The following is a 115343-nucleotide window of genomic DNA, read 5'->3' on the forward strand; positions in this document are numbered from 1 at the left end:
GGACTTCAACGTGCCGATCACGTCTGTGAACCACAGCCGTACGAACTTCACGCCTCGTTCTTCGATGGTTCTCAGAACGAAGTCACGCTGCTTGTCCATCGCGTCCTCTCCGGTGCCGGAATCGCCGACCGCGGCTGTCATACCGCGGTCGAAGCCAGACTACTGGTCGTCGCGCGGGGCTCCCGACACGGGGTCGGAGCCCCAGGAGTCCTCACGTGCCTCCTCGGCCGCCCACGCGCGCGCTCGCTCGCGGATCACCTCGGGGGCCCTCGCGGCCTCCTCCGGGGTGTCGAACGGGCCTGCGCGGTCCGGAGCGGGCGACTCGAAGCCCTTCTCGACCTCGCCGGTCTTGAGGTTGTACCAGTACTTCTCGCTGTCGTGCGTCATCGTGCCCTCCTCTGATCGCGGGGCTGGTCGCCGTCAGCACGATCCTACTGACGCGGGGCCGCTCCGCGGCGGCCCTGTCCGGCTCGATAGGCTGTCGCCATGGCATCTGACGCGGCACGCGCCGTCGGCGTGGACATCGGCGGCACCGGCATCAAGGCGGGCATCGTGGACCTCGATCGAGGCGCGCTGATCAGCGACCGCGTCAAGGTCGCCACCCCCGAAGGGGCTCACCCGCCCGACGTGCTCGCCGCGGTCACCGAAGTCCTCTCGACCCTCGGCGTCGCCGACGACCAGTCGGTCCCGCTCGGGGTCGCCTTCCCGGCGATCGTCAAGCACGGCCGCACCCTTTCGGCCGCCAATGTCTCCGACCAGTGGATCGACTTCGAGGCGGAGAAGTTCTTCGAGGACGGCCTGGGCCGCGACATCCACTTCGCCAACGACGCCGATGTCGCGGGCGTCGCGGAGGTGCGCTACGGGGCGGCGAAGGACCAGGACGGACTCACCATCCTCACCACCCTGGGCACCGGGATCGGATCCGCGCTGCTCTACAACGGCGTGCTCGTCCCCAACTCGGAGCTCGGGCACGTGCAGCGCGCCCGGCACGGAAAGGATGCGGAGGCGTACGCCGCCTACTCGGCGATGGAACGGCACGAGCTCACCTGGGAGCAGTGGGCGAAGCGGCTGCAGTGGTACTACGGACACATCGAGTTCCTGTTCAGCCCGGACCTCTTCGTCGTCGGCGGCGGCGTCTCCAAGCACGCCGACAAGTTCCTGCACCTGCTCGAGCTCAAGACGCCGATCGTTCCGGCGGTGCACCGCAACAACGCGGGCATCATCGGCGCCGCGGCCCTCGCGGGGCGGCCCGTCGTCTGAGGTCGCGCGCCGGTTGCGCCCCCGCGACGCGGGCGGGCGGAGAGGGCGAATGGGCCGGCCTGTACGCCGGGTTCTGTCCGGGGGCGTGAGCCCCGTGGACGGTCATCTCTCTCGGCGACACGTTGCCGTGCCGCTCCAGCGGCCTACCCGGGGACTCGGCGGGCCGCGTCATCATCCCCTGTCTGGCCTTGCTCCGGGCGAGGTTTGCCGTGCGGGTCGTGTCACCACGACCCCGGTGGTCTCTTACACCACCCTTTCACCCTTACCGGGACCGAGGTCCCGGCGGTCTGCTCTCTGTGGCACTGTCTCGCGGATCGCTCCGGGTGGGTGTTACCCACCGCCCTGCCCTGCGGAGCCCGGACGTTCCTCGGCGCGCGGCGGCGAACCGCCCGCGACGCGACCGTCCAGCCGACCCATTCGCCCCGCGAGTCTACCGTCGCGGGCTGAGTCCCGGCTTCGCGTCAGTCCTTCAATGCGGTCTCGGCGATGCGCACATCGAGCAGGAAGTCGAGCGGGAAGTCCCCGAAGAGCAGGCGCCCGGCGGCGGCAGCGGCATCCGTCACCGCCTGCGCGGCCGACTCGGCGTGCTCTTCGGGAGTGTGCACGATGACTTCGTCGTGGAGGAAGAATGCCAGATGCGGCTGTCGTGCGAAGGCCGGACCCGATCGCGGTGCGCCGCGATCGGCCGGCACGGGCGGGAGCGCGGCGAGGCGTCCCCGCAGGTCGGCGAGCCACGCGAGCGCCCATTCGGCGGCGGTGCCCTGCACGACGAAGTTGCGCGTGAACCGGCCACGATCGCGGGCCCACCGCCTCGCGCGGGTCTCCTCCGCTCCGGATGCCTCGGCCTCGGTGGCACGGGACTGCGCGGCCGACCACTCCGGTGAGGGAGCCGGCGAGCTGCGGCCGAGCCAGGTCGAGACCACGCCGCCGTCCTCGCCGACGCGGGCCGCGTCATCCACCAGGCCCATGGCCCGCGGGTAGATCCGGCGCAGGCGCGGAACGAGGCGGCCGGATTCTCCCGTCGTGGCGCCGTACATGGCGCCGAGGAGGGCGATCTTGGCCTCCTGACGGGTGGCGACCGCGCCGCTGTCGACGATGCCCGCGTAGAGGTCCCGGCCGCGCGCCGCCGCGGCGAGGGCGGTGTCGCTCGCCATTGCGGCCAGTACGCGCGGCTCCAGCTGCGCGACGTCGGCCACGACGAGTCGCCAGCCGGGATCGGCGCGCACGGCCTCGCGCAGCTGACGTGGGAGCTGGAGAGCGCCGCCGCCGGAGGACGCCCAGCGGCCGGTGACGACGCCACCGGGGACGAAGACGGGTCGGAACCTCCCGTCTGCGACCCAGTCCGAGAGCCAGACCCACCCGTTGGCGGAGAGCAGCCGCGAGAGCTTCTTGTACTCGAGCAGCGGCTCGATGACCGGATGCCGCTGCTCGGCGAGCTCCCATCGGCTCGTGGACTCGACCAGCACGCCGACGCGGTGCAGCGCCCGCAGCAGCTTCGGCTGCGAGTCGAGGCTGGCGGTCGGGTCTCCGAGCGCCGCGCGCACGCGCTCCGCGGCATCCGCGAGCTTCGCCGGCTGGCCGCCGCCAGGGCGGCGCTCCCCGAGCGTCTCGACTAGGATCCGGTCGTGCGCGGCCGCGTCCCACGGGAGGCCGGCGGCACGGAGCTCGGTGGCGACGAGGGCGCCCGCGGACTCCGCCGCGGTCAGCAGGCGCAGGCGGCCGGCATCGCTGCTGTCCGCGATGGCCGCCCGCTGGCGCCGGAACTCCGCCAGGGCGGCCCCGACATCGGACGGCGGCCCGGTGGGGCGCTGCCCGTGCTCGAGATCGAACAGCGTCGGCGCCGCGTCCTCCGCGTCGACGTGTGGTGCGGCATCCCATTCCACCGCCCGGCGCACCTCAGCCGACTCGTCGACCAGCGCCGATTCCCGCAGGATGGCGTGGCAGAGCCGCAGGTCGTGACAGCGGGCGACCCGGACGCCGTCGGCGAGCAGGGCTGTGTACCACTGCGGCGTGTCGTGCCAGACCCAGCGAGGCGCCCAGCGCGCCTCGGCGTCTGCGATCCACGACGTCAGCGCGCCCTGATCCACCTCGTCGCGGTCGAGCTCGGCGGCGGCGTCATCGAGCCGGATGACGTCCGCCCCGCGAGCCGTCCGCCCGAGGACGATCCAGACGGGCGCGTCAGCTGCGCCCACGACAGCACGGCCCGGCGGGATTTACAGCCCGGACTCCCTCACAGCCCGGATTCATCGTCGCGCACCAGCAGGCAGCCGCATTCGGGGCACGTGACGACCTCGTCCTCGGCCGACTGACGCAGCACCTGCAGGTCGGTGCCGGCGAGCACCATGTTGCAGCCCTCGCAGGTGCGGCGTCGCAGGAACGCCGCGCCGGCGCTGCGAACCGCGACACGGTCGTAGAGCGCGATCAGTTCGGCGGGGAGGGCGCCGGCGATCGCGGCCCGGTCGCGGGTCGCAGCATCGAAGGCTGCGGTCGCCTCGGCGACGGCGCGCTTGCCCTCGGCGCTGAGCTCGGCCCCCTCGGCGTTGGTGGCCGCGATGAGCGCCTCCTGCTCGGCGACGGCCGCGTCCGCGAGCTCGAGTCGCTCCATGACCGCCAGCTCGGCGTCTTCGAGGTCGCTCTTGCGTCGCGCCAGTGCGGCGAGCTCGCTCTCGAACCCCTGTGCCTCTTTCGAATTTGTGGATGCCGCGAGCCGCTGCGCGTCCCGCGCCGCACGGGCGTCGACCACCGCGACATCGGATTCGATGCGGGACAGCTCCGTGCGGAGGTCGTCACGCGCGCCCAGGCGCGTGGTGAGCTCCTGCGACAGCTGCTGACGGCGGCCGAGCAGCTCCTGGACGCGACCGGCCTGCGGCGGGTTCTTGCGGGCGTTCTCGGCCTGGCGGATCCGGGCGTCGAGCTGGGCGACCTCGACGAGGCGGCGCTGGTCTGCGGGGCTGGCTTTCACGTGTCCAACCTACCGTGGGCATCGACGCCGTGATCGGCGGCCGCTAGCATTCGACGACCGGTCCTTACGCTGACGAAAGGCGCGCATCATGGCCGTTCTCCGTACGAAGTCCGTCGAGCGGTCCATCGCCGACACCGATGAACCGGAGTTCCGGCTCAAGAAGTCGCTGAGCGCACTCGACCTGACCGTCTTCGGCATCGGTGTCGTGATCGGCGCCGGGATCTTCACGCTCACCGGCCGCGCCGCCCACGAGGTCGCCGGCCCGGCGATCGTCCTCAGCTTCGCGGTGGCGGCGATCGCCTGCACCCTCGCCGCGCTCTGCTACGCGGAGTTCGCCTCGACCGTGCCGGTGTCGGGGTCGGCCTACACGTTCTCCTATTCGTCGCTGGGTGAGCTGTTCGCCTGGATCATCGGGTGGGATCTCATCCTCGAGATGTTCCTGGGGGCGAGCGTGGTCGCGCAGGGATGGAGCGCGTATCTCGGCACGCTTCTCGATCAGCTCGGGATGCCGATCCCGCCTGAGATCGGCTACGGCGGCACCGTCGACCTCATGGCCATCCTGCTGGTGCTGGTGCTCGGCGGCCTCATGACCTTCGGCATCAAGGAGTCGCTGAGGGTGAACATGGTGCTCGTCGCCGTGAAGCTCTTCATCGTGCTGTTCGTGATCGTCGCCGGCATCCTGTTCGTGAATCCCGCCAACTGGTCGCCCTTCGTCCCCGCCCCGGCACCGACCGACGCGCCGACCGGACTGAGCCAGCCGCTGCTGCAGTTCTTCTCGGGGATCGAGCCGACCGCGTTCGGCGTCGGCGGCATCTTCGCCGGGGCCGCTCTCGTGTTCTTCGCCTACATCGGCTTCGACGTCGTCGCGACGACCGCGGAGGAGACGCGCAATCCGCAGCGCGACCTGCCGATCGGCATCATCGCGTCGCTGGTGATCTGCACGCTGCTCTACTGCGCCGTCGCGCTCGTCGTCACCGGCATGGTCCCCTACCAGGACCTGGACCCCGCGGCCGCCCTGGCCAACGCGTTCGCGTTCCACGGGCAGACCTGGATGGCCACCCTGATCTCGGCCGGCGCCGTCGCCGGCCTCACCACCGTCGTGCTGACGCTCCTCATCGGTGCCACGCGCATCATCTTCGCGATGTCCCGCGATGCGCTGCTGCCCATCGGCCTCGCGAAGGTGCACCCGCGGTACCGCACGCCCTGGCTCATCTCGATCATCGTCACGATCGTGGTCGCCGTCGTCGCAGGATTCACCCCGGTCGGGCTCCTCGAGGAGATGGTGAACATCGGCACGCTCTCGGCGTTCGTGCTCGTCTCGGTCGGCGTGATCGTCCTGCGCCGCAAGCGCCCCGACCTGCCGCGAGCGTTCCGCGTGCCGTTCAACCCGTGGCTGCCCGCGCTGTCGGCGGCCATCTGCGTGTACCTGATGCTCAACCTCACCGTCGAGACATGGCTGCGATTCCTGGTGTGGCTCGTCATCGGCTTCGCGATCTACTTCGCCTACTCGCACCGGCACTCGAAGATCGGCCAGCCGGGCTACGAGGAGTTCGCGCTGCCGCATGTCGTCTCACACCAGCGCGACGACAGCGACGACGATCCACGGTCGGACCGGGGGTGACGATGACGGTGGGCCCTGCCGGGATCGAACCGACGACATCCACGGTGTAAACGTGGCGCTCTACCAGCTGAGCTAAAGGCCCTCGCGGTCAGTCTACGAGGTGCGTCCGGTTCGTCCCGAACTCGCTAGGCTGGCAGATGGTGCGTTGTGGAGGGCTGACAAAGCCCGCGGCGCTCCGGTAGCGATTCCCTGGCATGATCTGCCAGACGACGAAAGGTCTTCTGTGACTGTCAACGATCAGGATCCGTACTCGCAGGAACCCCTCGACAGCGATCCCGATGAGACCTCCGAGTGGCAGGAGTCCCTCCAGCAGCTCGTGCAGGCGAAGGGCCATGGGCGTGGCCGAGAGATCATGCTGAGCCTGCTGCAGACCTCGCACGAACTGCAGCTGAACGTCCCGCAGGTTCCGACCACGGACTACATCAACACGATCGCCCCCGAGAACGAGCCCGAGTTCCCGGGCGACGAGGAGCTCGAGCGACGCTACCGCCGCTGGATCCGCTGGAACGCCGCGGTCACGGTGCACCGTGCGCAGCGCCCCGGCATCGGCGTCGGCGGCCACATCTCGACGTACGCCTCGTCGGCCTCGCTGTACGAAGTGGGCTTCAACCACTTCTTCCGGGGTCTGGACGACCCGAGCGGCGGCGACCAGATCTTCATCCAGGGCCACGCCTCCCCCGGCATCTACGCCCGCTCGTTCCTCGAGGGGCGCCTGACGTCGGAGCAGCTCGACGGCTTCCGCCAGGAGAAGTCGAAGGCGCCGAACGCGCTGCCGTCCTACCCGCACCCTCGGCTCATGCCGGAGTACTGGCAGTTCCCGACGGTGTCGATGGGTCTCGGTCCGATCAACGCCATCTACCAGGCGATGTCGAACAAGTACCTCACCAACCGTGGGATCAAGGATGTCTCGAACTCCCGCGTGTGGGCGTTCCTCGGCGACGGCGAGATGGACGAGGTCGAGAGCCGCGGTCAGCTCCAGGTCGCGGCGAACGAGGGTCTGGACAACCTGACCTTCGTCGTGAACTGCAACCTGCAGCGCCTCGACGGCCCGGTCCGCGGCAACGGCAAGATCATCCAGGAGCTCGAGAGCTTCTTCCGCGGCGCCGGCTGGAACGTCATCAAGGTCGTGTGGGGCAGCGGCTGGGACGAGCTGCTCGCGAAGGACACCGACGGCGCCCTCGTGCACCTCATGAACACGACGCCCGACGGCGACTTCCAGACCTACCGCGCCGAGGACGGCGCGTTCATCCGCGAGCACTTCTTCGGGCGCGACGAGCGCACCGCGGCCCTCGTGAAGGACTGGTCGGACGACGACATCTGGGGCAAGCTGCGCCGGGGCGGCCTCGACTACCGCAAGGTCTACGGCGCCTACAAGGCGGCCACCGAGCACAAGGGCCAGCCCACCGTCATCCTCGCGAAGACGATCAAGGGCTACGGGCTCGGGCATCACTTCGAGGGTCGCAACGCGACCCACCAGATGAAGAAGATGACGCTCCAGGACCTCAAGTACTTCCGCGACTCCATGCGCATCCCGGTCTCGGACGCGCAGCTGGACGAGAACCCGTACCTGCCCCCGTACTACAACCCCGGCAGCAACGACGAGACGATCCAGTACATGCTGGATCGCCGCCGTGCGCTCGGCGGGTTCCTGCCGGAGCGCCGCACGCACCACGTCGGCCTGCAGCTGCCGGGCGACGACGCGTACGCGCTCCCGAAGAAGGGCTCGGGCACCCAGGAGATCGCCACCACGATGGCGTTCGTCCGACTGCTCAAGGACCTGCTCCGGGCGAAGGACTTCGGCCACCGCATCGTGCCGATCATTCCCGACGAGGCGCGCACGTTCGGTATGGACGCGTACTTCCCCACGGCGAAGATCTATAACCCGCACGGCCAGAACTACACCTCCGTCGACCGCGAGCTGCTGCTGGCGTACAAGGAGAGCCCGCAGGGCCAGATCATCCACGTCGGCATCAACGAGGCCGGCGCCGTGGCGGCGTTCACCGCCGCAGGCACCTCGTACGCCACGCACGGCGAGCCGCTGATCCCGGTGTACGTCTTCTACTCGATGTTCGGGTTCCAGCGCACCGGGGACGCCCAGTGGGCGGCGGGCGACCAGATGGCGCGCGGCTTCATCATCGGCGCGACGGCGGGACGCACCACGCTCACCGGTGAGGGACTGCAGCACGCCGACGGCCACTCGCCGCTGCTGGCCTCCACCAACCCGGCGACGCTGTCGTACGACCCGGCCTACGGCTACGAGATCGCGCACATCGTCCGCTCGGGCATCGAGCGGATGTACGGCGGCAACCACCCCGACCCCAACGTCATGTACTACCTCACGGTGTACAACGAGCCGCTGGTGCAGCCGGCGGAGCCGGAAGGGGTGGACGTCGACGGCATCGTGCGCGGCATCCACCGCATCTCGACCGCTGAGGGTGAGGGCCCGAAGGCCCAGATCCTGGCCTCGGGTGTCGGTGTGCCGTGGGCGCTCGAAGCGCAGCAGCTGCTGCGCGAGGACTGGGGCGTGCAGGCGGATGTCTGGTCGGTGACCTCGTGGAGCGAGCTGCGCCGCGACGGTCTGGCAGCGGATGAGCACAACTTCCTCCACCCGGAGGAAGAGCCCCGCACCGCGTACCTCACCGACAAGCTGAAGGATGCCGCCGGCCCGGTCGTCGCGGTGAGCGACTTCATGCACGCGGTGCAGGATCAGATCCGTCCGTGGGTGCCGAACCGGTTCGCGACCCTCGGCGCCGACGGCTTCGGGTTCTCGGACACGCGAGCCGCCGCTCGTCGCTTCTTCAAGATCGACGGTCCGTCGGTCGTCGTCCGCACGCTGCAGTCGCTGGCCGAAGAGGGCGTGGTCGACCGCGGCCTCGCCGCCCAGGCGATCGAGAAGTACCGTCTGCACGACGTGACGGCCGGAACGAGCGGAAACGCGGGCGGCGAGAGCTGACCCGCCGATGGGCAGGCCCACCGAGGTGATGGACAAGACCGAGACGCTCGCCTGGCTGCGGCGCATCTCGGGCGACCTCGCCACCGTCACGATCAAGCGTCTCGATGACACGCTGCCCTGGTACGCCGAGATGCCACCGGCCCGCCGCTCCGCGGTCGGGCTGGTGGCACAGGCCGGCATCACCTCGTTCATCCAGTGGTACGACGATCCCGAGTCGACGCCCTGGATCGCCGCCGACATCTTCGCCGCTGCTCCGCGCGAGCTGCTGCGGAGCGTGAGTCTGACGCAGACGCTGCAGCTGATCCGTGTGACGGTCGAGGTGACCGAGGAGCGGGTCGCCGGCAAGGGCGAGCATCTGCGCGAAGCGATCCTGCTGTACTCGCGCGAGGTCGCCTTCGCCGCGGCGGACGTCTACGCCCGCGCGGCGGAGGCCCGCGGGCTCTGGGATGCGCGGCTCGAGGCGCTGGTCGTCGACTCCATCCTGACCGGAGAGGCCGACGAGGAGCTGCCCAGCCGCATCGCTGCGCTCGGCTGGCACGGTCACGGCGAGGTCGCCGTGCTGGTGGGCACCACTCCCCCGCAGTTCGACGTCGACCAGCTGCGCCGCACCGCGCGCAAGCTCGGCGTCGACGTGCTGATCGGGGTGCAGGGCTCACGCCTCGTGCTGGTCGTGGGCCGCGCCGATCTATCGGCGATCGCCGACGAAGCCGTGATCGACCTGCCCTTCGCGGAGATCGCGCGGCGGCTCGAACCCGGTTTCGGTGCCGGCTACCTCGTGCTCGGTCCCACGGTGCCCGCACTCGTGGACGCGAGCCAGAGTGCCCGGGCGGCGCTGGCCGGCTTCGCGGTCGCGCGGGCGTGGCGCCACGCCCCGCGCCCGGTCGAGGCCGATGACCTGCTCCCGGAGCGCGCCCTCGCGGGCGACCCCCTCGCGAAGATCACCCTCGTGGATCGCATCTACCGGCCGCTGCAGGCGCACAGCGCCGACCTCGTCACGACGCTGTGGGCCTACCTCGACAACGGGCGCTCGCTCGAGGCGACCGCCCGCGAGCTGTTCGTGCACCCCAACACCGTCCGCTACCGGCTCAAGCGCGTGTCCGAGGTCATCGGCTGGGATGCCACGGGACCCCGCGAGGCGCTGATCCTGCAGACGGCGCTCATCCTCGGCTCCATCGGGACGGATGCCGCCCGCCGACGTCCGCCGGCGCCTCGGCGCGGCGCCGTCTGACGTCGCCGACGGCCCAACGTGTGGACCTTGCACAAAGGCACCCGTCATTCTTGTGACGGTGTCGCCAGAACCACCCTCCGGATCCTTGACAGGATGGAACGGTGAGAATCGCGGTCTTCCCAGGGCAAGGCTCCCAGTCCCCCGGCTTCCTGACACCCTGGCTCGACGCGGACGGCTCAGCCGATCGCCTCGCGCAGTACTCCGAGTGGTCGGGCGTCGACCTCGTGGCTGCCGGCACGGAGTGGGATGCGGACCGTATCCGCGACACGCAGGTGGCGCAGCCCCTCATCGTCGCCGCGAGCCTGCTCTCCTGGAACGCGCTCCCCGAGCGTGAGCGCATCGCCGGCGTCGCAGGTCACTCCGTCGGCGAGTTCGCCGCAGCCGCCGCGGCCGGCGTGCTCAGCGAGCAGACCGCGCTGACGCTCGTCGGCATCCGCGGCCGCGCGATGGCGGAGGCCGCAGCCGCCGCCGAGACGGGTATGAGCGCGGTGATCGGCGGCGACGAGGCGGCCGTGATCGCACGCCTCGACGAACTCGGTCTCGCGCCGGCCAACTACAACGGGGGCGGCCAGCTCGTCGTCGCCGGCGCGCTCGACGGTCTGCAGGCGCTCGCGGCCGAGCCGGTCGCCGGCACGCGGGTCATTCCCCTCCAGGTGGCGGGAGCCTTCCACACCCGGTACATGGCGCCGGCCGTCGAGACGCTCCGCGCCGCCGCAGCCGAGGTCGCGGCATCCGATCCGGGCGTCCTGCTCTGGACCAACCGCAACGGCTCGGCAGTGGAGTCCGGCCGCGACTTCGTCGACCTGCTCGTCGATCAGGTCGCTTCGCCGGTGCGCTGGGATCTCTGCATGTCGTCCTTCGCCGACGCCGGTGTGTCGGGCATCGTGGAGCTGTCCCCCGCCGGAACGCTCGTCGGGCTCGCCAAGCGCGCGCTCCGCGGGGTGCCGACGGTGGCCGTCAAGACGCCCGCTGACCTGGACGCCGCCACCGCCCTGGTGGCCGTCGACGCATGACCGGAGTATCCGAATGACCCCCATCCTCGTCCAGCCCACCGGTGTCGCCCACACGCGCATCTACGCGTACGGCGCCGCCCGTGGCGAGATCGCCGTGCCGAACGACGACCTGATCGGTCCGATCGACTCGAGCGACGAGTGGATCCGCCAGCGCACCGGCATCGTCACGCGCACGCGTGCGGTGGCCGAGACGGATGCCATCGACCTGGCGACGGATGCCGCCCGCGAGGCGATCGAGCGCTCGGGCGTCGACCCGTCGCAGGTGGATGCGGTCATCGTGGCCACCATCAGCAACCCCAAGCAGACGCCCTCGGTGTCGGCGATCGTGGCGGACCGCGTGGGGGCGAATCCCGCCGCCGCGTACGACCTCAACGCCGCATGTGCCGGCTTCGCCTACGGCGTCGCGCAGGCGGACGCACTCATCCGCGCCGGCGCTGCGCACTACGCGGTCGTCATCGGCACCGAGAAGCTCAGCGACGTCGTCGACCCGACCGACCGCAGCATCTCGTTCCTCCTCGGCGACGGCGCGGGCGCAGCGGTGATCGGCCCGAGCGACGCGCCCGGGATCGGCCCGACGGTGTGGGGCTCGGACGGCTCCAAGGCCGATGCGGTGGGCATGAACCACACGCTGACCGAGTTCCGCGACGGCACAGCGCCCTGGCCCACGCTGCGCCAGGAAGGCCCCACGGTCTTCCGCTGGGCCGTCTGGGAGATGGTGAAGGTCGCCCGCCAGGCGCTCGAGGCCGCGGGGGTCGAGGCATCCGACCTCGCCGCCTTCGTGCCCCACCAGGCCAACATGCGCATCATCGACGAGTTCGCCAAGCAGCTGAAGCTGCCGGACACCGTGCTGATCGGTCGCGACATCGAGACCACCGGCAACACCTCCGCGGCGTCGATCCCGCTGGCCACCCACCGCCTGCTCGAGGAGCACCCCGAGCTCAGCGGCGGCCTGGCGCTGCAGATCGGCTTCGGCGCCGGACTCGTGTTCGGCGCGCAGGTGGTGGTGCTCCCCTGACCCGGTGGAGCCCGACCCTAGACTGAGACGGCCCGTTCGGGCCCCCCGCAAACCCCTAGAAAACAGGAGAACCCCATGGCATTCACCAACGACGAGGTCCTCGCCGGACTCGCGGAGCTCATCACCGACGAGACCGGCATCTCGGCCGACGAGGTCGCCCTCGAGAAGTCGTTCACCGACGACCTCGACATCGACTCGATCTCGATGATGACGATCGTCGTCAACGCCGAGGAGAAGTTCGGCGTCACCATCCCCGACGACGAGGTCAAGAACCTCAAGACCGTCGGCGACGCCGTCACCTTCATCACGTCGAACCAGGCGTAAACCCCCCGGTGGGGGCCGCGGCCCCCACCGGCGCATCCACGAGGATTCACAACGACATGAGCAACTCCCGCATCGTCGTGACCGGCATCGGCGCATCGTCGCCGCTGGGCGGCACGGCTCCCGAGAGCTGGTCCGCGCTCCTGGAGGGCGTCTCCGGCGCCCGCACCCTGGAGCACGACTGGGTCGAGAAGTACCAGCTGCCGGTGACGTTCGCCGCCGAGGCCAAGGTGCGACCCGACACCGTGCTCGAGCGTCCCATCGCCAAGCGCCTCGACCCTTCATCGCAGTTCGCGCTCGTCGCGGCAATGGAGGCCTGGGCAGACGCCGGCAGCCCCGAGGTCGACCCCGACCGACTCGGCGTCGACTTCGCCACCGGCATCGGGGGGCTGCACACGCTGCTCGACGGGTGGGACACGCTGCGCGAGAAGGGCCCGCGCCGTGTTCTGCCGATGACGGTCCCCATGCTCATGCCGAACGCGGCAGCCGGAAACCTCTCCCTCCACTTCAACGCCCGCGCTTATGCGCGCACCGTCGCGAGCGCGTGTGCGTCGAGCACCGAGTCGATCGTGAACGCGATCGAGCACATCCGCGCCGGCTACGCCGACGTCGTGATCGCGGGCGGCACCGAGTCGGTCATCCACCCGGTCACGATCGCCGCGTTCTCGTCGATGCAGGCGCTCTCCCGGCGCAACGACGACCCCGCGACCGCATCTCGGCCCTGCAGCGTCGACCGTGACGGCTTCGTCATGGGCGAGGGTGCGGCCGTGCTGATCCTCGAGACCGAAGAGCACGCCCGGGCGCGCGGTGCCAAGATCTACGCCGTCGCGGCAGGCGGCGGCGTCACCGCGGACTCGTACCACATCACCGCGAACGACCCCGAGGGCCTTGGCGCGTCGCGCGCCGTACGCCTCGCGCTGGAGATGGCGGATGCCTCGCCCGACGACGTGACGCACATCAACGCGCACGCCACCTCGACGCCCGTCGGCGACCCGAACGAGTACACCGCGCTGCGCTCGGTGTTCGGCGACCGCATCGACGAGATCCCGGTATCGGCCACCAAGGCGTCGACCGGCCACCTGCTCGGCGGCACGGGCGCGCTCGAGGCGATCTTCACCGTGCTGGCATTGCAGGAGCGCGTGGCTCCCCCGACCATCAACCTGACGACGCAGGACCCCGAGGTCCCGTTCCGCATCTCGGGCACTCCCGCGCCGCTCGGAGACGGACCGCACCTCGCGATCAGCAACTCGTTCGGCTTCGGCGGCCACAACGCGGTCGCGGCATTCGCCTCGATCTGAGACGCGGTCGCAACCGCTCCGACGCAAACGAAGACGCCCCCGGTGAAGCCGACCGGGGGCGTCTGTCGTGCCAGGCGGTGGTTCGCGGTCCCGCTGCCCGGGATTCATGGCCTCCGAGCCTCGGTAGTGGCGCCCCGCGCCGCCTGCGTCTGTGGTGGTCAGCCGACCTTGTGCAGCCAGACGACGGGGGCGTCGTCGCTCGCGTGCCGGAACGCCTCGAGCTCCTCGTCCCAGGCGGCGCCGAGGGCGATGTCGAGTTCCCGACGCAGTTCGAAGGCGTCACCGCCGGCGATCTCCATGGCGTAGCGGATGCGGTCCTCGCCGATGACGACGTTGCCGGCGGTGTCGGTCTGCGCATAGTGGATGCCGAGACCCGGCGTGTGCAGCCAGCGGCCGCCGTCGCTGCGGGGCGTGGGATCCTCGGTGACCTCGAAGCGCAGGTGCTCCCAGCCGCGGATCGCCGTCGCCAGCGCGGAACCGGTGCCGGCCGCGCCCTCCCAGTAGAACTCCGCCCGGCGGCTGCCGGTGAGAACCGGCTGATCCGCCCAGTCGAAGCTGACCGCTCGACCCAGGGCTCGTCCGACCGCCCACTCGAGGTGCGGGCACAACGCTCGTGGCGCGGAGTGGATGAAGATCACCCCACGCGCTTTGTGTGTCGCCATGATCTCTCCGTTCGTCAGGTGCGTCTTCCCCTACGACCTGTGACGGTGCTCATGACATGCTGTTCGGTTGTGCTGCCGCCATTATCGCCGAGAGGGCGGGGAAATCACAAGAGTGTGATTTCCCCGCCCTCCGGGTCGGAGATGCGAAGGCTCAGGCCTCGCTCATCGCCTGGACCTCGACCTTGCCCTTTGCCGCGTAGTAGGCGGCGCGAGCGGCATCGCGACGTGCCTGCTCGGCCTGGCCGGCGTCGAGGACGTCCTGCGGCACGTCGACGTACTCGGTCGTCGGCTTGCCGTGGTACTTCTCGATGTAGGCGTCGAGCTCGGGGCCGGACTCCCACGACGTGATGAGGCAGTAGCGCGGCTCGTCACCGGTGTGGTGCACGGCGTGCCACAGGCGCTGCGTGTCGACGATGAGCTGAGCGCCGGCGGGCAGGGCGACGCGGTACTCGATGCTCGGGTCGGTGCGGTTCTCACGCAGCACGAAGTAGCTGTTCTTGTCGTCGGTGAGGTTGAAGAAGCCACGCACGACCCAGCCGGTGCCGTCCGGGTTGAGGCGGTTGTTGTCGTCCTGGTGCAGGTTGTACAGCGCGTCGGCGTAGGTGTTCGGCTGCAGCTCGATGACGCGGCAGCGCCCGACGTTGGCGCCGGGCTCCTGCGCGCGGCGCGTCATCTCGGGCGCCTTCTCGACCTGGGAGGGGATCCAGACGCCGTCCTTGTCAGTCCGCGGGGGTGTGTGGTTCCAGAAGCCGTTGCACTCGATCTCGCCCTTGGCGGACGCGAGCGGCGCGAACCGGGTGTCACCCGACGACTTCCAGTCGACGTATTCGATGGAGAGCCATTCCTTCGGGTCGAGTTCTCGATCGTAGGAGTCGAGGACCACGAAGCCGGTCTCATCGAGAGCGGCAGACTTGATGTAACCCATGACGAATCATGCCTTTCGGTCAGTGAGCCAGCACGTTTTAACAGGCTCAACTTAGGCAAGCCTACATCGGGCCCTCGAAGCGGCCCGTGGACCGCGCCGTGAATAACCGGCGGACGCCGGCGACGCAGGGTCGGAGGCGTGAGCCGCCTTTAGACTGGACGGGCCATGGTCACTGCCACGAATGTCGACGCCACTGCGGTCAACACCATCGGATGGCTCTCGGCCGCGGACTGGACGATCGTCGTTCCGGTGTACCAGCGGCAGTACCGGTGGGACATCGGCGGATGCGAGCAGCTGCTCTCGGACATCCGCGCGGTGGCCGACCTCGACGATCGCCACATGCACTTCATCGGCTCGATCCTCTCGTCGGCGAGCGGCGCGGGCGAGGAAGCCGAGCTCGTGCTGATCGACGGCCAGCAGCGTACGACGACCCTCATGCTGCTGGTCGCGGCCCTGCATCACACCGTTCGTGAGGCCGATCCCGCCCTCGCCGACCAGCTCCAGCGGGTGCTGGTGCACTCTCACGACGCGAGGCGCACCAAGCTGCGCCCGCATCGGGCCTGGGCGTCCGTCTTCGAGCGAGTGGTGCTCGACCTGCCGCTGCCGCCCGATGAGCAGCGCGACTCGCGGTTCGACGACAACTACGCGTTCTTCCGCAGTCAGATCAGCCTCGATGAGGCACCCCGAATCTGGCGCGGCCTGCAGAAGCTCGAGCACGTGGCTATCACGCTCGGCGCGGGCGCCAATGCGCAGCAGATCTTCGAGAGCCTCAACTCCACCGGCGAGCCGCTGCGCGACCACGAGCTGATCCACAACTACGTGCTGATGGGCCTCAATCATGCCGAGCAGCGCGAGATCGAAGCCGAGTACTGGCAGGCCATCGAGCACAACACCGGCGACGCGATCGCCGAGTTCTGGCGGCAGTACCTCGTCATGACCACCGGCCGCGAGGTGACGGTCGTCGGCGGGCGGGGCGTGTACGAAGCGTTCCGGCACGAGTTCCCCCGGCTGGAGTTCGCCGACCTGGTGCGTCACGCCGGCGAATGGCGCGAGCTGTCCCGCGTGTATCGCGTGCTGCTGCACCCGAGGGAGGCTGGGGATGCAGAAGTCGGGCGCCAGCTGTCGTACCTCAGCACATTCGGCACGGGGATGTATCCGCTCGTCATGCGCGTGTACCGCGACTTCGAACTGGGCGCCGTCGCCCGCGACGAGCTCATCGAGACACTCGAGATGGTGCAGTCGCTGCTCGTGCGTCGCTCGATCGTCGGCACGGGCGTCGAGCGACTGGTCGCGCGGCTGTGCCGCGCGCGCGAACAGGGCAGGGACGCGCTGGTGTCGGCGATCTCCCGCATCACCCCCTCGGACGAACGTGTCGCGGTGGCGCTGAAGTACTCCGAGCTGCCCCACGCGTCGTATGTGCTGGGCCGTCTCGCCGGGGTCGACGGAGCCGGTGGCCTCGATGTCGAGCACATCTTCCCGCTCGCGCCCGGCGATGGGTGGACGGGCGACGGCGTGCGCGCCTGGGCGTCGTACAGCGAGGACGAGCAGAACAGCCATCGCGCCCTCGCGAACACGATCGGCAACCTCACCGTTCTCGAGGAGGACCTCGCGGTGCGCGCCTTCGACCGCTCCTTCCCCGAGAAGCAGGCACTCTACGCCCGCAGCTCGGTCCCGACCACGGCCGCGCTGGCCGAGCTGCCCGCCTGGGGAACGGCGGCGATCTCCCAGCGGTCGACGCAGCTGACCGAACGCTTCGTCGCGGTGTGGAAGCGCCCCGGCGGGCCGGCGATCGACGACGACGGTCTGACCCCCATCCTGGACGCGGTACGCCGGCGCGGCTGGCCGCCGGGATGGCACCGTGAGTGGTCGTACGTGGAGTACTGCGGCGAGCACTGGGAGGTTCCCGACGTCAAGTACCTCTTCAACCGCGTCTTCAAGCGCCTGTGGGCCGATGCCCGTGAAGCCGTCGTCGCATACAGCGCGCGGCGGGGTGGCCCGGTGTACACGGCGCAGTCGTGGAACGGTCAGTGGGATCGGCTCGACGATGAGCACTCCCTCTACATGGGCTGGGACTCCAGCTACATGCTGAGCGCCGTGCAGGGCGTCTTGGAGGAGGCCGGGCTCGCACCCGAGGTGTTCGTCAAGTACTCGTACATCGGCAACGCGATGTAAGGGGGACGGATGCCTCGCTCAGAGGCATCCGTCCCCCTCATCGTCGGTCGCGCGACCGTCAGTCGAAGGCGATCGACGCGTTCTCGTTGTTCAGCACGATCACCGGAGTGATCGACGGATGACCCGCCGCCTGGATCTTCGCCAGGTCGAAGCGGAGCAGCGGCGTGCCGGCCGTGACCTTCTGGCCCTTCTCGACCAGCGTCTGGAAGCCGTCACCCTTCATGCCCACGGTGTCGATGCCGACGTGGATCAGCAGCTCCGTACCGTCGCCCAGCACGAGCGCCACGGCGTGGCTGGTGTCGAACGTCGCCCCGATGGTGCCGTCGGCGGGAGCGACCACCGTGTCGCCGGTCGGCTCGATCGCCACGCCCGGCCCCATGATGCCCTGCGCGAAGGTCGGATCGGGTACCGCTGACAACGGCACCACCTGTCCCTCGAGCGGCTGACGCAGCCGCACGGTCGTGGTGGCCGGGGTGTCGGTGAGCACCGCGGTGGAGCCCGCGGCGGGAGCGATGGATGGTTCCGGCGCCGCGCCGGCCGGCACGGCGACCTCTCCCGCGATGATCTGCTCCATCGCGTCCTTCACGAACTGCACGTTCGTTCCGTAGACGACCTGCACCGATTTGCCGCCGGGCTTCATCGTGCCCGCCGCCCCCGCGCGCTTGAGAGCGGTTTCGTCGACCTTGCTCGGATCGTCGATCTCCATCCGCAATCGCGTGGCGCAGTTCTCGAGTTCGAGGATGTTCGCTTTTCCTCCGAGTGCATCGATGAAGCGGCTGCCGGTGACGAGGTACTTGTCGTCGGCCGCGTGCGTGTCGTACTCGGTGCCCTCACCGAGGATGTCGTCGTCCTCGCGCCCGGGGGTCTTCAGGTTGAACCGCTTGATGAAGAAGTAGAACACCCCGAAGTAGATGAAGAACCAGAACACGCCCATCACCGGGATGAGCCAGGGGTTCTGCGCCATCGGGTTCATCCAGTTGAGCACGAGGTCGACGAACCCCGCCGAGAACCCGAAGCCCATGCGCACCGGCAGTATCTGGCTGATCGCCATCGAGATGCCGGTGAACAGCGCGTGCGTGACGTACAGGACCGGGGCCAGGAACATGAAGGCGAACTCGAGCGGCTCCGTCACACCGACGAAGAACGACGAGATGGCGCCGGCGAGCAGGATGCCGTAGGCAAGCTTCTTGCGCGTGGTCCTGGCCGTCAGGTACATCGCGAGGGCCGCACCGGGCAGGCCGAACATCATGATCGGGAAGAACCCGGTCATGTACTGGCCGGTGACCCCGTAGGTGCCTTCGCCGGAGAGGAAGTTGTTGAGGTCGTTGATGCCGGCGACGTCGAACCAGAACACCGAGTTCAGCGCGTGATGCAAGCCCACAGGTATCAGCAACCGGTTCAGGAAGCCGTAGATGCCGGTGCCGAACGGGCCGAGCGTGACGATCCACTCGCCGAAGGTGACGAGTCCGCCGTAGACCCAGGGCCAGACGAAGTACAGCACGATGGCGACGACGAGCGAGATGCCCGCCGTGACGATCGCGACCGAGCGCTTGCCCGAGAAGAACGACAGCGCGTCCGGCAGCCTGGTGTCTTTGAAGCGGTTGTAGCAGAACGCGCCGATCAGGCCGCAGATGATGCCGATGAAGACGTTCTGCACCCTCAGGAACGAGGCGTCGACCTCGTTGACGTCGGCCACGCCGGTGTAGAGCGCCACCGTTTCCGGCTTGAGGAGCGTCGTCACCACGAGCCAGGACACGAGTCCCGCCAACGCCGAGGTGCCGTCGGATTTCTGGGCCATGCCCAGCGCGATGCCGACGGCGAACAGCAGCGCCATGTTGTCGAGCAGGGATCCACCGGCAGCGCCGAGGAACGCCGACACGATGTTGGGGCTCTGGCCGCCATTGCTGATCCAGAATCCGAGGCCCGAAAGGATCGCGGCCACCGGCAGCACCGCCACCGGGAGCATGATCGATCTACCGAGCCGCTGTAGGAACTTCATTGTTCGCCTCCCAGGCGCAAGGGACAGTTGCTGTCGCTGACGCTACACGCAACGACCGGTGCGCCAACAGATCCCTCCCCCCGAAAGTAAGGGGTGCGAACGAATTGCCCTCGGTGCGCGGCCTTCCACTCGGGGAAGTGCGCCTGTCCGCCCCTCCGGCGGCGTGGGCCCACCTGCAAGGACGTTCTGGAGGACACGGGCTCGAAACAGCGGAAGACCGCCGCAGCCCTTGGGCAGCGGCGGTCTTCCATTCGTAGGGCGGGTGGGACTTGAACCCACGATCGTCGGGTTATGAGCCCGCTGCCTTGACCAGCTTGGCCACCGCCCCAGGCACGGAGTGCGCAGACGAGCCTACCGGTCCGTCAGTCTCGACGCGCGCGCGTCAGTGGTGCTCGGGGTCGTCGAGGCGGTCCTTGACCGGCGGCTCGGGCCACACCTTCGCAACGGCCTCGGTGACCTTGATCGAGCCGGTGCGCGGGTGCGCGGCATCCATCGAGGGACTGCTGCTTCCGCGCTGGATCGGCAGCCCTTGGCTCTCACTGAGCACCTGTGGATGGTGGCGTGCGAGCTGGAACACACCCCACACCGCGATCGCGCCCACCACGGCGAACGAGATGTAGACCCAGAGCGGAGCGCCGGCGACCTCCTGCAGCACCGTCAGACCGATGATGATGGCCACGATGGGGTCGATGACCGTGAGGCCGGCGACGACCAGGTCAGGCGGGCCCGAGGCGTACGCGCTCTGCACGAAGTAGGCCCCGATGATGGCGCCGATGATCAGGGCGGCCAGGCACGCGAACGTCAGCCAGTCGAAGTTGTTGTCTTTGATGCGCTCGATGACCACCTTCGCCAGCGTCGCCACGAAGCCGTAGATGACGCCGGCCGCGGTGATGTAGAAGAGAGCGCCCATCCGCTTGCGCAGCCAGATCCAGAGCCCCGCGAACACCAGCGTGACGACGACCAGCAGCACCAGGATCGTGATCAGCTGTGCGTTCGACACCGGCTTCTCGGTGGCGAACAGCGCCGCGATGGTGACGAAGATGAAGATGCCGCCGACGCATGCGCCGATCGCGATGAGGGAGCGCTTCGTGGGCTTGTGCCCGCTGATCTGCGCGTTGAGGAGGGTCGTGATGACGAGGGCCACCGCACCGAGCGGCTGCACCACGATGAGCGGTGCGAAGAAGAGGGCAGAGAGCTGGCAGACGATCGCCAGGCCCAGCATCAAGGTGCCGATCACCCACGAGGGGCGCGCGAGCAGCTTGAGCATATGACTCGGCCCGAGCCCCTCGCTGGAGTGTCCGCCGCTGAGGCTCTCGACCTTCGTCACGCCACGGTGCTGGTACTGGGCGCCGAACGACATGAACACCGCGCCCAGCAGGGCGAGCGGGATGCCGATCAGGATGCCGGGATTCTGGAACGCGCCGACGAGCTGATCGCCGACATCCTCGAGTTCCACCGCAGTCCAGACCACGTATCGACACTAGCCGCAGGCGCCGGTCGATAGGCTCAAGGCGTGGCTGTTCTCCCGATTCGCATCATGGGCGATCCCGTCCTGCACTCCCCCGCATCCCCCGTCGAAGAGATCACGGACGAGATCCGCACGCTGGCCGCCGACATGTTCGAGACGATGGATGCCGCGCCCGGCGTCGGGCTCGCCGCCCCTCAGGTCGGCGTGCCGCTGCGCATCTACACGTACAACTACGCCGACGACGACGGCGGTCCCTGGCGCGGGGTGGTGATCAACCCCGAGCTGTGGATGCGACCGCTCGAGCCGGGCGCGCCCGATCCGGATGACGAGGCCGAAGGCTGCCTCTCGTTCCCCGGTGAGCGGTTCCCGCTGCGTCGTTCGGACGAAGTGCTCGTGACCGGCACCGATCTCGACGGCGCGCCTGTGGAGATTCGCGTCGACGGATGGCGGGCGCGCATCATGCAGCACGAGTTCGACCACCTGGACGGAATCCTCTACGTCGACCGTCTCGACGACGGCGACTGGAAGACCGTGCAGAAGATCGCGCGCAAGCGCGGGTGGGGCCGGCCCGGCAGCGCCTGGACTCCCGGCGTGGACGACATCGACGCCTGAACTCCAGTCGACCCATACCCCCGCCCGGTATATCCTGGATGCGACGCGAGGACTCATGCCTCGTGCTGCCTGCGGACGCGAGGAGGGACGGATGGCGCTGCTGCGACTTTCGGAATTCTCGCCGCACGCTCCGCTGCTCCCCCGCGTGATCGCTGCCGTCGCCCTCATAGCCGGCCTGCTCGGCATGCACGTGCTCATGGCGCCCTCCTCCCACGCCGCCCACGCACGAGCGGACGTGGCGGAATTCGTCGTGTCGTCGGTGAGCGCGACGTCACAGCCGCATCACGGCGCCGCAGCCGCGCCGAGCGCTTCCTTGCTCTCTGCCGCGAACCCTGCGCTCGACCAGCTGCCTTGCGCGAGCGTGTGCGCAGATCCGGCGAGTCAGGAGTCCTCCCACGATCAGGACGAGAGCATCTGGTCGGTGATCTGCGTCCTGGCGCTGTTCCTCACCGCGCTGCTGCTCATGCCGCCGGGGCGGTCGCGCGTGCTGTCGCGGCGCGGCCCGTGGCCGGCCGTGCGGCAAACCGATGCCGACGGCAGCAGTGCGCCGCAGCATCCACCCTCCCTCCATCTGCTTTCGATCAGCCGGACGTGAGCCGTCGGTGCCCGGTGCTGCCGGGCCACCGCCCGCGCCTCCCCAGAGGCCGGGGTTCTGACGACCGCAGAGATCGAGAAGAGAGACAGATGACCACGTATACGCGCGTCCTCCTGATGCCCGCACCCCTCGCCCTGGCACTCGCCCTGGCCGGCTGCGGCGGCGCGGCTGGAACCGGCGACATGCCCGGCATGCACCATGGCTCAGGCGAGTCGTCCGCGTCAGCCGCCGACGTCGCGATGTCCGACCAGATGTTCGTAACGATGATGATCCCGCATCACGAGCAGGCGATCGAGATGGCCGACATCCTCCTCGCCAAGGAAGGGGTCGATCCTCGGGTCATGGCGATCGCCGAGCGCATCAAGGCCGCGCAGGGCCCGGAGATCGAGCTCATGGAGGGCTGGCTCGAGGACTGGGGCGTCGGGGCGGGCTCCGGCGGCATGGATCACGGCGACGGCATGATGAGCGAGGCCGATATGAGCGCTCTGCGCGAAGCGGACGGCGCGACGGCGGGCCGGCTGTTCCTGGAGCAGATGGTGGTGCACCACCAGGGCGCGGTCGAGATGGCAGAGGCAGCGCTCGACGCCGCCGAGGATCCCGAGGTGAAGGCCCTCGCCGAACAGGTGGTCGAGGATCAGAAGGCGGAGATCGCCGAGATGCAGGAGCTCGCGGCGACGCTCTGAGCGTGACGACCCTGGTGGGTGGGTGCCGCGCTCCTGCCCGCCAGGGTGTCAGTCGTCGCGGCGGTTCTGACGCTCGACCCACCGACGCAACTCGGCGTCGGCCCCGGGCGGGGCCTGTGCGATGACGTTCATCCCCTGCCGCACGAGGGTGGTGCCGGTCTGCAGCGGCCCCCACACCCGCGCGGTGGTCAGCTCGCCGGTGTCGACGTCGCGGACCTGCACCTGCGTGGTGTCGGTGGCCTTGCGTGCCCCGGCCTTGCCCGCGACGTGCTGGACGACCAGCACCGGCAGGCCGTGGGCCGCGGCGGTGGCGATGACCGCGTCGAGGTCGTGGGCGGCCCACTGACGTCGGATGCCGCGCGCCGTCCACAGCGCGACCACGACGACGGCCACCGTCGCGACCCCCGTCGGCACCAGCCAGCAGCTGACGACCGCGAGGGCCAGCGACCACGCCAGAACTCCGCGCACCGCGAGCAGGATCGCTGCGATCGAGGGCACCAATGCGAGGAAGAGCCAGGGAGCGGGGACGGAGAACGGGAACATCCACGGGTCTCCGCCGAGGAGCACCACGAGGCCGACCCACACGACCGCCGCCGCGAACACGGCCAGCACACACAGCAGCGGCACAGCCCGGTAGATCGGCGCCGGCGCGGGGACGCCGCCTTCGACCGCCAGCAGCGGCGAGGGCTTCGCGCGACCCGCCATATGCACCCCTCGATCTGATCCCGGAGACGAAGAAAGCCTCGGGGGTGGAGCCCCGAGGCCTTCGCTCCCCCACTTGGACTCGAACCAAGAACCTATCGGTTAACAGCCGATTGCTCTGCCAATTGAGCTATGGAGGAATGGTCCGCACTTTCGCGCGGGCAACCAGACCATACTAGCAAAGCCCAGCCCGTGCTCACGACCACGGCAGGGCCTTCGTCAGCTCACGAGCCGCCTGTCGGCCTCCCCGCTCGGGGTCCACAGCAGGTCCTGGGTGCCGTGCCCGTACGCCACCGCGTGACCGGCGCGGAGCACGAGCACGTCCGCATCCAGCTCGTTCACGACGTCGCGCTCGTTCGTGACGATGAGCGCCGCCATGTCGAGCTCGCGGCGGCGCCGCAGCACGGCCTCGCGTGCGGCCTTGCGCACCTCGACGTCCATGTTGGCGAAGGGCTCGTCGGCGATCAGCACACGCGGCTGCAGAACGAGGGCGCGCGCGAGTGCGACGCGCTGCCGCATGCCGGCGCTGAGTTCGTAGGGGTACTTGGCGGCCGCACCCAGCGGGAGCATCAGCTCGTCCAGCAGAGACGCCACCCGTACCGCGAGGGCGCGTGCGCTCACGCGACGGTCGCGGCTGGTGATCGGCTCGCCGATCACGTCGGCCACGGTGAGGCGTGCGGGCAGCCGGGCGCCCGCCGATTGCGGGAGGTAGCCGGCGTAGTACGTCAACTGGCGATGCGCGCGGCCCGGGCGCCGCACCGAGATCCCTTCGACGAGCGCACTTCCTCCCACGACGGCGAGCCCCGCCTCGTCGGCGCCGGCCAGCACCGCGGCGAGCGAGGACTTGCCCGAGCCGGTCGGGCCCATCACGGCGAGGATGCCGCCGTGGGGAAGCCGGAACGAGACGCCGTCGACGACCCGCTGGGACTCGCCTCCGCGGCCTCCGCGGCGGGCGATCGAAAGATCGGAGCAGTCGACCGCGACATCCGCGTCTCTTCGGCGAGCCATCTGTTCATCCTGCCCTGGGAGGGACCTCGACGCCAGCCGGGACGCGTGGATCAGGACGCTTCGTCGACGAGCGCCTGGCGCCGCGCGTCGAGCTCGCGCAGGCGCAGGCGGATGCTGCGTCCCTCTTCGGATGCCGCCGGCACACGCTGGATCGCGCCGAGCAGTTCGGCCTTCTCCCGATCGAAGCGCCGGAGGACGAGACGACGCGCGAGATCCCCTGCCGACGTCACCGCCGCCTCATCATTCAACGCCGGGAAGTCGCCGGCGAGCAGCTCTGCGGCGAGCGAGCGATACGGCTCACGCACGGTGGCGACGGCATCCGCAGACCAGCCGGGCCGCTGCATCCCGGGAGCCTCGCGGATGGCGACGCGCACCGCGTCGAGCGCGGAGTTGCGGAACGGCTGCTCGAGCGCCCGCTCGATGAGAGTCGCATCCATGCGGTGCCCGAACTGCAGCACGCCCATCAGCGCGTCCCGCTCCAGCCCGACCTCGGGGGTGCGGGGAAGCGTCGCCAGCGTGACCCTCAGCGCGCCCTCGTCGGCGGGCTCCGTCGGCGATGTACCGGGCGAGGGATCACGCCTGCTTCCGCCACCACGGCCTGCGCGTTCGACCTCGCGGCGCACGTCCTCGGTGTCCATGCCGAGCCGACGCGCGAGCACGCGAACGTACTCCGGCTGCAGGAGGGGATCTCGCAGCTCGGCGACGACCGGTGCGGCCGAGCGCAGCGCGCCGACACGACCCTCGACGCTGGCCAGATCGAAGCCCGAGATGCGCTGATCGATCACGAACTCGACCATGGGCACCTTGGTCTCGAGCAGCGCGCGCACCGCGCCGTCGCCCCGGGCGAGGCGCAGGTCGCACGGGTCGAGCCCCTCGGGACCGGTGGCGACGTACGTCTGCGCGTTGAACCGCTTGGCGTCGGCGAAGGCGCGGAGCGCCGCCTTCTGCCCCGCGGCATCCGGATCGAAGGTGAAGACGACCTCGCCGGCGGTGGAGTCGTCGCCCATCACGCGACGGAGCACCGTGATGTGGTCGGAGCCGAAGGCGGTGCCGCACGTGGCGATCGCGGTCGTGATCCCGGCGAGGTGGCAGGCCATCACGTCCGTGTAGCCCTCGACGACGACGACACGATGCTGGCGGGAGACCTCGCGCTTGGCGAGATCGAGTCCGTAGAGCACCTGCGCCTTCTTGTAGATGGTCGTCTCGGGCGTGTTGAGGTACTTGGGGCCGTTGTCGTCGTCGTAGAGCCGGCGTGCGCCGAACCCGATCACCTGACCGGTGACGTCGCGGATGGGCCACACCACACGGCCGCGGAACCGGTCGTACACGCCGCGCTGGCCCTGCGACACGAGTCCCGCCGACGAGAGCTCCTCGTCGCTGTAGCCCTGAGCGCGCAGCGCCGCGTGCATCCCCGACCACCCCTTGGGCGCGTAGCCCACGCCGAAGTGTCCCGCAGCGCCGGCGTCGAACCCTCGCTGCCCGAGGAAGCGCCGCGCGATGTCGGCCTCGGCCGTTGACAGCTGCGCGCGGAAGAACTCCGCCGCCGCGGCGTTCGCGGCGTACAGGCGCGCACGGCCGGTGTGCTCGGGGGCGGCGCCGCCGTCCTCGTAGTGCAGGGAGTAGCCGATGCGGCCGGCGAGGCGCTCGACCGCCTCCGTGAAGGTCACGTGGTCCATCGCGCGCAGGAACGAGTACACGTCACCGGACTCGCCGCAGCCGAAGCAGTGGTAGAAGCCGGCTTGCGGGCGCACGTTGAAGCTCGGGCTGCGCTCGTCGTGGAAGGGACACAGGCCCTTCAGCGAGCCGACACCGGCGGACTTGAGGGCGACGCGTTCGCCGATGATGTCGGCGATGTTCGTGCGGGCCTTCACCTCGTCGACGTCGGCCTGACGGATCCGCCCCACCATCAGCGCACCTCGGACGGATCGCGCATGGTGCGCGCCGCGGCGTCCATCGGCCGGGCTCCCGGCGCCCAGACGCCGACGGATGCCGCATCAACCTGCCCGATGAGGGACCCGTGCCACGCGATCGCCAGCTGGTCGGTGAGGCTCGCCACCTGATCGACGATGACCCGCCGGCGTGCGCCATCCGTCTCGGCCGCGGCGAAGTCCTCCGCGTGCAGCGGGTCCAGCGCGTCGGGTCGCTCCCAGAGCGCGGTGGCGACGCGCTTGAGCAGGCGTCGCTGCTCTTTGTAGAGGTCCTTGCGTCCCTCGATCGAGACGACCGCTGCGCCGATGATGCCCTTGAGCACCGCCATCTCGGCCTCGACGATGCGGGGCACCACGAGGTGCCCGCGGTAGCGGGTCAGCACGGAGGTCGCGTACGACTCCCGGGTGGCCATCGTGGCCGCGCGCGCGAAGCGGCCGATGAGATCGGAGGTCAGGTTCTTGAGCCGCGCCAGCGCCGGGCGCGTGCCGTCGAACGAGTCGATCCACTCGGGCATCCGGGTCAGGCGGAACAGGGCGTCCTCGAGCTCGTCCCGCGCGAAGTCGAAGCCGACCCACGACTGGATCGCGGTGAGGAGCCACTGGTGCTCGCGCGGATCCACGAGGCGCGCGGGGTCGAGGTAGCCGTTGACCACCGCATCCTCGAAGTCGTGCACGGAGTAGGCGATGTCGTCCGAGAGGTCCATCACCTCGGCCTCGATGCAGCGCACACGGCCCGGCGCCTCGGCGCGCAGCCAGCGGAAGACCTCTTCGTCTTCGGGGTACACGCCGAACTTCAGCCGCCCGCCCGGGTCGGGCAGCGGGTGGTCGGCCGTCCACGGGTATTTGCAGGCGGCGTCGAGGCTCGCGCGTGTGAGGTTCAGCCCGAAGCTGCGACCCTCGGCGTCGATGACCTTGGGTTCGAGCCGCGTGAGGATGCGCAGCGTCTGCGCGTTGCCTTCGAACCCGCCGAAGCCCTCGGCCCACTCGTTCAGCGCCCGCTCGCCGTTGTGGCCGAAGGGCGGATGCCCGAGGTCGTGGCTGAGGCAGGCGGTGTCGACGACGTCGGCTGCGAGATCGAGCGCCGTCGCGAGTTCGCGCCCGACCTGCGCGACCTCGAGCGAATGGGTCAGGCGGTTGCGCGCGAAGTCGGCCGGGCTCGCGGGACTGAGCACCTGCGTCTTCGCGGCGAGACGCCGGAGCGCCGCGGAGTGCAGCACTCGGGCTCGATCCCGCGCGAAGTCGTCGCGCTGCGACCGGTGGCGCTCGGGAAGGAAGCGGGCGGCATCGGCGTCGTCGTACCCCGCTGGGCGGTCGGACGCGCCCGCCACGTCACCCGCCACTGTGGTCGAGTTCCGCTTCGGCGAGGGCGGTGGATGCCGCGGCCCCGAGCTCGCGGGAGTTCAGCCAGCCGTCGGGCAGGGCGGGGCGCTTGGGGGTGCCCGCACGACCGCGCTGCCCCTCCGCCGCCGCACCCGGGTAGGGGGCGTCGAGTTCCATGGTGGCGAGCAGATCGTCGATCTCGGCGAGGGTGGATGCGGTCGCCAGGCTCGCTCGCAGCTCGCCACCCACCGGGTAGCCCTTGAAGTACCAGGCGACGTTCTTGCGGATGTCGCGGCAGCCGCGGCCCTCGTCCTCGAAGAAGTCGACGAGCAGCTCCGCGTGCCGGCGGAAGGCGCGCGCGACGAACCCGAGGGTCGCATCGACCGGCGCGGCGGGTGCGGCGCCCGGGTTGCCGAGAGCGCGGGCGAGGTCACCGAAGAGCCAGGGTCGCCCGAGGCAGCCACGACCGACGACGACGCCGTCGCAGCCGGTCTCGTCCATCATGCGGACGGCGTCCTCGGCCGACCAGATGTCGCCGTTTCCGAGGACGGGGACGCTCGTGACGGCCTGCTTGAGTGCGGCGATCGCCGACCAGTCGGCGTTGCCCGAGTAGAACTCCGACGCCGTGCGCGCGTGCAGTGCCACGGCGGCCACGCCGGCGTCCTCCGCGATGCGGCCGGCGTCGAGGTAGGTGAGGTGATCGGCGTCGATGCCCTTGCGCATCTTGACGGTGAGCGGGATGTCGCCGGCGGCGCGCGCAGCGCGCGTCACGATGTCGCGGAACAGCCCGAGCTTCCACGGCAGCGCCGCTCCCCCACCCTTGCGGGTCACCTTGGGAACGGGGCAGCCGAAGTTCAGGTCGATGTGGTCGGCGCGATCCTCCTCGACGAGGAGGCGCACGGCGGCCTCGGTCGTCGCAGGGTCCACGCCGTAGAGCTGGATCGAGCGCGGCTTCTCGGACTCGTGGTGCGTGATCAGGCGCATCGTCGTGGCATTGCGCTCGACGAGGGCGCGGGTCGTGATCATCTCGCTGACGTAGAGGCCCGCTCCGTACTCGCGGCAGAGCCGCCGGAACGCGGTGTTCGTGATGCCCGCCATCGGCGCCAGCACGACGGGCGCATCGAGTTCGATGGGCCCGATGCGCAGCGTGCGCGCGGGAGCGAGGGCAGTCGTCACGACTCCATTCTCTTACAGGAATCCGTCCCTTGGCTGAACGGACCGCTTCCCTGTGGCATCGTCGCCGTCATCGACGCCGATCCGTCCGGAGATCCGCAGTCGGAGAACGGGCCCGGCGCGAGAGATCGCGACGAGCCCGTTCCGGCGGTCGGGGATCAGGCGTCGGCGACGGCGGGCTCGCGGTGCTCCGACCAGACCTGGCGCACGATCTGCGCGAAGGCCTCGGCGGGCTGAGCGCCGGACACGCCGTACTTGCCGTCGATCACGAAGAACGGCACGCCGTTGATGCCGTACGCCGTGGCCTGCGCCTGGTCGGCTCGGACGGCGTCGAGGTAGCGGCCGCTCTGCAGGGCCACGCGCGCGGCGTCGGCGTCGAGTCCGGCATCCGTGGCGAGCTCCACGAGCTCGTCCTCACGCCCGAGGTGACGGCCCTCGGTGAAGTACGCGGCCATGAGCCGCTCGGCGAGCTCGTGCTGGCGGCCCTGCCCCTTGGCGAAGTGGAGCAGCTCGTGAGCCTTGACGGTGTTGGTGTGCTTGAGGAGGTCGAAGCGGTACTCGAGGCCGGCGTCGGCGGCGACGCCCGTGACGCGCTGGAGCATCTGCTCGACCTGCTCGCGCGGCATGCCCTTGTGCTTCGCGAGGAAGTCCAGCTCATCGCCTTCGAAATCCACGGGAGTGTCGGGCGAGAGCTCGAACGAGTGGAAGGTCACCTCCACGGCGGGGGCGTCGTCGTCGGCGGATGCCGCGGCCAGCCCGTTCTCGAGGTTGCGCTTGCCGATGTAGCACCAGGGGCAGGCGATGTCGCTCCACACGTCGATCTTGATGGCGTCCGTCATGCTCAGGACAACCGCCCGCGTCCGCGCTTCTATTCCGCCGAATGCGACGTCAGGCGGAATGCTCAGTTCGTCGGCGGGTCGGCGTCAGGCACGAACCGGAATCGCACGCGCACATCGTCGTACGGCACGACGATGGTCGAGGCATCCGGTGACCACGCGTCCGGCACCAGGTACAGCCGGCCTCCACCCTGCGCGAGCAGCCGGAGGCCGAAATAGCGGTAGTCGAACGTGGGCTCCCCTGCGGCGGGATCTTCGGTGGTTGCCTCGTCGCCGAGCTGCTGGAACGTGATGTCGTCGTTGCCGGGGTAGAGCCGCTCGCGCGTGTCGAGGACCACCGCCGGCAGCGTGCTGAGGTCGGCCGCGAGCGACCGCGCCTGCCCGAGACCCCACCACTGCGCAATGGTCGCCGTCGACCAGAACGTGCCCGCGATCATCACGAGCACGAGCAGTACCACGACGCCCCGGCCGCCGCTCGCGCTGTCCAGGGCGCGCACGGTCGACGCCGCGTAGGCGGCGAGGCCCGCTCCGATTGCGAGGAACAGCGGCGTCAGCAGCTGTCCGTAGGTCCATCCGGGGAGGAACGGCACCACGAAGGCCAGTGCGAGACCGGCGAGCACGAACGCGATGCCGGTCCACGCGACGGTTCCGATCACGCGGCGCTGTGTGGCCCGCTGCTGCACCACGAGCCACTTCCGCAGCGCGCGGTGGCCGAGGATCGCCAGGACCGCCAGCAGAGTGAGCACCATGACGGGGACGAACAGCGCTCCGGGGCTGCGCATGACGAACTCCTCGGAGCTCAGTCCGATGATGTCGACGTCCACGCCGAAGTAGCGGAAGAACTCGCGCGTCGAGACGTAGCCGAAGTAGAACAGCAGCGCCGTGACCAGGGTGAGCGGTGCCACGAACGACGACAGGAACCCCATCCACTTCTCGAAGCCCAGTCCGGTCTCGCGGCGCGGTGCGGCGGCGGGGTCGGGCGGGGTTGCGGTGGTGTTCGTCGTCTGCGCCGCGGGCGCGCCGACGGCCGACTGCGCCGGCCGCCGAGTGCGCGCGCGGCGAGCCATCACCCGCTCCCCTCCTCCTGCTGATCCTGGTCATGCTCCTGCTGGTCCTGCTCCTGCTGGTCCTGTTGATCCTCGTCCTGTTGATCCTGATCCTGATCCTCGTCCTGATCCTGTTGATCCTCGCCCTGATCCTGCTGATCCTGATCCTGATCCTGATCCTGATCCTGGTTCTGCTCCTCGTCGTCCGAGACGTCCGGGTCCTCGACGATGATCGCCGGTCCTGGGATCACTTCGCGAGCGGCGACGATGTCGCAGATCTCGGCGGTCGGGCACTCCAGAGTGCCCACGAAAGTGATCTTGGTGCCGTCCTGGAAGTCACTTCCAGGACGGAGCACGAGACTGCATGTGATCTCGGACTCGTTCGCCTCGACGGTCATGTCAAGGCAACCGCGGTCGGCTTCCCGCGAACCGCAGACCTCGCTTTTCACCGCGAGGCCGGGGCGGTCTGTCACCGCGCTCTGGAAGGTGAAGCGGACGCCCTCCGGGACGTCCCCGCCCCAGAAGACCTTGATGGTTTTGCACCACATGCCCGCCTCGATGATCTCGGCGACGCCCTGGTCACCGTAGGCCGGGCCGCCGTATTGGGCGACGGGCCCGGTGCGCACACGATCCTGCGCCGGGTCCTCTCCCCCGTCCGCGTCGCCCTCACCGTCGTCGCCTCCACCGTCGTCGGTGGGCGTGGCATCCGGAGATGGACGGGGACTCGCGGTCGTCGTTCGGTCTGCGCCCTCCTCGGTCACCGGGGTGTCGCATCCCGACAGAGCGAGCAGCAGGACGATGCTCAGGCCCGCGGCAATGCCGACCCCAGGTCGTGACAGCGCCATGATGCGCCTCCTGACCGGCCGCGTCCGCGGCTCACGTCAATGATGAGGGCGCTGGGGCTCGCTGGATACCCCGACCGCGTGCCGGGCTGGAATCAGGAGGCCGAGGCGTCGGGAGCGTCGACGGCGCCGCCGAATCGGCGGTTGCGACCGAGGTACGTGTCGATGCCGTCCCACAGGTCTTCGCGGCTGAAATCCGGCCACAATGTGTCGAGGAAGACGAACTCCGCGTACGCCGACTCCCACAGCAGGAAGTTCGACGTGCGCTGCTCGCCGCTCGAGCGCAGGAAGAGGTCGACATCGGGCATGTCGGGGCGGTACAGCCGTCGCTGGATGAGCTTCTCCGAGACGGCCGACGGCTTGATCCGGCCCGCCGCGACGTCGTCGGCGATGGAGCGCATGGCGTCGACGAGCTCGATGCGGCCCCCGTAGTTGACGCACATGGTCAGGGTCAGCACGTCGTTGCCGGCCGTGAGGCGCTCGGCGAACTGCAGCTCTTTGATGACGCTCGACCACAGCCGCGGCTTGCGTCCCGCCCACTGGATCCGCACGCCCCATTCGTTGAGCTGATCACGGCGGCGATGCAGCACGTCGCGGTTGTACCCCATGAGAAAGCGCACCTCTTCGGGCGAGCGCGACCAGTTCTCGGTCGAGAACGCGTACACCGAGAGGTGCTTGACGCCGGCCTGGATGGCTCCGGCGACGACGTCGAGAAGGGCGGCCTCGCCCGCCTTGTGCCCCTCGATGCGGGTGAGACCCCGGCGATTCGCCCAACGGCCGTTGCCGTCCATGACGATCGCCACGTGGTTCGGCACGGCGCCGCGGGGGTACTCGGGCGGGTACACGCCGGTCCAGTCCAGCGGGCGATACGGCACCGCGTCGCGATGCGTGTAGGGCTTGGGAGTCACCGAGGGCCTTCCTGCGGGGCGGAGACGTGCGAGAGCGAACGGATGCCGCGCTCCAGGTGCCACTGGGCATAGGCCGCGATGAGGCCCGAGGCGGCAGCCGTCGAGCCGGCGGAGGCGGCATCCACCACGTCCCACTCCCCTGCCATGAGCGACTGCAGGAGGGAGACCGTGGCCGAGTCGACGCGCGCGGCCCCGGTGGGCGCGCAGTCGCGGCAGATGATCCCGCCCTGCTGTGCGACGAACGTGTCATGGGGGCCACTGCGTCCGCACCGCGCGCACTCACCGAGGCCTGGCGCCCACCCCGAGAGCGCCATGGCGCGCAGCAGGTAGGAGTCGAGCACGCTGCGAGACGCGTGCTCGCCACGCGAGAGCGCCCGCAGGCCGCCCACGAGAAGGAGGTACTGCTGCGGCGTCGCCTCGGCCTCGTTCAGCCGGTCCGCCGCCTCGACCATCGCGTGGGCAGACGTGTAGCGGTCGTAGTGCGCCACGATCTCGGCACCGTATGAGCCCAGCGACTCGGCCTGCTGCACGATGTCGAGCGAGCGGCCCTGGTACAGCTGGACGTCGGCGACCATGAACGGCTCGAGCCGCGCACCGAAGCGCGACGACGTGCGGCGGACCCCCTTCGCGACCGCGCGCAGCTTGCCGTGGCGGCGGCTGAGCATCGTCACGATCCTGTCGGCTTCCCCCAGCTTGTGGGTACGCAGGACCACGACTTCATCGCGGTAGGTGGGCACCCGTCAATTATGGATGCGGTCTCCCCGGTAGGGGCGCTGACGCCCCGGCGGCCGTGGTGCCGAGCCCCGCGGCGATCTCCGTGAGATCGGGCAGCGCCCGGTCGATGGTCTCCATGGTGGCGGTGAGCGACATCCGGAAGTGGCGCGGCTGGTCGAAGAGCGTCCCGGGCATCACGTAGATCCCGCGTGCCGCGAGGGCATCGCAGAAGGCGGCCGCGTCGCCGCCCGGCGCTTCGCCCCACAGGTAGAAAGTGCCCTCGGGCCGGGTGACGCGCACGCCCGCATCGGTGAGCGCGCCGTACAGCCGATCCCGCTTCCGGGCGAGTTCGGCCATGTCGAGCGACACCGACTCGAGCGCCGGCACCGAGTACTGCATGACGGCGTCGGGGAAGCCCCATCCGATCGCGAGACCCAGGGGCATGAGCGCAGCGCGCAGTTCGTCCCGTTCGGCCGCCGGGATGAGCGGCGACAGAGCGAGGTACCCGAGGCGCTGTCCCGGTGCGAGCAGCACCTTGCCGTAGCTGTAGTCGATGACCGTCCACGGGTACGAGCCGGCGGGGCTGGCGAAGGCGACGCCGTCGAAACGGATGCGCCGATACGGCTCGTCGGAGACGAGCCAGATGCGGCGACCGTGCGTGAGAGATGCCTGTTCGAGCACGTCCGCGAGCGCCCGCCAGGTGTCCTGCGAATAGACGCGTCCGGTCGGGTTGGCCGGAGAGTTGACGACGACGAGCCGCGTCCGCGGGCCGATCGCGCGAGCGATCGCGTCGACGTCGAGATCGAACGTCTCGGCATCGAGCGCGGCGCGGACCGGGACGAGGTTCGCGGCCTCGAGCATCGGCTCGTAGCAGAACCATCCGGGTACGGGGATGACGACCTCGTCGCCCGCGTCCGCCAGCATCGCGAACGTCAGCGAGAGCGCGCCGAACGCGCCTTGGGTCATGGCTATGTCGTCGGGCTCGAAGTCGAGGCCGAGCTCGGTGCGCAGGCCCGCCGCGATCGTCTCCTGCGCGACCCTCTCGCTCGACTTGTACGCGAACCAGTCCACCGATCGCGGCTCGACCTGCGCCTGGATCGCCGCGGTCAGCCCCGGGAGCGCCAGCTCGTGCGGGTTGCCGAACGTGAAATCGAGAGCGTCGGCGTCGTCGGCCGTCGCCTGGATGCGTGCGAAGTACGCCGTGACGACGTCGACCGACGCCTTCGCTCGTTTCGCGCGATCGGACATGGCCATCGCCATCGCTTCTCCCCAGTGCTGCGTCGCCCCTCCGCAAGGATCCCAACGGACGCTGCGTGGGTCAACCCCGGAGGAACATAATGTAGTCTGTTCACTATGTCCGGCACGAAGATCCTCGACACCCTGCTCGCCCTGTCGCAGGTGCTGGAGGCCGATCAGGCGGCCGAACTGGAGCGGCGCGGACTCACCCAGCCCCGCACCCATCTGCTGTGGGTGCTGTACCACGGCGGGCCGGTGACCCAGGCTCAGCTGGCCGAGGCGATCGGCGTCACGCCGCGCCACGTCACGACGCTCGTCGACGCGCTGGAAGCGACGGGCTTCGCGCGGCGGGAGCCGCATCCGTCCGATCGCCGCGCCGTGCTGGTGCACCTGACGGAACGCGGACTCTCGATCATGCAGGCGATGGATGCCGAGCACGAGTCGCTCGGCAGCGATCTGATCGCCGGGCTGGACGACGAGACCGTACGCGTCACGGCCGACGCTCTGCAGCATGTCCTGACCACGCTGCAGCGCCTCGTCGCCGAGCATGCGGCACGGCAGGACGAGCGAGTGGAGCACGCATGAGCACCCCGACCACGACCCAGACGCCGCGACCGACGCCCGCGTCGTTCGGGCAGCGCCTACGACGTCTCGCCGCACTCGCGTGGCGCGCCGAGATCGGGATCTGGCAGAGCCTCTACCGCTGGATCTTCCGCCGCCCGCGCGTCCCCGCCGGGGCCACCGGGTTCGCGTACCACTCCCCCGTCTTCACGATCCTGATGATCTTCATCGTGCTGTCTGCGGTGGAGATCCCCATCATCGATCTCATCGTCCACCCGTGGCCGTGGGTGCGCATCCCGCTTCTGATCCTCGGGATCTGGGGGCTCACCTGGATGATCGGCCTCGCGCTGAGCTACCTCACGCGTCCCCACGCCGTCGGTCCGGACGGCATCCGTGCGCGCGTGGGCGCGGACGTCGATGTCGACCTGCCGTGGGAGGCGGTGGCGTCGGTCGAGCGGTCGCGCGACGTCGCCGAGAAGGCACCGAAGCTTCGCGACGAGGAGCACGGGCGCACGCTGTCGCTGCGCATGGCGAACGAGACCAACATCCTCATCGTGCTCGAGAAGCCGGTGCGCACGAGGCTGTCGGGCAACGCGGTCGAGATCGATGCGGTGCGGCTCTGGGCCGACGACGTCGACGGCTTCCTGCAGGCGGTCCGCACGCACATCCCCTGAGTTCGACGCCCGCTCGCCGGCCCAGGCGTCCGCGCCGCTTTGATCAGCGCGCGGCGCGGCGGGCTGCCTCCCGCGCCGTCGTGAGCGCCGTGAGCTCGGCGTCGACCTCGTCGAGGATCTCGTCATGCGCGACTGCCGCGATGCCGTCTCGCAGCCGCCCGGCCACGCGGGCGGCTCGTCGCCGGGCGCCCGCCCGCACTGCGAACGCCGACGCGACGGCGAGCATGAGGCCGAGCGCCGCACCCGCCACCAGCAGCAGGGTCGGCCAGGGCACGTCGAACTCGCCCACCGCCAGCATCGGCACGAGGCCCTCCGTCGGCATCCGGAGATAGTCCAGAAGGGCGAGCAGCCCGAGCCAGGCGCCCCCGGCGATGGCGACGGCGAGCAGCAGCCACTGCATCACGTTCGCCACACCCCACCAGCGCGCGCTGCGCACTTCGACTGTCCGCACGATCGCGCGGTCGACGGAGTCGACGATGCCGGCCGAGGCCGCGACAGCGCGGGCGTTGACGCGTTCCTGCGCGCCGCCGGGAAGCGCCGCGGCGGCGGCCGCGACGTAGGTGCGGGTGGCGGTCGCGACCTGTGCGCGAACGGCCGGGGATGCCGTCGGAAGCGACGAGCGGATGAGCTCCGAATCCGCAGGCGCGTCCACCTCGCGCCGGCGCTCGGGTGGGCGAAGCCCCAGTGTGCGCAGCGGGTCGGCGCGCAGCGCTCGCACCCAGCGCGTCGGTGGCCACCCGGTGCGGGCGAACCCGTCGCGCAGGCTCGAGTCGCGCACCGCGTCGACGACGAGAGGAATGCCGGCCGCATGCTCAAGTGCGTCGACGAGGCGGCGGCGGGCGTCGGCCAGCGCGCGTGCGTCCGGCGCCGTGCCAGGAAGGGCGGCGAGCAGCTCGGACGCCGCGTGACGCACATCGGCCGTGAGACGCGCGGTCGACGCCTCCCGCCGGTCGACGGCACGCGCGATGAGGGCTTCGAGCTGGGGCACGCCTTCGCCGCTGTGTGCGGACGCGCCGAGGATGCGCGCCCGGAGTCCATCGGCCTCCACGAGGCGCGTCAGGTCAGCCAGGCACGCGGCAGCGTCTTCGTGGGTCAGGCGGTCGAGCTGGTTGAGCACGACGACCACCGAGTCCTCGTGACCGGCGAGGGGAATGAGGTAGCGGGAGTGGAGGACCGCGTCGGCGTACTTCTGCGGGTTGGTGACCCACACCAGCAGATCGGCTCGTTCGGTCACGTGGTCGGCGCGCACCCTGTGCTCGGTGACCACGGAGTCGTGGTCAGGCAGGTCCAGCAAGACGAGGCCTTCGGGGTGCCTCGATGAGACGTCGAGTTCGTGACGCTCCTTCACTCCGAGCCAGTCGAGGAGGGCGGCCGAGCCGGCTGCGATGTCGGAGGACTCGGCGATGGCGGCAAGGGGGAACGCGGTCGTGGGGCGCTGCTGGCTCGTGCGGGCGAGGTCCGCTCCGGTGAGGAGATTGAACAACGTGGACTTGCCCGTGCCGGTCGCCCCTGCGAGTGCGACGACCGTGTGCTCGGCCGACAGCTGCGAACGCTCCCCCGCACGCTGCAGGGCCAGCCGCGCAGCGGCGATCACCTCGTCGGCGATCCGTCCCTCCGCGGCGTCGGCCGCGACACGCAGATCCGCGGCGCGCTGGGAGAGTGTCGTCCGCGCCATCAGCCCTGCCTGCCCAGCAGCCGCTGCCAGAATCCGGGCTTCCTCGGCTCCTCCGCGGGGCCTGGCGTCGCCGGTGCACCGGATTCCTCGGCGCTGACGCCTCGCGCGGCGATGTCGACGCCACGAAGGTGCGCGCCACGGAGCGCGGGCACGGGACTCGCGGCGCGCGGGGCGTTCACCACCCGCGCGCGGCGTTCCTCGGCGGATGCGCGCCTCAGCTCCTCAGCGGCATCCCGCAGCTCGTCGCCTGCCGACTCCGAGATGGCGAGAGCCGTGACCGCCGTGAGAGCGATGGAGGCGTCGGCATCGAGCAGAGACCCCAGGCGCCGGGTGAGTCGCTCGGATGCCTCGGCCGTGAGCCTGCGGACGGCGTCGTCGCCGAACACGGCTTCGAGCACCTTCTGTGCGAGCAGCGCCGTCCCTCCGGCGACTCCGACCTCGATGCCGGTGAGGCCTCCCGTGCTGCCGAAGACGACCAGCATGAGAGCCACGCCCAGACCGTTGACGCCGAAGCTCAGTCCCCTGGCCAGGCCGCGGCGGTCCGCTCCCTGTTCCTGCACGATGGCGAGCACGTCGCCCTGCCATGCGCGGATCTGCTCGGCGATCGCCGATCTGAGGTCGGCCGTGCTGACGCCCGTCACCCCCGCCGTCGCTCCGGCGTCCACGAGGATCCCCGCACCGGCCGGGTCGCTGCGCCAGGCGGAGCGCACCCGTTCCCGTGCCGTCTCCATCGCATCGATCGTGATGGCCTCGAGTCCGCTGGCGATCGCGAGCTCGACCGGCTTCGCGTCGGGTTCCCCGCCACGGAAAAACGAGACGACGGCGTCGCGGGCGCGGCTCACGCCGCGTTCTATCGAGCGCATGAAGGTGCTTGCTCCGACGAAGTCCTGCCATCGCGTGAGCACCTCGCCGCGGAGCATCGCGCCGTCTGTCGTCGCCGTTGCGATCTGCGACGACGCTTCGGCGTACGCGGCCTCGACGATCTGCCGAAGGCGCGCCGCGGAGGCCGCCTGCCCGTCGGCGGCGGCGGCGACACCCCGCACGGCCTCCGCGAGATCGGTCAGGACCCCGTCGCGCGTGGCGAGCGCCACATCATCACGGGCGTCTGCGCTTCCGCCCAGGTCGGTGAGCCACCCCGAGATGTCGGCGACGGCTGCTTCGGGGAGCAGTCCGTCGGGATCGAGCCGGGCCTCGGGCACGACGAAGAGCGGCGCGTCGCCGAGGTCGTGTTCGAGCATCATGCGACGGAGGTCCGACACGACGGCGTCACCGCCCGCGTCGACGCGGTCCAGGACGAGGGCCAGCTGGGCGTGGCGCGCTGCGGCTGCGCGCAACAGCTCCCATGGGACGGCGTCGGCGTAGCGCGCCGCCGTCGTGACGAACAGCCAGAGATCCGCGGCCGCCAGCAGCTGTGCGGCGAGTTCCCGGTTCGCGACCTCCACGGAATCGATGTCGGGCGCGTCGAGAAGCGCGAGCCCCGGGGGCATCCCGGCGAAGGGGGCGAGCCGGAGCGCCCGCACGCCGGACGCCGCGGTGCCGTCACGCTCGTCGACGGAGGATCCTCCGGAGGCCACGGTCGTGTGGATGCGCGTCAAGGTCGGAAGGATCCGCTCGGGCGCGAACCACGGTGCGTCGGCGGGGTGGTGCACGAGGACCGGCGAGCGGGTCGTCGGCCGCAGAACGCCCGGGGTCGTGAGGGCGGCGCCCAGAACGGAATTCACGAGGGTCGACTTGCCCGCGCCTGTCGATCCGCCGACGACGACCAGGAGCGGGGCTCCGTCCGATCGCAGCCGCGGCAGGAGGTAGTCATCGATCTGCGCGAGGATGTCGTGCCGACGCGATCGAGCCTCCGCGACGCCGGCTCCCTCTAGCGGCAGCGTGGCAGCGCTGAGCCGGCCGCGCACGACGTCGACCGCACTGATGAGGCGGCCACGGGCGTGGGCCGCGGCATCTCTGCTCCCGTCGTCGCCGTCCGGCATGTCCCCATCCTGCACCACGTGTCCCTCCGCGTGCCCGCACACGCTCGCGCGGGGCACCCGGCATCTTGCGCCTCCGGACGCGACAATGGAGGGGTGGACGAGCCTGTCTTCGTGATCCCCTTGTGGGCCGACCTCATCGCCGTGGGCCTCGGCGGCATCCAAGGCGCCCTCTTCGCCTCCGGGTTCCGCGGTCAGCGGCGACTCGACCTGCTCGGAGTCGCCATCATCGGGATCGTGGTGGGCATGGGGGGCGGTCTCATCCGCGATCTGCTGCTGAACGTGACACCCACCACCCTGCAGAGCAACTGGTATCTGCTGACCGCGACCGGTGCGGCACTGTTCGGGATGCTGCTCGCCGGTCTGTTCCAGCGGCTCAACGCGGTGATCCTCGGTCTGGACGCACTGGTCATCGGGCTGTTCGGCGCCTTCGGCACCAGCAAGGCCCTCGCGGTCGGGCTGCCGCTCGTGCCGGCCGTGTTCGTCGGGGTCTGCGCGGCGGTCGGCGGCGGCATCCTGCGGGACATGATCATGGGGCTTCCCGTCGCGATCATGCACGTCGGCTCGCTCTACGCGGTGGCCGCGGGGGCCGGATGCCTCGTCCTGGCGCTCTCGCACGAGCTCGGCGCGAACCTGGTGGTCGCCGCCGTGATCGGGATCGCTGTGACCACGGTGATCCGCCTGCTCGCGGTGATCTTCGACATCTCTCTGCCGGAACAGCGCGCGCTGTATCGGCGTAAGGTCGCCGTCGAGACGTCGGCGATCCCGATCGTCAAGCCCTGAGCGGGGCTCGGCCCCCTCGGCTGCCGGCGTCCGAAAGCAGGCCGAACGCACACCGACGGGTGCACGCGGGGATCACCCGCGCACACCCGTCGACGGTTCGCGCTCAGACGGCCGCGAGGGCCCCGGAGCGCTGCCGCGTGCGGATGGCGCGGTTCACGCCCGACACGATCGCTTTGAGCGATGCGGTCGAGATGTCCGAGTCGATGCCGACGCCCCAGAGGCGCTCACCATCGACCTGCAGTTCGATGTACGCCGCGGCCTGGGCGTCGCCACCGGCGCTGAGGGCGTGCTCGACGTAGTCGTAGAGCGTCACGTCGAATCCCTGTGCGCGGATGATCTCGAGGAACGCCGCCACCGGGCCGTTGCCCCGGCCGGATGCCTCGAACCGGTCGTCGCCGTCACGCAGCGTGATGTCGAGCGCGACGTCACCCGACAGGTCGCTGCGAGTGCTCGTCGCCAGCAGCTCGAAGCGGCCCCAGCGCTCATCCGCGACCTCGGCAGGCAGGTACTCGTCGGTGAAGATCTTCCAGATCTGGTCGCTCGTGACCTCGCCGCCCTCGGCATCCGTCTTGGCCTGCACGACACCCGAGAAGTCGATCTGCAGCTTGCGGGGCAGATCGAGCGAGTGGTCGGTCTTGAGCAGGTACGCGACCCCGCCCTTGCCCGACTGCGAGTTGACGCGGATGACGGCCTCGTAGGAGCGGCCCAGGTCCTTCGGGTCGATGGGCAGGTACGGCACGGCCCAGTCGATGTCGTCGACGGTGACACCGGCCGCGGCCGCCCGTGCCTCCATCGCCTCGAAGCCCTTCTTGATCGCATCCTGGTGCGATCCGCTGAACGCGGTGAACACCAGGTCGCCCGCCCAGGGGCTGCGCTCATGGACGGGGAGCTGATTGCAGTACTCGACGGTGCGCTTGACCTGGTCGATGTCGCTGAAGTCGATCTGGGGATCGATGCCCTGCGTCAGCAGGTTGACGCCGAGCGCGACCAGGTCGACGTTGCCGGTCCGCTCGCCGTTGCCGAAGAGGCACCCCTCGATCCGGTCGGCGCCGGCCATGTAGCCGAGCTCCGCCGCGGCGATCGCGGTGCCGCGGTCGTTGTGGGGGTGCAGCGAGAGGATCACGTTCTCGCGGTGCGCGAGGCGACGGCTCATCCACTCGATCGAGTCGGCATAGACGTTCGGAGTCGCCATCTCGACCGTGGCGGGCAGATTGATGATGACCTTGCGCTCGGGCGTCGGCTCGAAGATCTCGATCACCTGGTTGCACACGTCGACCGCGAACTCCAGCTCGGTGCCGGTGTAGCTCTCGGGCGAGTACTCGTAGAACACCCGCGTCTCGGGGATGCGCTTCTCGAACTCGCGGCACAGCCGCGCGCCCTCCAGGGCGATGTCGATGATGCCCTGCTCGTCCGTGCGGAAGACGACCTCGCGCTGCAGCACGCTGGTCGAGTTGTACAGGTGGACGATCGCCTGCTTGGCGCCGGCGATCGACTCGTACGTGCGCTCGATGAGGTGCGCACGCGCCTGCGTCAGCACCTGGATGGTGACGTCGTCCGGAATGAGGTTCTCTTCGATGAGCTGACGCACGAAGTCGAAGTCGGTCTGGCTCGCCGAGGGGAAGCCGACCTCGATCTCCTTGTAGCCCATCCGCACGAGGAGATCGAACATGACGCGCTTGCGCTCGGGGCTCATCGGATCGATGAGCGCCTGGTTGCCGTCCCGCAGATCGACGGCACACCAGCGCGGTGCGGTGGTGATCCGCTGGCTCGGCCACGTGCGGTCGGGCAGGTCGACGGCGATCTGCTCGTGATACGGCAGGTACTTGTGGACCGGCATGCCGGACGGCTTCTGGTTGTTCTCCATGATTGATCGCTTCTCTCGTCTGTTCGAGCCGACGACCCGGTCGGGGTGGCTCGATGCCTGATGATGCGGGCCGAACGAAAGCTCCGCGACGAGGAAGGCCCTAGAACGAGGTCTCGTCGCGGCGGCTAAGAAGGAGAAGCCCGCCGAAGCGCATGCAACCAGGCTACACCCGGTCTTGCGCGCAGCGCGAACCCCAGACGGGCGGCGGCCGAGGCATCCGTCTCTGAGACGATCGTGTCGCATGCGACACCATGTGGGTATGAGAGGTCTGCGCCGTCTGCTCGGCATCGCCGCCATCGCCGTGTCCATCCCCCTCGTCGCCGCATCCTGCGCCAGCGCGGATCCGGGGAGCACGCCTGCGTCGCCCTCACTCGGCGCCATCACCCCCGTTCCCCCGGCGGGCGAGGTGTCTGCGACGGGCACCGTGCTCGAGGTGTCGGGCGACACCCGGCTCTGCCTGGGACCGGTGGCGGAGTCGTACCCTCCGCAGTGCACGGGGATCCCGCTCGAGGGCTGGACGTGGGACGACGTCGAGGGCGCGGAGTCGTCGGGCGACGTGACCTGGGGCGCGTACGCCGTCCGCGGCACCTACGACGGCACGACGTTCACCGTCACCCAGGATCCCATCCTGCTCGCGCTGTACGACCCGCTCCGTCCCGAGGATCCGACGGGTGGCAAGCCGGGCGCCGGCGACGAGTCCGAGCTCGCCGCGATCCAGGAGGAGCTGCCCGATCGCCTCGGCGACGCCTACCTGAGTTCGTACCCGCAGGACGGTTGGCTGTGGGTCGACGTCGTCTGGGATGACGGCAGCTGGCAGGATGCCGCGGACGCGGAGTACGGCGAGGAGACGGTCATCATCCGGTCGGCGATCACGCCGACCGGCGGGTGAGCCGCGGACACCGCGTCAGAAGCCGAGGCGTCCCAGCTGCTTCGGGTCTCGCTGCCATTCCTTCGCGACGCGCACGTGCAGCTTCAGGAAGACCTTCGTGCCGACCAGCGGCTCGATCTGCGCGCGAGCACGCGCGCCGACGTCGCGCAGGCGTGAGCCCTTGTGGCCGATGATGATCGCCTTCTGACTGTCGCGCTCGACGATGAGGTTCGCGTGGATGTCGGTCATCGAACCCGTGTCGCGCTCGGAGATGTCCTCGATCGTGACGGCGATGGAGTGCGGCAGCTCGTCGCGCACGCCCTCGAGCGCCGCCTCGCGGATGATCTCGGCGATGCGGTCCTCGGTCGACTCGTCGGTGACGACGCCGTCGGGGTAGAGCGCCGGGCCCTTGGGCATGAGGACGAGCAGCTCGTCGGTCAGCACGTCGAGCTGATCACGGGTCAGTGCCGAGAGCGGAATGACAGCGGCCCAGTCCTCGCGCAGCTGGTCGACCTCGATCAGCCTCTCGGTGATCTCTTCGCGGGTCGCGGCATCCGTCTTCGTCACGATCGCGACCTTCTTCGCGCGGCCGTAGCCGCCCAGCGACTCCGCGATGCGACGGTCGCCGGGACCGACCTTCTCGGTGGCGGGCACGCAGAAGCCGATCACATCGACATCGCCCAGCACCTGCTCGACGAGGTCGTTCAGACGCTGCCCGAGCAGGGTGCGGGGCTTGTGGAGGCCCGGCGTGTCGACGATCACCAGCTGGCCGCCCGGGCGGTTCACGATGCCGCGGATGGCGCGCCGCGTCGTCTGCGGCTTGTCGCTGGTGATCGCCACCTTCTCGCCGACCAGGGCGTTCGTGAGCGTCGACTTGCCGACGTTCGGGCGGCCGACGAAGGTGACGAAGCCCGAACGGCCGGCGGGGGACCCGGGCTCGGGGGTCGACCCCGCAGCAGCGGCTGGCTCGACGGCCGGGGTGGCGTCGTTCTCGGTCATGGAGTGTCTTCCTTCTTCGGCAGCCGGATCTCGCCGGTGCGGGGGCTCGTGATGCGGATCTCGCCCGTGCGAGGCCGGCCGTTGCTGCCGGCAGGGTCGAGGGCCGGGTCGCCGCGTTCGACGAACACCGTCGAGATGCCGCGGCCGCGTCCGCGGGATGCGCCGCCGGTGAGCACCAGGCCGGCGTACTCGGCCGTCGCGCCCGGCTGGGGCACTCGACCGAGCGCCTTGCCGAGTAGGCCGCCGATCGAGTCGACGTCATCGTCCTCCAGTTCGAGGCCGAACAGATCGCCGACCTCGTCGAGACCGAGACGCGCGCTCACGCGGTAGTGACCGGGCTCGAGCTCGGTTACTTCCTCGGCCCGAGGGTCGTATTCGTCCGAGATCTCACCGACGAGCTCCTCGATGAGGTCTTCGAGCGTGACGAGTCCCGAGACGCCGCCGTACTCGTCGACCACGAGGCACACGTGCACCGCGTCGCGCTTCATCTGCTGCAGCAGCGTCTCGGCCTTCATCGACTCGGGCACGAACACGGCAGGTCGTGCGATGCGCTTGATCGGGGCATCCCGCCACCCCGTCTCGTCGCGGAAGCCGAACTGCACCAGGTCCTTGAGATACAGCACTCCGACCACGTCATCGGCGTCGTCGTCGACGATGGGGACGCGTGACACGCCCTTCTCGAGGAACACCTTCATCGCCTCGCGGGTCGACGTGGACGCGTCCACGGTGACCATGTCGGTGCGCGGCACCATGACCGCTCGCACGAAGGTGTCGGTGAAGTCGAAGACCGAGTGGATGAGCTCCCGGTCGTCCTGCTCGATGAGCTCGTTCTCCGCGGCCTCGTCGATGATGCTGAGCAGCTGCTCCTCGGACGCGAACGACGACCCGCGCGAACCACCCGGCGTGATGCGGGTGCCGAGGGCGACGAGGCCGTGGGCGAGCGGACCGAGGATGATCCTGACTCCGCGGATGACGGGCGCCGCGCCCCGCAGCAGGGCCTTGGCGTGCAGCCGGCCCAGAGTGCGCGGGCTCGCGCCCACGACGACGTACGACACGCCGGTCATCAGCACCGCGGCGGCGAGCATCGCCCACCAGATGTTGTTGAAGAGGTCGGTGAACGCGACCGTCACGAGCACGGCCGCGGTCGTCTCTGCGAGGACGCGGATGAAGATCACCGCATTCGCGTGCGCATCGGGATCGGCCGCGATCTTGCGCAGCGCCTCGGCGTTGCGGTCCCCCGCGCCGAGCTCGGCGAGGTCGGCGCGCGAGGTCACGCTGAGGGCGGCGTCGATCGCGACCATCAGGGCGCCGAACGCGAGCAACAGCGCCGCCGCGATCAGGAGGAGCGCAGCGGTCATGTGCGGGGTCGTCGACGCTCGGACGCCTGGAACGAGGTGATGAGCTCGCGCTGCAGTCCGAACATCTCACGCTCCTCCTCGGGCTCGGCATGGTCGAAGCCCAGCAGGTGGAGCAGGCCGTGCGTGGTGAGGAGGATCAGCTCGTCGAGCGTCGAGTGCTTGGCGGCCGCGGCCTGCGTCTCGGCCACCTGCGGGCACAGCACGATGTCGCCGAGCAGCCCGGGAGGCGTGGGGGCGTCCTCGGTGCCCGGACGGAGCTCGTCCATCGGGAAGCTCAGCACGTCGGTCGGCCCCGGCTCGTCCATCCACTGCACGTGAAGTGCCTCCATGGCACCCTCGTCGACGAGCAGGATCGCGACGTCGGCGTCAGGGCTCACGTGGAGCTCCGCGAAGTTGTGCTCCATGAGCCGGAGCAGGACGGTCTCGTCGACGGCGATCCCGGATTCGTTGCCGATCTCGATGGTCATGAGCGTCCTCGCTTCGGAAGGTGGTCACGGGGTCCGCTGCTGCGGGGTGCGGCGGCCCGTCGCTCCGCGCGGTTCGCGAACTCGGCGGCCTCGTCCCGCTCGCGGCGAGCGGCGAGGCGGTGCTCGTCGTACACGCTGTAGGCGTCGACGATCCGCCCCACCAGCGTGTGTCGGACCACGTCGTCGCTGGTCAGATACGCGAAGTGGATGTCGTCGATGTTGTCCAGCACCCGGGTCACCAGGCGCAGACCCGAGGCGCCCTGGGGCAGGTCGATCTGCGTGATGTCGCCGGTGACGACCATGCGCGTGCCGAAGCCCAGCCGCGTGAGGAACATCTTCATCTGCTCGGGGGTCGTGTTCTGCGCCTCGTCGAGCACGACGAACGAGTCGTTCAGCGTGCGTCCGCGCATGTACGCCAGCGGTGCGACCTCGATGGTGCCGGTGGCCATGAGCTTGGGCACGAGCTCGGGGTCCATCATCTCGTTGAGCGCGTCGTAGAGCGGCCGCAGATACGGGTCGATCTTGTCGGTGAGCGTGCCGGGCAGGAATCCCAGCCGCTCCCCCGCCTCGACGGCGGGCCGCGTCAGGATGATGCGGCTGACCTCCTTGCGCTGGAGCGCCTGCACGGCCTTCGCCATCGCCAGGTACGTCTTGCCCGTGCCGGCCGGACCGATGCCGAACACGATGGTGCTCTCCTCGATCGCGTCGACGTACGCCTTCTGCCCCAGGGTCTTGGGGCGGATGACGCGACCGCGCGACGACAGGATCGCCTCGCCGAGCACCTCGGACGGCCGTGGCCCGCCCTCCGTGCGGAGGATGCGGTTCGACGAGGCGACGTCCTCCTCGCCGAGCGCGTGCCCGGCCTTCGTCATGGCGAGCAGCTCGTCGACGAGCGTCCGCGCCGCGGCGACGGCGCCGGCCTCGCCGGTGAGCGTGATCTCGTTGCCGCGCACGTGCACGTCGACACCGGGGTGCTCCCGTTCGACGACCCGCAGCAGACGATCCTGCGGACCGAGCAGCTGCACCATGGCGACGCCGTCCGCGTAGATGCGCTCGATCGTGCTGCCGCCGTCGCTCAGGGGTTCATGACCGTCTTGATCAGGCACCGACACTCTTCTCTTCGAGGCCTCCCGCGAGCACATGGGCGTGCACGTGGAAGACGGTCTGGCCCGCGTTCGGACCGGTGTTGAACACGAGACGGAAGTCTCCGTCGGAATGCTCTGCGGCGAGGGTGTTCGCCAGGCCGACGAGCTCGGCCATCAGCTCCGGATCGCCGGCCGCGAGCTCGACGACGTTCCGGTACTCCTCGGTCTTGGGGATCACCAGCAGGTGCAGGGGCGCCTTCGGGGCGATGTCGCGGATCGCGAAGGCGTTCTCGGTCTCCGCGATGATCTCGGACGGGATCTCTCCGTTGCGGATGCGCGTGAAGATCGACGGCTCGCTCATGCCGCAAGTCTACCGACGGGACCCTTCGCCAGGCTCAGGGGGCCGGCGTCGAGCCGCCGAACCGCTCACCAGCGGCCGAGGGCCGTGCTCACGACCGCGAGGGCCGCAGGACCGGCGGTCGATGTGCGCAGCACGGTGTCGCCGAGTCGCACGAGCCGCGCCCCGGCGGCGACGAGCGCGTCGAGCTCTTCGGGCGCGATGCCGCCCTCCGGTCCGACGACCAGCACGACATCGCGGTCATCGCCGTGGTCGACCGCGAGGGTGCTGAGCCGCTCGGACGCCGTCGGTTCGAGGACGAGGAGACGGGATGCCGCCGCCCGCTGCACCAGCCCGGCCGTCGAGGTCAGCTCCGCCACGGTCGGCACCCAGGGGCGGTGGGCCTGCTTCGCCGCCTCGCGCACGATGGTCGCCCACCGCGCGCGGCCCTTCACCGCCTTCGCGGCGTCCCACCGCGAGACGCTGCGTGCGGCCTGCCACGGCACGATCTCATCGACGCCGAGCTCCGTCGCCGCCTGCACCGCCAGCTCGTCGCGATCGCCCTTGGCGAGCGCCTGCACGAGCACGACGCGCGGGCTCGGCTGCGGGGCATCCGTCCGCGCACTGATCCTCACCACGACCTCGCGGGATGCGACCGACTCCACGACACCGGTGAGCCAGGCACCGCGCCCGTCGCCGACGGTCACCTCCTCGCCGGCGCGGACCCGCCGCACGCTCGAGGCGTGGTGCGCCTCGGCGCCCTGGAGGGTCACCGCGTCGCCCGGCGCGGCGGCGACCGGCTCGTCGAGGAGGAAGTGCAGGGCCACCGGTCAGGCGTTCCGGAACCGGTCGCGCAGCTTGGCGAACAGACCCTGGTGGAACTCCGAGAGTCGCGGAGCCGGTGCCTTCGTGCGCTTGGCGAACTCCTCGATCAGGGCCCGCTCCTTGTGGTCGAGCCGCGTCGGCGTCACGACATGCACGCCGACCCGGAGGTCGCCGCGCTGGGATCCGCGCAGCGGCGTGATGCCGCGGCCCTTGATCGTCAGGATGTCGCCGGCCTGCACGCCCGGGCGCACCTCGAGATCGACGGGGCCGTCGAGCGACTCGATCGTCGTGGTGGTGCCGAGGATCGCGTCGGGCATCGACACCTCGAGCGTCGCCAGCAGGTCGTCGCCGTCGCGGCTGAACACCTCGTGCGGCGAGACGGTGACCTCGATGTACAGGTCGCCGTTGGGGCCGCCGGCGGGGCCGACCTCACCCGAGCCGGGCAGCTGCAGGCGCAGGCCGGTCTCGACGCCGGCGGGGATGTCGAGCGACACGGTGCGGCGTGCGCGCACGCGGCCCTGGCCCTGGCAGGTCGCGCAGGGGTAGGGGATCGTGGTGCCGTAGCCCTGGCAGACGTTGCACGGCTGCGTCGTGACGACGTTGCCGAGGAGGCTCCGCACCTGGCGCTGCACGTTGCCGGTGCCGTGGCAGATGTCGCAGGTGACGGGGCTGGTCCCCGGCTGGCAGCATGAGCCCTGACAGGTCTCGCAGAGCACCGCGGTGTCGACGTCGATGTCCCGGTGCGTGCCGAACACCACGTCGCCGAGTTCGAGCGTCACGCGCACCAGGGCGTCCTGCCCGCGCTCGCGTCGCGAACGGGGGCGACCGCCGCGCCCGCCGCCGGCGGAACCGAAGAAGGTCTCGAAGATGTCGTTGAAGCCGCCGAAGCCGCCGGCGCCGCCGAACGGCGAGTCGTTGCCGCCCATGTCGTAGCGTGCCCGCTGGTCCGGATCGCTCAGCACGTCGTAGGCGTGCGTCACGAGCTTGAAGCGCTCGGACGCGTCTTCTCCGGGGTTCACGTCCGGGTGCAGCTGCCGGGCGAGCTTGCGGTACGCCTTCTTGATCTCGTCGGTGGTGGCGTCGCGTGAGACGCCAAGGACCTCGTAGTGGTCAGCCACTTTCGCCTTCCTGCCGCGGCCGTGCCGCGGAATAGATGATGCGCGTCCGCGTCAGCGGGAGTTGTCGTCCTGCTCGAGCATGCGCGTGAGGTAGCGCGCGACGGCACGGACCGTCGCGAGGTTGGTGGGGTAGTCCATTCGCGTGGGCCCGAGCACGCCGACGCGGGCGAGCGATCCGGTCGCGTCGTAGTCGCTGGCGACGACGGATGCCTCGGCCAGGCCGAACGCCTCGTTCTCCCGGCCGATGCTGGCGGCGAGGCCCTGCTCGTCCGCCACCATCTCTCCCATCAGCCGCAGCAGGGTCACCTGCTCCTCGATCGCCTCGAGGAGGGGGTAGATGCTGCCGCGGAAGTCGGACTCGCTGCGTGCCAGGTTGGCGCTGCCGGCCATCACCAGCTTGTCCTGGCGGAACTCCTCGAGCTCCTCGGCGACGGCGCGGATGATCTCGTCCGTCGCACGCTCGTGCGCGGGCGCCTGGGCATCGGGCACCTCGAGCCGCTCCGCGATGCGCTGGAGCCCCTCGCGCACCGGCCGTCCGACCAGCAGCGTGCCGAGCCGGGCGCGGATGTGCGCGAGGTCGGTGTCGTCGAAGTCCTCGCCGACGAAGGTCAGGCGCTGCGACACGCGGCCGGTGTCGGTGACGACGATCACCAGCATCCGTCCGCCGCCGAGCTGCACCAGCTCCACGTGGGTCACGTTGGCGCGGGCGAAGGACGGATACTGCACGATCGCGACCTGACCCGTCAGCTGGGTCAATGCGCGCACCGTGCGCACGAGCACGTCGTCGAGGTCGCCCGAGCCGTCGAGGAACGAGGCGATGGCCGAGCGCTGCGCCGAGGAGAGCGGGCGGATCTCGGCGAGGTGGTCCACGAAGACGCGGTAGCCCTTGTCTGTCGGAACGCGTCCCGACGACGTGTGCGGCGCGACGATCAGCTCTTCGTCCTCGAGCAGCGCCATGTCGTTGCGGATCGTCGCGGCGGACACGCCGAACGCGTGCCGCTCGACGATCGTCTTGCTGCCGACCGGCTCACGCGTGTCGACGTAGTCCTGGACGATCGCCCGCAGCACCTGCAGACCTCGCTCGCTGACCATCCCGCCTCCTCACGCTGCTGTCGGCACCAGAGCGTCTGGCACTCGCATGACTGGAGTGCCAATTCTATCCGATGCCCCTGCCAGGATCGCCGAACGACGCCACGTGCGGCGGGGGCGCGCCGCAGCGGACGGCGGCGTGCGACGGCGGCATGTCGTCACTCGGTGAGCGCCCGGACGACGGCGTCGGCCAGCAGGCGTCCCCGTCGGGTCAGCACGACGTGTCCTCGCAGCGCCGTAGGCCCGTCGATCAGACCATCTGCGATGAGCGCGGCGACCGCGTGGCGGCCCTCGCCCTGCAGCTCGGCGACGGGCAGCCCCTCACGGACCCGCGTCCGCAGCAGCACGCTCTCGAGGGTCCGGGCCTCGGCATCCGGGCTCTCGCGTCCGGCGGCGGGTGACTCGCCGGCCGCGAGCCGCTGGGCGTATGCCGCGGGATGCTTGACGTTCCAGAACCGCACTCCCCCGATGTGGCTGTGCGCTCCCGGCCCGAAGCCCCACCAGTCCGAGCCGACCCAGTAGGCGAGATTGTGCCGCGATCGGTGGGCCGCGTCTCTGGCCCAGTTCGACACCTCGTACCAGTCGAATCCGCCGCCGGCGAGCATGTCGTCGGCGAGCTCGTACATGTCGGCCTGCAGGTCGTCGTCCGGAGCGACGACTTCTCCGCGGCGGATCTGGCGCGCGAGCTTCGTGCCGTCCTCGATGATGAGCGCGTACGCCGAGATGTGGTCGGGCTCCAGGGCGATCGCAGCCTCGAGCGAGGCCCGCCAGTCGTCGAGCGACTCACCGGGTGCGCCGTAGATCAGGTCGACGCTCACGTCGAGCCCGGCATCGCGCGCCGCCGAGACCGCGGTGCGGACGTTCTCGGGGTCGTGCGTGCGATCGAGCGCGGCGAGGACGTGCGGGACGGCCGACTGCATGCCGATCGAGAGGCGGGTGACACCGGATGCCGCGAGCTCTGCCGCGACGGCCGGCGAGACGGTGTCGGGATTGGCCTCGACCGTCACCTCGGCCCCCTCGACGACTCCGAATCTGTCGCGCACGCCGCCGAGCATGCGCGCGAGATCGCCCGGCGGCAGCAGCGTCGGGGTGCCGCCCCCGAAGAACACCGTCGTAGCCGGGCGATTGCCGCCCGCCCGCTCGAGCACCGCCGCCGCGAGGTCCAACTCCCGCAGGAGCGTGTCGGCGTACTGATCCTGGCGGGCGCCCCTCAGCTCGGACGAGGTGTAGGTGTTGAAGTCGCAGTAGCCGCAGCGCACGCGGCAGAACGGCACGTGCAGATACACGCCGAAATCGGTCGAGGGATCGATGCGGGTGCCCGACGGCAGCGAGCCGTCCGCGGGAACGGGCTCGCCGAGCGGAAGAGCGGAGCCCATCAGCGTCTCACGCGGGCGTCGTGTACAGCGGCGAGATGGCGCGCAGATAGCGCGTGAACAGCTCGCGCCGACGGCGCTTGGTCAGTCCCGGCAGCACCCGATAGAGCACGGCACGGGGTGCGTCGAACGCGCGGACGGTGAACCACACCTCGTCGTTGTCGTACCAGTCGAGCATGAACGACTCCTCGCCGCTGACGACCGAGTCGCTCACCGTGCCGAGCGCGAAGCCGACGCGCCGCGGCTCCTCCACGGCGAAGATGACGCGCAGCTCGGCGTCGGCGCGCAGGCCCTTGACCCGGCCGTCGACCCGGATCGTCGTGCCGGCGCTGACATAGGGCGTGCCGTCTGCGTCGAAGCGCTGCTCGGTCTCGGAGCGGCTGGGCGCGACCGGGTTGCCCTCGGGGTCGAAGCTGACGCCCGAGTACATCGGGCCCGACGCGGGCCGCACATCGGTGACCTCGAGGCCGGCGCCGCGCTGCGCGGTCCACGACAGCAGCGCCTCTCCGGCGGCGCGGAACCTGGCCTCGCCGCTGCCGATGCGCCATGACTGCTCGGCCGGAATGCTGCGCTCCGGCGGGTACTGCATCAGGTCCGGCGCCTGCGTCGCCCCGACGGCGGCGTAGTCGACGGTGTCGTCACGGAAGGTCCCTCGACGCATGGAATCAGCCTACTTCGCGAATCGGGTCACTTCTTGGGGCCCTCGACGTCCCCCGACAGCGCGGCGATGAACGCCTCCTGGGGAACCTCGACGCGGCCGACCATCTTCATGCGCTTCTTGCCCTCCTTCTGCTTCTCGAGGAGCTTGCGCTTGCGGGTGATGTCACCGCCGTAGCACTTGGCGAGCACGTCCTTGCGCATCGCGCGGATGTTCTCGCGCGCGATGATGCGAGCGCCGATGGCCGCCTGGATGGGCACCTCGAACTGCTGCCTAGGGATGAGCTTGCGCAGGCGCTCGGTCATCATCGTGCCGTAGGCGTACGCCTTCTCGCGGTGCACGATCGAGCTGAACGCGTCGACCTTGTCGCCCTGCAGCAGGATGTCGACCTTCACCAAATCGGCCTCCTGGCTGCCGGACGGTTCGTAGTCGAGGCTGGCGTAGCCCTGCGTGCGCGACTTCAGCTGGTCGAAGAAGTCGAACACGATCTCGCCGAGCGGCATGTTGTAGCGCAGCTCGACCCGCTCCTCGCTGAAGTACTCCATGCCCAGCAGCTGCCCGCGGCGCCCCTGGCACAGTTCCATGACGGTACCGACGTAGTCCTTCGGCAGCAGGATCGCCGCCTTCACCATGGGCTCGCTGACGCTGGCGACCCGCCCGTCGGGGTACTCGCTGGGGTTCGTGACGGTGACCTGCTCGCCGGTGTCGGTCGTGACCTCGTAGATCACCGACGGGGCGGTCGTGATGAGGTCGAGGTCGAACTCGCGTGCAAGGCGCTCCGTGATGATCTCGAGGTGCAGCAGGCCCAGGAAGCCGCAGCGGAAGCCGAAGCCCAGCGCGACCGAGGTCTCGGGCTCGTACTGGAGCGACGCATCCGAGAGCTTCAGCTTGTCGAGGGCCTCGCGCAGGTCGCCGTAGTCGCTGCCGTCGATGGGGTAGACGCCCGAGAAGACCATGGGCTTCGGATCGGTGTAGCCCGCCAGCGCATCCGTGGCCGGCTTGCGCGCGGTCGTGATGGTGTCGCCGACCTTCGACTGGCGAACGTCCTTCACGCCGGTGATCAGGTAGCCCACCTCGCCGACGCCCAGCCCTCTCGTCGGGACGGGCTCGGGGCTCGACACACCGATCTCCAGCAGGTCGTGGGTCGCCCTGGTCGACATCATCTGGATGCGCTCACGCGGCTCCAGCTTGCCGTCGACCATGCGGACGTACGTCACCACACCCCGGTAGGAGTCGTAGACCGAGTCGAAGATCATCGCGCGGGCAGGGGCATCCGCGTTCCCCTGGGGTGCGGGGATCTGCTCGACGATGCGGTCGAGGAGAGTCTCGACGCCCACCCCCGTCTTGCCCGACACGCGCAGCACGTCGTCGGGCGACCCGCCGATGAGGTTCGCCAGCTCGGCGGCGAACTTGTCGGGGTCGGCGGCCGGCAGGTCGATCTTGTTGAGCACGGGGATGACGTGCAGATCGTTCTCGAGTGCGAGATACAGGTTCGCGAGCGTCTGCGCCTCGATGCCCTGCGCCGCGTCGACCAGCAGGATCGCGCCCTCGCAGGCCGCGAGCGAGCGGGAGACCTCGTACGTGAAGTCGACGTGCCCGGGGGTGTCGATCATGTTGAGCGCGAAGACCTGCTCCGGTCCCTGATCCGGGCGGAGCGACCACGGCATCCGCACGGCCTGCGACTTGATGGTGATGCCCCGCTCGCGCTCGATGTCCATGCGGTCGAGGTACTGCGCCCGCATGTCGCGGTCGGAGACGACGCCGGTGATCTGCAGCATGCGGTCGGCCAACGTCGACTTGCCGTGGTCGATGTGGGCGATGATGCAGAAGTTGCGGATCAGCTCGGGCGGCGTGGCAGAGGGCTCGAGGGGCTTCAGGGCGCGGGGTGACATGTCCAGACGATTGTACGGGTGCCGGATGCCGCGACCCTGCGAGTCGGCAGGTTCGGGGTCCGACGGCAGCCATTGCGCATCCGCCCGGACGGAGCACTCGCCTCACACCGGTGCGGGAAGGCGGCTCAGCCCCTCGAGCAGTTGGGCCCGGTCGCTCGCCACGCACACGCGGATCCATCCCTCCCCCGAGGCGCCGAAGGCGCTCCCCGGCGCGACCGCGACGCCCTCTTGGTCGAGGAACCGCTCGCACCACGCCGTGACGTCGCCTCCCGAGACGTGCGAGACGTCGATCCACAGGTAGAACGCGCCGGTGGGCGTGAGGTAGCGGAGTCCGCGCGCGGAGAGGGCTGCGGTGGCCGCGGACAGGTTCTCGCGGTAGTGCGCCGCGCTGCGCGCCACGGCGGCCTGGTCGCCCGTGAGCGCCTCCGCCGCCGCCCGTTGCGACGGCTCGTCGACGCAGCTGACCACGGACTCCTGCACCCGCAGCATGGTCTGGCGCCAGTCGGGCGGCGTCACCAGCCAGCCCACTCGGGCGCCCGTCATCGCGTAGGTCTTGGACAGCGAGAACACCGACAGCACGTGCCCGTCGGAATCGAGCGTCGCAGGGCTCACGTGAGGGGCTCCCCACGTGAAGCGCTCGTACACCTCGTCGCTGATGAGCCACAGATCGTGCCGCCGGGCCAGGGCGAGGAGTTCGTCCAGCGTCGCGCGGTCGAAGGTGGAGCCGAGCGGGTTGGACGGAGTGTTCACGATCAGCGCCCGCGTCCGCGGCGTCACGAGGGAGTCGAGCTCTGCGAGATCCGGCTGGAAATCGCGCGCAGGCCGCAGTGGGTAGGGCACGGGCACGGCCTGGAGCAGGTGGGCGTTCATGGTGAAGGTCGTGTAGCCCGGGTCGGGAACGAGCACCTCGTCGCCGCGTGACAGCGTGAGCGCCATGGCGAGGTGCAGCGCCTGCGTGGCGCCGACCGTCACCCAGATCTGCTCGATGTCGACGTCCAGGCCGTTCTCGCGCGCCAGCTTCGCGCGGATCGCCTCCCGCAGGGCGGGCGTGCCGCCGTTGGGCGTGTAGCGGATCGCCCCTTCGCGCCACGCGTCGGCCGCGGCATCCCGGATCCGCGGCGATGCGACCTCGCCCGGCTCGCCGACCGCCAGGATGATCGTGCCGGGCCGGCGCAGGGCACGCTCGAGGATGTGGCGCACACCCGAGCCCGGCATGTGCGCGATGTGCGGAGCGATCTCGGGCATGCCGCCATGCTAAGTCGGCCCCCGCGGCTAGCCTGTCGTCATGGTGGTGCAGGTCGTGCTCGTCCACGGCATCCGGACGTCCGCCACGATGTGGCGCGCCCAGGTCGAGTACCTGAACGCGCGCGGCACCCCGGTGACCGCCGTCGACCTGCCGGGCCACGGCTCCCGGATGGCCGAGGACTTCACCCTCGAATCGGCCCTGGCGACGATCGACGAGGCGGTGCGCCAGGCCGCCGCTCGCGGACCGGTCCTTCTGGTGGGGCACTCGATGGGCGGTCTGCTGTGCATCGAGTACGCGGGTGCAGAGGATCGGCCGCCCGTTGCCGGCTTCGTCGCGGCATCGTGCACCGCGGTACCGCGCGGTGTGGGACTCGCCGCCTATCGCGTGCTCACGCGCGGATTCGACTCGCTGCCCGACCGCGGGATGTGGCTGACGAATCGCATGCTCGATCGCATCCTGCCCGATGAGACCCGCGCCGACTTCGGCGCGGGCGGCTATGCCCTGGATGCGCAGGACATCGCGCTGCGCAGCCTGTCGGTGCTGGATCTGCTCGCCGCCCTCCACCGCATCGACGTGCCGCTGTGGTTCGTCAACGGGCAGTACGACCAGCTCCGGGTGAATGAGAAGCTCTTCATGCGCATCGCGCAGCACGCCGAACTCGTCGTGGTCCCACGCACCACGCACCATGTCACCGTGATGCGCCCGCGGGTGTTCAACGCACTGCTCGAACTGGCGCTGGCGACTCTCGAGGCCTCAGACGGCTGACGCCGTGCGGTCCCGCGCGCGGATCGCGTACGTCATGAAGCCGCCGACGATCGACAGGATGCCTCCCACGAGGAAGAGCAGCCAGAACCCGCCCACGAGCGCCACCAGTCCCGCGCCGAGGAGCGGCCCGATGAGCTGGCCGAGGCTCGCCGACACGTTGACGAACCCGAGATCCCGGGCGTGGTCCTCCGCGCGCGGCAGCAGGTCGGTGCCGAGCGCGAGGCTCACGGACATGTACGCCCCGTACCCCATGCCCAGCAGGGCCGCGGCGATCATCGCCGCGGTGAGCGAGGGGGCGACCACGAGGATGATCGACGCGAGGCCCTGGATCACGGCGGGCCACACCACGAACGGCAGGCGACGCCCGGTGCGATCGGAGATCCGGCCCGACACGATGGACGACACGACCACGAAGAGCGTGTAGACGAGGATCAGCAGCAGCAGCTCGTCCTCGGCGGTCGCGGCATCCCGATGCAGCCCGTACAGCAGGAAGAAGAGCAGCAGACCCGTGCCCAGCGCGTTGCCGATGTTGACGGTGAGGCGGCCCGCCAGCAGCCAGGCGAAGTCACGGTCGCGGAGGGCGGCGAGGCGCTCGCGGATCGTCCTCGGCTCCCGAGCCACGGCCACCTCCGCGCGCGCAGGCGGGTCCGGAAGCAGCAGGGCCGCGACCGTGCCCACGACGGCGAGGAAGCCGGCCAGGACGAGGTAGCCGACGACGACGCCGAGCTCCAGCAGCACGATGACCCCCACCCCCACCACGATTCCGAGGGCCTGCGACGAGGAGACGGCGGCGGATGCCGTACCGCGCTGCGTCGTCAGCTGGTCGGCGATGAGCGCCGTGAAGGCCGCGGACGCGACGGCCACGCCGACCGAGACGCCGACCCACGCGAGCCCGACTCCCCACGGGCCCGAGGCGAAGGCGATGGCCGTCAGCGACACCGTGCCGAGCCACACCCCGCCCAGAGCCCACGGGCGCCGCCGTCCCCATCGTCCGCGGGTCCGGTCGGAGAGACCGCCGGCGAGCGGTGCGGCGATGACACCGGCGACCCCGCCGATCGCGAGGACGAGGCCGGACGAGACGACGCCTGACACCCAGCCCGCGGCGTCATCCGGTGTATCGAGCTGCAGGGGTATGAGCAGCTGCAGCGGCGTCAGCTGGACCGTCCAGATCGCGAGCCAGGCGAGGGTGAAGAGCGTGAACCAGCTCGCCCCGACTCTCCCGGTCTGCCGCCCGCTCACGAGCGCGCCTCGGCGATGAGCGAGCGGTACCAGTCGAACGAGGCCTTCGGCGTGCGCTGCGCCGTGTCGAAGTCGACGTGCACCAGCCCGAAGCGCTGGGACCACCCGTCCGCCCACTCGAAGTTGTCCAGCAGCGACCACACCGTGTACTCCCGGACGTCGACTCCTGCCCCGACGGCGACGCCGACGGCGTCGATGTGGCCCGCGAGGTACGCGATGCGATCGACGTCGGCGACGGGCCCGTCGACATGCTCGGGCTCGGGGAACGAGGCGCCGTTCTCACCGATCACGAGTGGAGGAAGGCGATCTCCGTAGCGTTCGCGGAAGTCCAGCAGAAGCTCCGTGAGCGCTGTCGGCACGATCGGCCACTCCGGGCCGAACCCGGTGACGGGGGCGCCCGTCGTGGGGACGATGTCGAAGGGAACGGGGCTGTCGCCGGCTGCGGCCGCGACGGTCGTCGGGTTGTAGAAGTTGATGCCGTAGAAGTCCCCCGGCGTCGAGATGAGCTCGAGATCGCCCTCCTCGACCGGCATCGGCGGGAGGCCGAACGCCTCCAGGTCGGGATACGCGCCGGTGAGCACAGGCTCGGCGAAGAGGCGGTTGTGCAGCACGTCGTAGGTCGCGGCGGCGCTGAGGTCGGCATCCGTCCCGCTCGCGGGAAGCACCAGCGTGTGGTTGTTCACGATGCCGACCTCTTCCGCTCCGGCGGCACGCAGCGCCCGCTGCGCCAGGCCGTGGGCGAGCAGCTGATGGTGCACCGTCGGCAGTGAGCCGAACAGCAGCTGACGCCCGGGAGCCAGCGTGCCGACGGCGTAGCCCTGCAGGGAGGTCGAGACGGGCTCGTTGAGCGTGTACCAGTGACGGATGCGGTCGCCCAGCGCATCGCCCACGATCGCCGCGTACTCGCCGAAGCGCTGCGCGGTGTCGCGGGACAGCCACCCTCCGTGCTCCTCGAGCGCGCTCGGCAGGTCCCAGTGGTACAACGTCGCGAACGGCGTGATGCCGGCGCCGAGGAGATCGTCGGCGAGGCGGCGGTAGTAGTCCAGTCCCGCCTGCAGGACGGCGCCGCCGGGCTCGGGCTGCACGCGCACCCACGAGATCGAGAAGCGGTAGCGGTCGACGCCCAGCCCCGCGAGCAGCGCGACGTCTTCGGGGTGGCGCCGGTAGCTGTCCGGGCCGGGGTCCGCCGTCGCCGCTCCGTGGACGGCGCCGGGAGCATCGACGAAATCGTCCCAGATCGACCGGCCCCGGCCATCGCCGGTACGCGAGCCCTCCACCTGGAACGCGGCGGTCGCCGTCGACCAGCGGAAGCCCGGCGGGAAAGGCGCGAGGTCGACGGACGGATGCTGCGGCACGGTGGACTCCTTCGTCGGGGGCGCAGGCCTCGGGCGACGCGCGCGGCCACGCCTAGATCATGCATCATGCGGACGGCGCCGTGTGCGGACGGCGCCGGTCAACCACACCTGGACGGACCTGATAGAATCCTTGTTTGGCTTGCGTGTGGGTTCGCCCTCACGACCGTCGCGAAGCGCCCCTCTCTCGCTGACCGGCACATCCATCCGATTCCCTTCGAACGAAAGAACGTCGACACGTGGCGAACATCAAGTCGCAGATCAAGCGCAACAAGACCAACGAGAAGGCGCGCGAGCGCAACAAGGCCGTCAAGAGCGAGCTGAAGACGCACGTCCGTCGCACCCGCGAGGCGATCGCAGCCGGCGACAAGGCCGCCGCCGAGAAGGCTCTGGGCACGGCGTCCAAGAAGCTCGACAAGGCCGTCAGCAAGGGCGTCATCCACAAGAACCAGGCGGCGAACCGCAAGTCGGCCATCGCCAAGCAGGTCTCCGCGCTCTGAGTCGACACGCGCTGCGACCGTGAGGTCGCCGCCGGCCGCGATAATCGCCCGGTGAGCAGAAGTCGAAAAGGCCCGTCCCGTCAGGGGCGGGCCTTTCGCATGTCGGCGCTGCGGGCAGGCGCTGTGCGGTGCGTGCGCGTCGCGGTCAGGCGCCGTACGGCGCGCGTGTCGCGATGACCGTGATCATGCGCTCGAGGGCGAAGACGGCATCGCGCGAGCCGCCCTTGACCTCGGCATCGGCCCGTGCCGTCGCCTGGATGGCGCGGCCGAGGCTCTCTTCGTTCCACCCCGTCAAGTCGCGCCGGGCGCGATCGACCTGCCAGTCCTTCATGCCCAGCCGGGCGGCGAGAGCCGCCGACGGCTCGCGGTTTCCCGCCACGCGCGCCATGGTGCGCAGTTTCATCGCGACGGCGGCCACGAGCGGAACGGGGTCGGACCCCGACGCGAGGGCGTGGCGGAGTGCGATGAGCGCTTCGCCGTAGCGGCCGGCGATCGCCGTATCGGCGACCGTGAACGCCGACGTCTCGACACGGCCGCCGTAGTAGCGCTCGACGATCTGGTCGGTGATGTCGCCGGGAACATCGGCGATCAGCTGCTGGCAGGCTGCCGCGAGCTCGGTGAGGTCGTCGGCGAACGCGGAGACGAGAGCGCGCAGCGCCGTGGGTGCGATGCGCTTCTTGGCTGCCTGGAACTCCCCCGCGGCGAAGTCGAACCGGTCGGAGTCGCGCTTGACGGCAGGGCACCCGATCTCGACGCCGGAGCCCTCTCCCGCGCGGATCGCGTCGAGCAGCTTCTTGCCGCGGACGCTGGCGCCGGTGTGGCGCAGCACCACCGTGGCGCCGTCCTGCGGCACCGAGAGGTAAGCGAGGGCCTCGGCCAGGAACGTGTCGGAGCACTTCTCGACGCCGCTCACGCGCACGAGCCGGGCTTCGCCGAACAGCGACGGCGACGTGACTCCGAGGAGGGTCCCGGCGGCGTAGTCGTCGGCGCGGATGTCGGACACCTCGAGCGCCGGGTCCTCAGCGCGCAGGTAGTCGCGCACACCGGCGATCGCGCGCTCGGCGCAGACCTCTTCGGGACCGGAGACCAAGACGATCGGCGCCGGCTGCGGCGCCCGCCACGACAGCTGGGGAATGGCGCTGCGCGCCGCCTTCGCGGGTGCTCGGCGAGCGGGGGAAGCCATTCCCCCAGCCTACCGACGACCACCGACGGCGGCCGCTCCATAACCCGGGACCGGCGGGTCACCCGCCGCGCTCGCGCCAGATCGCGACCGCGTCCCCGGAGGCCCACAGCGCGATCGCGCCGTCCTGGTCGGTGCGGGCGGTCCGCGCGCGCAGGCCCTCGAGAATCGTGAGCGTCTCACGTCGCGGATGGTCGTAGTCGTTGTCGATCCCGACGGTGACGAGCGCCACTGCCGGCTGCGCGGCGATGTACAGCTCGGCATCCTGATCGGCACTGCCGTGATGAGCGACTTTGACGACGGCGTACGGCGGCGCGAGGGCGCCGGATGCCGTCAGCACGCGCTGCGGCGATGCCGAGAGGTCGCCGAGCATCAGCGTGGGCGGGATGCCCCCGCCGCGCACGTCGAGGACGATGCTGGCGTCGTTGCCTTCCGGGAAGGCGCGGCTGCCGGGCTTCGGCCACAGCACACGCCACCGCGCCGTGCCGAGGGAGCCGGTGAGCCCCGCCGACGCCTCGGACGCCTCCGCCCCCTGTTCCGTCAGCGAGGCGATCAGCGCCTGCGCCTCGGCATCGCCCCGACCGTGCAGCACGGTGCCGACCCGGCCGCGCACGGCGGCGAGCCCGCCGATGTGGTCGAGGTCATAGTGGGTGAGCACCATCAGGTCGATGTGCTCGATGCCGGCCCGCGCGAGACAGCCGGCGAGCGGCTCGGGAGCCGGGCCGGTGTCGACGAGCGCGACGGCACCGCCCGAGCGGAGCAGCACGGCGTCTCCTTGGCCGACGTCGCACGCGAGCACCGACCAGTCGGCCGGCAGCGTCCAGCGGCCGGCGATGGACGTGAGCGCCCCCGTGCCGAGCGCGGCACCCATGACCACCGAGACGAGTGACACGGATGCCGCACGCACGAGCCGCTGCGCCCGGGAACCACCCCTCCGCAGCACGATGACGAAGCCGATGGCGAGCCCCAGGACCGCCAGCGCCATGGCGCCCGGCCACCCCTCGAGCCAGGGCAGAGCGTCACCCGGGAGCTGCGCCGCCGTCGCGGCGGTGGCGGCGATCCAGGACGCCGGCACCCATGCGAGCGCGGCCAGACCGGACTGCAGCCAGGGCAGCGGAGCGCTCAGGCACGCGGCGAGCCCGAGGACGGTGGCCGCCGGCGCCGCGGGACCCGCCAGCAGGTTCGCGAGGACGCCGTACACCGGGACGGTCGGCTGGATGAGGATCAGGAGTGGCCCGCAGGCGAGCTGGGCGGCGAGCGGCACCGCCAGTGCGAGCGCCAGCGGACGAGGCAATGCCCGGGCCAGTCCTTCCGCGAGCGGCCGGGCGCACAGCAGCAGGGACGCGGTCGCCGCGACCGAGAGTGCGAAGCCGAGCGACGCGGCGAGCCAGGGATCGAGCACCAGCAGCACTGTCACGGCTGTCGACAGCAGCGCGATCCCCACCCCGGCCCGGCCGAGGAGCACCGCGAGCATCGCGATGGCTGCCATGGCAGCGGCCCGCACCACGCTCGGCTCCGGGGTGACGAGCACCACGAATCCGACGAGCACCGCGAGGCCGGAGGCCACGCGCAGCCCGCGGGAGGCGCCGAGCGCGGCCGCGAGGGCGAACGCGATGCCGACGACGAGCGCGCAGTTGGCGCCCGACACGGCGGTGAGATGCGAGAGCGATGCCTCCTTCATCGCCGCGTCGAGTGTCGACGACACGATCGACGTGTCGCCGACGGCCAGTCCCGGCACGAGACCCGCCCCCTCGCCGGGAAGATCCTCCACGGCGCGCACGAGCCCGCGCCGCAGCTCCCCCGCTGCCGCGGCCGCACCCTCGGCGGCGTGGACGACGTCGACGCCGCGCGACGCCCAGAGCACCACCACGGCGCGCTCTCCGGTGCGCCCCGGCCTCGCGGTGCCGCGGATCTGCACGACCGCGCCGACGTCGAGGTCAGCGAGGCGGTCGACGTCGTCCGGCGCGACGCGCACGGCGATCTCGACGTCCGCCGCTCGCCCCTCGTCACCGGTGGTGAAGCGCGAGGCGCGGGCATCGAATGCGAGGGTGCCGTCGATGCGGCGCTCGATCTTGCCGACGACGTCCGCCCGCACCTCCACCGCCCGTCCCCCGTCGAGCGCGAGGTCCGCGATGCTCGCCCGCGCGGGCTGTGCCCATGCGACGTGGGACGCCGCCGCGGCCGCGGCGGCGGCGGCGAGCACGGCGACCACGAGCGCACGGCGCACCGCGTGCCGCGGCATCTGCCGTCTCGCCGGCAACGGCCCCGCGGTGCCCCGAAAGCGGACGTGAGCCGGCCGCCGCCCGCTCGCGCGCAGGACCGCGAGGGCGCCGAGCGCCACGACGACCCACAGCGCCAGGGCGATCCACGGCGACGCGGCAGGCGCGACGACCGCTGCACCCGCCGCCGCCCAGCACGCGGCGGCTACGGGCACGAGTCTCAGAGCAGCGGCGCGCGGCACGTCACACCGTCACCAGGTCGCGGAGGGACTCCAGCATCGTGTCGCCGATGCCCGGCACCGCGAGGAGGTCTTCGACGCTCGTGAAGCCGCCGTTGTCCTCGCGCCACGCGATGATGCGCCCAGCGAGGGCGGGGCCGATGCGCGGCAGCGTCTCGAGCTGCGCCGCATCCGCCGAGTTGAGGTCGACCAGACCGCCGGCGGGCGCGGGCGCGGGGGCGACGGCATCGGCGGGCGGCGCCTCGCCCACCCGGGCGACCGGCAGCTGCTCGCCGTCGTCGAGCGTGCGGGCCAGGTTGACCGCGTTCCGGTCGGCCTCCTCGGCGAAGCCGCCGGCAGCGGCGATCGCATCCACGACGCGGGCGCCTGCCGGAAGCACGTACAGCCCGGGCGTGCGCACCGCACCCGACACGTGCACGTAGAGGTCTGCACTGCCGGTGGCGGCGGGTGCGGGCGTCTGATCGACGACGACCTCGTCGACCGGTGCCATCGCGCCGCGCAGGATGCCGATGCCGACGGTGACGGCGAGGGCCGCGATCACGAGCACGACGACCGCGCTGATGCCGAGCCGGCGCCGTGACGAGGCCTCGGGCGCGGGCGGCTCGTCGCGGTCACCGGCTGTCACCGGATTCACGCTAAGAGTCCGGTGACAGCTCCGGCGCGCGAAGTACCGCGGATGTGGAGATCCCGGGACGAGACCCTCCTGGGGAGGAAGGTCAGTGGGTGCTGAAGCTCACGACCTTCGGCGGCCGCACGACGGTGCGCGTGATCTCACGGTCGCCGAGTGCGCGGGTGACCTTCTCGTCGGCGCGGGCGAGCCGCTCGAGCTCGGCGGCGTCGATGCGGGCCGGAACCTGGAGCGTGCCGCGCACCTTGCCGTCGACCTGCACGATCGCCGTGACGCTCTCCTCCACCAGCAGGGTCGGGTCCGCGGTGCGCCACGGGACGAGGCCCACGAAGCCGTCGTAGCCGAGGATCTCCCACATCTCCTCGGCCAGGTGCGGGGCGAACAGGTCCAGGATCATCGCGGTGGTCTCGGCGGCCTCGCGCACGGCGGGGTCGGCCGGGCCGGCGCCCGAGTCGATGACCTTGCGCGTCGCGTTGACGAGCTCCATGAGGCGCGCGACGACGACGTTGAACTTCGTCTGCTCGACGAGTCCGGGGGCGTCGGCCAGCAGACGGTGGGTGACGCGGCGCAGGGACACGTCGCCCTCCGCCCAGACCACGTCCGGCTCGCTAGCCACGTCCGTGGCGATACGCCACGCGCGTGCCAGGAACTTCTGAGCCCCGGTGGTCGACACGTCCTCCCAGTTGATGTCGTCCTCGACCGGGCCGGCGAACACCATCGCGACGCGCGATGCGTCGGCGCCCGGGTCGACCATGCTCGATGCGAACTCGACGAGGTTGCCCTTCGACTTCGACATCTTCGAGCCGCCCAGCAGCACCATGCCCTGGTTGATGAGGCTCGTGAACGGCTCGGTGAAGTCGATGAGCCCCATGTCGAACAGCACCTTCGTGATGAAGCGCGCGTACAGCAGGTGCAGGATCGCGTGCTCGACACCACCGATGTACGAGTCGACGGGCGCCCAGCGGTTGGCCTCGGCCGACGGGAACGCCTGCGTCGGGTCGTTCGGCGCGAGGAAGCGCAGGAAGTACCAGGAGCTGTCGACGAACGTGTCCATTGTGTCGGGGTCGCGGAGAGCCGGCTCGCCCGTCTCGGGATCCGTCGTCTTCATCCACTCGGTGGCGCCGCCCAGCGGCGATGTCCCCCTGGGCTTCAGGTCCAGTCCGCGGGCGTCAGGCAGCTCCAGCGGGAGCTGGTCGTCCGGCACCGGGACGATGCGGCCGTCCTCCGTGTGGATCATCGGGATCGGCGTGCCCCAGAACCGCTGGCGCGAGATCAGCCAGTCACGCAGGCGGTACGACTTCGCGGCACGACCCGTGCCGGCGGCCTCGAGCTGCTCGATGATGCGCGCGATGGCGTTGCGCTTCGACAGGCCGTCCAGCGACCCGGAGTTGATCAGTCGGCCCTCTCCGGTGAGTGCGATACCGGTGCGGGCGGGGTCCACGTCCGACAGCGTCTCGACCGGGCCCGGATCGATCGGCACGCCGTCGTCGTCGAGTTCGATCACGGGGATGGCGCCGGTGATCGGCGCCGTCGTGTCGACCACGACCTTGACCGGCAGGTCGAACGCGCGGGCGAAGTCGAGGTCTCGCTGGTCGTGGGCGGGCACCGCCATGACGGCGCCGTGGCCGTAGTCGGCCAGCACGTAGTCGGCCGCCCAGATCGGCAGGCGGTCGCCGTTCACAGGGTTGACCGCGAAGCGGTCGAGGAACACGCCCGTCTTCGGGCGGTCGGTCGACTGGCGCTCGATGTCGGTCTCGCGCTGCACGCGCTCGAGATAGTCCTGGAAGCGCATGCGCACCTCGGCCGTCGAGCCCGCGGCGAGCTCGGCGGCGAGGTCGCTGTCGGGGGCGACGACCATGAAGGTCGCGCCGTGCAGCGTGTCGGGACGCGTCGAGAACACCGTCACCTTGTCGGCGCGGCCCTCGATCTCGAAGTCGATGTCGGCGCCGACCGAGCGGCCGATCCAGTTCCGCTGCATGCGGAGGACCTTCTGCGGCCAGAAACCCTCGAGCTGGTTCAGGTCGTCGAGCAGCCGGTCGGCGTAGTCGGTGATCTTGAAGTACCACTGCGTCAGGTTCTTCTTGACCACCTCGGCGCCGCAGCGCTCGCAGTGGCCGTCGACGACCTGCTCGTTCGCGAGCACCGTCTGGTCGTTCGGGCACCAGTTGACCGGGCTCGCCTTGCGGTACGCCAGCCCGCGCTCGTACAGACGCTGGAACAGCCACTGGTTCCAGCGGTAGTACTCGGGGTCGCTGGTGTGCAGGATGCGCGACCAGTCGTACGACGAGCCGTACTCGCGGAAGCTCTTCTTGTGCTGCTCGATGTTCGCGTAGGTCCACTCGCGCGGGTCGGAGCCGGCACCGCCCTTGATCGCCGCGTTCTCGGCCGGCAGGCCGAACGAGTCCCACCCGATCGGGTTCAGCACGTTGTAGCCGCGGTGGCGCCAGAAGCGGGCCACCACGTCCACGTAGGCGTAGTTCTCGGCGTGCCCCATGTGCAGGTCGCCCGACGGGTACGGGAACATCCCGAGCACGAACTTCCGCGGACGCTTGTCGTCGGCACCGCCGGCCCGGAACGGGTCGGCCTCGGCCCAGCGCGCCTGCCACTTCTGCTGGATCGAATACGCGTCATAGCCCTCGGCGGGCGCAGAGGTGACGGAGGTGTCGGTGTGACTCACGAGGGAAGAACCAATCATGGGATGCCGGGAAGCGCGCGCAGCGCGCGAAGCGCGTCTTCCAGGTTAGCGGAACGGCGGGTTCACCAGCCGGGCGGCAGCGCCGCGCCCAGCGCAGCGAGGGGCGCCCGTGCCTTGATGCCCACCTCGGCGACCTCGGCTGCGGCATCCGATCGCCACGTGATTCCCCCGCCGGCGCCGACGTAGGCGCTGTCGTGGCGGACGACGATCGATCGGATCACCATCGCGAGGTCGAGCCTGCCGTCGTCGCCGATCCATCCGAAGCACCCCGAGAACACTCCCCGCGGCGCCGCCTCGAGGCGGTGCAGGATCGTCATCGCCGACAGCTTCGGCGCCCCCGTCATGGAGCCCGCGGGGAACGTCGAAGCCAGCAGGTCGCCGACGGTCGTCCCGGGTGCGAGGCGTCCGGACACGGTGCTCACGAGCTGATGCACGGCGGGGTACGACTCCACCTCGAGGAGCGCGTCGACGCCCACCGTGCCGGGCAGGCACACGCGCGAGAGGTCGTTGCGCATGAGGTCGACGATCATGACGTTCTCGGCCCGCTCCTTCTCGCTGGCGCGCAGTTCCTCCGCCAGCGCCGCATCGCTCGCGGGATCCTCTCCGCGGGGACGGGTGCCCTTGATCGGCCGGGTGCGGACGATCGCCGCGCCGTCGGGCCCGGGCCGCACGTCGAGGAAGCGCTCGGGGCTCGCGCTCAGCAGGGCGATCGGCCCCGACCGCACGAAGCCGCCGTGATGTGCCGGCGTCGCCGCACGCAGTCGCGCGTACGTCTGGACGGGATCGACGGATGCCTCGACCTCGAACCGCGTCGTCAGGCACAGCTGGTACGCGTCGCCCTCGCGGATCGCGTCGCGGCAGCGTTCGATGAGCGAGGCGTACTCGGCGGGCGTGTGGCGGGACCGCGCCCGCCCGCGGTCGGGGGCCGGTGCCGGCACGGGCGGCTCGGGAACCTTGGCGATGGCCGCCACGACGCGCGGGACGTCGTCCGGACCGCCGAACACGTGGATGCGCTCGGCGCCGTGATCGAACGCCACCAGGCGATCAACACGCAGCCAGAGGTCTTGCGGCACGCCGTCGTCATCCTGGGATGCGGGGGCGTCCGCGCGCGCGGCGGCGGCGTCGTAACCGCTCCACCCGACCCAGCCGCCGCGGAAGTCGGCGCCGCCGGGTCCTGCGGCCTCGCCACCCGATCCGCCGGCGACGACGGCAGCGGTCGCATCGGCAGGGTTTTCGGGCGTGCCGGTGCCCATCCAGCTCCAGCCCTCGCGTGCGCCGGGTCCGGCATCCAGCCAGAAGACGTGCGGTTCATGGCTGAACAGAGCCGCGAAGACGGATGCCGGATCCGCCCAGTGCGCGGCCTCCGCGGCGGCGAGGGTGTCCGACATCTTCCCAGGTTAGAGGGGCGCACCGGCCTCTAGGCTCGTGGCGTGAATGAGTTCCTCACCTGGTTGCTCGACGCCGTCCAGAGCGTCGACCCGGTGCTCAGGACTCTTCTCGCGGGCTTCGCCATGATGCTCGAGACCAGCGTCCTGATCGGGCTCGTGGTGCCCGGCGACACCATCGTGATCGTCGCCGGCACGGCGGTCGCGTCGCCCCTGGAAGGGGTTCTGCTCGGAGTCGCGGTGGTGGTGGGCGCACTCATCGGCGAGAGCATCGGATTCTGGCTCGGCCGCCTCCTCGGCCCGAAGATCCAGCACTCGCGCCTGGGCAGCCGGATCGGCGAGGCGAACTGGGAGCGCTCGGAACGGTATCTGCGCCGTCGCGGCGGCCCGGCCATCTTCATCTCGAGATTCCTCCCGGTGCTGCATTCGCTGGTGCCGCTCACCGTCGGCATGAGCGGCTATCCGTACCGGCGATTCCTCGCGTGGACGATTCCGGCGTGCGTGATCTGGTCCGCCCTCTACATCTCGGTGGCGGCTCTCGCCGCCGGCACCTACCGCGAGCTGGCAGACCGCCTGCACTACGCCGGTTACATCTTCGTCGGCGTCATCGTCCTGTTCCTGGCCCTCGTGTTCGTGAGCAAGAAGATCATCGAGCGAGCGGAACGCAAGCACCTCGACCACGACGACCCCGACGAAGCGTCGGTGGCGGACATGAAAGACTGAGAGGGTGCCGCAGACCGTTCCCCAGCCCGTGCGCGCCAAGGTCCTCTGGCTGGCGCGCCTGGAATACCGGTTCCACGCATGGCGCGAACGCCGTGCGCGCCGCCGGGGCCAGAAGCCGACGGTGACGCCGTTCCCCGGCTACGGGGGTCCCGACTGGGTCCGCGTGCTCGGGCGCGTCATGATCGTCCCGCCCGCGAAGGTCTCCGAGGCCGGCGAGTACGCCGGCGTCCGCGGCTGGCGCAGTTTCGTGGCCGTTCCGATCGGCTACGCGCAAGTCACGGTGGCGATCGCCGGCGTCGATCATGTGGTCGTCGCCGACCGCGGCGGTGTGATCGACACACGCCTGCCTGCGGCGCTGGAGCCGGGCTGGCAGACGTTCACGATGTCGGTCGAAGGCGGCGAGCCGGTGGAGACGCGGGCTTTCATCGTCGCCCCCGACGTGAAGTTCGGAATCGTGTCGGATGTCGACGACACCGTCATGGTGACGGCCCTCCCCCGTCCGCTCCTCGCGGCCTGGAACTCCTTCGTCGTCGACGAGCACGCCCGGCAGCCGGTTCCCGGCATGGCGGTGCTGATGGAGCGCGTCGTGCGCGAGAACCCCGGCGCGCCCCTGGTGTACCTCTCGACCGGCGCCTGGAACATCGCGCCGACCCTCATCCGGTTCCTGAGCCGCCACGTCTTCCCCCCGGGTGCGCTCCTCCTCACCGACTGGGGCCCCACGCACGATCGCTGGTTCCGCAGCGGCAAGGCGCACAAGCTGTCGAACCTGCGGCGCCTGGCCGACGAGTTCCCGCACGTGCGATGGCTCCTGATCGGCGACGACGGTCAGCACGACGACGCCATCTACACCACCTTCACCGACGAGCACCCGTCGCGGGTGGTCGCGGTCGCCATCCGCCGTCTCTCCCCCGCAGAGGCCGTCCTCGCCGGCGGGCGGACGGCCGTGAACGACCACGCCGCGGCCGAGGTGCCCTGGGTCAGCGACAACGACGGGGCCGGCCTCCTGGAGCGGCTCGAGGGTGTCGGCGTCCTCGGGAGCACCGGCACCGCAACCGTCTGACGTCGGAGCCCGCGCGTAGGCTGGCCGCATGTGCGGACGCTTCGTAGTGGCCAGTGCCGGTCCCGAGCTCGTCGGGGTGCTTCGTGTCGACGTCGAGGGCGATGACCTTCCCGCGCCGTCGTACAACGTCGCGCCGACCGATCGCGTCGCGATCGTGCTGGACTCGGCGAAGACCGAGCCGCCCACCAGGCGGCTGGAAGCAGCCCGTTGGGGTCTGATCCCGTCGTGGGCCAAAGACACCAAGGTCGGCGCGCGCGCGTTCAACGCCCGCTCCGAAGAGCTCGAGGACAAGCCCATGTTCCGCAGCGCCCTCGAGAAGCGACGGGCGGTGGTGCCGACATCCGGCTATTACGAGTGGATGAACGTCGACGGCGTGAAGACCCCGCACTTCATCCACCCGGCAGACGGCGAGCCGCTGTTCCTCGCGGGACTCTACGAATGGTGGCGGGACAAGACGAAGGGCGATGACGACCCCGAGCGGTGGCTGCTGAGCTTCACGATCCTGACGAGGGACTCGATCGGGCATCTCGGATCGATCCACGATCGCATGCCGTTGTTCCTGGACCCCGATCACGCCGACGCGTGGCTCGACCCGACCACCGACAACGTGCGGGACGTGCTCGACGCGGCGATCGACGCGGCTCCGGCCTTGGCCGACACGCTCACCGATCACGAGGTCTCGAAGGCCGTGGGCAACGTCCGCAACAACTCCCCCGAGCTCATCGAGCCGGTCGAGTCCTGAACGTCTGACCGCAGCAGCAGCAGCGGTGGCCGCGCGTATCCTCGAACGGTGACGATCGCGCCCCCTGCTTCTCCGGTGCTCACCGGCGACGTCTGGCGTGCGCGTGAAGCGGCCCACGAGGAGCGCGCTCGCGCGCTGACACGCGCCCATCGTGAGCGGGCGAGCCGCGGCGAGGCGCATCCCGTCGAGGACTTCCTCTTCACGTACTACTCGTACAAGCCGGCGGTGCTGCACCGGTGGCACCCTGGCGAGGGGACGGAGCTGGCGGATGCCGAGGGCGAGGCCCGCGCCGGATGGCGCTGGTATCGCCCCGGCACGACGGAGGGCTCGATCGCCGTCGACGGTGCGGGCTTCCGCGCCGATCGCGGCGCCCTCGTCGCGAACGTCGGCAGGATCCTCCGCGCCACGGCCGACCGGCCTCCGGGCTTCGGCTGCTTCGGCCTGCACGAGTGGGCGATGGTGTACCGCGAGCCGCAGCACCGGCATCCCGTGCCCCTGCGCCTCGGCCGGGACGAGACCGACGCCGTGGTCGAGGCGCACGAGCTGCGCTGCACGCACTTCGACGCGTTCCGGTTCTTCACGCCCGAAGCGGCGCCGCGCAACCGTGAGGCGCCCACCCGCGAACGGCAGGCCGAGCTCGAGCAGCCGGGGTGTCTTCATGCCGGGATGGACCTGTACAAGTGGGCGGTGAAGCTCGGGCCGCTCGTTCCGGGCGAGTTGCTCCTCGATGCGTTCGAACTCGCCCGCGACATCAGAGTGCTCGACATGCGGGCCTCGCCCTACGACCTCGCCGGCTGGGGCTACGACGCCGTGCCGATCGAGACGGCCGAGGGCAAGGCCGCCTACGTGCGGGCCCAGCGGACGTTCGCGGATCGCGGCCGGGCGATCAGGCAGCGGCTGATCGACGCGGCCTCGGGCTGAGAGTCACTCCGCGGGGGCGCAGGTCGTGCACGGCAGGTCGCCGGCGCCCGCCTCGGCGACGGCGAAGCGCAGCTCGAGCACGCGAATCGCAGCCTCTTCGAGCCGGTCGGCCGGCAGGGCGCCGGACTCCACGGCGGCGACGATGCCGTCGATGATCTTCGTCGCGGTATCGGGCGTCGAATACACCACTGTCAGGACCATGTCGTTGCCCGCGGCGAGGGCGGCGACGGCGTTGGCGACCGGATCCGCGTACTGCGGCTCGCCGGAGCCCTGCAGCATTCCCAGGTCGTCCGTGACGGTGACCCCGTCGAAGCCGAGCTCCTCGCGCGCGATCCGATGCCACTCGGCGGAGAGGCTCGCCGGCGCGGGATCCACGGCGGTGTAGGCGAGGTGCCCGAACATCAGCAGCTCGGCGCCGGTGTCGATGCCGGCCTGGAACGGCAGGGCATCGGCCGCGCGCCACTGGTCCAGCGTCAACGACGTGGACGGGATCGCGGTGTGCGAGTCGCCGGGGGCGGCGCCGTGTCCGGGGAAGTGCTTGAGCGTCGAGAACACCGAGCCCTCCTCGCCTCGCACGGCGGCGGCGACGCGGGCTGATGCGACGTCGGGCGTCGCGCCGAGCACGCGCCGGTGGATGAAGGACCCGGTGTCGGGCGTGACGTCCGCCACGATGCCGAAGTTCACGGAGATCCCCGCCTGCCGCACCAGCGCCGCGCGGCCGGCGAACGCCGTCTCGGCCGCGGAGGGGTCGGACTGCTGCAGCTCGAGGGGTCCGGGGAACGTGTCCCACCGCAGGCGCGAGACGTCTCCGCCCTCCTGGTCGATCGCGACCAGCGGGGGCCGTGCGGGGTCCACCGTCAGGGCGGCGGTGAGCGTCTGGAGCGCCGCTTCATCGCCCGGGATATTCGCGCCCATCAGGAGGAACCCGCCGGCGCCGGAGGACTCCATGTAGGCGTGCAGGGACGCGGCATCCGTGGTCGGGATGTGGCCCATCACGACGCTCGCGGCGCGCTCGCGCAGCGACATCGCCGCCACGGCCGCTTCGGCCGGCGTCGCCTCGGGCGTCGGCGACGGCTCCGGTTCGGGCGAGACCGTCGCCGACGGCGACGCGGACGGTCTCGCAGTCGGGCTGGAGGCGCACGACGTGCACACGGCAGCGAGCGCCACGACCATCGCGAGCAGGGCGAAGCGCGGCGCAGAAGTCACCGGGCAAGCCTAAGCGTGTCCGGTGCAAAGGGATCTGTGAACGACCGGCTGTTCAGTGGCGCGCGACGATGGCCGCGGCATCCGTCCCCATCGGCAGCACGCCGAACTGCACCCCGCGGTCCTCCCCCAGGCGTGCGGCGATGAACGTCTCGGCGTCGCGGCCGGGCGCGTGCCGGAGCATGAGGGACGCCTGGAGCGCCAGCGCGAGATCCTCGCTCAGCCGGCGGGCCTGCGACGCCGCCGTGTCCGGATCCGCCGCAAGTCCCTGCAACAGGCCCAGCGTGCGGTCGACGTGGCGATCGAGCACGATCGAGGCGCCGGCGGTGCTCGCGAGCTCGTCGGCGAAGGCATCGCCCGAGTCGCGGTCACGAGTGAGCGCCCGGACCACGTCGAGCGCGATGACGTTGCCCGACCCTTCCCAGATCGCCATGACGGGCTGCTCGCGATAGCGACGTGCGAGCGGGAACGACTCGGTGTACCCGTTGCCGCCCAGGCACTCCAGAGCCTCGTACGCGTGCTGGGGGCCGCGTTTGCACACCCAGTACTTCGACACGGGCGTCGCGAGGCGACGGAGGGCGACATCGCGATCGGATGCCTCGGCCTCGAAGAGCTGCGCGAGGCGCATCCCCGTGAGCATCGCCGCCTCGTACTCGAGCGCGAGGTCGGCGAGCACGCTCGTCATCGCCGGCTGGTCCACGAGCAGCGCGCCGAACGCCTCCCGCCCGCGCGCATGCCACAGCGCCTCGGCGAGAGACTGCCGCATGCCCGCCGCGGTGCCCAGGACGCAGTCGAGGCGCGTGCGCTGCACCATCTCGATGATGGCACGCACCCCGCGGCCGGGTTCACCGACGAGGAACCCGACGGTCCCGTCGAACTCGACCTCGGCCGAGGCGTTGGAGCGATTGCCGAGCTTGTCCTTCAGCCGCTGGATGCGGAACACGTTGCGCATGCCGTGTGGCAGGGCGCGCGGCACGAACAGGCACGTCAGCCCTTCCTCGACTCCGCTGCGGCGTGTGTGCGCCAGCACGAGGAATCCGTCCGACATCGGGGCCGAGCAGAACCACTTGTGCCCGGTGAGCTGGTAGGCGTGACCGCCCATCGACTCCCCGACCGTGGTGCCGGCGCGCACGTCGGATCCGCCCTGCTTCTCGGTCATCGCCATGCCGATGAGAGCGCTGCGCTTCTCGCCCTCGACGATGAGGCGCGGCTCGTATTCGCGCGAGTACAGACGCGGCAGCCAGGTATCGGCGATCCACGGCGAACCCTCGATGGAGGCGACGGCGGCATGGGTCATCGAGACCGGGCACGCGTGCCCGGGTTCGACCTGGGCGAAGAGCATGAACATGGCGGCGCGGGCGACGTGCGCGCCCGGCTTCGGGTCTGCCCACGCCGAGGTGTGCGCTCCGCGGGCGAGGGCCTCGCCGATCACCCGGTGATACGACGGGTCGTACTCGACCTCGTCGAGGCGGTAACCCCAGCGGTCGTGCGGGTAGGCGACGGGGGTGTGGATGTTGGCGAGCTCCGCGTCACGCTGGAACGAGCCCGAACCGACGACTCCCCCGGCCTCGCGCAGCCCGTCTTCGGCCCAGTCGGCGCCGAACGCGCGCACCGCGTCGCCCAGCGGTGCGTTGAGTGCATACTCGTCGACGTCGACGCGCCAGGGCGGCTGGTTCTCGACATAGTGCGTCGCCGCGCCGATCACCCGCTGGCCTCGGGCGAACGAGGTCATGCCCGCTCCGTCTCCAACGCCATGGCGCGCGCGTACTGCTCACCCGGACTGAGCGGCGCCCGCGTGACGATGTCGTGGACGAACTCGAGCTTGTGGCGCACCGGCATGACGATCTTGAACGGATACAGGTCGCCGAACCCCATCGCGCGGTTGATGCGGTTGAATCCCTGCGACAGCCATTCCCAGTCGGAGAGCAGACGCTGGATCGGCTCCCGCTCGTACGAGGCGAGCGGCACGACATCGGTGTCGCGGAGGTTCGTCACCGCCGCGTCGAGATGGATGCCGATGACCGCCGCAGTCTGCAGGGTGCCGGTGATGTGCAGATAGTGGGCGAACGTCTCGGCGAAGTCCTCCCACGGGTGCATGGTGGCGTACTCCGAGATGAAGGATTGGCTCCAGTCGGACGGTGCGCCCACCCGGTAGTGGCGCTTCAGTGCGTCGCGATAGCTCGAGCGCTCGTCGCCGAACAGCTCGCGGCAGCGCGCCCACAGCGCGTCGTCGGTGAGCAGCACGTTCTGGTAGTAGTGCCCCACTTCGTGGCGGAGGTGCCCGAGGATCGTCCGGTAGGGCTCGCCCAGGCGCACGCGCAGCGCCTCGCGCCGATCGTCGAGGCTCTCAGCCAGGTCGATCGTGATGATGCCGTTGGAGTGGCCGATCGTGACCGGCTTGCCGTCGGAGAGGCTGGAGATGAGGTCGAACCCGAGGCCGCCCTTCTCGATGTCCCAGCCGACGATCGGCAGTCCGAGGTCGGCGAGCTGGAGGATCAGGCGGCGCTTCGCCTCTTCGGTCTTCGCGAGCTTCTCGAGCGCGACGGTGTCGTTGCTGGCCGGCTGGCGGCGCGTGAGCCGGCATGAGAAGCACCGGCCGGCCGGCGCGTTCTCCCACACCAGCCAGTTGCACGCCCAGTCGCGGTTCGAGCAGGTGTACCAGGTCTCACCCTCGATGACGGCCTGATCGTGTCGGATGCCGTGGAACTCGCGCGTCGGCACGTGATAGCCGATCTCAGCCTCGCAGTTCGGACACCGCAAGGTGTCGAGGTAGACGAAGTGGCGACAATGCGGACAGCGGGGCTGCGAGCTCACGCTCTCACCGTAGCGTGCGCGCGCGAGGGCGGACGCATGCATCACGCCGCCGGGACGAGCTCCACCCGCAGCAGCAGGTCGTCATCGGGCCGTGGCGAGCCGCGCCCGTCGGTATTGCTGGTGAGCACCCAGATCGACCCGTCGGGCACGGCGACGACGTCGCGGAGACGCCCGTACTGGCTCGCGAACGCCGGCGTAGGATCGCCGACCGCTCCGTCCGCCCGCGTGTCGACCTGCCAGAGCCGCTCGCCGCGCAGGCCCGCGACGAACACGGTCTCGCCTGCGGCGGCGATGCCGCTGGGGCTCGCGTCGCTGGTGGCCCACTGAGCGACCGGATCGACGAAGCCCTCCCGTCCGGCGACGCCCTCGACGAGCGGCCATCCGTAGTTCGCGCCGGGTTCGATGCGGTTCAGCTCGTCCCACGTGTTCTGTCCGAACTCGCTCGCCCACATCGTTCCGTCGGCAGTCCACGCGATGCCCTGGACGTTGCGGTGCCCCATCGACCAGACGCGGGTGCCCCACGGGTTGCCCGGCGCCGGAGCGCCGTCCGCCGTGATGCGCAGGATCTTGCCGCCGAGGGCGTCGGGGTCCTGCGCGGCATCGCGCTGCTGCGCGTCGCCTGTCGTGACGTACAGGTAGCCGTCCGGGCCGAACGCGAGACGTCCGCCGTCATGGGTATTGGCCCGCGGAATCCCGTCCAGCACCACCTCGGGCTCGCCCAGCTCGAGCGATCCCGGCTCGCCGTCGAGCGGCATCCGCACCACGCGGTTGTCGTCGGCGGCGCCGAAGTACGCGAAGAGCATCGGTGTGTCGCCCGTCGTCAGCAGCGCGAGTCCGTGCAGGCCCGATTCGCCTCCCGACACGACGCCCGAAACAGTGCCCACCTCGCGCAGCGCTCCGTCTGCGGTCAGCTCGAGCACGGCGCCATCGTCGCGCTGCGAGACGAGCGCGCCGCCGCCGGCGAGGGGCACCACCGACCAGGGTGCGGCCAGGCCCGACGCGAGCGTGCCGGTCACCTTCCCGACGCGCCACCGCCCCTCGCTCGTCGGCGAGACGCTCGGCCCCATCGTGGCCGCCTGAGAAGGAGGCGCCGGTTCGGGGGTGGTGGCGCTGCAGCCGGTGGCCGCGATGAGCACCACGAGGAGGCATCCGATCGCCGCCCGGGGAGCGCGCCTCGTCATCCGTCCGCCACGGCGGCTTCGAGGGCGGCGAGATCGATGCGCCGCATGCGGAGCATCGCCTGGACGGCGCGATGCGCGATGTCGGGGTCGGGGTGGCGGATCAGCTCGACCAGGCGGTCGGGGATGATCTGCCAGGACAGGCCCCAGCGGTCCTTGAGCCACCCGCAGGGCTGCTCCTGACCCCCGTTCGCGGTCAGTGCGTCCCAGTAGCGGTCGACCTCGGCCTGACTCCGGCAGGGCACGTAGAGCGAGAACGCCTCTGTGAACGGGAACTGCGGTCCGGCATCCATTCCGTAGTAGTCCCGGCCCCCCAGGCGGAAGTGCACGTGCATGACTTTCCCGCCCATTCCGGGAACCTCGTCCGGGTACCGGTCGATGCTCACCACCTCGGAGTCCGGGATGAGCGCCGTGTAGAACGTGACCGCCTCTTCGGCGGCGTCGTCGAACCACAGGAACGGGGTGACTGCGCTCATGGGTCCCACCTTCGCCGACGGGACCCGCGCATGCAATGGGTGGAACCCGGGCGGTCAGGTCTGCCGCAGCGGAAGCCGTACCGTGACCCGCAGTCCACCCCCGGCGCGCGCGACGATCGTGAGCGTCCCGCCGTGTGCCACCGCGATGCTCCGGACGATGGCGAGCCCCAGGCCCACGCCGGCGTGATCGTCGGTGCGGATGCGTTCACTGCCCCGTTGGAACGGCTCCACCAGGGTCGAGACGAGATGCGGACTGAGCGTCTCCCCCGTGTTCTCGACGGCGATCTCGGCGGCACCGGACCGCACGGACGTGACGATGTCGACCGTGCCGCCCTCGGCCAGGTTGTGGACGATGCCGTTGTGCACGAGGTTCGACGCGAGCTGCAGGAGGAGTGCGGGCGAACCCGACGCGGGAGTGACGTCGCCGTGGGTGCGCAGCGTGATGCCACGCGCTTCTGCGAGCGGCAGGAGCGCCTCGGCGGCCTCCTCCGCGACGAGCGACAGATCCACGTCCTCCCGTGTGAAGGACCGCTGGTCGGCGCGGCTCAGCACCAGCAGCGCCTCGGTGAGACCGATGGCCCGGGTGTTGACGATCGAGAGCCGGCGGATGAGCTCGTCGACGTCACGGTCCGGGTCTCCACGCGCGACGTCCAGCAGCGTCCTCGTGATCGCCAGCGGGGTGCGCAGCTCGTGCGAGGCGTTGGCGGCGAACCGGCGCTGCTCGGCGACGTGGGCTTCCAGCTGCGCGAGCATGGCGTCGAAGCTGTCCGCCAGTTCACGGAACTCGTCGTCGGATCCTTCGAGGTCGATCCGATGCGACAGCGAGCCGTCCGCCGCCAGGCGCGTGGCATCCGTGATCCGGCTCAGGGGTGCCAGCATCCGCCCGGCGAGGAACCAGCCGCCCAGCAGTCCGAAGGCGAGGAGGAACAGCAGGGCCCAGACGGCCGCGGGCGCGAAGGCGCGGATGAGGTCGCCGCGGTTCGGCACGAACGGACCGGGGCCGGTGATGGGCCCGTTGGGGACATAGCGCAGCAGGAACACCCACACGATCGCGAGCAGCACCGCGCCCGCGACCATCAGGAACCCTGCGTAGCTCAGTGTCAGCTTGAGCCGCACGCTGAGCCCGGGCTCCCTACTCACCGACGGCACTTCCGTCGGCGTCGATCCGGTACCCGACTCCCGGAACGGTGGCGATCACCCAAGGTTCGCCGAGTCGCTTCCGCAAGGCCGACACCGTGATGCGCACCGCGTTGGTGAACGGGTCCGCATTCTCGTCCCACGCGCGCTCGAGCAGGTCCTCCGCGCTGACGACGCCGCCCTCCGCGCCCATCAGCACCTCGAGCACCGCGAACTGCTTCCGCGTGAGCGCGATGTACCGATCGTCGCGGTAGACCTCACGGCGGAACGGATCCAGCCGCAGCCCCGCCATCTCCCGCACCGGCGGCCGACTGTGCGCCCGCCGACGGTCGAGGGCGCGCAGGCGCAGCACCAGCTCCTGCAGATCGAACGGCTTCGTGAGGTAGTCGTCCGCGCCGAGGCCGAAGCCGCTGGCCTTGTCGTCGATCCGGTCGGCAGCGGTGAGCATCAGGATCGGGATGCCGCTGCCCGAGGCGACGAGGTGCGCGGCGATGTCGTCGCCCGAGGGTCCCGGGACGTCACGATCGAGCACCGCGATGTCGTACGCGTTGATGCTCAGCAGCTCGAGCGCCGTGTCGCCGTCGCCCGCGATGTCGGCGGCGATCGCCTCGAGACGCAGGCCGTCGCGGATCGCCTCCGCCATGAGAGGTTCGTCTTCCACCACCAGCACGCGCATGGTCCGATGGTACGAGCCGGCGCATATCGTCCACCTATGCGAAAGCCGATACGGCCTCGCAACACGCGTCCGCGTGAGGTGGAAGCATGACTCCCCCAGCTCACACGCGCACGCGGCCCTCGACTCTGCGGGGACTGATCCTCGCGGTGGCGGTCGTGTGCACGTTCTCCCTCGCCGCTGCCGTCCACCAGTCGGCCGCCGGTGCCGGTGCGCCCGATCCTGGCGGCCCGGTGGCGGAGACGAATCCATCAGCGACGGCGACGACAGATCCCGCGGCATCCGACGGCGCGATCACCGAGGCGGACGGGCTGCTCCCCGGCGGCGTCACCGCAGCCGACGGCGCATTCGCGGGCATCGCACACCTGACCCCTCCTCTGCTCGATGCACTGCGGCAGGCATCGGCCGACGCCGCACGGCAGGGCATCGTGATCCAGGTGAACAGCGGCTGGCGGTCGGCCGAATACCAGGACCGGCTTCTTCAGCAGGCGGTGGCGCAGTACGGCTCCGAGGCGGAGGCGGCCCGTTGGGTCGCCACGTCGGACACCTCGGCGCACGTCGCCGGAGAGGCGATCGACATCGGGTCGTTCGACGCCGTCGCATGGCTGTCGGCCCACGGCGCCGGGTACGGACTCTGCCAGACCTACGAGAACGAGTCGTGGCATTTCGAGCTGCGCACCGACGCCATCAGTGGCGGCTGCCCCGCGCCGTACGCCGATCCGACAGCTGACCCCCGGATGCAGGGGTGACGCGCACGGCGTCGACACGACGGTGTCGGCGCGACGGGAAAACGTTGACGAAGAAGACCCCGTCGACATCGGATCGCACCGTCGTGATCGAGCGGGCGCCCAAGCTCGTCGCCAGAATCGCGCCCAGTCGGCAAATCCACCTCCCCGGGGTGCCCGCGGAGATGGCGATGCCGACGACGCCCACGCCGGACGCTCCGGGCGCCGCACCGACTCCGCGGCGACGACACGCGGGACGATGAAGAAGGTCAGTCGGCGAAGGTGAACTCCGAGTCCGGTCCGCCGTATACCAGGCGCGCACCCGACTTGTCGCGCTCGGTGAAGCGGAGCTTCGGATCGCCGACCCCCGCCGCGACGTAGTGCATGACAGAGGTGGGGTCGTACTGCGTGATGGCGATGGTGTGCTCCAGCGACTCCGGGTTGAACAGGTCGGGGGCCTCAGGACGGATGTGCTCGTGCCGGAAGCCGAGGACGTGGCCGAGCTCGTGCCGCATGACGCCGATCGCGTCGAACGCGTTCGGGTCGGTGCTGTAGAAGCCGTCGAACACCGACACGAAACGCTGGTGCGGTGGGTCGTCGGGGAAGAACGCCATGGCGATTGTGGATCCCCCGCCCGGCTGGCGGACCACCGGGAAGCCGACATCAGCCGGGAGCTCCGGGGCGTCGTCCCGGTGCACGAGGTGCTCGAACTCGATGCCGCAGATGCCTGACCAGTCCGAGGTGGCGGCGTGCATGCCCTCGACGGCGGCCGCGTGCTCGGCGTCCGAGCCGAAGGAGGGGCGCCACACGCAGTACGTTAGTCGCAGCCCGCGCGCCCACCGCAGCAGTCGGCCGTCGCGCTCGATGCCGAGAAGGCCCTGCTTCTCGGCATCGGGATCCTCGGCGAAGGCCTCCGCGATTTCGATCCGCCGCGCGGCGTACGGCAGCACCTGATCGGCGGTGAGGCCGATGTCGCCCTCGACGACCAGCCTCTCCGTAACGGTGCCGAGAGGGGCGTGCGCCACCGAGATCCGAGGCGACTCCGACTCGATCTTGGCGACCAGCTCACTGGTGGTGATCATCCCGCTTCCTTCCTCTCCTGTGCAGGCAGTCCGTCGCGTGACGCATTGAGCCCGAGCCGGGCTGCCATGGCTTGACCGGCTTCCCGGTCGCTCGATTGCAGGCGGCCATCGGGCCGGGGCGTGCTGGGGTCGAGGGCGACCAGCCGTTCCTCACGCGCGGATCGGGTCCGGTCGTCGCGTCGCTGCACGATGAACGACGCCATGGATCCGTCCAACGCGAGCCGCGCGAACTCTCGCGGATCCTCGACCGACGCATGCACGGCGCCCGCGACCCAGAGACGGATATCGAAGGCCACGGCAGGCGGCGTCTTCTGGAGGACAGCGCGGGCCACTGCGGACGCATCCCGTTCCCGCTTCGCATCCCAGCTCAGCACCTCCTGCAGGCGAGTGCCGGTGGCCGTCCAGGCGTGATCGAGCATGGCGTCGACGAGCGCGGGGATGTCGTCGGAATAGAGCTCGGAGTCGCCCGCGAGCCGGTACACGCCGGCCCATTCGACCGGCGCCTCGACGCCGAGTTTCCGCAGCACGGCGCAGCAGACGGCGATGCGCAGCGACCGGGTCGGATAGGCACCGGGCTTCTTCGCCGAGATCGGCGCGTGCTCGATCTCGTTCACGGCGTCTGCCAGCTCTCCGGCGAGCGCGATGACGAACGCCGTCCCGGTCGCGAGCACCCCCACGACATCGGCGAAGATCTCATCGCTCCACTCCCGCCAGACCGCGCGGCGCTCGGCTCCCCCCGGGGCCCCGGGATCGAGTCCGCCGATCACCGTCTTCACCTCGGCGGCCAACCCGAGATCCTCCGCGATCACGTGCCCCGCCTCGTGACCGATGAAGGCGACATCCGACAGGCGGTTCGCAACCGTCCACGGCATCGCGACGACGGGCACCGGCATCCTCCGCAGCTCGGCAACCACCAGCTGCAGATCCTTCGCATCGAGTCCCGGCGGGTGGAACGCCTTGGATCTCGCCTGCGCGAACGGCGCCCGATCCGTGCTGTAGAACACCAGTGGGGGCTCCTTCAGCTCCTGCTCGCCCACCGTGCCGGCCGCGCGCGCCGCCGCGAGGAAGGGCTTGTAGCACGACCACGCCAGGTCATCGGCGGCGCCGAGGTGCGTCGCGTAGGCGACGGTGTCGCGCTGTGCGAGCTTGCTGCGGAAGAAGTCCCAGATGAGGTGCACCGTTCCGACGCCTCGACGCAGCCTCGGCAGCTCGTCGACACCGCCCGCGAACGGGGCCTGGGCGTCCGCCGACACGGGCGTGCCCTCAACGGCGGCCTCCAGCGCGGCCGCGATCTGCTCCCGGAGCCGCGACACCTGGCTCGCGTGCTGGGGTAGGTCGCCGTCGCCCGAGGCGCGACCGCCCCAGTACGAGAGATCTGCTTCGAGAAGAGCGCGTTGCGCACGGATGCTCTCCACGGCCGATTCGTAGAGGGCCATGTCAGTCGCCCTCGAGCACGAAGCGGCGCTGGAACGCCTCGCTGTTGAGCGACACGAACGAGCGGAGATGCTCGTTGCGGAATGGGCGGTGCCGATGACGCTGCAGCAAACCCACGACGTCTGCCAGGGGCATCCCGCCGCGCAGCCCGCTCAGCAGCAGCGCGAGCCTCCCCGAGGGATCCGGCGCGGCCGAGAAGCTCCCGCACACTGCGGAGACGGCCGGGGCGTTGCGGATGAGGTGCCAGCAGAAGGCGTTGGCGAGCATGAGCTGCTCTGCTGCGATGGAGGGCGAGTCGCCGAGCGCCAGATCGAGGATCAGCAGGGCCGGCCGCCGGTGTCCGATCGCCCCCGCCAGCCGCTCCGGCGTCAGGTGGTCGTCGGCGAGCTGGAGTGCCGGCGCTCTCCGGCGTTCGATGGGCTCGGCGACGAGGTGCACGATGCTGGTGCTCGGACCGAGGCGCCGCAGCTCGCCTTCTGCCAGCCCGTAGGGATCACCGTGCCGCGCGCGCCGTCCGTACGCGTCCGACAGCATGCCTGCGGAATGGCCGTAGTCGTGCCGTTCGTTCAGGATCGCGACATAGGCCTCCGTGGAACGGACAGCCTCTTCCTCCGGGGAGACGGATGCGCGGCGTCCGGTGCGCACGACGACGCCGCGCTGCCGCGCCGCCATTGGCCTGCCGCCCATCGAGGAGAGCTCCCATGGCCAGCGGGCGGCCGCCTCGTCGCGAATGTCCAGCGCGAGCACGGTGTCGGCACTCTGGTCCAGCCATCGCGCGGCATCGCCGACGGCGAGCGCGGCGCCGAGCCCCTCGGCGACGCCGGCCGGATCGGCGGCGAGCGCGTAGTGGCCGTCCGAGAGCACATCCGAGACCTCGGTCTCCGTGCGGGTGCGCGCGCCGCTGTCGACATCGACCAGCAGCATCCCTCCGTCCGGAAGCGAGGAGATGTGGATCGTCCGGGTGTGCGGGTCCGGCGCCGCGCTCTCGGAGTGGGCGGGTGTGTCGCCCGCGGCGGTCGTGAACGACTCCCAGCCCGTGGACTCTGTCGACAAGCGGTGCATCGCGTCCCGGACGGTCACGCCGAGCGTCCGGCGGTCTTCGGCGTGGGCGTGCTGAAGGGCCTCCAGCAGCTCCGCGGATCTCTCGGGGTAGCCGAGCACGCGTTCGAGCTCCGCCTGGGCGAGCAGCAGCGCTGCCGGCGTCTCGGGCGTGACCTCGATCCTCGTCGCGTCGCGGAGCTGTCGGACGACCGCCTCCGGAGCGGGCTCAGCCGACGCCGGGACCTCGGCGAGCCACTGGAGCGCGCGCAGTCGAGACGCCGGGTCGTCGACGGCCTCCAGGGCGCGGGCGAGCTCGGCGAGCCGGTCCGCCGTCGGACCCAGCACCGACAGCCGCGCGCATTCGATCTCGACGCGCACGGACGGCGGCGCCCAGCCTGACTCAGCGAGGTCGTGATAGGCGCGGCTGAGCTCGCCCAGGCTGCGGCTGCGATCCGTGTCCCGGTCGACGACGGCTTCGAGCGCCTCCGCCCGGCTGCGGCCGACCGTGTCGCCCCGCTGAAAGCTGCGCGAGAGGTTCGCGGTGGAGAGGTCGTGGTGACCGGTCGCTGCCATGAGGCGCGAGAGCCACAGCGACGCCTCGAGCGCGACGCCGGCGTCGGTACCCGAGGCGGCGTCGCTCAACGCCGCACGGGCGGGGTCGTTCTCGCGTCGCAGCGTGTGCGCCTTGCCCCGCAGCAGCGATACCTCGGGGGCGGGCGATGCGGAGCGGGAGGCGGGGAAGGCGCTGTCGAGCTCCTTGAGGGCGCGCTCGGCGTCGAGGTCGATGAGCGCGGCGGTCGCGCGTGCCACAGCCGAGAACATGGGATTCTCGAGGATCTCCCGCACCCGACCGAGACCGAGGAGCGCCTGCCCGATGAGCTGGGCGTCTCCGGTGCCGGTGGCTACCGCGAGCGCCTCGCGCCACTGCTCGGTGGCGATGAGGACGCGCGCGAGGGGCCGCGCCGCTCGAGCCGCCCAGCGCCCGCCCGCCGCTTCTGCGGCAAGCCGCCGAGCCGTGCCGATCGCGGCGCGCGGCGGCTCGGAGCGGTCGGCCCACTCCACGATCAGCTCGAGGTGCGCCGCGCCGCGGGACTCCTGCGGTGCCGGGTGCGACAGTGCGGCGTCGAGCATCTCCCAGGCACCGGCGACGTCCGACAGCGTGAGCGCCATCGCGGCGTCGAGGAACAGTGCACGCCGCGGTTCGGCGCGACGGACGTCGTCGGGGACCGCGTAGCGGTGGCTCGATAGGCGGGCCTCGTCGAGGGATCGCCCGGCGACGGCCGCGTCGTGGATCATCGCCTCGGCCCTCTCGAGGTGAGCGTAGCCGAGCGTGACCGCATCGGGCGGCCGGCGGCCGCCCCCGGCCCGCCGAACCGAGACCGCGATGACCTCATCGGCAATCTCGCCGCGCTCGAAGCGGTCGAGCGTCGGGTCGGCGATCAGCGCCAGCCAACGCTCGTCTCCCGAGACGTCGGCGCGGGGGCTCTCGTAGGCGTGGAAGACCACGCTCCGGAGTGCCTCGGCGCGCGCGGCGCCCGTCGTTTGGTCGGCCCGCCGGGCCCAGTAGTGCAGCGCGCGGCGATGGATGTCGTCGAAGACCGGGTCACCGGCGGCCCTGAGCATGCCGCGCAGCGGCTCGCGGACCTCGGGATGGAACTGGACGGCGTTCGGGAGGTTGTCGAGGGACGACACCCACGACGAGCCCGCGGCGTACGACAGCAGCTCGTCCCAGGTCTGGTCGGCCGCTCCCGGACGGCGGACGTGGGCGGCCGCGGGGATCGGCCAGCGCTCGGCGCCCGCGGCGACGGGCGGCATGGACGGGGTGTCGAGGGGTGCACTGTCGTAGGTCGTCCCCCGCTCGGCCAGCGTCTCGAGCGCCGGCCAGATGACCTGGTCGACGGCTTCTCGGGTAAGCAGCTTCATGAGGGCGCCCCAGCGCAGCACCCACTGGACGAGCGGGTTGGTGATCCGATCCACGACTCGGGTCACCAGATACGCGAGCTCGACCGACTCCAAGCCCTCGATGTCGGCGGCCGTCGTCCGGGGATTGTCCTTCAGGCACTCGCGGAACAGCGCCAGCTTCATGGGGTTGCCCTCGCTGCGTCGCACCACGGCCGCCACGACGTCGGGGCGATCCGTGTCGGCGAGGAAGCGTGTCGCCTCATCGTCGGAGAACTCGGGTACCTCGATCCCTATCGCCTCCGCCCCGATGCTGATCCCCTCGCCGGCGATGACCGTCCCCGGTCCCATGAACCGGTCGTGGAAGCGGGCGGAACGCTGCAGCGGCGGGCCCCCAGGCTGCTGCCGCGTGCTGTCGAGGTCGTACCGGCCGCTGAGGACGAGCCGCAGCCCGGTGACCCCGGAATCCGTCGTCGCGTCTCCCCCGCTGCGCACCTCGCCGAGTGCGTCGAGGACCGCCTCGAGGTCAGCGCCGTCGGCCTGCTGCACGTTCTCGATCGTGTCGAGCGCGATCACGACGATCCCGCCGGGGGCTGCGTTGGCGAGCTCGGTGCGGAATCGCCGCGGCACGTCCGCGGCGGCGAGCCGCACGAACTCCTCGTCCGTCGACGACTCCTCGGCCGAGTGGGAGAGCTGGCGCACCGGCACGACGTCCGCGAACGTGGCGGCGCGCAGGTGGCCGTACGTCGCCAACAGCAGCTCGAACGGCTGCCCAGGCAGCTGGGTGTTGAGCTGGCGCGCCATCGTCAGGAGCAGCCGCCAGGGCTGGGTCGTGTTCAGACCGAGGCGATCGATGTGGTCGAAATCTACGCGCGCCACCGGGTGGTCCAGCGCCGGGCAGGTGCGCCCGAGCAAGTTCTTGAGGAACATCGACTTCCCCCGCCCGCCGGGCGCGTGGAGGTGGAGGACCCACGGCTCGCCTCCCGCGAAGAGCCGCTGGAGGGCGTCCGACTCGAAGTCGCGCTCGACGTAGCCGTCGCTGGCCTCCCGGTCGCGGATCGCGCGGGACTGTCGTCGCAGCCGGGGGGTGAGCCGCTTGTGAAGCTCCAGCGCCTCGGCGTGGTCGCGCACCGGCCATTCCTGCAGCAGGCCGAGCAAATCGTGCGCGCGGCCGACCGCCGGCGGGCGCTGCGCGATCGCCGATGCGAAGAGCGCTTCGAGGCGCTCCAGTCCCGCCGTTCTCGTGGCGTTGACGGACAGCTGCGCGTAGACCGACTCGAGCTCGTCGTCGCAGCCGGCGACCCGCTGCCATGCCGAGGCCGCTCGCCCCTCCTCCCCTTGGACCAGCTGGCGCCGCAGCGACTCGGGGATGACCCACTGCTCACCCACGGGCGCTCCCGGGCAGGGGTGGACGAGCGGGTGGCTGGCGAGGAGCTCGACCCCCTCGTCCGAGCCGGTCACCAGGCGCGCGAGCTCCGGGGTGATGTATCGCAGGGCCGCGGCCGCCCCCAGCAGCCGCCGCTCGTTCGCCGGCAGAGACCCGACGATCAGGGCTTCGAGCGATTCGGCGCCGGGCTGCGGGCCGTCCATCAGGCGCCCCTCTGCAGGTTGAGCGCTCCGTCGCGGAGCAGGCCCAGAAATCCTCCGGTGCGCGGCGAGAGGCGGGTCGCGTGCGCCCAGGCGTCCAGGCTCGGGTGCTTGTCGGGCGGCAGCTGTCCCCTCCAGTAGCCCTCGAAGTGGGTGACGGCGCGGCCCCATTCCTCCTCGGTGAACGGCCCGAGCGCTGTGGGGGTCCAGCCCTGCGGACCCTTCAGCACGTCCCACGCCTTGTCGGTCGCGAGGATCATCTTGACCGGCGACCCGGTGTCGCTCCCGTTGAGGTACGGACCGCACAGCTGATCGAGCAGGATGTCGTCCACGACGTTCTCCTCCCACTCGCTCAGCCCATCGAGGACGATCAGCAGCCGGCCATCGCCCACCGTCCGTGCCAGCTCGGCGTGGAACTCGGCGATCACGGCGCCGCTGTCGCCGGGCTGGGCGACAATCTCGGCGAGGCGCCCGTCGAGGTGCTCCTTCGCCGCGGCCTGGGCGATGCGGGCGAGCACGTCCCTCCACGAGTCGCCGGACGGGCGGCCGAAGTCCACTTTGACGACCCGGTCGCCGTGTCGCGCCCCGGTGTCGGCGATGGTGTTCAGGAGCGCGCTCTTACCGACGTTCGCACTCCCGGTGACGAGGGCGAGATACGACGTGGTGCCGTCCATGGCGCGCCAGGCGCTCCATCGCTCATCCCACCGGGCGACGTAGTCTGCGGTCAGCCAGCGACGCGCGAAGCCCGGCCGGGGCGGAACCACGGTGATCGCCTCACCCACGTCGCCGCGCGCCGTGAGCCGCGGCAGCGGCCAGTTGGAACGCAGTTCGGCGATGCTGTCCGAGCCGGAGCCCGAGGCCAGGTTCTTCACCGTCAGTCGCGCCGACATCAGGGCTTCGTCGATGCTCCGGCCTTCGAAGAGACTTCGGTAGAACTGGCCGCTGAGCGCGTGCGAGGAGTCTGCGCGGATGTCTCCGAGCATCCCGATGACGGCGATGCAGCCGGCGTCGAGGAAGGCCTCGACCAGCGAAGCGGCCGCGGAGGGCGCGGTGCCCGTCGAGCAGGCGTTAAGCACGACCAGCCGCGGCGGGGAGGAGCGGACCACGTTCCGGATGCGCCCGGCCGTCCACACGTCGTTCTGCCCGGTCGCTGCGGCGAACACGCGGATGTCGGGCGATTCGCCGTCGTCGGCTCTTCCGCCGTGACCGATGAAATGAAGGATGTGAGGGCGGAACCCGGCGAGTGCCTGCTGCACCTCCTCCGGCTTCGGGCGTAGCAGGGTCTTGAGGAGTATCTCCTCGTTCTTCAGATGAGCGGCGGCCTCGATCTCGAGCAGCTCGGCCTCCGCCTTCAGCAGGTCGTCGGCGGGGTCGTTCCCGACAACGACGAGGACGCGGAGCGGATGCTCGGGCTCGGGCGGCCTACCGGCCAGCGGGCTGCGGGAGGCCTGGGGTACGCCGAGGCAGATCCGCGCCGCGAGGAACAGATCGAAGCCGCGGTGACGGAGCAGCTCCCAGGGGTAGTCGTGGAGGGTGGTGCTGCGCAGATCGAGGTAGATCCGCGAATCACCGAGACGGTCCTCGAGCGCCGGCCCGATCTCGCCGGGCGTCAGTCTCTTCCACAGCGCCTCACCGACGAACTCGAGCCGCGGGCCGCTGAGGAGTCCCTCTCTGCCGAGGACCTCCGACAGATCGATCTCGACCCCGTCCTGGACGAGCGGCGACGTGTCGAAGCCCTCGTGGTGGGCGGCGATCGGGGAACCGCCGGCGACGTCGGTCAGGGTGATCGACTCGCCGTCGCCGGGTTCCCCGGCGGCTCGGACGGAAAGCAGGAAGTCGGCCACGTGCACCCCCAGCGACGTGTGAAGACTCGTATGGGCACATTCTGGACCCTGTCCGGGCTGCGGGCAACGGGCCAGTCGAACAGGGCCCGAAAGTTGGGGCTCCGCGAGAGATCGGCTCTCATCCACGTCGGAGGCCGACGTCACCGTCCCTGATACATCGCGCATCGAGCACGGGGCTCTATCGCCGCGATCCGGTGCCTGGTATATCTCGCTTATCGCGGGGCGATGGGCTGCGCGTGGGGCAGGCGACGTGTCGGGGGGCACTCATGAGCGCTGATTCAACGACCACCACTAATTCGACGACCACGAACGCAGGCGGGAAGGCGGGGGCGCCGTGGGGCGTGCTTCTGGCCATCGCGCTAGTTCTCATTGGCGTCTACGTCTGGGGGGTCTTCGCGCTCTTCCAGACGGCCGACGACAAGGGCACCACAGAGCTGATCTGGGGACGCTACACGTTCCTGCTCGCCGGGCTGGAAGCCATCGTCTTCACGGCGGTCGGGTGGCTGTTCGGCCGGGAGGTCAACCGCAAGCAGGCCAAGCAGGCCGAGCAGGCGACCGAGCAGGCGCAGAAGAAGGCGGAGGAAGCCGCCGACGCCAAGGCGAAGGGCGAGGGTCTGCGGCGGGCGATCCTCAGCCAGCCGCAACCCGAGGCGAACCCGAGGGGCATGACGGTGGACCCGCTCGCCGCTCTGCGCGAGCAGGCCCGGGCGACGACCTTCTGAAGAATCGGAGTCAGTCCAAGCGTGCCCCGGTGTTGTGCGGATAGTCGCCGCGGAAGGAACTGCTGAGATCGACCAATCCGCCGGTTCCGAAACCGGGGCGCTCAAGTAGACGCTTCAATCTCGCGCGCGTCGCCGAGTCCGTGCGCGCCGCGCCGGTCGCCCGTCGCAGGCGACCGTCGGCATCGCGGATGCCGGCCACGGCGACGTACGAGGCGCCGCGCCTGTGACGCTGATGGTTCTGTACGAGCAGATCACGGTGCGTCGGCCGTCCCCCGTTCACAACACTCCCCGGTTGTGTCGCGGCTGGTCGGACAGCTGCATTCGGTTAACCCATGCGTCGATCTCACGAAACCTCAACTTTGTGCCGACACGGAATCCACGGGGCCCGCGACCCTTGCTCCGCAGATCGTAGATCGTGTGGACAGAGGCCTTTAGCTGCGCGGCAAGCTCAGCCAACGAGACGCAGTCCGTGTTTCGAATCTGAGGTGGCAACAGCGTCCATGTAGCGAAGGTGCGCGGGCGGTGCCGCGTACCTTCCAGATACCTCGAGAAGGTCCGAGACCGCACTGCGGCGACCTGGCGAAGTGTCCAGTAAACGACTACCCAACATTCATGCTCCCTGATCAGGGAGTGAAGTTGGTGCGTTACCGGGAGTTTTGGTGGACCTGAGGGGACTCGAACCCCTGACCCCCTGCATGCCATGCAGGTGCGCTACCAGCTGCGCCACAGGCCCGGATGCTGCTCCCGCTCTCGCGAGGCAACTCGTCAAGCTTACAACATTCCGAGCGGTGCTCCGAACCAGCGTCAGTCCTCGGCGGCCGCCGGCGCGGGGACATCTACCGGCACGACGGGGCAGTCCTTCCACAGGCGCTCGAGCCCGTAGTAGATGCGCTCCTCCTCGTGGAAGACGTGCACCACCAGGTCGCCGAAGTCGATCAGCACCCACCGCGATTCCTGGCGGCCTTCCCGCCGGAGGCGCTTGTAGCCGGCCTCGAGGAGCTTGTCCTCGATCTCGTCCGCGATCGCCGCCACGTTGCGCTCGCTGCGCCCCGTGACGAGCAGGAAGATGTCGACCAGCGGAAGGGGCTCCGACACGTCGAGGGCGACGAGGTCCTCGCCGCCCTTCGCGTCCGCCGCCGCTGCGGCGATCTGCAGCATGTCATGTGACTGCGCACTCGCGACCATTAGAAGACTCCTGTCGCAAAGGCGAGGATGAGGACGCCGACCAGCGCGAGGGCGAGGACACCCGCCGTGATGGCGAGCGACATCATGAGCTTGCCGCCCTTCTCGGGCGTGGGTGGCTTGATGACTTCGCCCGGCGTCTTGACCGTGCTCACGGCGGCGCTGGCGGCGATGGGCGTCGGCGACGAGTGCGACGGCAGCTCGCCGTCGACCAGCGTGGCGTCGATCTCCTTGCCGTCGGCCGTGCCCTTGGCGTGGCCGGTCGAACCGAGACCCTCCGGCAGATTGAACGTGCCGGTGATGATGACCTCGCCCGTCGAGGTGACCGGAGCCACCAGCGGCGCGACTTCGGGCGCCTGCGAGACGATCAACGTGTTGGGGATCGCAATGGATCCCGTCGTCCGCGACAGCAGCTGGTCGAACGACGGCGGGAATTCGACCGCCGTCGGCGCCGGGGCAGCGGGCGCCTGGTCGAGGAGGCTGGCGCCGAGGAGCGGGCTGACCGCTTTGGGTGCCGGCTCATCGACGTCATCTTCGGCGGTCGTGGTGTCGCCGGCCGGGTTGTAGCCGAAGACGTCCGCGAACGGCTGGTCGTCGTCCTCTTTCTGGAACTCGGGCGCCTGCGGGGCCGCGGAGAAAGCAGGAAGGGCGACCGGTGCGGAGGCGGCAGGCTGCTGCCAGCTCGGCGCCGGCTCGGCCGCTGCGGGCTCGGACTCGCGCGGCAGGCCGAAAAGCGCGTGCATGCCGCTGTCGGTCGTCACCTCGGAGTCGTTGGGCGGTGCGGTGACCAGCGGGCTCTCGGGCTCGCGGAACGGCGCCGGCGGCGGGGGCGCGACGGGGAAGGCGAACGCGGGGACCGTTCCGGACGTCGCCGCCGCATGGGCCGCGACGACCTCGGGGGTGATGACGGGCACCGAGGCGGTGCGGATGCGCTCCTGCTGGCGCGCCTGGCGACGCGTGAGCGGGGATACTCCGAGATCGACGGCCGAGTCGGGCATGGGCGCCGGTGCGACGGCGACCGGCTCGGCGGGCCGTGGGAAGGGCGCGGCCGTGACCGGCGCTGCGGCGAACGGTGACGCGGTGACAGGCGCCGGCGTGACGGGCGCTGCGGCGAACGGCGCCGGGGCGACGGGTGCGCCGGAGAACGGCGACGGCGGCGGCGAGATCGGCTCTGCGACCGGCGCGGGCTCGACCGGCGCGGCCGAGGCCTCGGCGGGCTCGTCCGACTCCGGGTCCTCCGAGATCACGGGATTGGATCCCGTGTTCCGCAGTTCACGGATCTGCTTACGGGTGAGGGCTGGCGTTGCCGGGTGCTCGGGTGTACTCATTCCTTGCTCCGGTAGAGATGATGCTTCGCAATGTATTGGACGACCCCGTCAGGCACGAGGTACCACACGGGGTGTCCTCGCTGAACTCGATCACGGCAGTCCGTCGACGAGATGGCGAGGGCGGGGATCTCGAGCTGACTGACGTCGTCGCTGGGCAGGCCGTCCGTGTTCAGAACGTGTCCGGGCCTGGACACGGCAACGAAGTGGGCGAGGTCCCACAACTCATCATGGTCTCTCCAACTGAGAATTTGCGCTATGGCATCCGCGCCCGTGATGAAGAACAGCTCCGCGTCGGGCCGCTGGGCCTTCAGATCGCGGAGCGTGTCGATGGTGTAGGTGGGGCCGTCCCGGTCGATGTCGACGCGGCTGACGGTGAATCGGGGATTGGATGCCGTGGCGATGACGGTCATCAGATAGCGGTGTTCGCTCGGCGAGACCTCGGTCTTCTGCCAGGGCTCACCGGTCGGCACGAAGATGACCTCATCGAGGTCGAACCACTGCGCGACCTCACTGGCCGCCACCAGGTGCCCGTGGTGGACGGGATCGAACGTCCCGCCCATCACCCCGACCCTCGGAGCCGTCGTCACCGACATGCAGCCGCCTCAGTGACCGTGCCCCGCTCGCTGTACGTCGTCGGCGTGGGCCCTCGCGTATGCCTCCGCCTTGTGGGAGTGGCGGTTCGCCACGTTGCGGTACGACAGGGTCACGAGCGCCAGTGCGGCGAAGACCACCACCGCGACGATGCCGTAGCCGACTGTCTCGAGGGCGACGTTGCCGTGCTGCTCGGACTCCTCGGCAGCGAGGGCGATGATCGTGGCGAGTGTCATTCGTGCTCCGTTCGGGTTCGCCGCGAGGGCGCGGGACGGGTCAAGTCTATTCCGTTACGCGCGTACCTGCCCGGCACCCCGCGCGAACCGCTCCGAGCGAGTGGTGGAACCGGGGAACAGCATCCGTCCCCGTGCTCGTGGAGACGGTGCCGTCATCCGCCCAGCGCGTCGACCGCCGTGCGCACCGGACCCGTGGCGGCGGGCGCCGCGGGCTCGGGGTTGGGCTGGAACCAGGTGCCGATCTCGTCGCCCGAGAGCGCTTCTCCGACGAGGTCGGCACTCGTGACGAGGACGCCGATTCCGGATGCCGCGGCCAGTCGCGCCGCCGACACCTTGGTCGCCGCTCCCCCGGTGCCGACGCTGTTGACGACCACCGAGCCGAACTCGAAGCCGTGCAGGTCGTCGCCGTACGCGACGCGCGTGATCGGGGTCGCGCCGGGCTCGTCCGGCGGGCGCGTGTAGAGGCACTCGATGTCGCTCAGCAGAACCAGCACGTCGGCCCCGATCAGCTGGGCCACGAGCGCGGCGAGCCGGTCGTTGTCGCCGAACCGGATCTCGTGCGTCGCGACCGTGTCGTTCTCGTTCACGATCGGGAGGATCCGCAGCCCGAGGAGCCGCTCCATCGCACGACGGGCGTTCGAGCGGTGCATCGGGTTCTCGAGGTCTCCTGCCGTCAGCAGCACCTGGCCCGCCACGATGCGGAACGGGCGCAGCGCATCCTGGTAGCGGTAGATGAGCACGTTCTGCCCGACCGCCGCCGCGGCCTGCTGGGTGGCGAGGTCGCTCGGGCGCTCATCGAGCAGGAGGTACGGCATCCCGGTCGCGATGGCTCCCGACGAGACGAGCACGACCTCCGCGCCGCGCCCGTGGGCGGCGGCGAGGGCGTCGACGAGCGGCTTGATCTTGTGGGCGTTGTCCCCGCTGATCGATGACGAGCCGACCTTGACGACGACGCGGCGAGCTGCCGGGATGTCGCGGCGCTCGCGCGCGCTCACTCGGCGTCCTCCTCGTTTCGGTAGCGCTCCGCGATGCGCTCGGCCTCGAGCTCGGCGCGCGCCTCGGCCTTCGCGTCCATCATGTCGTGGTATTTCTCACGACGCTCGGACGTGGTGCGGCGGGTGTCGCGCAGCAGGCGCGGATCCGTGCCGCGGGGCGCGGCCATCAGCTCGGCGTTCGACGAGATCGACGGTTCCCAGTCGAAGACGATGCCGTCGCCCTCGCCGATGACGACGGTGGCGCCGGGGGTCGCACCGGCGCGGAACAGCTCGAGCTCGACGCCGAGCTTCTCCAGGCGGTCGCCGAGGTAGCCCACCGCCTCCTCGTTCTGGAAGTCGGTCTGCTGCACCCACTTGAGCGGCTTGTCGCCCAGGATGCGGTAGATGTTGCCGTAGGTGCCGCCCTCGACACGCACCGAGAACTCCTTCTGCGTGCCCCGGGGTCGGATGACGATGCGCTCCGGGGCCGGCGTCGCAGCGAGCGTCGCGCGGTGCTGGGCGACGATGTCACCCAGGGCGAACGTGAGCTGTCGCAGCCCCTCGTGGCTCACCGTGGAGATCTCGAACACGCGGAAGCCGCGGGCCTCGAGATCGGGGCGCACCAGGTCGGCGAGTTCCTTCGCCTCCGGGACGTCCACCTTGTTGAGCGCGATGAGCTGCGGGCGCTCCAGCAGGGGGATCTGCCCCTCGGGGACCGGGTAGGCGGCGAGCTCGGCGAGGATGACCTCGAGGTCGCTCAGCGGGTCGCGGCCGGGTTCCAGCGTCGCGCAGTCGAGGACGTGCACGAGCGCCGTGCAGCGCTCGACGTGGCGCAGGAACTCGAGCCCGAGGCCCTTGCCCTCGCTCGCGCCCTCGATGAGGCCGGGCACGTCCGCGACGGTGTACCGCTGCTCCCCCGCCTGGACGACACCGAGATTCGGGTGCAGCGTCGTGAACGGATAGTCGGCGATCTTGGGACGGGCCGCCGAGATCGCCGCGATGAGGCTGGACTTGCCCGCCGAGGGGAAGCCGACGAGTGCGACATCCGCGACCGTCTTCAGCTCGAGGAGGACGTCGCCCTCCCACCCGGGCGTGCCGAGGAGGGCGAAGCCGGGCGCCTTGCGCTTGGGGTTGGCGAGCGCGGCGTTGCCGAGCCCGCCCAGGCCGCCGGGGGCGGCCACGAAGCGCATGCCCGGCTCGATCATGTCGACGAGCGTCTCGCCGGACTCGTCCTTGACGACCGTGCCGACCGGCACGAGCAGCTCGAGCGTCTCGCCCGCGGCGCCGGAGCGGTGATCTCCCATGCCGAACCCGCCGTTGCCGGCTGAGCGGTGCGGCGAGTGGTGGTACGACAGCAGGGTCGTGACCTGCGGGTCGGCGACGAGCACCACGTCACCACCGTGACCGCCGTTGCCGCCGTCGGGACCGGCGAGCGGCTTGAACTTCTCGCGCTTGACCGACACGCAGCCGTTGCCGCCCTTGCCGGCGCGCAGATGCAGCGTCACTCGGTCGACGAACGTGACCATGCGGTCCCCCTGAGGTGTGGATGCCTGCCCGGCGCACCGGGCGGGCGATAAAGGGAAGGGGCGAGCCGAAGCCCGCCCCTTCCGGAAGTCTGTGCGACTCGCTGGATTACTGCGCAGCCGCCACGATGTTGACGACCTTGCGGCCGCCCTTCTTGCCGAACTCGACCGCGCCGGCGGCGAGAGCGAACAGCGTGTCGTCGCCACCACGGCCGACGTTGGCGCCCGGGTGGAAGTGCGTGCCGCGCTGACGGACGATGATCTCGCCTGCGAGGACCTGCTGGCCGCCGAAGCGCTTCACGCCCAGTCGCTGAGCGTTGGAGTCACGACCGTTGCGGGTGGAGCTTGCGCCCTTTTTGTGTGCCATCTCTGCGTCTCTTCCTGGACTTACTTGATGCCGGTGACCTTGACGCGCGTGAGGTCCTGACGGTGCCCCTGGCGCTTCTTGTAACCGGTCTTGTTCTTGAACTTCTGGATCACGATCTTCGGGCCGCGCTCCTCACCGAGCACCTCGGCGGTCACCGTGACCTTCGCGAGCTTGTCGGCGTCGGTCGTGACGGCGTCACCGTCGACGAACAGCACCGCGGGGAGCTCGATCTTGTCGCCGATCTTGGCGGCCTGGCGGTCGAGGACGACGATGGTGCCGACCTCCACCTTCTCCTGCCGGCCTCCGGCGCGCACAACTGCGTAAACCACTTCACACCTGTTTCTTCTGGGAGCGCACGCGCTCATGACGTCATCAAAGACCTGGTGCGGATATCTCGACGCACCAAAGGTCTACTTTATCAGATGCTCGGACAGACCGCGAAAGCGCGCCCGCCCCGTGTCGCGACCCGGCCCGTAGGATCTGCATGTGGCCATCTTGATCGACGATCCTCGCTGGCCGGCGCACGGGCGGCTCTGGGCGCATCTGGTCACCGATTCCGACCTCGACGAGCTGCACGCCTTCGCCGCAGCGAACGGGATTCCCCGCCGCGGCTTCGACCTGGATCACTACGACGTGCCGGAAGAGGCGCACGCGCGGCTGATCGCCGCGGGCGCGCAGCACGTCACCGGCCACGAGCTCGTCCGGCGCCTGATCGCCTCGGGACTCCGCGTGCGGGCGCGCGATCGCCGCTGACGCCTCAGCGGGACGCGGATGCCGACAGTTCGAGCACGGAGGCCGCGCGCGCAGGTCCGTCGAGACGGCGGACGGCCTCGCCCAGCCGGCGTGCGCGATCGCGCATCGCCCGGTCACCGAGTGCCGCACCGATCGCCCGGCGGATCTCGGTGGGCTCGGCGCGGCGCGACATCGTGACGCCGACGCCCGCGCGCGCCACGGCACGTCCCATCCGCGGCTGATCCGAGGTCGCGTCCAGCGGCAGGGCGAGCACCGGAACCCCGTGCGCGAGCGCCGCCAGCGTGGTGCCGTGGCCACCGTGACCCACCAGCAGCGATGCGCGTGGGAGCAGCTCGTCGTGCGGCATCCATTGGTGCACCTCTACGCCGCGCGGGGCGGCGACCTCACGGGGCGACATCGCCGGTCCCAGCGTCGCCACGACCCTGGCGTCCAGACCGTCCACGGCGTCGAGCACCCGCCGCCACGTCTCGGCGAGGCCGGCGAAGCGGAAGGTGCTGAGGCTCACCACGACGGTGGGCTCCGTGGGAGCCGCATCCGCCCGGGCGCGGCTCATCGCGCCGGCGTACACGACCGCGCCCGGCGAGGCCGACAGCGCCGGCTGAGGCGGGAACGGGGCTGCAAGACCAGGGACGGATGCCACGACGATCGGCACCGCGTGCGTCCGGGGCCGACCCACCCGCAGCCCGCGGGGCCAGACCATCGCGCCGAGCGCGCGGAAGCCGGGCGTCAGGAATCCGTGCATCGTGTGCTCGAGCACCGCGAAGCGCTGCTCCATCCGGTCGAGGACGTCCAGGACGGCGAACAGCATGCAGTCCACGACGACGACGTCGGCCGGACCCGCGGCGAGCTGCGACAGCGTGTCGTCGGCGAGCCCGCGATCGGTGAAGAGTCGCAGCATCCCCGCCGGACGCGGGTCCAGGACGAAGCCGGGTGCACTGGCGTAGGCGGTGAAGCGCAGTCCGGCGGCCCGGTACGCGGCGGCCTGCGAGTCGTGTCCGAGAACACGCACGTCGTGGCCGCGCTGCAGGAGAGCGCGCGCGATCGCGATGGTGGGCATGCGGTTGCCTCCGCCGTCCCACGTCACGAACACGTAGCGCGCCATGGCGCCCCCGTTTCCCCGGCCCCGCGCTCACCTTAGCGAGCGCGCGCCCGCGGCGACAGAGGTCCCGCTCCCGGCCCGGCGAGGGCCGCACCGGGAGCGCGGGCGCCTCAGTCCTCGGAGGTGGTGTGCGGCACCGGGGTGCCGGTCAGCGCCGCGGTGGTCACGCGGCGCCGCGAGCGGCCCTGACCGGGCGCCTTGGGCTCGGGAAGAGCGTTCAGCACCGAGTCCAGCAGCAGGTCCTTCTCGGTCCGGGACTCCTTCTTCGAGCCGGACTCCTGGCGCTTCTTGCGCTGCTTCTTGGGTCGCTCGGCCGGTGCTTGCTCCACCACGGGTTCCGGCTCGGCCGCGGGGGCCTCGTCGTTGTGGTGGATCGTGGATGCCGCGATCTGCGCGAGCGCCGACTTCACGCCCTCGGTGATGACGTGCGTGCCGTTGGAGCCGCCGTTCGCGGGAGCGGGCGCGCCGCCGCGCGGGCGGCGTGCCGAGGTGGGCGCGGCTGCGGGTGCGCGGTGCTTGACGACGGGATCGTGGTGCACGATGACACCCCTCCCGGCGCAGACCTCGCACGCCTCGCTGAAGGTCTCGAGCAGGCCGAGCCCCAGCTTCTTGCGCGTCATCTGCACGAGGCCGAGCGAGGTCACCTCTGCCACCTGGTGCTTCGTCCGGTCGCGGCTCAGGCACTCGACGAGGCGGCGCAGCACGAGATCGCGGTTGGACTCGAGGACCATGTCGATGAAGTCGACGACGATGATGCCGCCGATGTCGCGCAGCCGCAGCTGGCGGACGATCTCTTCCGCTGCCTCGAGGTTGTTCTTGGTGACGGTCTCTTCGAGGTTGCCGCCGGAGCCGACGAACTTCCCGGTGTTGACGTCGACGACCGTCATCGCCTCGGTGCGGTCGATGACCAGCGAGCCGCCCGAGGGCAGCCAGACCTTGCGGTCGAGTGCCTTCTCGATCTGCTCGGTGACACGGAACGCATCGAACGGGTCCTGGTCGCCCTCGTAGCGCTCGACGCGATCGAGGAGGTCCGGAGCGACCGACTCGAGGTACTTCGAGATGGTGTGGTGCGCGTCCTCGCCCTGGATGAGCATCTTCGAGAAGTCCTCGTTGAAGACGTCGCGGACGATCTTGACCAGAAGGTCGGGCTCGGAGTGCAGCAGCGCCGGCGCCTGGATCGTCTCGATCTGCTTCGAGATGTGCTCCCACTGGTTGGTGAGGCGCTGCACGTCGCGGGTCAGCTGGTCCTCGGTGGCGCCCTCGGCCGCCGTGCGGACGATGACACCCGACGACTCGGGCAGCACCTCCTTGAGGATCTTCTTGAGGCGCGCACGCTCGGTGTCGGGGAGCTTCCGCGAGATGCCGTTCATCGCGCCGCCGGGCACGTAGACCAGGTAGCGGCCGGGGAGCGAGATCTGGCTGGTCAGGCGCGCGCCCTTGTGGCCGACGGGGTCCTTCGTCACCTGCACGAGCACGCGGTCGCCGGTCTTCAGCGCCAGCTCGATGCGGCGCGGCTGGTTGCCGGTCTCGACGGCATCCCAATCCACCTCGCCGGAGTAGAGCACGGCGTTGCGGCCGCGCCCGATGTCGACGAAGGCGGCCTCCATGCTGGGGAGCACGTTCTGCACACGGCCGAGGTACACGTTGCCGATGAGCGACGCGTCCTGGTTGCGTGCGACGTAGTGCTCGACGAGGACGTTGTCCTCCTGCACGGCGATCTGGATGCGACCGTTGCGCGAACGCACGATCATCTGGCGATCGACCGACTCGCGGCGGGCGAGGAACTCCGCCTCGGTCACGACGGCGCGGCGGCGCCCGGCCTCACGGCCGTCACGGCGGCGCTGCTTCTTCGCCTCGAGGCGGGTCGACCCCTTGATGCGCTGCGGCTCGGTGATGAGCTCGACCGCGCGCTGACGGGGCTGCACGGGCTCCGCGGGAGCGGATGCCTCTTCCCGGCCTTCGCCGCCACGACGGCGGCTGCGCCGGCGGGAGCTGCTCGCCGAGGCGGCCGACTCGGGCTCCTCTTCCGGCTGACGCCCGGAGCGTGCCGGGAGCGGCGCGATCTCCGGCGCGTAGAAGACGAGCTGCGTCGACACCGCCGACACGAACTCCTCGGGGAGCAGGCCGAGGCTCACCGCGGTGAGGGGCTGCGGCGCCGCGTCGGGCTCCGGCTCGGGCACTGCCTCAGGCTCCGGCTGGGGCTCCGGCTGGGGCTCCGGCTCGGGCGCCGCCGCAGCCTCCGACTGGGCTGCCTCGCCGGCAGGCTCCGCGTCGACCGTTTTCGCGACATCGCCGTCGGACGACTCAGCGTCCGCGGGGGCCGTCTCGGGCGGGAACGCCTCGCCCGGCGCCGTTGTGTCGGGGGCGTCCTGCGCCGACCCGACCGACGCGTCCGCGTCGGGGATCGAGGTCACCTCGTCCCCCGCTGAGGTCAGCGGGGCGTCCGATTCGGTCTGAGGGGTGAATTCGGCATCGTTTCCATCAGCCATCACTGGCGTACTCCTAGCGGGGCGACACCGCGCGTCGCCCGGCGAAATCTCGTGCAGCGCCGCCCATGCCCACCGGACGGGGCGGTGCCGCGAACTCACTCGGTCTGCAGCGGATATCCGGCGCTAGGCGGATGCTCGCGCTGCCAAGGGCATTCGTCGCCCTGAAGTCTTCTGGTGATGATCGCCACGGCGCGGCCGCGCGTCATCGACCCCCATTATCGCACTTCCCCCGCCAGAATGCCCATTCGCGAGGGATGAGGCCCTCCCCCACGCCGCAAGGCCCTGATTTGCCACGGCGACGGGTGCGGCATCCGTGCAGATCTCGATGCCATAATCCGAGGCATGCCCGAGCAGCAGACCCACACCCGCCCGACGGGACTCGCCATCTGGCTCGTCGTCGCCGGAGTCGTCGGATGGTGGGCCGCCTTCTCGCTGACGATCGAGAAACTGCACGCTCTCGCGAATCCCGATGCGATCGCGTCGTGCGACCTCAGCGTGCTGGTGCAGTGCAGCGCGAACCTCGACTCGTGGCAGGGCAGTCTGTTCGGCTTCCCGAACCCGATCCTCGGGATCGCCGGCTGGGTCGCGCCGATCGTCGTCGGCATGGCGATCCTCGCCCGTGCCCGCTTCGCGCGCTGGTTCTGGTGGTGCTTCTGGGCCGGGATCGCGTTCGCGTTCGGGTTCGTCATCTGGCTCATCAGCCAGAGCATCTACGCGCCGAACCTGCACACCCTGTGCCCGTGGTGCATGGTGACCTGGTCGGTCACCATCCCGACGTTCTACGCGGTGACGCTGCACCTGCTGCGGGCGGGACTGGTGCCCGCCACGGAGCGCGTGCGCCAGGTGGCCGACCGGCTGATGGCCTGGGTCCCGTTGGCGACCATCCTGAGCTTCGCCGTCATCCTGCTGCTCGCGCAGCTCGAGATGAACGCGGTCGTCAACATCTGGCAGACGCTGTTCGGCTGACCGCCGCGGCGCGGCAGCGGTCAGCCGGGGCGCAGCGGTCAGCCGGCGCTATCGCTCAGCCGGCGCCATCGCTCAGCCGAACCAGATCTCCAACTCGCGCGCGGCGGACTCGGGGCTGTCGGAGCCGTGCACGAGGTTCTGCTGCACCTTGAGCCCCCAGTCCCGGCCGAAGTCACCGCGGATGGTGCCCGGAGCCGCGGTCGTCGGGTCGGTGGTGCCCGCGAGCGAGCGGAAGCCCTCGATCACGCGGTTGCCGGCCAGGCGGATGGCGACCGACGGGCCCGACATCATGAACTCGACCAAGGGCTCGTAGAACGGCTTTCCCTCGTGCTCGGCGTAGTGGCGCTCGAGCGTCTCGCGGTCGGGCTCCACGAGCCTGATGTCGACGAGGGCGTACCCCTTCGCCTCGATGCGGGCGAGGATTGCGCCGGTGAGGCCGCGTGCAACGCCGTCGGGCTTGACGAGGACGAGGGTCTCTTCGGTGGCCATGCTGGTCTCCGTTTCGGGTCGGGTCATGAGGGGGGACGGAGCGGTCCGGAAGGATCTGCCGCGAGACCGGCGTTGCGCCGGTCGAGAGCGGCTCCCTTGATCGTCGCATATCCGTACATCCCGCCGAAAATGAGCGCGACGATGGCGAGCGCCGGCACCAGGAAGGCGCCGAGCGCCACGATCACCTGCAGCACCCATCCCAGTGCGATGCCCCAGCGATAGCGGACCACGCGGGTCGTCGCGATCATCAGCAGGGCGAGGACGACGCCGGCGACGATGCCCCACCACGGCTCGATCCCCGCAGGAAGGGCCTTCAAACCGTAGAGCGCGAGGCCGGCGAGAAAAGCGACGATGGACTCGAACCCGAGCACGATCGTCGCGAGCGACTCCGCGGCGCCGCGCGGGCGCCGCGGGCGGGGTGTGCGGTCGGCGCTCATTCGCTCCACCCGGCCTTCCAGTCCTCGGCCGCCGCGAGCGTGAGGGCCTCCCCGGCGAGCAGGACAGATCCGGCGATCACGACGGCGCGCCGATCGGATGCCGCCGCCCACGCCCGTGCCGCCTCCGCGGCGTCAGCGAGGCCGCCGTGCACCGACACCCGCAGGTCATGCGCCTCGGCGAGGTCGGCGATGGCGTCCGCCTCCTCGGCGCGCTCCGAGTCGGGCGCGGTGGCGAACACGCGCGCGGCGACGGGGGCGATCTCCGCGACGATTCCGGCGGCGTCCTTGTCGGAGAGCACCCCGAGCACGACGCCCCACTCGTCGAAGTCGAACGCTTCGCGGAGCGCGGTCACCAGCGCACGCGCGCCGTGCGGGTTGTGGGCGGCGTCCACGAGAACCGTGGGCGCGGCCCCGACCAGCTGCAGGCGGCCGGGGGACGTCGCGCCGCCGAGGCCGTCCGCGAGCACGTCGCCGGCGATGCGCTGCGATCCACCGCCGACGAGCGACTCCACCGCGGCGACGGCGAGGGCGGCGTTGAAGCCCTGGTGCGCGCCGTAGAGCGGCAGGTACTCATCCTCATAGGTGCCGGCGAGGCCGCGCACGGTGATCTGCTGCCCGCCGACGGCGAGCCGCTGCTGCGCCAGTGCGAACTCGGCGCCCTCGAAGGCGATCGTGGCGCCGTGCGCGGCGGCGGCATCGCGGAGCACCGCCTCGGCGGCGGCATCCTGTCGCGCTGAGACGACGGCGGCGCCGTCCTTGATGATGCCGGCCTTGACCGCCGCGATCTCGGCGATCGTGTCGCCGAGGCGGTCGGCGTGGTCGAGGTCGATCGGAGCGAACACCGCCACGTCGCCGTCGGCGCTGTTGGTCGAGTCCCACGAGCCGCCCATGCCCACCTCGAGCACGAGCACGTCGATCGGGGCGTCGGCGAAGGCGACGAACGCGAGCACCGTGAGCAGCTCGAAGAATGTGAGCCGCGCCTCGTCGCCCGCCGCCAGTTCGGCGTCGACGAGATCGACGAACGGCGCGATCTCGTCCCACGCGTCCGCGACGGCGGCGTCGTCGATGGGCTCGCCGTCGATCATGATGCGCTCGGTGAAGCGCTCCAGATGCGGGCTCGTGAACAGGCCGGTCCGCAGGCCGTGGGCGCGCACGAGACTCTCGATCATGCGGCTGGTCGACGTCTTGCCGTTGGTGCCCGTGACGTGGATCACCCGGTACGTCTTCTGGGGGTCGTCGAGCAGCTCGAGCACCCGGCGCGTCCGCTCCACGCGGGGCTGCACCCACTGCTCGCCCTGTCGCTGCAGGAGCGCCTCGTAGACGGCGTCCGCGCGCTGCCGTTCGCGATCGCTCATCGCGCGACCTCCATCCGGCCCACCGAGACCGTGAACCCGCCGCGGTTGGCGTAGGTCCCCGCGTCGATCACCGCCTCGTACTCCACCGGAGCGTCGCCGTTGCCCGCGGCGACGAGCTCGGCGGCCCGCGAGCGCACGTTGTGCGCGACGGCGAGGGTCTCGCCCGCGACGTTCGCGACATCGAATGCGGCGGCGACCGCCTCCGCGTCCGCCGCGTCGTCGAAGAGCAGCCCGAGGCGGATGCGGTCGCTGACGTCGAATCCGGCCGCCTTGCGGGTGTCCTGCACCGCGCGGATCACGTCGCGGGCCAGGCCCTCGGCCTCGAGCTCGGGAGTCGTCGTGGTGTCGAGGAGCACGAAGCCCTCGCCCGACAGCAGCGCGATGGCCGTGCCGTCCGCGACGCCGCCCGCCTCCAGGCTGAGCTCGTACTCCCCCGGCTGCAGCGCGATGCCGTCGACGACCACGCCTCCGTCACGCTCTTCCCACACTCCCGCCTTGGCACCGGCGATGATGTGCTGCACCTGCTTGCCGAGGCGCGGGCCCACGGCACGCGCGTTGACGGTGAGGCGCTTGCTGATGCCGTAGCGCGCCGACACGTCTTCGCCCAGTTCGATCAGCTCGACCGACTTCACGTTGAGCTCGTCGCGCAGGATGCCCTCGAACTGCGCAAGAGATGCGGCATCCGTCACCGCCACGGTGAGCGTCGGAAGCGGCAGGCGCACGCGGCGGCCCTCCTTCTTGCGCAGCGCATTGGCGACGCTGGACGCCTCGCGCACGGCATCCATCGCGGTGCGGATGTCGTCTGCCGCCGGGAAGGCGTCGGCGTCGGGCCAGTCCTGCAGGTGCACGCTGCGCCCGCCGGTGAGTCCCTGCCAGACCTTCTCGGAGACGAGCGGGATGAGCGGGGCGGCGACGCGCGTCAGCGTCTCGAGCACCGTGTACAGCGTGTCGAACGCCTCGCGACTCCTGGCATCGCCGGAGACACCGACCCAGAAGCGATCGCGCGAGCGGCGGATGTACCAGTTGGTCAGCGCCTCGGTGAAGTCGCGCAGCTTCGCCGCGGCGAGCGTCGAATCCAGCGCCTCGAGGTCGGCGGCGACATCCCGCACCAGCTCGCCGGTGAGCGCGAGGATGTAGCGATCCAGCACGTCCGTCGAATCGGTGCGCCACGAGGCCTGATAGCCCCCGTCCACGGTCCCAGAGCCTGTCGAAGGGCCGCCGGCGGCGTTGGCGTAGGTCGCGAAGAAGTACCACGCGCTCCACAGGGGCAGCAGGAACTCGCGCACCCCGGCGCGGATCCCCTCCTCGGTGACGATGAGGTTGCCGCCGCGCAGGACGGAGCTCGACATCAGGAACCAGCGCATCGCGTCCGAGCCGTCGCGGTCGAACACCTCGCTGACGTCGGGATAGTTCTGCAGCGATTTCGACATCTTCAGGCCGTCGCTGCCCAGCACGATGCCGTGACACGAGACCCCGGTGAAGGCCGGCCGGTCGAACAGCGCGGTCGACAGCACGTGCATGACGTAGAACCAGCCGCGGGTCTGCCCGATGTACTCGACGATGAAATCCGCCGGTGCGTGCTCGTCGAACCACTGCTGGTTCTCGAACGGATAGTGCACCTGCGCGTACGGCATCGAGCCGGAGTCGAACCACACATCGAAGACGTCCTCGATGCGGCGCATGGTGCTGCGGCCCGTCGGGTCGTCGGGGTTCGGGCGGGTGAGGTCGTCGATGAACGGCCGATGCAGATCGACCTCGCCCTCGGCGTTGCGCGGCAGGCGACCGAAGTCGCGCTCGAGCTCCTCGAGCGAGCCGTACACGTCGACGCGGGGGTGCTCGGGGTCGTCGCTCTTCCACACCGGGATGGGCGAGCCCCAGTAGCGGTTGCGGCTCACCGACCAGTCGCGCGCCCCCTCGAGCCACTTGCCGAACTGGCCGTGCTTGACGTTCTCAGGCACCCAGGTGATCTGCTCGTTGTTCGCGAGCATGCGGTCCTTGATGTCGGTCACGCGGACGAACCAGCTCGAGACGGCGCGGTAGATGAGCGGGTTGCGGCACCGCCAGCAGTGCGGATACGAGTGCTCGTAGCTCGCCTCGCGGAGGAGGCGGCCCTCCTGGCGGAGCAGCCTGATCAGCGGGCGGTTGGCGTCCATCCACAGCTGGCCCGCGACATCCGTCGCCTGCGGCAGGAAGCGCCCTCCATCGTCGAGGCTCATGATGAGCGGGATGCCGGCGGCCTCGGTCACCCGCTGGTCGTCCTCACCGAAGGCCGGAGCCTGGTGGACGATGCCGGTGCCGTCGCCGGTGGTCACGTAGTCGTCGACGAGGATGCGCCAGGCGCTCTGCGTGCCCCAGGTCGCGGCATCCGCGTAGTAGTCGAAGAGGCGGTCGTAGGTGACGTCCTCGAGATCGGCACCGAGGACGGTCTGCTGCACCGCCTCGCGCGCGGCCTCTGCCGACTCGTAGCCGAGGTCCTTGGCGTAGCCGGCCAGCAGCTCCTCGGCGAGCAGGTACCGGTGCGACTCGGCCTCGGCGGGCTCGTCGTCGCGGTGCACATCCGCCGCGCCGTTCGGGCCGCCGGGCACGACGACGTAGCGGATGTCGGGCCTGACGGCGAGGGCGAGGTTCGTCGGCAGCGTCCAGGGTGTCGTCGTCCATGCCAGCGCCCGCACGGCGGTCAGGCCGAGCGCCTCGGCCTTCACGCCCGTCAGCGGGAACGTGACCGTGACCGAGGGATCCTGACGCATCTTGTAGACGTCGTCGTCCATGCGCAGCTCGTGCGCCGAGAGCGGCGTCTCGTCGCGCCAGCAGTACGGCAGCACGCGGTGCCCCTCGTAGGCGAGGCCCTTGTCGTAGATCGTCTTGAACGCCCAGAGCACGGACTCCATGTAGGTGAGGTCCAGCGTCTTGTAGCCGCGCTCGAAGTCGACCCAGCGCGCCTGGCGGGTGACGTAGTCCTCCCACTCGCGCGTGTACGCGAGCACCGACTCGCGAGACTTCGCGTTGAACGTGGCGATGCCCATCGCCTCGATCTCGCTCTTCTCGGTGATGCCGAGCTGCTTCATCGCCTCCAGCTCGGCGGGAAGGCCGTGCGTGTCCCAGCCGAAGACGCGATCCACCTTCTTGCCGCGCATGGTCTGGAAGCGCGGGAAGACGTCCTTGGCGTAGCCGGTGAGGAGATGGCCGTAGTGCGGCAGGCCGTTCGCGAAGGGCGGGCCGTCGTAGAAGACCCACTCGTCGGCGCCGTCGCGCTGATCGATGGACGCGCGGAAGGTCTGGTCGGCCTCCCAGAAAGCAAGGGTCTCCCGCTCGATGTCGGGGAAGCGCGGGCTGGGAACGACGGATGCAGGCGCCGCGTCGGCCGCGGGTCCGAAGGCGGAGGGGCGGGGGTAGGTCATGGTCTCTCGCAGGTGCTCGCTCGTGTGCTTCCTGCGGGGACGACATGCCTGGACCGGTGACCAGACGTACCGCGGTACCACCCTGCTTTGACGTCTCGGAACCCTCGACGGGGACCGAGCTGCCCTCTCTCACTGCGGCTGTGACGGGCCTGACCCGCTCGGTTCTAGTGGGGAATCCGCTCGCGCGGGGTCCTGTTCTTCCGAGTGCTCCCCGGTGATGGCCGGATCGACGCTGTGGAACGAGTCTACCGCGGCCGCGCAAGGGGGAATGCGGAGCACGGCGACGGGGTTTCTGGACTCGTGCCAAGATTGACATCCGTGACCGCAGCCGCACCCGAATCCGCTCTGGTTCCCGAATCCGCCCCGACGCGCCGTGTCGCGTGGGCCTCGATGGTGGGAACCTCGCTGGAATCCTTCGATTTCTACCTGTTCGCCTACTTCTCGGCGTTCTTCGTCGGGCCGCTCTTCTTCGACCCGCTCGGGCAGTTCGGTGCGACCAGCGCCGCGTTCCTGACGATCGCGCTCGCCTTCGTGGTGCGACCGATCGGCGCCGTGATCTTCGGCTACATGGGCGACCGCGTCGGCCGGCGGGCCACACTGCTGTGGACGGTGGGCATCATGGGCGTCGCCACGGGGCTCATCGGCCTCCTCCCGACGTACGCGCAGGCGGGCTGGCTCGGAGCCGCCCTCCTGATCGTGCTGCGCATCGTTCAGGGTCTGTCCCTGGGCGGCGAGTGGGGCGGCTCGATCCTGATCGCGACCGAGAACTCCGGTCCCGTCAAGCGCGCGTTCTACGCCGCGATCCCGCAGCTCGGCTCCCCTGTCGGCTCGATCCTCTCGGCGACGGTCTTCATCGTCCTCACGGCGGTGCTTCCCGCCGAGCAGATCGCGGAGTGGGGATGGCGCATCCCGTTCCTCCTTGCGATCCCGCTGCTGCTCGTCTCGCTGTACCTGCGCTGGTCGATCTCCGAGACCCCGGTGTTCGAGGGCGTCGTCGCTCAGGGTCGCCGCGACCGTGTTCCCTTCGTGACCATGTTCGCGAAGCGTCCCGGCGCGATGGCCATCGCCATCGGCGCGGCGCTGCTGGGCATCGGGTCGTACTCGCTCATGAACACCTACACGGTCAACTACGGGGTGGAGCAGCTGGGCTTCAGCTTCCAGGACCTGCTCATCGCGACGACGATCGGCGGCCTGCTGCAGCTCGTGACCATCCCGCTGTTCGGAGGGTGGGCGGCCCGCATCGGCTCGGCGCGCGTCGTGCTCTGGGGCGCGCTCGGGACGCTGCTCATCACGTTCCCGATGTACTTCCTGCTCCAGTTCGCGACCTTCCCGATCCTCGTGGCGACGATGCTGATCGGCGGCATCCTTCCGACGATGGCGTGGGCGGCGCTCGGTGGCCTCATGAACGACCTCTTCCCCGACCGCTTCCGCTACTCGGCGCTCTCTTTCGCCTACGCACTGGCCGCGACGATCAGCGGGTTCGTCCCCTACCTCACCCTCACGCTCGGTGAGGCGACGGACTACGCGTGGTGGCACCCCGGTGTGATCCTCGCGATCATGTCGGCCGTCACCCTCGTGTCCGCGTGGCTCGCCACGCGCCGTGCCGTCGAGCCCGAGCTGGCGACCGACCCCGCGAGCGCGACGGCGACCGCGACGGCCTGATCGCGACGCACCACGAACGGACGGATGCCGGCTGCCCGGCATCCGTCCGTTCCCGTGTGCCGGAACGCCCGGGCTAGAATCGAGCGACATCCCACACTCAGGCACGCTCACACAGTGCCGCACATATCGCTCGAGGAGTCCCGCCATGACCGACGCTCGCCCCGCACAGGGACCGATTCCGGACAAGCCCGCACTAGAGGGCCTCGAGGACAAGTGGGATGCGGCGTGGTCCCGGCAGGGCACCTACCTGTTCGATCGCGCGCGGGCCGCGCAGGTGGGTCGCGAGGGCGTCTACTCGGTCGACACTCCCCCGCCGACCGCGTCGGGAAGCCTTCACATCGGGCACGTCTTCTCGTTCACGCACACCGACCTCAAGGTGCGGTACGAGCGCATGCGCGGCAAGACCGTGTTCTACCCGATGGGCTGGGATGACAACGGCCTGCCCACCGAGCGCCGCGTGCAGAACTACTACGGGGTGCGCTGCGACCCGTCGCTCGCGTACGAGCCGGACTTCACGCCGCCGTTCGAGGGCGGCGACAACAAGTCGAGTCGCGCCGCCGACCAGGTGCCGATCAGCCGCCGGAACTTCATCGAGCTGTGCGAGCGGCTGACCGTCGAAGACGAGAAGCACTTCGAGGCGCTGTTCCGCCAGCTGGGGCTCAGCGTCGACTGGACCCAGACCTACCGCACCATCTCGGACGATACGATCCGCACGAGCCAGCGGGCGTTCCTGCGCAACCTCGAACGCGGCGAGGCCTACCAGGACCTGGCCCCCACCATGTGGGACATCGACTTCCGCACCGCCATCGCCCAGGCCGAGCTCGAAGAGCGCGAGCAGCCGGCAGCGTTCCACCGTGTGGCGTTCCACAAGACCGACGGCTCGGGCGATGTGCACATCGAGACGACCCGGCCCGAGCTGCTCGCGGCCTGTGTCGCGCTCGTCGCGCACCCCGACGACGAGCGCTACCAGCCGCTGTTCGGCACGACGGTACGCACCCCGCTCTTCGAGGTCGAGGTTCCGGTGCTGGCCCATCCCCTCGCCCAGCCCGACAAGGGCTCGGGCATCGCCATGATCTGCACCTTCGGCGACGTCACCGACATCATCTGGTGGCGCGAGCTGAACCTCCCCAACCGCACCATCCTCGGCCTCGACGGACGCATCGTTCCAGAGGCGCCGGAAGCGATCGAGACGGATGCCGGCACGGCGGCGTACGCGGAACTCGCCGGCAAGACGGTGTTCAGCGCGAAGAAGCGCGTGGTGGAGCTGCTCCAGGAATCCGGCGAGCTCGTCGGCGACCCCAAGCCCTTCACCCACGTCGTGAAGTTCTACGAGAAGGGCGATCGCCCGATGGAGATCGTCTCCACCCGTCAGTGGTACATCCGCAACGGCGCCCGCGACGAGGCGCTGCGCGAGAAGCTCATCACGCTCGGCAAGCAGATGTCGTGGCACCCCGATTTCATGCGCGTGCGCTTCGAAAACTGGACCAACGGCCTCACCGGCGACTGGCTCGTCTCGCGGCAGCGGTTCTTCGGCGTGCCGATCCCCGTCTGGTACGCGCTCGACGAGAACGGCGAGCGTGACTACGACCGCGTCATCACGCCCGACCACGCGTCGCTCCCCGTCGACCCGTCGATCGACGTCCCTCCGGGCTTCAGCGCCGATCAGCGCGGCGTCCCCGGTGGCTTCGAGGGCGAGAACGACATCTTCGACACGTGGGCGACCTCGTCGCTCACGCCGCAGCTCGCCGGCGGCTGGGAGCGCGACCCGGAGCTCTGGAACCTCGTCGCACCGTTCGACATGCGTCCGCAGGGCCAGGACATCATCCGCACGTGGCTCTTCTCGACGCTGCTGCGCAGCGCCCTCGAGGACGACCGGGCGCCGTGGACGGATGCCGCGATCTCGGGCTTCATCGTGGACCCCGACCGCAAGAAGATGTCGAAGTCGAAGGGCAACGTCGTCACCCCGGCCGACATCCTCTCGCAGCACGGCTCGGACGCGGTGAGGTACTGGGCGGCGTCGAGCCGTCTCGGCACCGACGCGGCCTTCGACCCGCAGAACCCGACGCAGGTGAAGATCGGCCGTCGCCTCGCGATCAAGGTGCTCAACGCGGCGAAGTTCGTGCTGTCGTTCCCCGTGCCCGAGGGCGCGCAGGTGACGCACGCGCTGGATGCCTCGATGCTCACGGCGCTGGACGCGGTGGTGCGCGACGCGACCAAGGCGCTGGACGCCTACGACCACGCGCGAGCGCTGGAGCTGACGGAGTCGTTCTTCTGGACGTTCTGCGACGACTACCTCGAGCTGGTCAAGGAGCGCGCCTACAACCAGACCGACGTGGGGCAGGCCTCGGCCGCCCTGGCGCTGCGCATCGCGCTGTCGACGCTCCTGCGGCTGTTCGCCCCGGTGCTCGCGTTCGCGGCGGAGGAGTCGTGGTCGTGGTTCAACGAGGGCTCGGTGCACAATGCGCCGTGGCCCGAGCCGCTCGGCATCGAGGGCGACCCGGCCGTGCTCCGCATCGTCGGCGAGGCGCTGATCGGCGTCCGTCGCGCGAAGACCGAGGCGAAGGTGTCGCAGAAGGCCCAGGTGTCCCACGTCACGATCGGCGCCACCGCCGATGCCATCGCGGCGCTGCGTCTGGCCGAGGGCGACCTGAAGGCCGTCGGTCGCATCGCCGAGATCCGCTACGACGGGGCCGACGCACTGTCGGTCACCGACATCGAGCTCGCACCGCAGGAGGACTGACATGCAGCTGGGAACCCGCTGGACCTCGGGCGACGAACCGCCCCGGGCCGTGCCCGAGGCGCTGCGCCGCGGCATCCGCTCGGTCGACGACACCATTCCGGGCGACCAGCTCGGTCAGCCACGTCCGCACTGGACGCTCACCTGGCTCGAGGGCAAGCCGATCGCCGAGCTCGACACCGGCGTGATCGTGACACTCGACGCCGACGGCAAAGCCGTCGCCCGGAACGATCCGGACGACGGCTTCGGCTAGACGCTTCGCACAGACGCGGCCTCAGTCCTCCGGGGCGTTGTGCGTCGATGCGGAGAGGAGCAGTCGCGCCGCGATGAGACTCGCCACCAGGGTGACACCTGCGGCGAGCAGGAACGGCAGCCGCAGATCGATGCGCGCCACCCAGCCTCCGAGCAGCGTCGCGAAGGGGAAGACGCCCCACGTCAGCGTGCGGCTGATCCCCAGCACACGGCCGAACAGGTGCCCGGGCACGATCCGCTGCCGGAGGGCGCCCCACGGCACGTTCCAGGTCGAGACCGCCGCAGCCATCGTCGCGTACGCGATCGTGGCCGAGATCGCCTCGGGCGCCGCCCACACTCCCGCGAGCCCGATCGCTGCCACGAAGTTGGCCCCGAGCATCACCCGGCCGCGTCCGAACTTGGCGACCAGTGACGCCGCGACGAGCGAGCCCGCGAGGCCGCCCAGCCCGATGCCGGCGGTGACGAGTCCGATGGCGGCCGGTGCGACGTGGTGCACATCGAGGAAGTAGAGGAACACCGGGGCCTGCGCGAACGCGAACGCGCAGCCCACGATCGAGGTGAACAGGACCATCGAGCGGAGAAAGCGGTGGTTCCAGAGATAGGCGAGCGCCTCTCGAGCCGAGACGTTCGAGGGTGCGGATGCCGAAACCTCGGACTCGCCCTCCTCCGCCTCGACGTCGGCGTCGATGTCGGCGGCGGCGTCGGCCGTGTCGGTCGCGGCGCCCATGTCGGCCGCGGCGAGCGGCTCGCCCGCGGCCACCGCGGCCTCCGCCGTCGGCGCCGTGCTCTTGCGTGCCGGCTCCTCTGCCCGCAACGGGCGCGCCGCCGACAGCGGCAGCATCACCGCGAGGACGATCGGGATGAGGTAGCCCGCTGCTCCGACCCAGAGCGGCAGCGCCAGCGAGAGGGCGAACAGCACGCCGCCGATCGGCGACGCGATGAAGCTGTCGATCGTGATCTGCGCCGCCTGCAGCCAGCCGTTGGCACGGTCCAGCGCGGGGCGCTGCACCACGCTCGGCACGATGGAGTTGGTCGCGTTGTCGAAGAGCGTCTCACCGAGGCCGAACACGAGCACGCCGGCGAACAGCCACCAGATGTCGAGGGCGCCCGTCACCGTCAGGGCGGCGAGCCCGACGGCGGCGAGCCCGCGAAGGCCGTTGGCGATCGCCATGACCCATCGGCGATCGAACCGGTCGACGATCATGCCCGCCGGCAGTCCGAAGACGAGCCACGGCAGGAAGGCCAGTGCGCCGATCGCAGAGATCGCGAGCGGGTCGCGGGTGAGCGTCGTCGCAATCAGCGGAACGGCGACGCGGCCGACCCCGTCCGCCAGGTTGCTGAACGCCGCCGCCGTCCACAGCTTGCCGAAGTCGCGGCCGAGCGGGACCCTGCGCGCCCGCCCGGCCGGCGACCCCGTCCGCTCCACGGTGTCGATGCTCTCGCTCATCGCGGGAGCATCCCCGTCGCAGCCAGCGCCTCGGCGTCACGCCGTGCGCCGCTCTGTGCGGTCTGTGCGGTCACTGCGCGGCGCCGTCCGGCACCGTCCCGCCGCTCGACACGCGCGATCACGTACGCGTCGATGGCGGATGCCGCGCGCAGCAGCGCCCGGTCGAATCGAGTGGCAGATGCACCGAAGCCGCGTGCCGCGAGTTCGCCTGCCGTGATGGTGGTCATGACTGTCCTCCTAGTTGCGGAAGCGGGAAGACGTCGGCCCGGATGGTGACGGGGCGTACGTTCTCGCCGGTCTGATTGCGGTAGTTGTCCACGGCCTCGTCGATCACGGCCATGATCCGGAGAGTCAGCTGCTTGCTCTGCTCGGGTGTGAGTCGCGCGGTGGCCGTGGAGATGAGGGTGCCGTCCTGCCAGGACTCGTCCTCTCCGCCGATCCCCCGGTTGACGAACTCGAGCAGCTGATCGTTCCGGTTGCGGAGGAACTCGTTCATCACCACCTGGGTCGCGGCACGGCCGGCCGGCGTGGCCATCGCGTCGGGGTTGGCGAACGACACGCCCCCCACCGGACGCTCCCACCAGCGCTCGCGACCGGTGCCGCGGTCAGGCGCCTCGCGGATGAGGTCCTGCTTGGCGAGTGCGCGCAGGTGGTAGCTGGTCGAGCCGCTGGATTCGCCCAGACGCTCGGCGAGCGAGCTCGCCGTCTGCGGGCCGTACTGGCTGAGGATGTCGTAGATCCTCACGCGGAGGGGGTGAGCGAGTGCACGCAGCGCGCCGGAGTCGAGGACGCGGTCCGCGTTGTGACGCTGTTCGCTTCGGGCCGCGGCATCCGCCTGCTGCTCCTCGTTCTCTGTCATGTCCTCAGCGTAGCGATGCAAAGAACTCTTTGCAAGCTTTTCTTTGCAATCAGTTGTTTGCAAACAGTTCTCGGCATCCTGTCCTCGCGCCACTAGGCTGGGCGCCATGCCGAACGACAACCCGCTCCTCTCGCCCAGCGCCTTGCCCTACGGGCTTCCCGACTATGCCGCGATCCGTCCCGAGCACTATCTGCCCGCGTTCGAGCAGGCGTTCGCGGCGCATACGGCCGAGGTGTCGGCGATCACGCGCGTGCGCTCCATGCCGACATTCGAGAACACCCTGGTCCCGCTCGAAGAGAGCGGGCGCCTGCTGGGCGATGTCGCGCGGACGTTCTACACCGTGTCGTCAGCGGATGCGACATCCGAGATCCAGGAGATCGAAGAGCAGCTGGCGCCCCTCATGTCGGCGCACCAGGACTCCATCCAGCTGGACTCCGCGCTGTACTGGCGCATCAAGACGATCCACGAGCAGCTGGATCAGCTCGATCTCACCGCGGAGCAGCGGTATCTCGTCGAGCGTCACTACACCGAGATGTCGCACGCCGGCGCGGGCCTCGACGACGACGCCAAGAAGCGCCTCACCGAGCTGAACCAGCGGCTGTCGACGCTGACCACCCAGTTCGAGAAGAACCTCCTCGCCGATACGAACGACTTGGCGGTCGTGTTCGACGACGCCTCCCAGCTCGACGGGCTCGCTGAGGGCGAACTGTCCGCGGCCGCACAGGCCGCCGCCGACCGTGGTCTCGACGGCAAATGGGTCGTCACACTCACCTTGTTCACGGGCCATCCCTACCTGTCGAGTCTGACCGACCGGGAGTCCCGCGCACGCCTGCTGGCGGCATCCCGCTCCCGCGGCTCCCGCGGCAACGAGAACGACAACCGTGCCACCCTGCTCGAGATCGTGCGTCTGCGGGCCGAACGGGCGGCGCTGCTGGGCTACGACTCGCACGCGGCTTACATCACGTCGGACGAGACAGCCGGCTCCCCCGCTGCGGTGCATGATCTTCTGCGTCAGCTGGCCGTTCCCGCAGCCCGCAACGCGCGCCGCGAGCAGCAGAAGCTGCAGGCGATCATCGACGCCGGCAGCGAACCGTTCGCGCTCGAGGCCCACGACTGGGCGTTCTACACCGAGAAGGTGCGGGCTGCGGAGTACGACCTCGACCGGTCGGCGCTGCGCCCCTGGTTCGAGGCCGAGCGGGTGCTGCAGAACGGCGTGTTCCGCGCCGCGACCGACCTGTACGGCGTCACGTTCACCGAACGCGGCGACCTCGGCGGCTATCACGACGACGCACGCGTCTTCGAGGTGCACAACGCCGACGGATCCGCACTCGGACTCTTCATCCTCGACCTGTACACGCGCGACACGAAGCGCGGCGGCGCCTGGATGAACTCGATCGTCCTGCAGTCGCGCCTGCGCGGCACGCAGCCCATCGTGGTCAACAACCTGAACGTGCCCAAGCCCGCCGAGGGGCGACCGACGCTCCTCAGCCTCGACGAGGTCACGACGCTGTTCCACGAATTCGGCCACGCGCTGCACGGCCTGTTCGCGACGGTCACCTACCCCCACTTCGCGGGCACCAATGTGTACCGGGACTTCGTGGAGTTCCCGAGCCAGGTGAACGAGATGTGGATCTACTGGCCCGAGATCCTCGCGTCGTACGCCCGCCACATCGACACCGACGAGCCGCTTCCGACCGAGATCGTCGAGAAGCTGCATGCCTCCGAGGCGTTCAACCAGGGCTTCGCGACCAGCGAGTACCTGGCGGCGGCGTGGCTCGACCAGGCGTGGCACTCGCTCTCGGTCGACGAGGCGGCGGCCGATCTCGACGTCGCCGCGTTCGAGGCATCCGCTCTCGCCGACATCGGCCTCGACAACCCGGTGGTGCCGACGCGCTACTCGTCGACCTACTTCGCGCACGTCTTCTCGGGCGGCTACAGCGCCGGCTACTACTCGTACATCTGGAGCGAGGTCCTCGACGCCGACACGGTGGAGTGGTTCCGTGAGAACGGCGGCCTCCGCCGCGAGAACGGCGATCGCTTCCGTGACCGTCTGCTGGGGGTCGGCGGATCCAAGGATCCGCTCGAGGCGTACCGCGACTTCCGTGGACGGGATGCCGAGATCCAGCCGCTGCTCGAGCGCCGCGGCCTCGCCGGCTAGCGCCGGATCACAGCAGGTCGAGCTGGCGCGCGAACGCACGCACGCGATCGGCCATGAGGGCGGGCACTTCGGCGACGGCGAAGTGCCCGCCCTCATCGAGCCGCTCGAACGTGCGCAGGTCACGGTAGAAGCGCCGCGCGAGCGACTCCGGATAGTCGCCCTCGTGGCGCTGGATGTGGACGGATGCCGGAATCACGACCGGGGGCATCTCATCGGGCTGGTCCGCCCCC

General features: G+C 70.4%; 100 protein-coding genes, 4 tRNA genes and 1 other RNA gene (2 of these 105 running past the window's edge). 30 read left to right on the forward strand and 75 right to left on the reverse strand.

What is annotated here, in order from left to right:
* Together ABG085_RS09510 and ABG085_RS09515 are read right to left on the reverse strand one after the other, a co-directional pair.
* On the reverse strand, positions 1-99 hold the 5' end (the start) of the coding sequence (locus tag ABG085_RS09510; RefSeq protein WP_163617193.1) for a glutamine synthetase family protein. Its footprint begins 1239 nt before the window's first position; 99 of the gene's 1338 nt are visible here — the first part of the coding sequence; the start codon lies at positions 97-99; the stop codon falls past the left edge of the window.
* A gap of 60 nt (positions 100-159) precedes the next feature.
* Entirely contained in the window at positions 160-387 is a 228-nt protein-coding gene (locus tag ABG085_RS09515; protein ID WP_347979125.1) for an SPOR domain-containing protein, read from the reverse strand.
* 99 nt (positions 388-486) lie between these two features.
* Between ABG085_RS09515 and ppgK the strand changes: the two genes are divergently transcribed.
* Positions 487-1260 (forward strand): polyphosphate--glucose phosphotransferase, encoded by a 774-nt coding sequence (ppgK, locus tag ABG085_RS09520; protein ID WP_347979126.1) that lies wholly within the window; start codon positions 487-489, stop codon positions 1258-1260.
* Between the two features lie 46 nt (positions 1261-1306).
* Here the strand turns inward: ppgK and rnpB are convergent.
* The 3 genes from rnpB to ABG085_RS09535 form a co-directional block, all read right to left on the reverse strand.
* An RNA gene (rnpB, locus tag ABG085_RS09525) (RNase P RNA component class A) lies at positions 1307-1676 on the reverse strand.
* Between the two features lie 45 nt (positions 1677-1721).
* The gene (locus tag ABG085_RS09530) at positions 1722-3452 is read right to left on the reverse strand and encodes a bifunctional 3'-5' exonuclease/DNA polymerase (protein ID WP_347979127.1); all 1731 of its coding nucleotides are present in this window, start codon (positions 3450-3452) and stop codon (positions 1722-1724) included.
* Between the two features lie 38 nt (positions 3453-3490).
* Entirely contained in the window at positions 3491-4222 is a 732-nt protein-coding gene (locus ABG085_RS09535) for a C4-type zinc ribbon domain-containing protein (RefSeq protein ID WP_347979128.1), read from the reverse strand.
* An 88-nt stretch (positions 4223-4310) separates the two neighbouring features.
* Here ABG085_RS09535 and ABG085_RS09540 point away from each other — a divergent pair, with 88 nt between their 5' ends.
* Positions 4311-5843, forward strand: a complete 1533-nt coding sequence (locus ABG085_RS09540) for an amino acid permease (protein ID WP_347979129.1) — start codon at positions 4311-4313, stop codon at positions 5841-5843.
* A gap of 9 nt (positions 5844-5852) precedes the next feature.
* Here ABG085_RS09540 and ABG085_RS09545 read toward each other — a convergent pair.
* Positions 5853-5925: transfer RNA gene (locus ABG085_RS09545), tRNA-Val, on the reverse strand.
* Positions 5926-6066: 141 nt separating this feature from the next.
* On the opposite strand from ABG085_RS09545, the gene aceE reads away from it, so the two are divergent.
* The 6 genes from aceE (at position 6067) to ABG085_RS09575 (ending at position 13671) form a co-directional block, all read left to right on the forward strand.
* Complete coding sequence (gene aceE, locus ABG085_RS09550) at positions 6067-8796, forward strand: pyruvate dehydrogenase (acetyl-transferring), homodimeric type (protein ID WP_347979130.1); 2730 nt, start codon at positions 6067-6069, stop codon at positions 8794-8796.
* Positions 8797-8824: 28 nt separating this feature from the next.
* Positions 8825-10024 (forward strand): helix-turn-helix domain-containing protein, encoded by a 1200-nt coding sequence (locus ABG085_RS09555; RefSeq protein WP_347979161.1) that lies wholly within the window; start codon positions 8825-8827, stop codon positions 10022-10024.
* Between the two features lie 101 nt (positions 10025-10125).
* Positions 10126-11037 (forward strand): ACP S-malonyltransferase, encoded by a 912-nt coding sequence (locus ABG085_RS09560; protein ID WP_347979131.1) that lies wholly within the window; start codon positions 10126-10128, stop codon positions 11035-11037.
* Between the two features lie 13 nt (positions 11038-11050).
* Positions 11051-12052: a beta-ketoacyl-ACP synthase III gene (locus ABG085_RS09565; protein ID WP_347979132.1), complete on the forward strand. Its 1002-nt coding sequence runs from the start codon at positions 11051-11053 to the stop codon at positions 12050-12052.
* Between the two features lie 75 nt (positions 12053-12127).
* Entirely contained in the window at positions 12128-12376 is a 249-nt protein-coding gene (locus ABG085_RS09570) for an acyl carrier protein (protein WP_013586517.1), read from the forward strand.
* 56 nt (positions 12377-12432) lie between these two features.
* Entirely contained in the window at positions 12433-13671 is a 1239-nt protein-coding gene (locus tag ABG085_RS09575) for a beta-ketoacyl-[acyl-carrier-protein] synthase family protein (RefSeq protein ID WP_347979133.1), read from the forward strand.
* Positions 13672-13829: 158 nt separating this feature from the next.
* On the opposite strand, the gene ABG085_RS09580 is transcribed toward ABG085_RS09575, so the two are convergent.
* Both ABG085_RS09580 and ABG085_RS09585 read right to left on the reverse strand, forming a co-directional pair.
* Positions 13830-14333 carry a DUF3145 domain-containing protein gene (locus ABG085_RS09580; RefSeq protein WP_347979134.1) on the reverse strand — a complete coding sequence of 168 codons (504 nt, stop codon included), beginning with the start codon at positions 14331-14333 and terminating at the stop codon, positions 13830-13832.
* 151 nt (positions 14334-14484) lie between these two features.
* Entirely contained in the window at positions 14485-15258 is a 774-nt protein-coding gene (locus ABG085_RS09585; protein WP_347979135.1) for a hypothetical protein, read from the reverse strand.
* A 165-nt stretch (positions 15259-15423) separates the two neighbouring features.
* On the opposite strand from ABG085_RS09585, the gene ABG085_RS09590 reads away from it, so the two are divergent.
* A complete protein-coding gene (locus ABG085_RS09590; protein ID WP_347979136.1) occupies positions 15424-17430 on the forward strand; it encodes a DUF262 domain-containing protein in 2007 nt (668 codons plus the stop codon).
* Positions 17431-17488: 58 nt separating this feature from the next.
* Here ABG085_RS09590 and nagE read toward each other — a convergent pair whose 3' ends face one another.
* The 3 genes from nagE to ABG085_RS09605 form a co-directional block, all read right to left on the reverse strand.
* Complete coding sequence (nagE, locus tag ABG085_RS09595; RefSeq protein ID WP_347975527.1) at positions 17489-19429, reverse strand: N-acetylglucosamine-specific PTS transporter subunit IIBC; 1941 nt, start codon at positions 19427-19429, stop codon at positions 17489-17491.
* Positions 19430-19683: 254 nt separating this feature from the next.
* Positions 19684-19757: transfer RNA gene (locus ABG085_RS09600), tRNA-Ile, on the reverse strand.
* A gap of 54 nt (positions 19758-19811) precedes the next feature.
* The gene (locus tag ABG085_RS09605) at positions 19812-20900 is read right to left on the reverse strand and encodes a DMT family transporter (protein ID WP_347975528.1); all 1089 of its coding nucleotides are present in this window, start codon (positions 20898-20900) and stop codon (positions 19812-19814) included.
* Positions 20901-20942: 42 nt separating this feature from the next.
* Between ABG085_RS09605 and def the strand changes: the two genes are divergently transcribed.
* From def to ABG085_RS09620, 3 genes are all read left to right on the forward strand, one after another.
* A complete protein-coding gene (gene def, locus ABG085_RS09610; RefSeq protein ID WP_347975529.1) occupies positions 20943-21509 on the forward strand; it encodes a peptide deformylase in 567 nt (188 codons plus the stop codon).
* 91 nt (positions 21510-21600) lie between these two features.
* Positions 21601-22104, forward strand: a complete 504-nt coding sequence (locus ABG085_RS09615; RefSeq protein WP_347975530.1) for a hypothetical protein — start codon at positions 21601-21603, stop codon at positions 22102-22104.
* Between the two features lie 89 nt (positions 22105-22193).
* Positions 22194-22787, forward strand: a complete 594-nt coding sequence (locus ABG085_RS09620; RefSeq protein WP_347975531.1) for a DUF305 domain-containing protein — start codon at positions 22194-22196, stop codon at positions 22785-22787.
* Positions 22788-22835: 48 nt separating this feature from the next.
* Here ABG085_RS09620 and ABG085_RS09625 read toward each other — a convergent pair whose 3' ends face one another.
* From ABG085_RS09625 to ABG085_RS09680, 12 genes are all read right to left on the reverse strand, one after another.
* Positions 22836-23492: a hypothetical protein gene (locus ABG085_RS09625; protein ID WP_347975532.1), complete on the reverse strand. Its 657-nt coding sequence runs from the start codon at positions 23490-23492 to the stop codon at positions 22836-22838.
* 64 nt (positions 23493-23556) lie between these two features.
* Positions 23557-23629: transfer RNA gene (locus ABG085_RS09630), tRNA-Asn, on the reverse strand.
* Positions 23630-23708: 79 nt separating this feature from the next.
* Complete coding sequence (locus ABG085_RS09635; RefSeq protein WP_347975533.1) at positions 23709-24497, reverse strand: ATP-binding cassette domain-containing protein; 789 nt, start codon at positions 24495-24497, stop codon at positions 23709-23711.
* Positions 24498-24547: 50 nt separating this feature from the next.
* The gene (dnaG, locus tag ABG085_RS09640) at positions 24548-26401 is read right to left on the reverse strand and encodes a DNA primase (RefSeq protein ID WP_347979162.1); all 1854 of its coding nucleotides are present in this window, start codon (positions 26399-26401) and stop codon (positions 24548-24550) included.
* 2 nt (positions 26402-26403) lie between these two features.
* A complete protein-coding gene (locus ABG085_RS09645; protein ID WP_347975534.1) occupies positions 26404-27765 on the reverse strand; it encodes a deoxyguanosinetriphosphate triphosphohydrolase in 1362 nt (453 codons plus the stop codon).
* Positions 27755-28921, reverse strand: coding sequence for a tRNA dihydrouridine synthase DusB (gene dusB, locus ABG085_RS09650; protein ID WP_347975535.1), 1167 nt, complete (start codon positions 28919-28921; stop codon positions 27755-27757). The genes ABG085_RS09645 and dusB overlap by 11 nt, the downstream gene beginning before the upstream one ends.
* 155 nt (positions 28922-29076) lie before the next feature.
* A complete protein-coding gene (locus ABG085_RS09655; protein ID WP_347975536.1) occupies positions 29077-29757 on the reverse strand; it encodes a DsbA family oxidoreductase in 681 nt (226 codons plus the stop codon).
* Between the two features lie 62 nt (positions 29758-29819).
* Entirely contained in the window at positions 29820-30821 is a 1002-nt protein-coding gene (locus ABG085_RS09660) for a hypothetical protein (protein ID WP_347975537.1), read from the reverse strand.
* The gene (locus ABG085_RS09665; RefSeq protein ID WP_347975538.1) at positions 30821-31645 is read right to left on the reverse strand and encodes a hypothetical protein; all 825 of its coding nucleotides are present in this window, start codon (positions 31643-31645) and stop codon (positions 30821-30823) included. The genes ABG085_RS09660 and ABG085_RS09665 overlap by 1 nt, the downstream gene beginning before the upstream one ends.
* 92 nt (positions 31646-31737) lie before the next feature.
* Complete coding sequence (locus ABG085_RS09670; protein ID WP_347975539.1) at positions 31738-32550, reverse strand: isoprenyl transferase; 813 nt, start codon at positions 32548-32550, stop codon at positions 31738-31740.
* Positions 32547-33287: a DNA repair protein RecO gene (gene recO / locus ABG085_RS09675; RefSeq protein WP_347975540.1), complete on the reverse strand. Its 741-nt coding sequence runs from the start codon at positions 33285-33287 to the stop codon at positions 32547-32549. Before recO ends, ABG085_RS09670 begins: the two co-directional genes overlap by 4 nt.
* Before the next feature lie 7 nt (positions 33288-33294).
* Positions 33295-34518: an aminotransferase class I/II-fold pyridoxal phosphate-dependent enzyme gene (locus tag ABG085_RS09680; RefSeq protein ID WP_347975541.1), complete on the reverse strand. Its 1224-nt coding sequence runs from the start codon at positions 34516-34518 to the stop codon at positions 33295-33297.
* Positions 34519-34617: 99 nt separating this feature from the next.
* Between ABG085_RS09680 and ABG085_RS09685 the strand changes: the two genes are divergently transcribed.
* Both ABG085_RS09685 and ABG085_RS09690 read left to right on the forward strand, forming a co-directional pair.
* A complete protein-coding gene (locus ABG085_RS09685; RefSeq protein WP_347975542.1) occupies positions 34618-35085 on the forward strand; it encodes a MarR family transcriptional regulator in 468 nt (155 codons plus the stop codon).
* Positions 35082-35735 carry a hypothetical protein gene (locus ABG085_RS09690; protein WP_347975543.1) on the forward strand — a complete coding sequence of 218 codons (654 nt, stop codon included), beginning with the start codon at positions 35082-35084 and terminating at the stop codon, positions 35733-35735. The genes ABG085_RS09685 and ABG085_RS09690 overlap by 4 nt, the downstream gene beginning before the upstream one ends.
* 43 nt (positions 35736-35778) lie before the next feature.
* On the opposite strand, the gene ABG085_RS09695 is transcribed toward ABG085_RS09690, so the two are convergent.
* Both ABG085_RS09695 and ABG085_RS09700 read right to left on the reverse strand, forming a co-directional pair.
* Positions 35779-37410 (reverse strand): GTPase, encoded by a 1632-nt coding sequence (locus ABG085_RS09695; protein WP_347975544.1) that lies wholly within the window; start codon positions 37408-37410, stop codon positions 35779-35781.
* Positions 37410-39389 carry a dynamin family protein gene (locus tag ABG085_RS09700; protein ID WP_347975545.1) on the reverse strand — a complete coding sequence of 660 codons (1980 nt, stop codon included), beginning with the start codon at positions 39387-39389 and terminating at the stop codon, positions 37410-37412. The genes ABG085_RS09695 and ABG085_RS09700 overlap by 1 nt, the downstream gene beginning before the upstream one ends.
* Before the next feature lie 93 nt (positions 39390-39482).
* Here ABG085_RS09700 and ABG085_RS09705 point away from each other — a divergent pair, with 93 nt between their 5' ends.
* The gene (locus ABG085_RS09705; protein WP_347975547.1) at positions 39483-40169 is read left to right on the forward strand and encodes a TRIC cation channel family protein; all 687 of its coding nucleotides are present in this window, start codon (positions 39483-39485) and stop codon (positions 40167-40169) included.
* Between the two features lie 103 nt (positions 40170-40272).
* On the opposite strand, the gene leuA is transcribed toward ABG085_RS09705, so the two are convergent.
* Complete coding sequence (gene leuA, locus ABG085_RS09710) at positions 40273-42033, reverse strand: 2-isopropylmalate synthase (RefSeq protein WP_347975548.1); 1761 nt, start codon at positions 42031-42033, stop codon at positions 40273-40275.
* A gap of 259 nt (positions 42034-42292) precedes the next feature.
* On the opposite strand from leuA, the gene ABG085_RS09715 reads away from it, so the two are divergent.
* On the forward strand, positions 42293-42922 hold the full coding sequence (locus ABG085_RS09715) for a hypothetical protein (RefSeq protein ID WP_347975549.1): 630 nt from the start codon (positions 42293-42295) through the stop codon (positions 42920-42922).
* A gap of 15 nt (positions 42923-42937) precedes the next feature.
* Here the strand turns inward: ABG085_RS09715 and era are convergent, their stop codons facing one another.
* From era to ABG085_RS09775, 12 genes are all read right to left on the reverse strand, one after another.
* Positions 42938-43900 (reverse strand): GTPase Era, encoded by a 963-nt coding sequence (gene era / locus ABG085_RS09720; RefSeq protein WP_347975550.1) that lies wholly within the window; start codon positions 43898-43900, stop codon positions 42938-42940.
* Entirely contained in the window at positions 43897-45258 is a 1362-nt protein-coding gene (locus ABG085_RS09725) for a hemolysin family protein (protein WP_347975551.1), read from the reverse strand. The genes era and ABG085_RS09725 overlap by 4 nt, the downstream gene beginning before the upstream one ends.
* Positions 45255-45725 (reverse strand): rRNA maturation RNase YbeY, encoded by a 471-nt coding sequence (gene ybeY / locus ABG085_RS09730; protein ID WP_347975552.1) that lies wholly within the window; start codon positions 45723-45725, stop codon positions 45255-45257. The genes ABG085_RS09725 and ybeY overlap by 4 nt, the downstream gene beginning before the upstream one ends.
* Positions 45722-46753 carry a PhoH family protein gene (locus tag ABG085_RS09735; protein ID WP_347979163.1) on the reverse strand — a complete coding sequence of 344 codons (1032 nt, stop codon included), beginning with the start codon at positions 46751-46753 and terminating at the stop codon, positions 45722-45724. The genes ybeY and ABG085_RS09735 overlap by 4 nt, the downstream gene beginning before the upstream one ends.
* Positions 46754-46823: 70 nt before the next feature.
* Positions 46824-47171, reverse strand: coding sequence for an HIT domain-containing protein (locus tag ABG085_RS09740; protein WP_347975553.1), 348 nt, complete (start codon positions 47169-47171; stop codon positions 46824-46826).
* A gap of 65 nt (positions 47172-47236) precedes the next feature.
* Positions 47237-47974, reverse strand: coding sequence for a 16S rRNA (uracil(1498)-N(3))-methyltransferase (locus tag ABG085_RS09745; protein ID WP_347975554.1), 738 nt, complete (start codon positions 47972-47974; stop codon positions 47237-47239).
* Positions 47975-47977: 3 nt separating this feature from the next.
* Positions 47978-49090: a molecular chaperone DnaJ gene (dnaJ, locus tag ABG085_RS09750; RefSeq protein ID WP_163617230.1), complete on the reverse strand. Its 1113-nt coding sequence runs from the start codon at positions 49088-49090 to the stop codon at positions 47978-47980.
* A 51-nt stretch (positions 49091-49141) separates the two neighbouring features.
* Complete coding sequence (gene hrcA, locus ABG085_RS09755) at positions 49142-50182, reverse strand: heat-inducible transcriptional repressor HrcA (protein WP_347975555.1); 1041 nt, start codon at positions 50180-50182, stop codon at positions 49142-49144.
* 155 nt (positions 50183-50337) lie between these two features.
* Positions 50338-51555 (reverse strand): radical SAM family heme chaperone HemW, encoded by a 1218-nt coding sequence (gene hemW, locus ABG085_RS09760; RefSeq protein ID WP_347975556.1) that lies wholly within the window; start codon positions 51553-51555, stop codon positions 50338-50340.
* 7 nt (positions 51556-51562) lie between these two features.
* Positions 51563-52213 carry a DUF1990 family protein gene (locus tag ABG085_RS09765; protein ID WP_347975557.1) on the reverse strand — a complete coding sequence of 217 codons (651 nt, stop codon included), beginning with the start codon at positions 52211-52213 and terminating at the stop codon, positions 51563-51565.
* 26 nt (positions 52214-52239) lie between these two features.
* A complete protein-coding gene (gene lepA, locus ABG085_RS09770; RefSeq protein ID WP_347975558.1) occupies positions 52240-54102 on the reverse strand; it encodes a translation elongation factor 4 in 1863 nt (620 codons plus the stop codon).
* 102 nt (positions 54103-54204) lie between these two features.
* The gene (locus tag ABG085_RS09775; protein ID WP_347975559.1) at positions 54205-55347 is read right to left on the reverse strand and encodes an aminotransferase class I/II-fold pyridoxal phosphate-dependent enzyme; all 1143 of its coding nucleotides are present in this window, start codon (positions 55345-55347) and stop codon (positions 54205-54207) included.
* Between the two features lie 40 nt (positions 55348-55387).
* On the opposite strand from ABG085_RS09775, the gene ABG085_RS09780 reads away from it, so the two are divergent.
* Positions 55388-56113: an alpha/beta hydrolase gene (locus tag ABG085_RS09780; protein WP_347975560.1), complete on the forward strand. Its 726-nt coding sequence runs from the start codon at positions 55388-55390 to the stop codon at positions 56111-56113.
* Here ABG085_RS09780 and ABG085_RS09785 read toward each other — a convergent pair.
* The gene (locus ABG085_RS09785; protein WP_347975561.1) at positions 56102-57352 is read right to left on the reverse strand and encodes an MFS transporter; all 1251 of its coding nucleotides are present in this window, start codon (positions 57350-57352) and stop codon (positions 56102-56104) included. The two genes, ABG085_RS09780 and ABG085_RS09785, sit on opposite strands and share 12 nt — an antisense overlap.
* Positions 57349-58707 carry a GH1 family beta-glucosidase gene (locus ABG085_RS09790; protein WP_347975562.1) on the reverse strand — a complete coding sequence of 453 codons (1359 nt, stop codon included), beginning with the start codon at positions 58705-58707 and terminating at the stop codon, positions 57349-57351. The genes ABG085_RS09785 and ABG085_RS09790 overlap by 4 nt, the downstream gene beginning before the upstream one ends.
* Before the next feature lie 236 nt (positions 58708-58943).
* Here ABG085_RS09790 and rpsT point away from each other — a divergent pair, with 236 nt between their 5' ends.
* Positions 58944-59204, forward strand: a complete 261-nt coding sequence (gene rpsT / locus ABG085_RS09795) for a 30S ribosomal protein S20 (protein WP_163617239.1) — start codon at positions 58944-58946, stop codon at positions 59202-59204.
* Positions 59205-59349: 145 nt separating this feature from the next.
* Here the strand turns inward: rpsT and holA are convergent, their stop codons facing one another.
* The 5 genes from holA to ABG085_RS09820 all read right to left on the reverse strand — a co-directional run bounded on the left by holA (position 59350) and on the right by ABG085_RS09820 (position 67553).
* Positions 59350-60387, reverse strand: coding sequence for a DNA polymerase III subunit delta (gene holA, locus ABG085_RS09800; RefSeq protein WP_347975563.1), 1038 nt, complete (start codon positions 60385-60387; stop codon positions 59350-59352).
* Between the two features lie 58 nt (positions 60388-60445).
* Positions 60446-62818: a ComEC/Rec2 family competence protein gene (locus ABG085_RS09805; protein WP_347975564.1), complete on the reverse strand. Its 2373-nt coding sequence runs from the start codon at positions 62816-62818 to the stop codon at positions 60446-60448.
* A gap of 28 nt (positions 62819-62846) precedes the next feature.
* Complete coding sequence (locus ABG085_RS09810) at positions 62847-63467, reverse strand: ComEA family DNA-binding protein (RefSeq protein ID WP_347975565.1); 621 nt, start codon at positions 63465-63467, stop codon at positions 62847-62849.
* Positions 63468-63558: 91 nt separating this feature from the next.
* The gene (gene leuS, locus ABG085_RS09815) at positions 63559-66165 is read right to left on the reverse strand and encodes a leucine--tRNA ligase (RefSeq protein WP_347975566.1); all 2607 of its coding nucleotides are present in this window, start codon (positions 66163-66165) and stop codon (positions 63559-63561) included.
* A gap of 62 nt (positions 66166-66227) precedes the next feature.
* Positions 66228-67553 carry an anthranilate synthase component I family protein gene (locus ABG085_RS09820; RefSeq protein ID WP_347975567.1) on the reverse strand — a complete coding sequence of 442 codons (1326 nt, stop codon included), beginning with the start codon at positions 67551-67553 and terminating at the stop codon, positions 66228-66230.
* 42 nt (positions 67554-67595) lie between these two features.
* Here ABG085_RS09820 and ABG085_RS09825 point away from each other — a divergent pair, with 42 nt between their 5' ends.
* From ABG085_RS09825 to ABG085_RS09840, 4 genes are read left to right on the forward strand one after another with little or no spacing between them, the layout of a single operon-like run.
* Positions 67596-68273, forward strand: coding sequence for a DedA family protein (locus ABG085_RS09825; RefSeq protein WP_347975568.1), 678 nt, complete (start codon positions 67596-67598; stop codon positions 68271-68273).
* Positions 68274-68277: 4 nt separating this feature from the next.
* Complete coding sequence (locus tag ABG085_RS09830) at positions 68278-69333, forward strand: phosphatase domain-containing protein (protein ID WP_347975570.1); 1056 nt, start codon at positions 68278-68280, stop codon at positions 69331-69333.
* Positions 69334-69361: 28 nt separating this feature from the next.
* Positions 69362-70075, forward strand: a complete 714-nt coding sequence (locus ABG085_RS09835; RefSeq protein WP_347975571.1) for an SOS response-associated peptidase — start codon at positions 69362-69364, stop codon at positions 70073-70075.
* A gap of 54 nt (positions 70076-70129) precedes the next feature.
* A complete protein-coding gene (locus ABG085_RS09840; RefSeq protein WP_347979164.1) occupies positions 70130-70996 on the forward strand; it encodes a 3-methyladenine DNA glycosylase in 867 nt (288 codons plus the stop codon).
* 3 nt (positions 70997-70999) lie between these two features.
* On the opposite strand, the gene ABG085_RS09845 is transcribed toward ABG085_RS09840, so the two are convergent.
* The 7 genes from ABG085_RS09845 to ABG085_RS09875 are packed head-to-tail and all read right to left on the reverse strand — an operon-like array spanning position 71000 to position 78480.
* Positions 71000-72202 (reverse strand): glycoside hydrolase family 3 N-terminal domain-containing protein, encoded by a 1203-nt coding sequence (locus tag ABG085_RS09845; protein WP_347975572.1) that lies wholly within the window; start codon positions 72200-72202, stop codon positions 71000-71002.
* 52 nt (positions 72203-72254) lie between these two features.
* A complete protein-coding gene (locus ABG085_RS09850) occupies positions 72255-73931 on the reverse strand; it encodes an acyl-CoA dehydrogenase family protein (RefSeq protein ID WP_347975573.1) in 1677 nt (558 codons plus the stop codon).
* Positions 73928-75013 carry a putative zinc-binding metallopeptidase gene (locus tag ABG085_RS09855; protein ID WP_347975574.1) on the reverse strand — a complete coding sequence of 362 codons (1086 nt, stop codon included), beginning with the start codon at positions 75011-75013 and terminating at the stop codon, positions 73928-73930. Before ABG085_RS09855 ends, ABG085_RS09850 begins: the two co-directional genes overlap by 4 nt.
* Positions 75014-75054: 41 nt before the next feature.
* Entirely contained in the window at positions 75055-76194 is a 1140-nt protein-coding gene (locus tag ABG085_RS09860; protein WP_347975575.1) for a PQQ-dependent sugar dehydrogenase, read from the reverse strand.
* On the reverse strand, positions 76191-76667 hold the full coding sequence (locus ABG085_RS09865) for a VOC family protein (RefSeq protein WP_347975576.1): 477 nt from the start codon (positions 76665-76667) through the stop codon (positions 76191-76193). Before ABG085_RS09865 ends, ABG085_RS09860 begins: the two co-directional genes overlap by 4 nt.
* A 54-nt stretch (positions 76668-76721) precedes the next feature.
* The gene (locus ABG085_RS09870) at positions 76722-77807 is read right to left on the reverse strand and encodes a HAMP domain-containing sensor histidine kinase (protein ID WP_347975577.1); all 1086 of its coding nucleotides are present in this window, start codon (positions 77805-77807) and stop codon (positions 76722-76724) included.
* Positions 77800-78480 carry a response regulator transcription factor gene (locus tag ABG085_RS09875; protein WP_347975578.1) on the reverse strand — a complete coding sequence of 227 codons (681 nt, stop codon included), beginning with the start codon at positions 78478-78480 and terminating at the stop codon, positions 77800-77802. Before ABG085_RS09875 ends, ABG085_RS09870 begins: the two co-directional genes overlap by 8 nt.
* 86 nt (positions 78481-78566) lie before the next feature.
* Here ABG085_RS09875 and ABG085_RS09880 point away from each other — a divergent pair, with 86 nt between their 5' ends.
* A complete protein-coding gene (locus ABG085_RS09880; RefSeq protein ID WP_347975579.1) occupies positions 78567-79226 on the forward strand; it encodes a M15 family metallopeptidase in 660 nt (219 codons plus the stop codon).
* Positions 79227-79471: 245 nt separating this feature from the next.
* Here the strand turns inward: ABG085_RS09880 and ABG085_RS09885 are convergent, their stop codons facing one another.
* From ABG085_RS09885 to ABG085_RS09900, 4 genes are read right to left on the reverse strand one after another with little or no spacing between them, the layout of a single operon-like run.
* Positions 79472-80284, reverse strand: coding sequence for a hypothetical protein (locus ABG085_RS09885; RefSeq protein ID WP_347975580.1), 813 nt, complete (start codon positions 80282-80284; stop codon positions 79472-79474).
* Positions 80281-81720, reverse strand: a complete 1440-nt coding sequence (locus tag ABG085_RS09890; RefSeq protein ID WP_347975581.1) for a hypothetical protein — start codon at positions 81718-81720, stop codon at positions 80281-80283. The genes ABG085_RS09885 and ABG085_RS09890 overlap by 4 nt, the downstream gene beginning before the upstream one ends.
* A 1-nt stretch (position 81721) precedes the next feature.
* Complete coding sequence (locus ABG085_RS09895) at positions 81722-86248, reverse strand: hypothetical protein (protein ID WP_347975582.1); 4527 nt, start codon at positions 86246-86248, stop codon at positions 81722-81724.
* Positions 86248-88089 carry a CHAT domain-containing protein gene (locus ABG085_RS09900; protein ID WP_347975583.1) on the reverse strand — a complete coding sequence of 614 codons (1842 nt, stop codon included), beginning with the start codon at positions 88087-88089 and terminating at the stop codon, positions 86248-86250. The genes ABG085_RS09895 and ABG085_RS09900 overlap by 1 nt, the downstream gene beginning before the upstream one ends.
* A 266-nt stretch (positions 88090-88355) precedes the next feature.
* Here ABG085_RS09900 and ABG085_RS09905 point away from each other — a divergent pair, with 266 nt between their 5' ends.
* Entirely contained in the window at positions 88356-88811 is a 456-nt protein-coding gene (locus tag ABG085_RS09905) for a hypothetical protein (protein WP_347975584.1), read from the forward strand.
* Between the two features lie 657 nt (positions 88812-89468).
* On the opposite strand, the gene ABG085_RS09910 is transcribed toward ABG085_RS09905, so the two are convergent.
* From ABG085_RS09910 to rplU, 9 genes are all read right to left on the reverse strand, one after another.
* Positions 89469-89544 (reverse strand) — tRNA-Ala (locus ABG085_RS09910).
* Between the two features lie 71 nt (positions 89545-89615).
* Positions 89616-89996 carry a ribosome silencing factor gene (gene rsfS / locus ABG085_RS09915; protein ID WP_347975585.1) on the reverse strand — a complete coding sequence of 127 codons (381 nt, stop codon included), beginning with the start codon at positions 89994-89996 and terminating at the stop codon, positions 89616-89618.
* A complete protein-coding gene (locus ABG085_RS09920) occupies positions 89996-91321 on the reverse strand; it encodes a hypothetical protein (RefSeq protein ID WP_347975586.1) in 1326 nt (441 codons plus the stop codon). Before ABG085_RS09920 ends, rsfS begins: the two co-directional genes overlap by 1 nt.
* The gene (gene nadD, locus ABG085_RS09925; RefSeq protein WP_347975587.1) at positions 91318-91914 is read right to left on the reverse strand and encodes a nicotinate-nucleotide adenylyltransferase; all 597 of its coding nucleotides are present in this window, start codon (positions 91912-91914) and stop codon (positions 91318-91320) included. The genes ABG085_RS09920 and nadD overlap by 4 nt, the downstream gene beginning before the upstream one ends.
* A gap of 9 nt (positions 91915-91923) precedes the next feature.
* A complete protein-coding gene (locus tag ABG085_RS09930) occupies positions 91924-92148 on the reverse strand; it encodes a hypothetical protein (protein WP_347975588.1) in 225 nt (74 codons plus the stop codon).
* A gap of 152 nt (positions 92149-92300) precedes the next feature.
* Positions 92301-93143, reverse strand: coding sequence for a glutamate 5-kinase (gene proB, locus ABG085_RS09935; RefSeq protein ID WP_347975589.1), 843 nt, complete (start codon positions 93141-93143; stop codon positions 92301-92303).
* Complete coding sequence (gene obgE, locus ABG085_RS09940; RefSeq protein ID WP_347975590.1) at positions 93140-94648, reverse strand: GTPase ObgE; 1509 nt, start codon at positions 94646-94648, stop codon at positions 93140-93142. Before obgE ends, proB begins: the two co-directional genes overlap by 4 nt.
* A 106-nt stretch (positions 94649-94754) precedes the next feature.
* Positions 94755-95012 (reverse strand): 50S ribosomal protein L27, encoded by a 258-nt coding sequence (gene rpmA, locus ABG085_RS09945; RefSeq protein WP_163617259.1) that lies wholly within the window; start codon positions 95010-95012, stop codon positions 94755-94757.
* A gap of 20 nt (positions 95013-95032) precedes the next feature.
* On the reverse strand, positions 95033-95341 hold the full coding sequence (gene rplU / locus ABG085_RS09950) for a 50S ribosomal protein L21 (RefSeq protein WP_204260017.1): 309 nt from the start codon (positions 95339-95341) through the stop codon (positions 95033-95035).
* 157 nt (positions 95342-95498) lie between these two features.
* Here rplU and ABG085_RS09955 point away from each other — a divergent pair, with 157 nt between their 5' ends.
* Positions 95499-95765, forward strand: a complete 267-nt coding sequence (locus ABG085_RS09955; protein ID WP_163617260.1) for a DUF4031 domain-containing protein — start codon at positions 95499-95501, stop codon at positions 95763-95765.
* 4 nt (positions 95766-95769) lie between these two features.
* On the opposite strand, the gene ABG085_RS09960 is transcribed toward ABG085_RS09955, so the two are convergent.
* Both ABG085_RS09960 and ABG085_RS09965 read right to left on the reverse strand, forming a co-directional pair.
* Entirely contained in the window at positions 95770-96867 is a 1098-nt protein-coding gene (locus ABG085_RS09960; protein ID WP_347975591.1) for a nucleotide disphospho-sugar-binding domain-containing protein, read from the reverse strand.
* Positions 96868-96974: 107 nt separating this feature from the next.
* On the reverse strand, positions 96975-99353 hold the full coding sequence (locus tag ABG085_RS09965) for an Rne/Rng family ribonuclease (protein WP_347975592.1): 2379 nt from the start codon (positions 99351-99353) through the stop codon (positions 96975-96977).
* A 342-nt stretch (positions 99354-99695) separates the two neighbouring features.
* Here ABG085_RS09965 and ABG085_RS09970 point away from each other — a divergent pair, with 342 nt between their 5' ends.
* The gene (locus tag ABG085_RS09970; RefSeq protein ID WP_347975593.1) at positions 99696-100319 is read left to right on the forward strand and encodes a vitamin K epoxide reductase family protein; all 624 of its coding nucleotides are present in this window, start codon (positions 99696-99698) and stop codon (positions 100317-100319) included.
* Positions 100320-100391: 72 nt separating this feature from the next.
* On the opposite strand, the gene ndk is transcribed toward ABG085_RS09970, so the two are convergent.
* Genes ndk through ileS form a run of 4 tightly spaced genes read right to left on the reverse strand, consistent with a single transcriptional unit; the run spans position 100392 to position 105998 of the window.
* Positions 100392-100808, reverse strand: coding sequence for a nucleoside-diphosphate kinase (gene ndk, locus ABG085_RS09975; RefSeq protein WP_347975594.1), 417 nt, complete (start codon positions 100806-100808; stop codon positions 100392-100394).
* Positions 100809-100831: 23 nt separating this feature from the next.
* The gene (locus ABG085_RS09980; RefSeq protein WP_347975595.1) at positions 100832-101245 is read right to left on the reverse strand and encodes a DUF4233 domain-containing protein; all 414 of its coding nucleotides are present in this window, start codon (positions 101243-101245) and stop codon (positions 100832-100834) included.
* Positions 101242-102600: a folylpolyglutamate synthase/dihydrofolate synthase family protein gene (locus ABG085_RS09985; protein ID WP_347975596.1), complete on the reverse strand. Its 1359-nt coding sequence runs from the start codon at positions 102598-102600 to the stop codon at positions 101242-101244. Before ABG085_RS09985 ends, ABG085_RS09980 begins: the two co-directional genes overlap by 4 nt.
* On the reverse strand, positions 102597-105998 hold the full coding sequence (ileS, locus tag ABG085_RS09990) for an isoleucine--tRNA ligase (RefSeq protein ID WP_347975597.1): 3402 nt from the start codon (positions 105996-105998) through the stop codon (positions 102597-102599). The genes ABG085_RS09985 and ileS overlap by 4 nt, the downstream gene beginning before the upstream one ends.
* 318 nt (positions 105999-106316) lie before the next feature.
* Between ileS and ABG085_RS09995 the strand changes: the two genes are divergently transcribed.
* From ABG085_RS09995 to ABG085_RS10005, 3 genes are all read left to right on the forward strand, one after another.
* Positions 106317-107660, forward strand: coding sequence for an MFS transporter (locus tag ABG085_RS09995; RefSeq protein WP_347975598.1), 1344 nt, complete (start codon positions 106317-106319; stop codon positions 107658-107660).
* Positions 107661-107805: 145 nt separating this feature from the next.
* The gene (gene valS, locus ABG085_RS10000; RefSeq protein ID WP_347975599.1) at positions 107806-110400 is read left to right on the forward strand and encodes a valine--tRNA ligase; all 2595 of its coding nucleotides are present in this window, start codon (positions 107806-107808) and stop codon (positions 110398-110400) included.
* 1 nt (position 110401) lies between these two features.
* Positions 110402-110650, forward strand: coding sequence for a hypothetical protein (locus tag ABG085_RS10005; protein ID WP_347975600.1), 249 nt, complete (start codon positions 110402-110404; stop codon positions 110648-110650).
* 21 nt (positions 110651-110671) lie between these two features.
* On the opposite strand, the gene ABG085_RS10010 is transcribed toward ABG085_RS10005, so the two are convergent.
* From ABG085_RS10010 to ABG085_RS10020, 3 genes are read right to left on the reverse strand one after another with little or no spacing between them, the layout of a single operon-like run.
* Complete coding sequence (locus ABG085_RS10010) at positions 110672-112096, reverse strand: MFS transporter (RefSeq protein WP_347975601.1); 1425 nt, start codon at positions 112094-112096, stop codon at positions 110672-110674.
* Positions 112093-112323 carry a hypothetical protein gene (locus ABG085_RS10015; RefSeq protein WP_347975602.1) on the reverse strand — a complete coding sequence of 77 codons (231 nt, stop codon included), beginning with the start codon at positions 112321-112323 and terminating at the stop codon, positions 112093-112095. Before ABG085_RS10015 ends, ABG085_RS10010 begins: the two co-directional genes overlap by 4 nt.
* A complete protein-coding gene (locus ABG085_RS10020) occupies positions 112320-112955 on the reverse strand; it encodes a helix-turn-helix domain-containing protein (protein WP_347975603.1) in 636 nt (211 codons plus the stop codon). The genes ABG085_RS10015 and ABG085_RS10020 overlap by 4 nt, the downstream gene beginning before the upstream one ends.
* Positions 112956-113061: 106 nt before the next feature.
* Here ABG085_RS10020 and ABG085_RS10025 point away from each other — a divergent pair, with 106 nt between their 5' ends.
* On the forward strand, positions 113062-115113 hold the full coding sequence (locus tag ABG085_RS10025; protein ID WP_347975604.1) for a M3 family metallopeptidase: 2052 nt from the start codon (positions 113062-113064) through the stop codon (positions 115111-115113).
* Positions 115114-115120: 7 nt separating this feature from the next.
* On the opposite strand, the gene ABG085_RS10030 is transcribed toward ABG085_RS10025, so the two are convergent.
* Positions 115121-115343: the 3' end of an epoxide hydrolase gene (locus ABG085_RS10030; RefSeq protein WP_347975605.1), read on the reverse strand. Its footprint extends 896 nt past the window's final position; only the last 223 of its 1119 coding nucleotides appear in the window; its start codon lies beyond the right edge, outside the window — the gene reads right to left on this strand; the stop codon is at positions 115121-115123.

The organism is Microbacterium sp. ProA8, assembly GCF_039905635.1.
GTDB classification, from domain to species: domain Bacteria; phylum Actinomycetota; class Actinomycetes; order Actinomycetales; family Microbacteriaceae; genus Microbacterium; species Microbacterium chionoecetis.

What these genes read in the sequence shown, in the direction of transcription:
- ABG085_RS09515 (WP_347979125.1), bottom strand. Translation starts at nt 387, where the DNA reads ATGACGCACGACAGCGAGAAGTACTGGTACAACCTCAAGACCGGCGAG.
- ppgK (WP_347979126.1), top strand. Translation starts at nt 487, where the DNA reads ATGGCATCTGACGCGGCACGCGCCGTCGGCGTGGACATCGGCGGCACC.
- ABG085_RS09540 (WP_347979129.1), top strand. Translation starts at nt 4,311, where the DNA reads ATGGCCGTTCTCCGTACGAAGTCCGTCGAGCGGTCCATCGCCGACACC.
- ABG085_RS09555 (WP_347979161.1), top strand. Translation starts at nt 8,825, where the DNA reads ATGGACAAGACCGAGACGCTCGCCTGGCTGCGGCGCATCTCGGGCGAC.
- ABG085_RS09565 (WP_347979132.1), top strand. Translation starts at nt 11,051, where the DNA reads ATGACCCCCATCCTCGTCCAGCCCACCGGTGTCGCCCACACGCGCATC.
- ABG085_RS09570 (WP_013586517.1), top strand. Translation starts at nt 12,128, where the DNA reads ATGGCATTCACCAACGACGAGGTCCTCGCCGGACTCGCGGAGCTCATC.
- ABG085_RS09575 (WP_347979133.1), top strand. Translation starts at nt 12,433, where the DNA reads ATGAGCAACTCCCGCATCGTCGTGACCGGCATCGGCGCATCGTCGCCG.
- ABG085_RS09580 (WP_347979134.1), bottom strand. Translation starts at nt 14,333, where the DNA reads ATGGCGACACACAAAGCGCGTGGGGTGATCTTCATCCACTCCGCGCCA.
- ABG085_RS09585 (WP_347979135.1), bottom strand. Translation starts at nt 15,258, where the DNA reads ATGGGTTACATCAAGTCTGCCGCTCTCGATGAGACCGGCTTCGTGGTC.
- ABG085_RS09590 (WP_347979136.1), top strand. Translation starts at nt 15,424, where the DNA reads ATGGTCACTGCCACGAATGTCGACGCCACTGCGGTCAACACCATCGGA.
- nagE (WP_347975527.1), bottom strand. Translation starts at nt 19,429, where the DNA reads ATGAAGTTCCTACAGCGGCTCGGTAGATCGATCATGCTCCCGGTGGCG.
- ABG085_RS09615 (WP_347975530.1), top strand. Translation starts at nt 21,601, where the DNA reads ATGGCGCTGCTGCGACTTTCGGAATTCTCGCCGCACGCTCCGCTGCTC.
- ABG085_RS09620 (WP_347975531.1), top strand. Translation starts at nt 22,194, where the DNA reads ATGACCACGTATACGCGCGTCCTCCTGATGCCCGCACCCCTCGCCCTG.
- ABG085_RS09625 (WP_347975532.1), bottom strand. Translation starts at nt 23,492, where the DNA reads ATGGCGGGTCGCGCGAAGCCCTCGCCGCTGCTGGCGGTCGAAGGCGGC.
- ABG085_RS09635 (WP_347975533.1), bottom strand. Translation starts at nt 24,497, where the DNA reads ATGGCTCGCCGAAGAGACGCGGATGTCGCGGTCGACTGCTCCGATCTT.
- ABG085_RS09655 (WP_347975536.1), bottom strand. Translation starts at nt 29,757, where the DNA reads ATGACGGACGCCATCAAGATCGACGTGTGGAGCGACATCGCCTGCCCC.
- ABG085_RS09660 (WP_347975537.1), bottom strand. Translation starts at nt 30,821, where the DNA reads ATGGCTCGCCGCGCGCGCACTCGGCGGCCGGCGCAGTCGGCCGTCGGC.
- ABG085_RS09665 (WP_347975538.1), bottom strand. Translation starts at nt 31,645, where the DNA reads ATGGCGCTGTCACGACCTGGGGTCGGCATTGCCGCGGGCCTGAGCATC.
- ABG085_RS09680 (WP_347975541.1), bottom strand. Translation starts at nt 34,518, where the DNA reads ATGGCCATGTCCGATCGCGCGAAACGAGCGAAGGCGTCGGTCGACGTC.
- ABG085_RS09685 (WP_347975542.1), top strand. Translation starts at nt 34,618, where the DNA reads ATGTCCGGCACGAAGATCCTCGACACCCTGCTCGCCCTGTCGCAGGTG.
- ABG085_RS09690 (WP_347975543.1), top strand. Translation starts at nt 35,082, where the DNA reads ATGAGCACCCCGACCACGACCCAGACGCCGCGACCGACGCCCGCGTCG.
- ABG085_RS09695 (WP_347975544.1), bottom strand. Translation starts at nt 37,410, where the DNA reads ATGGCGCGGACGACACTCTCCCAGCGCGCCGCGGATCTGCGTGTCGCG.
- ABG085_RS09700 (WP_347975545.1), bottom strand. Translation starts at nt 39,389, where the DNA reads ATGCCGGACGGCGACGACGGGAGCAGAGATGCCGCGGCCCACGCCCGT.
- leuA (WP_347975548.1), bottom strand. Translation starts at nt 42,033, where the DNA reads ATGGAGAACAACCAGAAGCCGTCCGGCATGCCGGTCCACAAGTACCTG.
- ABG085_RS09715 (WP_347975549.1), top strand. Translation starts at nt 42,293, where the DNA reads ATGAGAGGTCTGCGCCGTCTGCTCGGCATCGCCGCCATCGCCGTGTCC.
- era (WP_347975550.1), bottom strand. Translation starts at nt 43,900, where the DNA reads ATGACCGAGAACGACGCCACCCCGGCCGTCGAGCCAGCCGCTGCTGCG.
- ABG085_RS09725 (WP_347975551.1), bottom strand. Translation starts at nt 45,258, where the DNA reads ATGACCGCTGCGCTCCTCCTGATCGCGGCGGCGCTGTTGCTCGCGTTC.
- ybeY (WP_347975552.1), bottom strand. Translation starts at nt 45,725, where the DNA reads ATGACCATCGAGATCGGCAACGAATCCGGGATCGCCGTCGACGAGACC.
- ABG085_RS09735 (WP_347979163.1), bottom strand. Translation starts at nt 46,753, where the DNA reads ATGGTGCAGCTGCTCGGTCCGCAGGATCGTCTGCTGCGGGTCGTCGAA.
- ABG085_RS09740 (WP_347975553.1), bottom strand. Translation starts at nt 47,171, where the DNA reads ATGAGCGAGCCGTCGATCTTCACGCGCATCCGCAACGGAGAGATCCCG.
- hrcA (WP_347975555.1), bottom strand. Translation starts at nt 50,182, where the DNA reads ATGGTCAGCGAGCGAGGTCTGCAGGTGCTGCGGGCGATCGTCCAGGAC.
- hemW (WP_347975556.1), bottom strand. Translation starts at nt 51,555, where the DNA reads ATGGGCTCCGCTCTTCCGCTCGGCGAGCCCGTTCCCGCGGACGGCTCG.
- ABG085_RS09765 (WP_347975557.1), bottom strand. Translation starts at nt 52,213, where the DNA reads ATGCGTCGAGGGACCTTCCGTGACGACACCGTCGACTACGCCGCCGTC.
- lepA (WP_347975558.1), bottom strand. Translation starts at nt 54,102, where the DNA reads ATGTCACCCCGCGCCCTGAAGCCCCTCGAGCCCTCTGCCACGCCGCCC.
- ABG085_RS09775 (WP_347975559.1), bottom strand. Translation starts at nt 55,347, where the DNA reads ATGCCCGAGATCGCTCCGCACATCGCGCACATGCCGGGCTCGGGTGTG.
- ABG085_RS09780 (WP_347975560.1), top strand. Translation starts at nt 55,388, where the DNA reads ATGGTGGTGCAGGTCGTGCTCGTCCACGGCATCCGGACGTCCGCCACG.
- holA (WP_347975563.1), bottom strand. Translation starts at nt 60,387, where the DNA reads ATGGCTTCCCCCGCTCGCCGAGCACCCGCGAAGGCGGCGCGCAGCGCC.
- leuS (WP_347975566.1), bottom strand. Translation starts at nt 66,165, where the DNA reads ATGATTGGTTCTTCCCTCGTGAGTCACACCGACACCTCCGTCACCTCT.
- ABG085_RS09820 (WP_347975567.1), bottom strand. Translation starts at nt 67,553, where the DNA reads ATGTCGGACACCCTCGCCGCCGCGGAGGCCGCGCACTGGGCGGATCCG.
- ABG085_RS09835 (WP_347975571.1), top strand. Translation starts at nt 69,362, where the DNA reads ATGTGCGGACGCTTCGTAGTGGCCAGTGCCGGTCCCGAGCTCGTCGGG.
- ABG085_RS09850 (WP_347975573.1), bottom strand. Translation starts at nt 73,931, where the DNA reads ATGACCTCGTTCGCCCGAGGCCAGCGGGTGATCGGCGCGGCGACGCAC.
- ABG085_RS09860 (WP_347975575.1), bottom strand. Translation starts at nt 76,194, where the DNA reads ATGACGAGGCGCGCTCCCCGGGCGGCGATCGGATGCCTCCTCGTGGTG.
- ABG085_RS09865 (WP_347975576.1), bottom strand. Translation starts at nt 76,667, where the DNA reads ATGAGCGCAGTCACCCCGTTCCTGTGGTTCGACGACGCCGCCGAAGAG.
- ABG085_RS09875 (WP_347975578.1), bottom strand. Translation starts at nt 78,480, where the DNA reads ATGCGCGTGCTGGTGGTGGAAGACGAACCTCTCATGGCGGAGGCGATC.
- ABG085_RS09880 (WP_347975579.1), top strand. Translation starts at nt 78,567, where the DNA reads ATGACTCCCCCAGCTCACACGCGCACGCGGCCCTCGACTCTGCGGGGA.
- ABG085_RS09885 (WP_347975580.1), bottom strand. Translation starts at nt 80,284, where the DNA reads ATGATCACCACCAGTGAGCTGGTCGCCAAGATCGAGTCGGAGTCGCCT.
- ABG085_RS09890 (WP_347975581.1), bottom strand. Translation starts at nt 81,720, where the DNA reads ATGGCCCTCTACGAATCGGCCGTGGAGAGCATCCGTGCGCAACGCGCT.
- ABG085_RS09895 (WP_347975582.1), bottom strand. Translation starts at nt 86,248, where the DNA reads ATGGACGGCCCGCAGCCCGGCGCCGAATCGCTCGAAGCCCTGATCGTC.
- ABG085_RS09905 (WP_347975584.1), top strand. Translation starts at nt 88,356, where the DNA reads ATGAGCGCTGATTCAACGACCACCACTAATTCGACGACCACGAACGCA.
- rsfS (WP_347975585.1), bottom strand. Translation starts at nt 89,996, where the DNA reads ATGGTCGCGAGTGCGCAGTCACATGACATGCTGCAGATCGCCGCAGCG.
- ABG085_RS09920 (WP_347975586.1), bottom strand. Translation starts at nt 91,321, where the DNA reads ATGAGTACACCCGAGCACCCGGCAACGCCAGCCCTCACCCGTAAGCAG.
- nadD (WP_347975587.1), bottom strand. Translation starts at nt 91,914, where the DNA reads ATGTCGGTGACGACGGCTCCGAGGGTCGGGGTGATGGGCGGGACGTTC.
- ABG085_RS09930 (WP_347975588.1), bottom strand. Translation starts at nt 92,148, where the DNA reads ATGACACTCGCCACGATCATCGCCCTCGCTGCCGAGGAGTCCGAGCAG.
- obgE (WP_347975590.1), bottom strand. Translation starts at nt 94,648, where the DNA reads ATGGTCACGTTCGTCGACCGAGTGACGCTGCATCTGCGCGCCGGCAAG.
- rpmA (WP_163617259.1), bottom strand. Translation starts at nt 95,012, where the DNA reads ATGGCACACAAAAAGGGCGCAAGCTCCACCCGCAACGGTCGTGACTCC.
- ABG085_RS09960 (WP_347975591.1), bottom strand. Translation starts at nt 96,867, where the DNA reads ATGGCGCGCTACGTGTTCGTGACGTGGGACGGCGGAGGCAACCGCATG.
- ABG085_RS09965 (WP_347975592.1), bottom strand. Translation starts at nt 99,353, where the DNA reads ATGGCTGATGGAAACGATGCCGAATTCACCCCTCAGACCGAATCGGAC.
- ABG085_RS09970 (WP_347975593.1), top strand. Translation starts at nt 99,696, where the DNA reads ATGCCCGAGCAGCAGACCCACACCCGCCCGACGGGACTCGCCATCTGG.
- ndk (WP_347975594.1), bottom strand. Translation starts at nt 100,808, where the DNA reads ATGGCCACCGAAGAGACCCTCGTCCTCGTCAAGCCCGACGGCGTTGCA.
- ABG085_RS09980 (WP_347975595.1), bottom strand. Translation starts at nt 101,245, where the DNA reads ATGAGCGCCGACCGCACACCCCGCCCGCGGCGCCCGCGCGGCGCCGCG.
- ABG085_RS09985 (WP_347975596.1), bottom strand. Translation starts at nt 102,600, where the DNA reads ATGAGCGATCGCGAACGGCAGCGCGCGGACGCCGTCTACGAGGCGCTC.
- ileS (WP_347975597.1), bottom strand. Translation starts at nt 105,998, where the DNA reads ATGACCTACCCCCGCCCCTCCGCCTTCGGACCCGCGGCCGACGCGGCG.
- valS (WP_347975599.1), top strand. Translation starts at nt 107,806, where the DNA reads ATGACCGACGCTCGCCCCGCACAGGGACCGATTCCGGACAAGCCCGCA.
- ABG085_RS10005 (WP_347975600.1), top strand. Translation starts at nt 110,402, where the DNA reads ATGCAGCTGGGAACCCGCTGGACCTCGGGCGACGAACCGCCCCGGGCC.
- ABG085_RS10010 (WP_347975601.1), bottom strand. Translation starts at nt 112,096, where the DNA reads ATGAGCGAGAGCATCGACACCGTGGAGCGGACGGGGTCGCCGGCCGGG.
- ABG085_RS10015 (WP_347975602.1), bottom strand. Translation starts at nt 112,323, where the DNA reads ATGACCACCATCACGGCAGGCGAACTCGCGGCACGCGGCTTCGGTGCA.
- ABG085_RS10020 (WP_347975603.1), bottom strand. Translation starts at nt 112,955, where the DNA reads ATGACAGAGAACGAGGAGCAGCAGGCGGATGCCGCGGCCCGAAGCGAA.
- ABG085_RS10025 (WP_347975604.1), top strand. Translation starts at nt 113,062, where the DNA reads ATGCCGAACGACAACCCGCTCCTCTCGCCCAGCGCCTTGCCCTACGGG.